The 115,343-nt window shown below is 59.1% G+C and carries 104 protein-coding genes, 1 tRNA gene and 2 pseudogenes (2 of these 107 running past the window's edge); 56 read left to right on the forward strand and 51 right to left on the reverse strand.

The features are described 5' to 3' along the window. The 16 genes and pseudogenes from gap to ACA063_RS22935 form a co-directional block, all read left to right on the forward strand. A protein-coding gene (gene gap / locus ACA063_RS22860; RefSeq protein ID WP_162440207.1) for a type I glyceraldehyde-3-phosphate dehydrogenase crosses the window boundary here: on the forward strand, positions 1–637 show its 3' portion. Its footprint begins 365 nt before the window's first position; 637 of the gene's 1,002 nt are visible here — the last part of the coding sequence; its start codon lies beyond the left edge, outside the window; its stop codon occupies positions 635–637. 222 nt (positions 638–859) lie between these two features. Further along, positions 860–1,378, forward strand: a complete 519-nt coding sequence (locus ACA063_RS22865) for an RNA polymerase sigma factor (protein ID WP_497663477.1) — start codon at positions 860–862, stop codon at positions 1,376–1,378. A gap of 83 nt (positions 1,379–1,461) precedes the next feature. After that, a complete protein-coding gene (locus ACA063_RS22870; protein ID WP_497663478.1) occupies positions 1,462–2,427 on the forward strand; it encodes a FecR family protein in 966 nt (321 codons plus the stop codon). A gap of 122 nt (positions 2,428–2,549) precedes the next feature. Beyond that, positions 2,550–5,114 carry a TonB-dependent receptor gene (locus ACA063_RS22875; protein ID WP_497663479.1) on the forward strand — a complete coding sequence of 855 codons (2,565 nt, stop codon included), beginning with the start codon at positions 2,550–2,552 and terminating at the stop codon, positions 5,112–5,114. A 114-nt stretch (positions 5,115–5,228) separates the two neighbouring features. Continuing rightward, the gene (locus tag ACA063_RS22880) at positions 5,229–5,837 is read left to right on the forward strand and encodes a biliverdin-producing heme oxygenase (RefSeq protein ID WP_497663480.1); all 609 of its coding nucleotides are present in this window, start codon (positions 5,229–5,231) and stop codon (positions 5,835–5,837) included. 163 nt (positions 5,838–6,000) lie between these two features. Then, a complete protein-coding gene (locus tag ACA063_RS22885; protein ID WP_497663481.1) occupies positions 6,001–6,396 on the forward strand; it encodes a YbaN family protein in 396 nt (131 codons plus the stop codon). Positions 6,397–6,949: 553 nt separating this feature from the next. Continuing rightward, positions 6,950–7,957 (forward strand): annotated as a pseudogene (locus tag ACA063_RS22890) (methyl-accepting chemotaxis protein); the annotation flags it as partial. Positions 7,958–8,059: 102 nt separating this feature from the next. After that, entirely contained in the window at positions 8,060–8,815 is a 756-nt protein-coding gene (locus tag ACA063_RS22895) for a methyl-accepting chemotaxis protein (protein WP_497666571.1), read from the forward strand. 210 nt (positions 8,816–9,025) lie between these two features. Continuing rightward, positions 9,026–10,357, forward strand: a complete 1,332-nt coding sequence (locus ACA063_RS22900; protein WP_497663482.1) for a CoA transferase — start codon at positions 9,026–9,028, stop codon at positions 10,355–10,357. Between the two features lie 241 nt (positions 10,358–10,598). Further along, complete coding sequence (gene gcsR / locus ACA063_RS22905) at positions 10,599–12,107, forward strand: transcriptional regulator GcsR (protein WP_497663483.1); 1,509 nt, start codon at positions 10,599–10,601, stop codon at positions 12,105–12,107. A gap of 437 nt (positions 12,108–12,544) precedes the next feature. After that, the gene (gene gcvH / locus ACA063_RS22910) at positions 12,545–12,928 is read left to right on the forward strand and encodes a glycine cleavage system protein GcvH (protein WP_497663484.1); all 384 of its coding nucleotides are present in this window, start codon (positions 12,545–12,547) and stop codon (positions 12,926–12,928) included. A gap of 11 nt (positions 12,929–12,939) precedes the next feature. Beyond that, on the forward strand, positions 12,940–15,792 hold the full coding sequence (gcvP, locus tag ACA063_RS22915; RefSeq protein WP_497663485.1) for an aminomethyl-transferring glycine dehydrogenase: 2,853 nt from the start codon (positions 12,940–12,942) through the stop codon (positions 15,790–15,792). A 300-nt stretch (positions 15,793–16,092) separates the two neighbouring features. After that, positions 16,093–17,469: an L-serine ammonia-lyase gene (locus tag ACA063_RS22920; RefSeq protein WP_497663486.1), complete on the forward strand. Its 1,377-nt coding sequence runs from the start codon at positions 16,093–16,095 to the stop codon at positions 17,467–17,469. Positions 17,470–17,509: 40 nt separating this feature from the next. After that, positions 17,510–18,634: a glycine cleavage system aminomethyltransferase GcvT gene (gene gcvT, locus ACA063_RS22925; protein WP_497663487.1), complete on the forward strand. Its 1,125-nt coding sequence runs from the start codon at positions 17,510–17,512 to the stop codon at positions 18,632–18,634. Positions 18,635–19,037: 403 nt separating this feature from the next. Further along, the gene (locus ACA063_RS22930) at positions 19,038–19,250 is read left to right on the forward strand and encodes a cold-shock protein (protein WP_003175786.1); all 213 of its coding nucleotides are present in this window, start codon (positions 19,038–19,040) and stop codon (positions 19,248–19,250) included. 95 nt (positions 19,251–19,345) lie between these two features. After that, positions 19,346–19,834, forward strand: coding sequence for an RDD family protein (locus ACA063_RS22935; RefSeq protein WP_162439878.1), 489 nt, complete (start codon positions 19,346–19,348; stop codon positions 19,832–19,834). A gap of 71 nt (positions 19,835–19,905) precedes the next feature. Here ACA063_RS22935 and nadA read toward each other — a convergent pair whose 3' ends face one another. The 19 genes from nadA to ACA063_RS23030 form a co-directional block, all read right to left on the reverse strand. Next, the gene (gene nadA / locus ACA063_RS22940; protein ID WP_497663488.1) at positions 19,906–20,964 is read right to left on the reverse strand and encodes a quinolinate synthase NadA; all 1,059 of its coding nucleotides are present in this window, start codon (positions 20,962–20,964) and stop codon (positions 19,906–19,908) included. Between the two features lie 272 nt (positions 20,965–21,236). Then, positions 21,237–21,312, reverse strand: a tRNA-Lys gene (locus tag ACA063_RS22945). Between the two features lie 63 nt (positions 21,313–21,375). Then, entirely contained in the window at positions 21,376–22,068 is a 693-nt protein-coding gene (queC, locus tag ACA063_RS22950) for a 7-cyano-7-deazaguanine synthase QueC (protein ID WP_497663489.1), read from the reverse strand. Position 22,069: 1 nt separating this feature from the next. Further along, positions 22,070–22,717 carry a 7-carboxy-7-deazaguanine synthase QueE gene (gene queE, locus ACA063_RS22955; RefSeq protein WP_045058222.1) on the reverse strand — a complete coding sequence of 216 codons (648 nt, stop codon included), beginning with the start codon at positions 22,715–22,717 and terminating at the stop codon, positions 22,070–22,072. 167 nt (positions 22,718–22,884) lie between these two features. Continuing rightward, positions 22,885–23,721 (reverse strand): tol-pal system protein YbgF, encoded by an 837-nt coding sequence (gene ybgF, locus ACA063_RS22960; protein WP_497663490.1) that lies wholly within the window; start codon positions 23,719–23,721, stop codon positions 22,885–22,887. Positions 23,722–23,727: 6 nt separating this feature from the next. Continuing rightward, a complete protein-coding gene (pal, locus tag ACA063_RS22965) occupies positions 23,728–24,228 on the reverse strand; it encodes a peptidoglycan-associated lipoprotein Pal (protein WP_028621922.1) in 501 nt (166 codons plus the stop codon). A 52-nt stretch (positions 24,229–24,280) separates the two neighbouring features. After that, positions 24,281–25,561, reverse strand: coding sequence for a Tol-Pal system beta propeller repeat protein TolB (gene tolB, locus ACA063_RS22970; protein WP_497666572.1), 1,281 nt, complete (start codon positions 25,559–25,561; stop codon positions 24,281–24,283). Between the two features lie 17 nt (positions 25,562–25,578). After that, positions 25,579–26,658 (reverse strand): cell envelope integrity protein TolA, encoded by a 1,080-nt coding sequence (gene tolA, locus ACA063_RS22975; RefSeq protein ID WP_497663491.1) that lies wholly within the window; start codon positions 26,656–26,658, stop codon positions 25,579–25,581. Next, positions 26,658–27,110 carry a protein TolR gene (gene tolR, locus ACA063_RS22980; protein ID WP_162439884.1) on the reverse strand — a complete coding sequence of 151 codons (453 nt, stop codon included), beginning with the start codon at positions 27,108–27,110 and terminating at the stop codon, positions 26,658–26,660. Before tolR ends, tolA begins: the two co-directional genes overlap by 1 nt. Positions 27,111–27,133: 23 nt before the next feature. Continuing rightward, entirely contained in the window at positions 27,134–27,829 is a 696-nt protein-coding gene (gene tolQ / locus ACA063_RS22985) for a protein TolQ (RefSeq protein ID WP_017340467.1), read from the reverse strand. Beyond that, the gene (ybgC, locus tag ACA063_RS22990) at positions 27,819–28,286 is read right to left on the reverse strand and encodes a tol-pal system-associated acyl-CoA thioesterase (RefSeq protein WP_162439872.1); all 468 of its coding nucleotides are present in this window, start codon (positions 28,284–28,286) and stop codon (positions 27,819–27,821) included. The genes tolQ and ybgC overlap by 11 nt, the downstream gene beginning before the upstream one ends. Before the next feature lie 127 nt (positions 28,287–28,413). Continuing rightward, complete coding sequence (ruvB, locus tag ACA063_RS22995; protein WP_497663492.1) at positions 28,414–29,475, reverse strand: Holliday junction branch migration DNA helicase RuvB; 1,062 nt, start codon at positions 29,473–29,475, stop codon at positions 28,414–28,416. Then, on the reverse strand, positions 29,476–30,093 hold the full coding sequence (gene ruvA / locus ACA063_RS23000; protein WP_090187430.1) for a Holliday junction branch migration protein RuvA: 618 nt from the start codon (positions 30,091–30,093) through the stop codon (positions 29,476–29,478). 115 nt (positions 30,094–30,208) lie between these two features. Beyond that, entirely contained in the window at positions 30,209–30,733 is a 525-nt protein-coding gene (gene ruvC / locus ACA063_RS23005) for a crossover junction endodeoxyribonuclease RuvC (RefSeq protein ID WP_162439869.1), read from the reverse strand. Between the two features lie 154 nt (positions 30,734–30,887). Next, a complete protein-coding gene (locus ACA063_RS23010) occupies positions 30,888–31,634 on the reverse strand; it encodes a YebC/PmpR family DNA-binding transcriptional regulator (protein ID WP_194692569.1) in 747 nt (248 codons plus the stop codon). 116 nt (positions 31,635–31,750) lie between these two features. Then, positions 31,751–33,526 carry an aspartate--tRNA ligase gene (aspS, locus tag ACA063_RS23015; protein WP_162439867.1) on the reverse strand — a complete coding sequence of 592 codons (1,776 nt, stop codon included), beginning with the start codon at positions 33,524–33,526 and terminating at the stop codon, positions 31,751–31,753. Positions 33,527–33,635: 109 nt separating this feature from the next. After that, the gene (locus ACA063_RS23020; RefSeq protein WP_346624671.1) at positions 33,636–33,857 is read right to left on the reverse strand and encodes an FmdB family zinc ribbon protein; all 222 of its coding nucleotides are present in this window, start codon (positions 33,855–33,857) and stop codon (positions 33,636–33,638) included. Between the two features lie 146 nt (positions 33,858–34,003). Next, on the reverse strand, positions 34,004–34,330 hold the full coding sequence (locus tag ACA063_RS23025; RefSeq protein WP_497663493.1) for a ribbon-helix-helix domain-containing protein: 327 nt from the start codon (positions 34,328–34,330) through the stop codon (positions 34,004–34,006). 260 nt (positions 34,331–34,590) lie between these two features. Beyond that, positions 34,591–35,061: a Dps family protein gene (locus ACA063_RS23030; RefSeq protein WP_162439865.1), complete on the reverse strand. Its 471-nt coding sequence runs from the start codon at positions 35,059–35,061 to the stop codon at positions 34,591–34,593. 309 nt (positions 35,062–35,370) lie between these two features. Between ACA063_RS23030 and ACA063_RS23035 the strand changes: the two genes are divergently transcribed. Continuing rightward, entirely contained in the window at positions 35,371–35,973 is a 603-nt protein-coding gene (locus tag ACA063_RS23035; RefSeq protein ID WP_162439864.1) for a cold-shock protein, read from the forward strand. Between the two features lie 63 nt (positions 35,974–36,036). Here ACA063_RS23035 and ACA063_RS23040 read toward each other — a convergent pair whose 3' ends face one another. Further along, a complete protein-coding gene (locus ACA063_RS23040) occupies positions 36,037–36,243 on the reverse strand; it encodes a SlyX family protein (protein ID WP_194692570.1) in 207 nt (68 codons plus the stop codon). Positions 36,244–36,246: 3 nt separating this feature from the next. Beyond that, complete coding sequence (locus ACA063_RS23045; protein ID WP_497666573.1) at positions 36,247–36,672, reverse strand: HIT domain-containing protein; 426 nt, start codon at positions 36,670–36,672, stop codon at positions 36,247–36,249. 889 nt (positions 36,673–37,561) lie between these two features. On the opposite strand from ACA063_RS23045, the gene ACA063_RS23050 reads away from it, so the two are divergent. After that, positions 37,562–38,890: an OprD family porin gene (locus ACA063_RS23050; protein WP_497663494.1), complete on the forward strand. Its 1,329-nt coding sequence runs from the start codon at positions 37,562–37,564 to the stop codon at positions 38,888–38,890. A gap of 78 nt (positions 38,891–38,968) precedes the next feature. Here ACA063_RS23050 and ACA063_RS23055 read toward each other — a convergent pair whose 3' ends face one another. Then, the gene (locus ACA063_RS23055; protein ID WP_497663495.1) at positions 38,969–39,811 is read right to left on the reverse strand and encodes a mechanosensitive ion channel family protein; all 843 of its coding nucleotides are present in this window, start codon (positions 39,809–39,811) and stop codon (positions 38,969–38,971) included. A gap of 133 nt (positions 39,812–39,944) precedes the next feature. Further along, positions 39,945–40,430 carry a YajQ family cyclic di-GMP-binding protein gene (locus tag ACA063_RS23060; RefSeq protein WP_007906601.1) on the reverse strand — a complete coding sequence of 162 codons (486 nt, stop codon included), beginning with the start codon at positions 40,428–40,430 and terminating at the stop codon, positions 39,945–39,947. 133 nt (positions 40,431–40,563) lie between these two features. On the opposite strand from ACA063_RS23060, the gene ACA063_RS23065 reads away from it, so the two are divergent. From ACA063_RS23065 to ACA063_RS23075, 3 genes are read left to right on the forward strand one after another with little or no spacing between them, the layout of a single operon-like run. After that, positions 40,564–41,481 (forward strand): putative 2-dehydropantoate 2-reductase, encoded by a 918-nt coding sequence (locus ACA063_RS23065; protein WP_497663496.1) that lies wholly within the window; start codon positions 40,564–40,566, stop codon positions 41,479–41,481. Positions 41,482–41,526: 45 nt separating this feature from the next. Continuing rightward, on the forward strand, positions 41,527–43,563 hold the full coding sequence (locus ACA063_RS23070) for a sensor histidine kinase (protein ID WP_497663497.1): 2,037 nt from the start codon (positions 41,527–41,529) through the stop codon (positions 43,561–43,563). A gap of 3 nt (positions 43,564–43,566) precedes the next feature. Beyond that, positions 43,567–44,148, forward strand: a complete 582-nt coding sequence (locus ACA063_RS23075) for a cob(I)yrinic acid a,c-diamide adenosyltransferase (RefSeq protein ID WP_497663498.1) — start codon at positions 43,567–43,569, stop codon at positions 44,146–44,148. Between the two features lie 67 nt (positions 44,149–44,215). Here ACA063_RS23075 and ACA063_RS23080 read toward each other — a convergent pair whose 3' ends face one another. The 4 genes from ACA063_RS23080 to secA form a co-directional block, all read right to left on the reverse strand. Further along, a complete protein-coding gene (locus tag ACA063_RS23080; protein ID WP_497663499.1) occupies positions 44,216–45,166 on the reverse strand; it encodes a Nudix family hydrolase in 951 nt (316 codons plus the stop codon). After that, a complete protein-coding gene (locus ACA063_RS23085; RefSeq protein WP_497663500.1) occupies positions 45,163–45,795 on the reverse strand; it encodes a glutathione S-transferase family protein in 633 nt (210 codons plus the stop codon). The genes ACA063_RS23080 and ACA063_RS23085 overlap by 4 nt, the downstream gene beginning before the upstream one ends. 147 nt (positions 45,796–45,942) lie before the next feature. Continuing rightward, positions 45,943–47,160, reverse strand: a complete 1,218-nt coding sequence (gene argJ, locus ACA063_RS23090; RefSeq protein ID WP_497663501.1) for a bifunctional glutamate N-acetyltransferase/amino-acid acetyltransferase ArgJ — start codon at positions 47,158–47,160, stop codon at positions 45,943–45,945. 116 nt (positions 47,161–47,276) lie between these two features. Beyond that, positions 47,277–50,012, reverse strand: a complete 2,736-nt coding sequence (gene secA / locus ACA063_RS23095) for a preprotein translocase subunit SecA (RefSeq protein WP_497663502.1) — start codon at positions 50,010–50,012, stop codon at positions 47,277–47,279. Positions 50,013–50,319: 307 nt separating this feature from the next. Between secA and ACA063_RS23100 the strand changes: the two genes are divergently transcribed. Next, complete coding sequence (locus ACA063_RS23100) at positions 50,320–50,775, forward strand: DUF721 domain-containing protein (RefSeq protein ID WP_497663503.1); 456 nt, start codon at positions 50,320–50,322, stop codon at positions 50,773–50,775. A 57-nt stretch (positions 50,776–50,832) separates the two neighbouring features. On the opposite strand, the gene ACA063_RS23105 is transcribed toward ACA063_RS23100, so the two are convergent. Beyond that, positions 50,833–52,320: a helicase HerA-like domain-containing protein gene (locus ACA063_RS23105; RefSeq protein ID WP_497663504.1), complete on the reverse strand. Its 1,488-nt coding sequence runs from the start codon at positions 52,318–52,320 to the stop codon at positions 50,833–50,835. A gap of 170 nt (positions 52,321–52,490) precedes the next feature. On the opposite strand from ACA063_RS23105, the pseudogene ACA063_RS23110 reads away from it, so the two are divergent. The 5 genes and pseudogenes from ACA063_RS23110 to gpgF all read left to right on the forward strand — a co-directional run. Further along, a pseudogene (locus tag ACA063_RS23110) lies at positions 52,491–53,522 on the forward strand (HAMP domain-containing protein); the annotation flags it as partial. 93 nt (positions 53,523–53,615) lie between these two features. Then, positions 53,616–54,380, forward strand: a complete 765-nt coding sequence (locus tag ACA063_RS23115) for a methyl-accepting chemotaxis protein (RefSeq protein ID WP_497666574.1) — start codon at positions 53,616–53,618, stop codon at positions 54,378–54,380. Between the two features lie 158 nt (positions 54,381–54,538). Next, positions 54,539–55,660, forward strand: a complete 1,122-nt coding sequence (gene gpgS / locus ACA063_RS23120; RefSeq protein ID WP_497663505.1) for an N-acetylglucosaminyl phosphatidylglycerol synthase — start codon at positions 54,539–54,541, stop codon at positions 55,658–55,660. Further along, complete coding sequence (gpgD, locus tag ACA063_RS23125) at positions 55,653–56,429, forward strand: N-acetylglucosaminyl phosphatidylglycerol deacetylase (protein WP_497663506.1); 777 nt, start codon at positions 55,653–55,655, stop codon at positions 56,427–56,429. Before gpgS ends, gpgD begins: the two co-directional genes overlap by 8 nt. Further along, positions 56,426–57,421, forward strand: coding sequence for a glucosaminyl phosphatidylglycerol flippase (gene gpgF, locus ACA063_RS23130; RefSeq protein WP_497663507.1), 996 nt, complete (start codon positions 56,426–56,428; stop codon positions 57,419–57,421). The genes gpgD and gpgF overlap by 4 nt, the downstream gene beginning before the upstream one ends. Positions 57,422–57,985: 564 nt before the next feature. Here gpgF and ACA063_RS23135 read toward each other — a convergent pair. Continuing rightward, complete coding sequence (locus tag ACA063_RS23135) at positions 57,986–58,165, reverse strand: hypothetical protein (RefSeq protein WP_497663508.1); 180 nt, start codon at positions 58,163–58,165, stop codon at positions 57,986–57,988. 87 nt (positions 58,166–58,252) lie between these two features. Further along, a complete protein-coding gene (gene purU, locus ACA063_RS23140; protein ID WP_462021485.1) occupies positions 58,253–59,101 on the reverse strand; it encodes a formyltetrahydrofolate deformylase in 849 nt (282 codons plus the stop codon). 338 nt (positions 59,102–59,439) lie between these two features. Between purU and mvaT the strand changes: the two genes are divergently transcribed. After that, positions 59,440–59,817, forward strand: coding sequence for a histone-like nucleoid-structuring protein MvaT (mvaT, locus tag ACA063_RS23145; RefSeq protein WP_007933316.1), 378 nt, complete (start codon positions 59,440–59,442; stop codon positions 59,815–59,817). A 98-nt stretch (positions 59,818–59,915) separates the two neighbouring features. Here the strand turns inward: mvaT and sbcB are convergent, their stop codons facing one another. Next, positions 59,916–61,346 carry an exodeoxyribonuclease I gene (gene sbcB / locus ACA063_RS23150; RefSeq protein ID WP_497663509.1) on the reverse strand — a complete coding sequence of 477 codons (1,431 nt, stop codon included), beginning with the start codon at positions 61,344–61,346 and terminating at the stop codon, positions 59,916–59,918. A gap of 183 nt (positions 61,347–61,529) precedes the next feature. On the opposite strand from sbcB, the gene ACA063_RS23155 reads away from it, so the two are divergent. The 6 genes from ACA063_RS23155 to ACA063_RS23180 are packed head-to-tail and all read left to right on the forward strand — an operon-like array spanning position 61,530 to position 68,305. Beyond that, complete coding sequence (locus ACA063_RS23155) at positions 61,530–62,255, forward strand: RDD family protein (protein WP_497663510.1); 726 nt, start codon at positions 61,530–61,532, stop codon at positions 62,253–62,255. Then, on the forward strand, positions 62,252–63,229 hold the full coding sequence (locus tag ACA063_RS23160) for a stage II sporulation protein M (RefSeq protein WP_497663511.1): 978 nt from the start codon (positions 62,252–62,254) through the stop codon (positions 63,227–63,229). Before ACA063_RS23155 ends, ACA063_RS23160 begins: the two co-directional genes overlap by 4 nt. After that, complete coding sequence (locus ACA063_RS23165; protein ID WP_497663512.1) at positions 63,216–64,760, forward strand: DUF4129 domain-containing protein; 1,545 nt, start codon at positions 63,216–63,218, stop codon at positions 64,758–64,760. Before ACA063_RS23160 ends, ACA063_RS23165 begins: the two co-directional genes overlap by 14 nt. Positions 64,761–64,774: 14 nt before the next feature. Continuing rightward, on the forward strand, positions 64,775–65,920 hold the full coding sequence (locus tag ACA063_RS23170) for a DUF4350 domain-containing protein (protein ID WP_497666575.1): 1,146 nt from the start codon (positions 64,775–64,777) through the stop codon (positions 65,918–65,920). After that, positions 65,917–66,918 carry an AAA family ATPase gene (locus tag ACA063_RS23175; protein WP_497663513.1) on the forward strand — a complete coding sequence of 334 codons (1,002 nt, stop codon included), beginning with the start codon at positions 65,917–65,919 and terminating at the stop codon, positions 66,916–66,918. Before ACA063_RS23170 ends, ACA063_RS23175 begins: the two co-directional genes overlap by 4 nt. Positions 66,919–66,973: 55 nt before the next feature. After that, positions 66,974–68,305 (forward strand): DUF58 domain-containing protein, encoded by a 1,332-nt coding sequence (locus tag ACA063_RS23180; RefSeq protein WP_497663514.1) that lies wholly within the window; start codon positions 66,974–66,976, stop codon positions 68,303–68,305. Between the two features lie 82 nt (positions 68,306–68,387). Here ACA063_RS23180 and ACA063_RS23185 read toward each other — a convergent pair whose 3' ends face one another. Continuing rightward, positions 68,388–68,747 (reverse strand): PilZ domain-containing protein, encoded by a 360-nt coding sequence (locus tag ACA063_RS23185; protein ID WP_497663515.1) that lies wholly within the window; start codon positions 68,745–68,747, stop codon positions 68,388–68,390. Between the two features lie 232 nt (positions 68,748–68,979). Beyond that, positions 68,980–69,354 carry a tetratricopeptide repeat protein gene (locus ACA063_RS23190; protein ID WP_497663516.1) on the reverse strand — a complete coding sequence of 125 codons (375 nt, stop codon included), beginning with the start codon at positions 69,352–69,354 and terminating at the stop codon, positions 68,980–68,982. Between the two features lie 174 nt (positions 69,355–69,528). Between ACA063_RS23190 and pyk the strand changes: the two genes are divergently transcribed. Beyond that, positions 69,529–70,980 (forward strand): pyruvate kinase, encoded by a 1,452-nt coding sequence (gene pyk / locus ACA063_RS23195; RefSeq protein ID WP_162439638.1) that lies wholly within the window; start codon positions 69,529–69,531, stop codon positions 70,978–70,980. 202 nt (positions 70,981–71,182) lie between these two features. On the opposite strand, the gene ACA063_RS23200 is transcribed toward pyk, so the two are convergent. The 3 genes from ACA063_RS23200 to ACA063_RS23210 are packed head-to-tail and all read right to left on the reverse strand — an operon-like array spanning position 71,183 to position 73,996. After that, the gene (locus ACA063_RS23200; protein ID WP_497663517.1) at positions 71,183–71,932 is read right to left on the reverse strand and encodes an enoyl-CoA hydratase; all 750 of its coding nucleotides are present in this window, start codon (positions 71,930–71,932) and stop codon (positions 71,183–71,185) included. A 29-nt stretch (positions 71,933–71,961) separates the two neighbouring features. Then, entirely contained in the window at positions 71,962–72,897 is a 936-nt protein-coding gene (locus ACA063_RS23205) for an iron-sulfur-binding ferredoxin reductase (protein WP_497663518.1), read from the reverse strand. Then, positions 72,890–73,996, reverse strand: a complete 1,107-nt coding sequence (locus ACA063_RS23210) for a GGDEF domain-containing protein (protein ID WP_497663519.1) — start codon at positions 73,994–73,996, stop codon at positions 72,890–72,892. Before ACA063_RS23210 ends, ACA063_RS23205 begins: the two co-directional genes overlap by 8 nt. 365 nt (positions 73,997–74,361) lie before the next feature. Here ACA063_RS23210 and ACA063_RS23215 point away from each other — a divergent pair, with 365 nt between their 5' ends. The 5 genes from ACA063_RS23215 (at position 74,362) to ACA063_RS23235 (ending at position 81,719) form a co-directional block, all read left to right on the forward strand. Next, positions 74,362–75,885, forward strand: coding sequence for a fumarate hydratase (locus ACA063_RS23215; protein WP_497663520.1), 1,524 nt, complete (start codon positions 74,362–74,364; stop codon positions 75,883–75,885). A gap of 249 nt (positions 75,886–76,134) precedes the next feature. Next, positions 76,135–77,910: a sensor histidine kinase gene (locus ACA063_RS23220; protein WP_497663521.1), complete on the forward strand. Its 1,776-nt coding sequence runs from the start codon at positions 76,135–76,137 to the stop codon at positions 77,908–77,910. Beyond that, complete coding sequence (locus ACA063_RS23225) at positions 77,895–79,220, forward strand: sigma-54-dependent transcriptional regulator (protein ID WP_497663522.1); 1,326 nt, start codon at positions 77,895–77,897, stop codon at positions 79,218–79,220. The genes ACA063_RS23220 and ACA063_RS23225 overlap by 16 nt, the downstream gene beginning before the upstream one ends. A 312-nt stretch (positions 79,221–79,532) precedes the next feature. Beyond that, complete coding sequence (locus ACA063_RS23230; protein WP_497663523.1) at positions 79,533–80,852, forward strand: MFS transporter; 1,320 nt, start codon at positions 79,533–79,535, stop codon at positions 80,850–80,852. Positions 80,853–81,089: 237 nt separating this feature from the next. Then, positions 81,090–81,719, forward strand: a complete 630-nt coding sequence (locus ACA063_RS23235) for a flavin reductase family protein (protein ID WP_162439646.1) — start codon at positions 81,090–81,092, stop codon at positions 81,717–81,719. Here the strand turns inward: ACA063_RS23235 and ACA063_RS23240 are convergent, their stop codons facing one another. Together ACA063_RS23240 and ACA063_RS23245 are read right to left on the reverse strand one after the other, a co-directional pair. Continuing rightward, positions 81,720–81,950 (reverse strand): hypothetical protein, encoded by a 231-nt coding sequence (locus ACA063_RS23240; RefSeq protein ID WP_497663524.1) that lies wholly within the window; start codon positions 81,948–81,950, stop codon positions 81,720–81,722. A 41-nt stretch (positions 81,951–81,991) separates the two neighbouring features. Then, positions 81,992–82,345, reverse strand: coding sequence for a putative quinol monooxygenase (locus tag ACA063_RS23245; RefSeq protein WP_497663525.1), 354 nt, complete (start codon positions 82,343–82,345; stop codon positions 81,992–81,994). A 333-nt stretch (positions 82,346–82,678) separates the two neighbouring features. On the opposite strand from ACA063_RS23245, the gene ACA063_RS23250 reads away from it, so the two are divergent. After that, entirely contained in the window at positions 82,679–83,608 is a 930-nt protein-coding gene (locus ACA063_RS23250) for an AraC family transcriptional regulator (protein ID WP_497663526.1), read from the forward strand. Positions 83,609–83,721: 113 nt separating this feature from the next. On the opposite strand, the gene ACA063_RS23255 is transcribed toward ACA063_RS23250, so the two are convergent. The 6 genes from ACA063_RS23255 to ACA063_RS23280 all read right to left on the reverse strand — a co-directional run bounded on the left by ACA063_RS23255 (position 83,722) and on the right by ACA063_RS23280 (position 91,138). Then, positions 83,722–84,777, reverse strand: coding sequence for an ABC transporter ATP-binding protein (locus ACA063_RS23255; RefSeq protein WP_497663527.1), 1,056 nt, complete (start codon positions 84,775–84,777; stop codon positions 83,722–83,724). A gap of 13 nt (positions 84,778–84,790) precedes the next feature. Continuing rightward, positions 84,791–85,639 (reverse strand): ABC transporter permease, encoded by an 849-nt coding sequence (locus tag ACA063_RS23260; protein WP_497663528.1) that lies wholly within the window; start codon positions 85,637–85,639, stop codon positions 84,791–84,793. Beyond that, entirely contained in the window at positions 85,636–86,544 is a 909-nt protein-coding gene (locus ACA063_RS23265) for an ABC transporter permease (protein ID WP_162439652.1), read from the reverse strand. The genes ACA063_RS23260 and ACA063_RS23265 overlap by 4 nt, the downstream gene beginning before the upstream one ends. 178 nt (positions 86,545–86,722) lie before the next feature. After that, positions 86,723–87,826: an extracellular solute-binding protein gene (locus tag ACA063_RS23270; RefSeq protein WP_497663529.1), complete on the reverse strand. Its 1,104-nt coding sequence runs from the start codon at positions 87,824–87,826 to the stop codon at positions 86,723–86,725. Between the two features lie 217 nt (positions 87,827–88,043). Further along, positions 88,044–89,492 carry an aldehyde dehydrogenase family protein gene (locus ACA063_RS23275; RefSeq protein WP_497666576.1) on the reverse strand — a complete coding sequence of 483 codons (1,449 nt, stop codon included), beginning with the start codon at positions 89,490–89,492 and terminating at the stop codon, positions 88,044–88,046. Positions 89,493–89,500: 8 nt separating this feature from the next. Next, entirely contained in the window at positions 89,501–91,138 is a 1,638-nt protein-coding gene (locus tag ACA063_RS23280; RefSeq protein WP_497663530.1) for a 5-guanidino-2-oxopentanoate decarboxylase, read from the reverse strand. Between the two features lie 158 nt (positions 91,139–91,296). On the opposite strand from ACA063_RS23280, the gene ACA063_RS23285 reads away from it, so the two are divergent. After that, positions 91,297–92,178, forward strand: coding sequence for a LysR substrate-binding domain-containing protein (locus ACA063_RS23285; protein WP_497663531.1), 882 nt, complete (start codon positions 91,297–91,299; stop codon positions 92,176–92,178). Between the two features lie 156 nt (positions 92,179–92,334). On the opposite strand, the gene ACA063_RS23290 is transcribed toward ACA063_RS23285, so the two are convergent. Then, complete coding sequence (locus tag ACA063_RS23290; protein ID WP_497663532.1) at positions 92,335–92,949, reverse strand: NAD(P)-dependent oxidoreductase; 615 nt, start codon at positions 92,947–92,949, stop codon at positions 92,335–92,337. 235 nt (positions 92,950–93,184) lie between these two features. Further along, positions 93,185–94,066, reverse strand: coding sequence for an MBL fold metallo-hydrolase (locus ACA063_RS23295; RefSeq protein WP_497663533.1), 882 nt, complete (start codon positions 94,064–94,066; stop codon positions 93,185–93,187). A gap of 123 nt (positions 94,067–94,189) precedes the next feature. Here ACA063_RS23295 and ACA063_RS23300 point away from each other — a divergent pair, with 123 nt between their 5' ends. Both ACA063_RS23300 and ACA063_RS23305 read left to right on the forward strand, forming a co-directional pair. Further along, positions 94,190–95,095, forward strand: a complete 906-nt coding sequence (locus ACA063_RS23300; RefSeq protein WP_497663534.1) for a LysR family transcriptional regulator — start codon at positions 94,190–94,192, stop codon at positions 95,093–95,095. A 133-nt stretch (positions 95,096–95,228) separates the two neighbouring features. After that, complete coding sequence (locus ACA063_RS23305; RefSeq protein ID WP_162439627.1) at positions 95,229–95,432, forward strand: hypothetical protein; 204 nt, start codon at positions 95,229–95,231, stop codon at positions 95,430–95,432. A 9-nt stretch (positions 95,433–95,441) separates the two neighbouring features. On the opposite strand, the gene ACA063_RS23310 is transcribed toward ACA063_RS23305, so the two are convergent. Next, positions 95,442–96,338 (reverse strand): helix-turn-helix domain-containing protein, encoded by an 897-nt coding sequence (locus ACA063_RS23310; protein ID WP_162439658.1) that lies wholly within the window; start codon positions 96,336–96,338, stop codon positions 95,442–95,444. A 179-nt stretch (positions 96,339–96,517) separates the two neighbouring features. On the opposite strand from ACA063_RS23310, the gene pobA reads away from it, so the two are divergent. Both pobA and ACA063_RS23320 read left to right on the forward strand, forming a co-directional pair. After that, on the forward strand, positions 96,518–97,711 hold the full coding sequence (gene pobA, locus ACA063_RS23315) for a 4-hydroxybenzoate 3-monooxygenase (RefSeq protein WP_497663535.1): 1,194 nt from the start codon (positions 96,518–96,520) through the stop codon (positions 97,709–97,711). Positions 97,712–97,788: 77 nt separating this feature from the next. Then, positions 97,789–99,306 (forward strand): MDR family MFS transporter, encoded by a 1,518-nt coding sequence (locus ACA063_RS23320; protein WP_497663536.1) that lies wholly within the window; start codon positions 97,789–97,791, stop codon positions 99,304–99,306. 132 nt (positions 99,307–99,438) lie between these two features. Here the strand turns inward: ACA063_RS23320 and ACA063_RS23325 are convergent, their stop codons facing one another. From ACA063_RS23325 to ACA063_RS23340, 4 genes are all read right to left on the reverse strand, one after another. Then, complete coding sequence (locus ACA063_RS23325; RefSeq protein WP_497663537.1) at positions 99,439–100,287, reverse strand: cache domain-containing protein; 849 nt, start codon at positions 100,285–100,287, stop codon at positions 99,439–99,441. A 276-nt stretch (positions 100,288–100,563) separates the two neighbouring features. Continuing rightward, entirely contained in the window at positions 100,564–101,436 is an 873-nt protein-coding gene (locus tag ACA063_RS23330) for an ATPase (protein WP_497663538.1), read from the reverse strand. 107 nt (positions 101,437–101,543) lie between these two features. Beyond that, a complete protein-coding gene (locus ACA063_RS23335; protein ID WP_194692606.1) occupies positions 101,544–102,536 on the reverse strand; it encodes an NAD-dependent epimerase/dehydratase family protein in 993 nt (330 codons plus the stop codon). Positions 102,537–102,590: 54 nt separating this feature from the next. Beyond that, positions 102,591–103,484, reverse strand: coding sequence for a LysR family transcriptional regulator ArgP (locus tag ACA063_RS23340; RefSeq protein WP_162439664.1), 894 nt, complete (start codon positions 103,482–103,484; stop codon positions 102,591–102,593). Between the two features lie 97 nt (positions 103,485–103,581). Here ACA063_RS23340 and ACA063_RS23345 point away from each other — a divergent pair, with 97 nt between their 5' ends. The 10 genes from ACA063_RS23345 to ACA063_RS23390 all read left to right on the forward strand — a co-directional run. Beyond that, positions 103,582–103,983: an ACT domain-containing protein gene (locus ACA063_RS23345; protein WP_497663539.1), complete on the forward strand. Its 402-nt coding sequence runs from the start codon at positions 103,582–103,584 to the stop codon at positions 103,981–103,983. Between the two features lie 6 nt (positions 103,984–103,989). Next, a complete protein-coding gene (locus ACA063_RS23350) occupies positions 103,990–104,592 on the forward strand; it encodes a LysE/ArgO family amino acid transporter (protein ID WP_162439666.1) in 603 nt (200 codons plus the stop codon). A 177-nt stretch (positions 104,593–104,769) separates the two neighbouring features. Then, positions 104,770–105,366 (forward strand): superoxide dismutase, encoded by a 597-nt coding sequence (locus ACA063_RS23355; protein ID WP_046033233.1) that lies wholly within the window; start codon positions 104,770–104,772, stop codon positions 105,364–105,366. Positions 105,367–106,209: 843 nt separating this feature from the next. Then, positions 106,210–108,261, forward strand: coding sequence for a putative bifunctional diguanylate cyclase/phosphodiesterase (locus tag ACA063_RS23360; protein ID WP_497663540.1), 2,052 nt, complete (start codon positions 106,210–106,212; stop codon positions 108,259–108,261). A 249-nt stretch (positions 108,262–108,510) separates the two neighbouring features. Beyond that, positions 108,511–109,866 (forward strand): imelysin family protein, encoded by a 1,356-nt coding sequence (locus tag ACA063_RS23365; RefSeq protein WP_497663541.1) that lies wholly within the window; start codon positions 108,511–108,513, stop codon positions 109,864–109,866. Between the two features lie 277 nt (positions 109,867–110,143). After that, the gene (locus ACA063_RS23370; RefSeq protein WP_497663542.1) at positions 110,144–111,571 is read left to right on the forward strand and encodes a di-heme oxidoreductase family protein; all 1,428 of its coding nucleotides are present in this window, start codon (positions 110,144–110,146) and stop codon (positions 111,569–111,571) included. 27 nt (positions 111,572–111,598) lie between these two features. Continuing rightward, positions 111,599–112,663 carry an imelysin family protein gene (locus ACA063_RS23375; protein WP_497663543.1) on the forward strand — a complete coding sequence of 355 codons (1,065 nt, stop codon included), beginning with the start codon at positions 111,599–111,601 and terminating at the stop codon, positions 112,661–112,663. 14 nt (positions 112,664–112,677) lie between these two features. After that, positions 112,678–113,775 (forward strand): DUF1513 domain-containing protein, encoded by a 1,098-nt coding sequence (locus tag ACA063_RS23380; RefSeq protein WP_497663544.1) that lies wholly within the window; start codon positions 112,678–112,680, stop codon positions 113,773–113,775. 248 nt (positions 113,776–114,023) lie between these two features. Next, on the forward strand, positions 114,024–115,172 hold the full coding sequence (locus tag ACA063_RS23385; protein ID WP_497663545.1) for an efflux RND transporter periplasmic adaptor subunit: 1,149 nt from the start codon (positions 114,024–114,026) through the stop codon (positions 115,170–115,172). Positions 115,173–115,185: 13 nt separating this feature from the next. After that, positions 115,186–115,343, forward strand: partial view of a multidrug efflux RND transporter permease subunit gene (locus tag ACA063_RS23390; RefSeq protein WP_497663546.1) — the 5' end (the start) only. Its footprint extends 2,881 nt past the window's final position; only the first 158 of its 3,039 coding nucleotides appear in the window; the start codon lies at positions 115,186–115,188; its stop codon lies beyond the right edge, outside the window.

The raw sequence follows: 115,343 nt of genomic DNA on the forward strand, positions 1-115,343 counted from the left end.
CTCGGCCCCGGCCAAAGGCGCCGACGCCACCGTGGTGTATGGGGTAAACCACGACATTCTGCGCCAGTCCCACCAGATCATTTCCAACGCGTCGTGCACCACCAACTGCCTGGCCCCGGTGGCTCAGGTGCTGCATCGCGAACTGGGCATCGAAAGCGGCCTGATGACCACGATTCACGCCTACACCAATGACCAGAACCTGACCGACGTCTATCACACCGACCCGTACCGCGCCCGTTCGGCCACCCAGAACATGATCCCGAGCAAGACCGGCGCCGCAGAAGCGGTCGGCCTGGTGCTGCCGGAACTGGCCGGCAAACTGACCGGCATGGCAGTGCGTGTGCCCGTGATCAACGTGTCGCTGGTGGACCTGACCGTTCAGCTCAAGCGCGAAGCCTCGGCCGACGAAGTGAACGCCCTGCTCAAAGAAGCCAGCCAGCATTCGAAGATTCTGGGCTACAACACCCTGCCGCTGGTTTCCAGTGACTTCAATCACAACCCGCTGTCGTCGATCTTCGACGCCAATCACACCAAATCCAGCGGCAAGCTGCTCAAGGTGCTGGCCTGGTACGACAACGAATGGGGCTTCTCCAACCGCATGCTCGATAACTGCCTGGCGTTGTGTAACGCGGAGTAATCGATTCTTCAGATCAAAGAAACCATTTCCGCCTGATCACGGCCCCCTGTAGGAGCTGCCGCAGGCTGCGATCTTTTGATCTTGGTTTTAAAAGACAAGATCAAAAGATCGCAGCCTGCGGCAGCTCCTACACGGGATTGCGCAGTCTTTCACAATTCTATGCTTGACCACTCGAGCGGATGATAAGCATTATCATTCGCTCGAAATGGATCAGGTCCTCCCGTGAGTCAATCGCGTTTCAATCATGTCTTCATCGCCCAGCGGGTTTCGCTGCTGCGCACGCTGGAGCGGATGGTCAACAATCACAGCACCGCCGAAGACCTCTTGCAGGAGACCTACCTGCGAGTCACGCGGGCGCTCAGTGAGCGCGCCATCGATCACCTTGAACCCTTTGTTTTCCAGACAGCCCGCAATTTGGCGCTGGACCATTTGCGTGCGCGCCGCATTCAGTCCCGCACCCTGCTCGACGATGTGCCGATGGACGTGGTGGAAAGCGTCGCCGCCCCGGTCAGCAGCGCCGAGGACGCCGCTCATGCCGAACAGTTGCTGGAGCATTTGAACGTGAGCCTCAACGAACTCAGCGCCCGCCAGCAGCAGATCTTCATTCTCAGCCGTCTGCACGGGCACAGCTATCTGGAAATTGCCCAGAAGCTCGACGTGTCGTTGAGCACCGTGCAAAAGGAACTGAAGCTGATCATGGCGATCTGCATCGGTGTTGCCGAACGTCTGAACGGCGACTGAGTTCGTGAGGCTTTGCTACCCTTGCCTCCTTTTCATGCTCCATCCAAAAAACAGCGGTGCACAGACACTGCCGAGGAAATACCGTGACGGACACCCGCCGCCCGCCTCCGCCCGCCCCGGCGCAGGACTGCGCAAGCGCGATGGACCAGGCCCTGGACTGGCTGATCGTGTTGGGCAGTCCGAGCGAGGATCAGACCCGAGAGTTTCAAGACTGGCTTGCTGCCGATCCCTTGAATGCCGAAGCGTTTGCCAAAGCCCAGGCCATCTGGAACGGCCCGCAGGTGGTGCAATGCGCGCAAACCCTGGCCGCTCGACCGCCGAAGGTGACGGTGCTGTCGCGCCTGCGTCCGCACTGGAAACCCCTGGCCACTGCGGCCGTCCTGATCCTCGGCCTGTTCAGCTTCAGCAATCTGCCCATGCGCTTGCAGGCCGATCACCTGACCGTGGTCGGTGAACGCCAGCGACTGCAATTGGAGGACGGTTCGAAAGTCCTGCTGAATACCAACTCGGCCTTTTCCAGCACGATCAATGATCAGCAACGCGTGGCCCGTTTGTATCAGGGCGAGGCGTTTTTCGAGGTGCAGGCCAATCGGGGCGAACCGCTGGAAATTGACGCGGGCCCGGTCAGGGCCAGCGTGCGCGATACGGCATTTGCCGTGCGCTACCTCGACGGCGTGGCACAGGTCCAGGTGCAGCGCGGGGATGTCGATTTGCGCGCCACCCGTGACGATGCCCGGATTCGCTTGTCCGCCGGGGAAAGCATCCGCATCGGCCCCAACGGCTTTGATCGTCCGGCCAAACTCGACGCCGCCACCGAGCTGGCCTGGGTTCAGGGCAGGCTGGTCTTCGAGAACTGCCCACTGAGCCAGGTCCTGGCCGAGCTGCGCCGCTACTACCCCGGCTGGATCATCAACAACAATGAGCAGTTGGCCGACGTCTCCGTTACCGGCAATTACCGGCTCGATCAGCCGCTGGACGTGGTGCGTTCCCTTGCCCACATCACCTCGGCACGCCTTCAGGAATTCCCTGCGCTGGTGATCTTGAACTAAATGAGAATTATTTTTACTCGATAGCTGAAGCTCGTTCGTCTCGTTATAGCCAATGCAATTGATTCGCATCTCTAAATGCCAATCAGCACCTATAAAGATTCGTGCGACACGGAGCGCTATCGATGTCCTCTCGCCTTACCCGCCAGTCCTCTTCACCTTCACGCGTGCTGTCGCTGCTGACCGCCGCCATCCTGATGGCCGGCAGCGCGCCACTGATGGCCGCCACCGCCGCCGAGAAATCGACCCGCAACATGGGCGACTACTCGTTCGCCATTCCTCAGCAATCGCTGGTGTCGGCACTCAACGCGTTTACCACCGTGACAGGGTGGCAGGTCGGGTTCTCCGCCGAACTCGCGCAGGGTGTGGCCTCGCCGGGTGTGCGCGGTTCCTTGCCGCCGGAGAAAGCCCTTGATCGCCTGTTGGTGGGGACCAACCTGAGCTATCGCAAGCTGGGCAATAACAACATCGTGCTTGAGCTGCGCACCAATACGGGCTCGCTCAACCTGCAACAGATGACCATCAGCGCGACCCGTCAGGAACAGGACGTAAGCAGCGTGCCGAGCACGGTCACTGTGCACACCCGTGAAGAACTGGACCGCAACAATGTCAATTCCATCAAGGATCTGGTGCGTTACGAGCCCGGCGTTTCCGTGGGCGGCGCAGGTCAGCGCTCCGGCATCACCGGGTACAACATCCGTGGCATCGACGGTGATCGGGTGTTGACCCAGGTCGATGGCGTACAGGTCCCGGACGGTTTCTTCAACGGTCCGTATGCCCAGACCAACCGCAACTATGTCGACCCGGAAATCGTCAAGCGCGTGGAAATCCTGCGCGGTCCGGCATCCGTGCTGTACGGCAGCAATGCCATCGGTGGCGCTGTCAGCTATTACACCCTGGACCCGGACGACATCATCAAACCCGGTGAAGACGTGGGCGCGCGCCTGAAGACCGGTTACAGCTCGGCCGACGAGAGCTGGCTGACGTCCGGCACCGTGGCCGGCCGTACCGGTGACTTTGACGGTTTGTTGCACCTGAGCCAGCGCAACGGCCATGAAACCGAGTCCTATGGTGAAACCGGCGGCACCGGCCTCAATCGCACCGAAGCCAACCCTGAAGACGTGCGCACCACCAATATCCTGGCCAAGCTCGGCTGGAACTACGCTGACGATGCGCGTTTCGGATTGACCTACGAGCACTACAAGAGCGACACGGACACCAATCAACTGAGCGCAGTTGGTGGACCATTCAATGGGGGCCGCGGTTTCGGCTTTTACAAAGCGCGCAGCGGCAACAACACCATTACTCGTGAGCGCTTTGGCCTCGATCACAGCTTCGGCATCGACAGCGTCCTGGCGGACAACATCAAGTGGACACTGAATTACCAGATCGCCAAGACCGACGAAAGCACCGAAGAAATCTACGCGCCTTCGCGCACGGTGCTGCGCAACCGCGACACCACCTACAAAGATCGCCAATGGGTCTTCGATGTTCAGGCTGACAAGGCGTTCGCCATCGCCGACACCGATCACGTCTTCACCTACGGCACCACCATCAAACAGGACAAAGTCACAGGCCTGCGTACCGGTAATGGCACGTGCCTGACCGTGTTCGGTGCCTGCCGCGCTGTCGGTGCTGTCAGCGCCTCCGATACCCTGACCCCGGCCAGCGACTTCCCGGACCCGACCATCAACACCTACAGCCTGTTCGCCCAGGATCAGATCAGCTGGAACAACTGGACCTTCGTGCCCGGCCTGCGCTACGACTACACCCAGCTCAAGCCACACCTGACCGATGAGTTCCTGGCCACCGCCGACCAGAGCGGCAACGGCGAAGTGAACGATGACACCAAGACCTGGCATCGCCTGTCGCCGAAGTTCGGCACCACTTACCAGTTCAACGAACACTACACCTGGTACGGCCAGTACGCGGAAGGCTTCCGTACACCGTCCGCCAAAGCCCTTTATGGTCGTTTCGAAAACATCAACGGTGGCTATCAGGTCGCGCCTAATCCGGACCTCGAGCCGGAGAAGAGCAAGAGCTATGAAACCGGCCTGCGCGGACAGTTTGAAGCAGGCACCTTCGATGTCGCGGTGTTCTATAACAAGTACCGCGATTTCATCAATGAAAACGCCATCACCCCCGGTTACAACGAACTCACCTTCCAGAGCAACAACATCAAGCACGCCACCATCAAGGGGCTGGAGCTCAAGGGTCGCCTGAACCTGGATACGTTCGGGGCGCCAAACGGCCTCTATACGCAGGGTTCGTTGTCCTACCTCTACGGTCGCGACGATGACAGCGGCGAACCGCTGAACAGCATCAACCCGCTGACCGGCGTGTTCGGCCTGGGTTACGACCAGGACAAATACGGTGCGCTGATGAGCTGGACACTGGTCAAGCGCAAGGACCGAGTCGACAGCACCAACTTCAATACGCCTGACGGCACCAGCACCCAGTTCAAGACGCCGGGCTATGGCGTGCTCGACCTGGCGGGCTTCTACAAAGTGACCGACGACGTGACCGTCAACGCCGGTTTGTACAACCTGACCAACAAGAAGTACTGGCAGTGGGATGACGTACGCGGCTACGACAGCGTGGGCGAAGCCTCGGTGACTCAACCGGCAAACCTCGACCGCCTGACACAGCCAGGTCGCAACTTCTCGGTGAATCTGGTCTGGGATATCTGATCCTGTGCACCTCATGGCGCGGCCGTTTAAAAGCCGCGCCATGAGGTTTTTTTACTGTCCGGCGCCTCCCCGTTCGTCTCGTTACCAAGCGCCTCTTTCCCTCAAGGACTTCTCATGACCACTCAGGACACCAATCAACGCCCTGCTCTGCGTTCGCAACGCTTGAACCAGATCACCAACGAGCCTCACACCAAACTCGATGCGCTGGTCAAAGCCCACGCACCGTTCGAAACCCAGGCCAATTTTGCCCGCTTCGTGGTGGCGCAGTACTTGTTCCAGTCAGAACTGGTGCCCCTGTACAACGATGCCGAACTGACCGCCATCGTGCCGGACCTGCCGGCTCGCTGCCGTGCCGAAGCGGCCAAGGCTGACCTGGCGGATCTGGACACCGAAGTCCCTGCACCTGTTGCAGGCGCGGTGAAAAACCCGTCCAAAGCCGAGGCCCTGGGTTGGCTGTTCGTGTCCGAAGGGTCGAAGCTGGGTGCGGCCTTCCTGATCAAGCGCGCAGTGGGTCTGGGCTTGAGCGAAACGTTTGGCGCTCGTCACCTCGCCGAACCGGCTGGCGGCCGCGCTGAAGGCTGGAAAAGCTTCGTCAAAACCCTCGACGGGCTGGAGCTGAGCACACAGGAAGAAGCGGAGCTGGATAAAGGCGCGATCGACGCCTTCAACCGCTTTACTGTGTTGCTGGAGCAGGCTTACTCGAACGTAGCCGAACCCGCCTGACACAACAAATCCCTTTGTAGGAGTGAGCCTGCTCGCGATAGCGGTTGATCAGTCAACATCACTGTTGGATCTGAAACCCCTATCGCGAGCAGGCTCACTCCCACAAGGGAACTGCTTCAACCTGTAAGATCCCGATTTCGTCCCACCTGCGTTTCCGAGCCCTATGCCTCACCCATCCTCCTCAAAACTCGTGCGCGTCCTCTTCGGCCTGCTGGCTTACGTCAGCCTGGGCATAGGCTTGGTCGCCATTGTCGTGCCCGGCCTGCCGACCACCGAGTTCATCCTGCTCGCCGCCTGGGCCGCGACCAGGAGTTCGCCGCGTCTCAGTGCCTGGATGGAGAACCATCGGCTGTTCGGACCGATCCTCAGCAACTGGCGCAACGGCAAAGTCATCGCGCGCCGGGCCAAGGTCAGTGCCACCGCCAGCATGCTGCTGTGTGCCGGTCTGATGTTGATCATGCTCGACCACGGCTGGCCGGTTTATCTCGCCATCGCCGGCATGAGCCTGGGTAATCTCTGGATATGGTCAAGACCCGAATCCTCACCACAACCCTCCTGAACCACTCCCAACTAGTGGCGAGGGAGCTTGCTCCCGCTGGGTGGCAAAGCCGCCCCTCTTTTGCCTGTTCCCCTCACATCGAACTCCCGCTCGCCCACACCGACGCGCCCCCGCAAAATGCCTTCAAATCCCACGCAAACGCTTGCGACGACCGTTCATCGGCTTTTACTCATGCAAACTTCCCCCACGCCGATGTTTCTCCAATGGCGCTGAATGGACTTGGCGAACCGGGTCGACCCCGACTCATAGCCAACACCTCATCCATTTGCGAGTTCGCCCTATGTTCGACTCTCTTTCCATCCGCCTGAAAATCGTTCTGCTGTCCGGCCTGTGCCTGCTTGGCGTGGTCGCCCTGATCGTCAGCATGAACATCTACCAGACCAATCAGAACGATGAACTGGTCAGCGCCTCCAGCAGCAAAATGCTCACTGACAGCGTGCAGGACCTGCTGCAGGCCAAGGCAGCAGAGCAAGCCGTGCGGGTGCAAAAGACCTTCGGTGAAAGTCTGATGGTGGTGACCGCGTTGGCCGATCAGGTCAAGGACATGCGCACCATGGCCGCCAAGCGTTCGCTTGACGCCGGCGCGGTGCGTGAAGAGTTGAATCAGAGCCTGAAAACCGCCTTCGAACGCAACAGCAAAGTGCTCGGCATCTGGCTCGCGTTCGAACCCAATGGCCTGGACGGCAAGGACAGCGAGTTCGCCAATGACACGGCCCGTCAATCCAACGAAGCCGGTCGTTTCGCCACCTACTGGAGCCGTGCCGGCGGCGCCGGGTTAAACACGATCATGGTCGAAGACGACATGACCAAGACCACGCAGAACATCAACGGCACCCCTTACAACAGCTGGTACACCTGCCCTCGTGACAGCAAACGCACCTGCCTGCTGGACCCGTATGCCGATACGGTCGGTGGCAAGGAAATGCTGATGACCACCATTTCCGTGCCGCTGCTGGTGGACGGAAAATCCATCGGCGTGGTGGGTATCGACATTGCTCTCGACGCCCTGCAAGCCGCGGCCGTTGATTCCCAGCGCGACCTGTTCGACGGCGCCGGCCACATGCTGATCGTCTCCGGCACCGGTGTGCTCGCCGGCTTCAGCGTTGACGCCAGCAAGGTCGGTAAAAGCATCGGTGACACCCTCGGCGCTGACGGCAAGGAAGTGCTGCAACTGCTTAACGCTGGCACCCCGAAGATTCTCGAACAGGGCGAGTTGATCCGCGCGGTTTATCCGGTCAGCCCGATTGCCGATTCCAAGGCCTGGGGCATCGTGATCGATCTGCCAAAACAGGTGCTGCTGGCCGACTCGGTGAAACTGCAAACCGTACTTGATGACGCCCAACAAAGCGGCACGATCAAAGCCGTACTGGTGGCTGTGGCTGCCGGACTGGTCGGCCTCCTGCTGATCTGGCTCACCGCCTCCGGGGTGACTCGCCCGATCAACAGCGTCGCTGAAATGCTCAAGGCCATTGCCAGTGGCGACGGCGACCTGACGCAGCGCCTGCACTACAGCAAGAAAGACGAACTGGGGGAATTGGTCAGCTGGTTCAACCGTTTCCTCGACAAGCTGCAACCGACCATCGCGCAGATCAAACAGAGCATCACCGATGCCCGCGGTACCGCCGATCAGTCCTCGGAAATCGCCCGCCGGACCAGCGAAGGCATGCAGGTGCAGTTCCGCGAGATCGACCAGGTGGCCACCGCCTCCAACGAAATGAGCGCCACCGCCCACGATGTCGCCAATAGCGCATCGAACGCAGCGAATGCGGCAAAGGGTGCCGATCAATCGGCCCGCGATGGCATGTCGATCATCGAGCGCAGCACCCGCGACATCAATCAGCTGGCCGACGAAGTCAGCAAAGCAGTGACCGAAGTCGAAGCCTTGGCGGTCAACAGTGAGCAGATCGGTTCGGTGCTGGAAGTGATCCGCAGCATTGCCGAACAAACCAACCTGCTGGCCCTCAACGCAGCCATCGAAGCCGCCCGTGCCGGCGAGAGCGGTCGTGGTTTTGCGGTGGTGGCCGATGAGGTGCGCAACCTGGCCAAACGGACGCAGGATTCGGTGGAAGAAATTCGCAGTGTGATCGAGCGCATTCAGACCGGTACTCGCGGCGTGGTGGCGACCATGCATTCGAGCCAGACCCAGGCCCACAGCAACGCAGGACAGATCCAGCAAGCGGTTCAGGCTTTGAGCAAAATCAGTGATGCGGTCACCGTGATCAGCGACATGAACCTGCAAATCGCCAGCGCCGCCGAACAGCAAAGTGCCGTGGCCGAAGAGGTCAACCGCAATGTCTCGGCCATCCGTACCGTCACCGAAACCCTGACCGGGCAAGCCACCGAATCGGCGCAGATCAGCAGCCACCTGAATTCGCTGACGACCCAGCAGATGAAACTGATGGATCAGTTCCGCGTTTAAGTTCGCAACGCGGTTTCTTTGTAGGAGTGAGCCTGCTTGCGAACGCTTTTACATTCAACAGTGATGTCGACTGATGAACCGCTATCGCGAGCAGGCTCACGCCTACAAGGTTTTCATCCGGCTTCTCGCCTGATTGACCCTGCCACAGGTTTCATCCGGCCTGTCATCTGATTTGTTCTATGATCGGGCTCTCGTTCCGGAGGGCCTTCGATGACTGATTTACTCACGTCCATTCAAGCCGCACTCGGCTTGCCTCACACCCCGATTCCCTTCACGTCGAGCGGCGCGCTGCCCTCGGCGTTCGCGGTCACCGAGCTGGCCTGCGCCAGCATTGCCGCCGCAGGTCAGGCTGTCAGCGAGCTATTGCAGCAGCACACCGGCCGCCTCCCCCACCTTGAAGTCGATCGACGCCTGGCGTCCTTCTGGTTCGCTACCTCGATTCGCCCGCTGGGCTGGAGTGTTCCGCCGATGTGGGACCCGGTTGCGGGCGACTACGCGACTCAAGACGGCTGGATCCGCCTGCACACCAATGCGCCTCATCACCGAGCGGCGGTTGAAACAGTGCTCGGCGCCGTCGACAACCGCGCCGCGATGGCCAGCAACGTGGCGCAATGGGCCAAGTCCGATCTGGAACAGGCGGTGGTCGACGCCGGTGGTTGTGCGGCCGAGATGCGAACCTGGGCTCAGTGGCAGGCGCATCCCCAAGGGATGGCGGTCAACGCCGAGCCTCTGCTTCACTTCGAAAACAACGGTCATTCACCTGGAAAACCCTGGCAAGGTTCGGTGGCAAGACCTTTGGCCGGGATCAAGGTATTGGACCTGACCCGCGTCCTCGCCGGCCCCGTTGCCAGCCGTTTCCTCGCGGGTCTCGGCGCCGATGTATTGCGCATCGACCCGCCCGCCTGGAATGAACCGGGTGTGATTCCGGAAGTGACTTTGGGCAAACGCTGCGCTCGCCTGGACCTGCATGATCCGGCAGATCGCGCCGCTTTCGAACACCTGCTCAAGGACACCGACATTCTGCTCCACGGCTACCGCGCCGATGCTCTGGAACGTCTCGGCTACGGCATTGCTGAACGCCAGCGACTGGCGCCCGGCCTGGTCGACGTCTGCCTCAATGCCTATGGCTGGAGCGGCCCGTGGCAGAACCGCCGAGGTTTCGACAGCCTGGTGCAGATGAGCAGCGGCATCGCCGAGGCGGGCATGCAATGGAAGCGCGCAGACAAACCCACGCCACTCCCTTTGCAAGCGCTCGATCACGCGACCGGGTATTTGATGGCGGCCAGTGCGATCCGGTTGCTGGGAACGGAAGGATCTGCACGCTTGTCATTAGCGCGCACGGCGAAGTTGTTGATTGAAGCCGGTGCCGGGACGGATGAACCCTTGCGCGCGGAAGACGAGAACGATCAGGGGATACTGGTCGAGCAGACGCCTTGGGGTCCAGCGCATCGATTGCAGGTGCCGCTGAGAATCACCGGTACGCCGGTGCAGTGGGAGCGTCCTGCCTCTGAATTAGGCTCACATCGCGCGCAGTGGTGGTGATCTTGAGATAGCTATCGCGAGCAGGCTCACTCCCACATTCAGATCTCCAGCGCACGCAGATTTTGTGTACGACATGATCCAATGTAGGAGCGAGCCTGCTCGCGATGGGGCCAGTAAGAGCAACAGTTATCGCTGACCGCGAGCACGCTTTGCTCCTTCGCAAATCCTTGCCGGATTTCACCATTTGCCCGCCCCAAGGCATACTTGCGTCCCTCCGCACGCCAGAATCAAAAACCGTCCCATGCGTATCCACGTCAGCTTCATCGACCGAGTCGGCATTACCCAGGAAGTCCTGGCCTTGCTGGGTGGGCGCAATCTGAATCTGGACGCGGTGGAAATGGTGCCGCCCAACGTCTATATCGACGCGCCGACCCTGAGTCCGGAAGTACTTGAGGAGCTGCGCGACGCGCTGTTCAGCGTGCGCGGTGTGCAAGCGGTGACCGTGGTGGACATTCTGCCTGGCCAGCGCCGGCACCTGCAGCTCGATGCCCTGCTCGCCGCCATGACCGATCCGGTGCTGGCACTCGACAGCGCCGGCAATGTTTTGCTGGCCAATCCGGCAATGATTGCGCTGTATGGGCGCGAACCGGCCGGTGAAAGCGTCGCCGAGCTGTTTGCCGATCCGGCCCTGCTCGAGGCGTTGCTCGAACAGGGCTTTCGCCTGCCGCTGCGCGAGATCACCGTCAACGGCCAGACCCTGTTATTGGACGCCACGCCTATCACCGACGCTGGCGCCCTGCTGACGCTGTATCAACCCAATCGCATCGGCGAACGCCTCTCTGCATTGCACCATGATCACGCCGAAGGCTTCGATGCGTTGCTCGGCGAGTCCCCGGCGATTCGTACACTCAAGGCCCGCGCCCAGCGAGTTGCCGCCCTCGATGCGCCCCTGCTGATTCAAGGTGAAACCGGTACGGGTAAAGAACTGGTAGCCCGCGCCTGCCACGCCATCAGTGCCCGGCACAGTTCACCGTTTCTTGCGTTGAATTGCGCGGCACTGCCGGAGAACCTCGCCGAAAGCGAACTGTTCGGCTATGCCCCTGGCGCCTTTACCGGCGCGCAACGCGGGGGTAAGCCAGGGCTGATGGAACTGGCCAACCAGGGCACGGTGTTTCTCGATGAAATTGGTGAGATGTCGCCTTATCTGCAGGCGAAACTGCTGCGGTTCCTCAACGACGGCAGCTTCCGGCGCGTGGGCGGTGATCGCGAGGTCAAGGTCAACGTGCGCATCCTCAGTGCAACGCATCGCGACCTGGAAAAAATGGTCAGCGAAGGCACCTTCCGTGAAGACCTGTTCTATCGCCTCAACGTCTTGAATGTCGAGGTGCCGCCCCTGCGCGAACGGGGTCAGGACATTCTGCTGCTCGCTCGCTATTTCATGCAGCAGGCGTGTGCGCAAATCCAGCGCCCGGTGTGTCGTCTCGCGCCGGGTACTTATCCGGCGCTGTTGGGCAACCGTTGGCCGGGCAATGTGCGGCAGCTGCAGAACGTGATCTTCCGCGCCGCGGCGATTTGCGAAAGCAGCCTGGTGGACATCGGCGATCTGGACATCGCCGGCACCTCGGTGGCGCGTCAGAGCGACAACGATATCGACAGCCTGGAACAGGCCGTCGACGAGTTCGAAAAATCCCTGCTGGAAAAACTCTACGTCAGCTATCCCTCGACCCGGCAGTTGGCCAGTCGCCTGCAGACTTCACATACCGCGATTGCCCATCGGTTGCGCAAGTATGGGATTCCGAATAAGCCCTGAAATCTCCCGAACGCCGGAGCCCCTGAGGGAGCCAGCCGGCTGACGATTGCGGTGTGACAGTTAAAAAGGTTTCGACTGAGATGGCCTCATCGCCAGCAGTCTGGCTCCCACAGGTTTTGTGTTTTTTCAGGTAATGCCTTACAAAAACGACCTCCATCCGTACTGAAAGCGCTACAGCGGAACGATATCGCTACACTCTCTTCATCCCCCCGCATTGCAAAGCTTTGATCCCCAAAGCGTTTTTTCTCCTGCCTGCAGTGTAGCGATATCGCTACAGCGAACAACCTTTGCCGTTATTTAAAACCCTTTAAACACTTGATTTATATGGATTACACAACGTTGGCCGCGATATTGCTAAGTAACCCCCCATAAAGCAGGGCTTTGCCCCAGCATTCAATCGCGTCCACCAGACGAGTCTGGCCCCCTTAGGAGTTTCCATGAGCGAGTTGCGTTTTACTGAAGATCACGAATGGCTGCGCACCGAAGCTGACGGCACCGTCACAGTCGGTATCACCGCTTTCGCGCAGAACGCCCTGGGCGACGTGGTTTTCGTACAACTGCCCGAGCTGCAGTCCTACGAAAAAGGCGCTGAAGCCTCCACCGTGGAATCGGTCAAAGCCGCCAGCGGCGTGTACATGCCGCTGGACGGTGAAGTCCTGGAAGTAAACCCGGCGCTCGACAGCAGCCCTGAGTTGGTCAACGAAGACCCGATGGGCGAAGGCTGGTTCTTCCGCTTCCAGCCAGTCGATCCTTCGGCTGTCGCCAAACTGCTGGATCAGGACGCCTACGACCGCCTGATCAAAGCCAACGCCGAAGCCTGAGGAGCGCCGACATGACTCAAATCAATCTCACCACTGCCAACGAATTCATCGCCCGCCACATCGGCCCGCGTTCCGGCGATGAGCAAGCCATGCTCAACAGCCTCGGCTTTGATTCCCTGGAAGCCTTGAGCGCCAGCGTTATCCCGGAAAGCATCAAAGGCACCAGCGTCCTGGGCATGGACGACGGTTTGAGCGAAGCCGACGCCCTGGCGTTGATCAAAGGCATCGCGGCCAAAAACCAGCTGTTCAAAACCTATATCGGCCAGGGTTACTACGGTACGCACACGCCGTCGCCGATCCTGCGCAACCTGCTGGAAAACCCGGCCTGGTACACCGCTTACACCCCGTACCAACCGGAAATTTCCCAGGGCCGTCTCGAAGCGCTGTTGAACTTCCAGACCCTGATCAGCGACCTGACCGGCCTGCCGATTGCCAACGCTTCGCTGCTGGATGAAGCCACCGCGGCTGCCGAAGCCATGACCTTCTGCAAGCGCCTGAGCAAGAACAAAGGCAGCCACGCGTTCTTCGCGTCCGTGCATTGCCACCCGCAAACCCTGGATGTATTGCGTACCCGCGCCGAGCCGTTGGGCATCGACGTGGTCGTCGGCGACGAGCAAACACTGACTGACGTGACGCCATTCTTCGGCGCCCTGCTGCAGTATCCGGCGAGTAACGGCGACCTGTTCGATTACCGCGAGCTGACCGAGCGCTTCCACGCGGCCAACGCACTGGTGGCGGTCGCGGCTGACCTGTTGGCCCTGACGGTGCTGACCCCTCCGGGCGAATTCGGTGCTGACGTCGCCATCGGCAGCGCGCAACGCTTCGGCGTACCGCTGGGTTTCGGTGGCCCGCACGCCGCGTTTTTCTCCACTAAAGACGCGTTCAAGCGCGACATGCCTGGCCGTCTGGTCGGTGTCTCGGTGGACCGTTTCGGCAAGCCGGCCTTGCGCCTGGCGATGCAGACCCGCGAGCAACATATCCGCCGTGAGAAAGCCACCAGCAACATCTGCACCGCACAAGTGTTGTTGGCCAACATCGCCAGCATGTACGCCGTGTACCACGGCCCGAAGGGCCTGACGCAGATTGCCCAGCGCATTCATCACCTGACCGCGATTCTGGCCAAGGGCTTGAACGCTTTGGGTCTGAGCGCTGAACAGGACAGCTTCTTCGATACGCTGACGATCAACACCGGCGCGCAAACGACAGCCGTGCATAGCAAGGCGCACGCGCAGAAAATCAACCTGCGCGTGGTCGATGGCGAACGTCTGGGCCTGTCCCTCGACGAAACCACTTCCCAAGCCGACGTTGAAAGCCTGTGGAGCCTGCTGGCCGACGGCAAGGCGCTGCCAGACTTCGCCGCCCTCGCCGAGTCGATCGTCAGCACGATCCCGGCCTCGCTGGTTCGCCAGTCGCCGATCCTCAGCCACCCGGTGTTCAACCGTTATCACTCCGAAACCGAGCTGATGCGCTACCTGCGCAAGCTGGCCGACAAGGACCTGGCCCTGGATCGCACCATGATCCCGCTGGGTTCGTGCACCATGAAGCTCAACGCCGCCAGCGAAATGATTCCGGTCACCTGGGCTGAATTCGGTGCGCTGCACCCGTTCGCCCCGGCCGAGCAAAGTGCCGGCTACCAGCAGTTGACCGATGAGTTGGAGGCCATGCTCTGCGCTGCCACCGGGTACGACTCGATCTCGCTGCAACCGAACGCCGGTTCCCAGGGTGAGTACGCTGGCCTGCTGGCCATCCGTGCGTACCACCAGAGCCGTGGCGAAGACCGTCGCGACATCTGCCTGATCCCGTCGTCCGCCCACGGCACCAACCCGGCAACTGCCAATATGGCCGGCATGCGCGTGGTTGTGACCGCCTGCGATGCTCGCGGCAACGTCGACATCGAAGACCTGCGTGCCAAGGCCATCGAGCACCGCGAACACCTCGCCGCGCTGATGATCACCTACCCGTCGACCCACGGTGTGTTCGAAGAAGGCATCCGCGAAATCTGCGGGATCATTCATGACAACGGTGGCCAGGTGTACATCGACGGCGCCAACATGAACGCGATGGTTGGCTTGTGCGCGCCGGGCAAGTTCGGCGGCGACGTGTCCCACTTGAACCTGCACAAAACCTTCTGCATTCCCCACGGCGGTGGCGGCCCGGGCGTCGGCCCGATTGGCGTGAAAGCGCACCTGACGCCGTTCCTGCCGGGCCACGCCCAGATGGAACGCAAAGAAGGCGCGGTCTGCGCGGCACCGTTCGGCAGCGCAAGCATTTTGCCGATCACCTGGATGTACATTCGCATGATGGGCGGCGCCGGCCTCAAGCGCGCTTCGCAGTTGGCGATCCTGAATGCCAACTACATCTCCCGTCGTCTCGAAGAGCACTATCCCGTGCTGTACACCGGCGCCAACGGCCTGGTGGCCCACGAGTGCATCCTCGACCTGCGTCCATTGAAAGACAGCAGCGGCATCAGCGTCGATGACGTGGCCAAGCGCCTGATCGACTTCGGTTTCCACGCGCCCACCATGTCGTTCCCGGTGGCCGGCACGTTGATGATCGAACCGACCGAAAGCGAATCCAAAGAAGAACTGGACCGCTTCTGCGACGCCATGATCCGCATCCGCGAAGAGATTCGTGCAGTGGAGAACGGCACGCTGGACAAGGACGACAACCCGCTGAAAAACGCCCCGCACACCGCTGCGGAGCTGGTCGGCGAGTGGTCGCATCCGTATAGCCGCGAGCAAGCGGTATATCCGGTAGCGTCGTTGATCGAAGGCAAGTACTGGCCACCGGTCGGTCGTGTCGACAACGTGTTTGGCGATCGCAACCTGGTTTGCGCCTGCCCGTCGATCGAAAGCTACGCTTGATCTACAGGGGGCGAGTTCGCTCGCCCCCTCAAAATCACCGCCTATCCTTTGTGCCCTGTGGCTGTAAATGTACGTGTAGCTGTACCTGTCGCTGTATCTGTACCTGTCGCTGTACCTGTAGGAGCTGTCGAGTGAAACGAGGCTGCGATCTTTTGATCTTGCCTTTAAAAACAAAATCAAAAGATCGCAGCCTCGTTTCACTCGACAGCTCCTACAGAGGCAACGCAGCGGCAGGGGCAGCGGTAACAGGGCCGTATCGCCCGCACTAGTGCGCCTATAACAAGAAACCGGAGAACAACCATGGCTTTAAGCGTGTTCGACCTGTTCAAGATTGGCATCGGCCCCTCCAGTTCCCACACCGTCGGCCCGATGCGTGCTGCCGCACGGTTCGTTGAAGGCTTGCGGCGTGACGCGCTGCTTTCAGCAACCACCTGCGTCAAGGTCGAGCTCTACGGCTCACTCGGCGCCACCGGCAAAGGACATGGCAGCGACAAAGCGGTGCTGCTCGGCCTGGAAGGTGAACACCCGGACACGGTGAACACTGAAACGGTCGCCACCCGCCTGCTGGAAATTCGCAGCAGCGGTCGCCTGAACCTGCTCGGTGAACACACCATCGAATTCAATGAAAAGCTGCACCTGGCGATGATTCGCAAGCCCCTGCCCTATCATCCCAACGGCATGATCTTTCGCGCTTTCGACACCGCCGGCCTGCAAATACGCAGCCGCGAGTATTACTCGGTCGGTGGCGGGTTCGTGGTCGATGAAGACGCCGCGGGCGCGGACCGAATTGTCGAAGACGCAACAAAACTGACCTTCCCGTTCAAAAGCGCCAAGGATTTGCTCGGTCACTGCACCACCTACGGTCTGTCGATCAGCCAGGTGATGCTGACCAACGAAAGTGCCTGGCGACCGGAAGCGGAGACACGCGCCGGTCTGCTGAAAATCTGGCAGGTGATGCAGGACTGCGTGGCCGCCGGTTGCCGCAACGAAGGCATCTTGCCCGGCGGTTTGAAGGTCAAGCGTCGTGCCGCCGCACTTCATCGGCAATTGTGCAAAAACCCGGAATCATCATTGCGCGACCCACTGTCGGTGCTGGACTGGGTCAACCTCTATGCGCTGGCGGTGAACGAAGAAAACGCCAATGGCGGACGTGTAGTGACGGCGCCCACCAACGGTGCCGCGGGCATTGTTCCAGCGGTACTGCATTACTACATGCGCTTTATTCCCGGCGCGAATGACGACGGCGTGGTGCGCTTTCTGCTGACCGCCGCGGCTATCGGCATCCTCTATAAAGAAAACGCTTCGATCTCGGGCGCCGAAGTCGGTTGCCAGGGCGAAGTCGGCGTAGCGTGCTCCATGGCCGCCGGCGCACTGTGCGAAGTCCTGGGCGGCAGCGTGCAGCAAGTGGAAAACGCCGCCGAAATCGGCATGGAACACAACCTCGGCCTGACCTGCGACCCTATCGGCGGGCTGGTGCAAGTCCCTTGCATCGAGCGTAATGCCATGGGTTCGGTCAAGGCTATCAATGCGGTACGCATGGCTTTGCGCGGGGACGGTCAGCACTTCGTCTCGCTCGACAAGGTCATCCGGACAATGCGCCAGACCGGTGCAGACATGAAAAGCAAATACAAGGAAACCGCCCGTGGCGGTTTGGCGGTCAACATTATCGAGTGCTAATGCGCTTACCTGCATCTGCACACTTTTTCAGGAGCTGAATATGTCCACCGAACACCTGTTGAAAACCCCACTGCATGCCTTGCACATCGAACTCGGCGCCCGCATGGTGCCGTTCGCCGGCTATGACATGCCGGTGCAATACCCGCTTGGCGTGATGAAAGAACACCAGCACACCCGTGATCAGGCCGGGTTGTTCGATGTGTCGCACATGGGCCAGATCCGTCTGACCGGCGCCAATGCTGCCAAGGCACTGGAAACACTGGTTCCGGTCGACATCATTGACTTGCCGGTGGGCATGCAGCGCTACGCAATGTTCACCAACGACACCGGCGGCATTCTGGACGACCTGATGGTTGCCAATCTGGGTGCCGATGAACTGTTCCTGGTGGTCAACGCGGCCTGCAAGGATCAGGACCTGGCGCACCTGCGCAAGCACATCGGCGACCAGTGCACCATCGAGCCGCTGTTCGAAGAACGCGCCCTGCTGGCGCTGCAAGGCCCGGCAGCGGTGACCGTACTCGCGCGACTGGCACCCGAAGTAGCGAACATGACGTTCATGCAGTTCACTCGGGTAAAACTGCTGGGTGTTGATTGCTTCGTCAGCCGCTCCGGTTACACCGGTGAAGACGGTTTCGAAATTTCCGTACCGACGGCCAGTGCCGAAGCCCTGGCTCGCGCACTGTTGGCCGAACCGGAAGTCGCCGCCATTGGCCTGGGCGCTCGCGATTCGCTGCGCCTGGAAGCCGGCCTGTGCCTTTATGGCCATGACATGAACACCGAGACCACCCCCATTGAAGCGAGCCTGCTGTGGGCCATCTCCAAGCCTCGCCGTGCCGATGGTGCACGTGCTGGCGGCTTCCCTGGCGCTGAACCGATATTTGCCCAACAGCAATCCGGTGTCAGCCGCAAACGCGTTGGACTATTGCCCCAGGAACGCACTCCGGTGCGTGAGGGCGCGGAAATCGTCAACGAAGCAGGCGATATCATCGGCACTGTCTGCAGCGGCGGTTTCGGACCGACGTTGGGGGCGCCACTGGCAATGGGTTACCTGGACAGTGCATACGTCGCCATCGATACCCCGGTCTGGGCAATCGTTCGTGGGAAAAAGGTGCCTTTGCTTGTAAGCAAAATGCCATTTGTTCCACAACGCTACTATCGCGGTTGATTGACTGTTCCTATAAGTAACGCGGTTGCGTTAACAGTGCACTAATGTGTAACGCAATCGCCATAAAAGAGTGCATGGTTAAGCCTCAGGCTTCGATTATGAACTTTGCTTATAACGATCGAAAACAATTGAACAACGCTAACGAATAAGCGCGCACTAGTGCGCTGACTATTGCCGTCAACCTGAGCAAAACCGGGCCCTCGCGGGGGCTTGTTTTTTCTCCCTTAGTTGGCGTAGAGTTTGTTCACTGTGTTTGCATGGGTCGCTTGGAATCGTGACCTGGGCAGTAGCCTACAAGTTAGCTACATCCCGTTCGACGTCTTCTTACTCTCCTGCAACCAGCCCCAGTACTCTTTCATTAGAAGGAGGCTGTCATTAATTTTTGCGTGATAGGAAATAAGAAATGTCCCAACGTCAGAGCGGTACCGTCAAGTGGTTTAACGACGAGAAAGGTTTTGGTTTTATCACTCCAGAAAGCGGTCCGGATCTGTTCGTGCATTTCCGCGCTATTCAGGGCAACGGCTTCAAAAGCCTGAAAGAAGGCCAGAAAGTGACTTTCGTTGCTGTGCAGGGCCAGAAAGGCATGCAGGCTGACGAAGTACAAGCAGAAGCCTAATCTTCTGTTACGAAAAAGCCCCTGATGCTGACATCAGGGGCTTTTTTGTGCGCGTAAATCCGTAAAATGGCTTCTTTTTCCGCCGAGAGCCTGCCATGTCGAAACACCTGCTGAATCCCCAGGGCGATTTTCCCGCGGCTGGCCTGGGTCGTCGCTTGGCAGCGATGTTCTATGACTTCCTGTTGTGCACCGCCCTGCTCATTGTTACCAGCGGTATCTACAAGATGATTCAGATGGCGATCATTGGTGAAGACAGAATGCGCACACTGACCGAAGCAGGCGCGCTGGATGGCGATCCATTGCTGTCTACTGTGTTGGTGTTTGTGCTGTTTGGTTTCTTCGCCAAGTTCTGGACCTGGTCTGGTCAGACACTGGGCATGCAAGTCTGGTGCATCCGCGTGCAAAATGCCGATGGCTCATCCATCAGCCTGTGGCAGGCGCTGTTGCGCTTTGTTGTATCGATTGCGTCACTGCTGTGCGTTGGCATGGGATTCGTCTGGTCACTGTTCGATAAACAGAAACGCAGCTGGCATGACATGTATTCAGGAACCCAGCTCGTTCGAATTCCGAAGAAAACCAAATAACGGCCCAAAAAAAAGATCGTCCGAAGGCCAGGGCAGCGTTCGGACGATCTTTTGATCTTTCGATACCGATCTTAGGCGTTACCCGCCAGCCTCATCCGCGCAGCCTGGGTGAAATCCAGCATTCGCTTCAGAGGGCGGATCGCTTGGGGAATCAACGCCGGATCAACAAAGATCTCGTTAGTCCCTTCCTGCAAGCTCTTCAGCGTGCGCTCAAGCGTGTTCATGGCCATCCACGGGCAATGTGCGCAACTGCGGCACGCTGCCCCGTTACCGGCTGTTGGCGCTTCGATGAACACCTTGTCCGGACACAGCTGCTGCATCTTGTAGAAGATGCCGCGGTCGGTGGCGACAATAAACGTCTTGTTGGGCAGGCTCTGAGCCGCGGCGATGAGCTGGCTGGTGGAGCCAACGGCATCGGCCAGCTCGATCACCGACGTTGGCGACTCCGGATGCACCAAAATTGCTGCGTCCGGGTACAGCGCCTTCATGTCTTCGAGCTGCTTGGACTTGAACTCTTCGTGGACGATGCAGGCACCGTCCCACAGCAGCATGTCCGCACCGGTCTTGCGTTGGATATAGGTACCCAGATGTTTGTCCGGGCCCCAGATAATCGTTTCGCCGTTATCCATCAGGCTTTCGACGATTTCCAGCGCACAGCTTGAAGTCACGACCCAGTCCGCCCGGGCTTTGACGGCGGCCGATGTATTGGCATACACCACCACCGTGCGTTCCGGATGCTGATCGCAAAACGCTGAAAACTCGTCCACCGGGCAGCCCAGGTCCAGCGAGCAGGTCGCTTCCAGGGTTGGCATCAGGACGCGCTTTTCAGAGTTTAGGATTTTCGCCGTCTCCCCCATGAATTTCACACCGGCAACCACCACAGTCTTGGCCGGGTGAGCATTGCCGAAGCGGGCCATCTCCAGCGAGTCGGAGACACAGCCCCCAGTCTCTTCGGCAAGCGCCTGGATAACCGGATCACAATAGAAGTGGGCGACCAGCACCGCGTCCTGAGCCTTGAGCTCGGCGGCGATAGCGGCGCGGTAATTGGCCTCTTCCTCGGCAGTCAGCGGTTTGGGCTGCTTGGCGTCGAGGTGGGCTTGAACCAGAAGGCGTTCAGAAATCTGCGTCATGTTCGCAAGACCTGCAAGCGCTTACGCGCGAAAGTCGAGTATACACCCGGCTCCAGCCCCCTTGAGGGCACCGCCGGGAAAGTGAGTATCATCAGGCACGGACAACGTTGAAGAGGCGCAAGGCTACAGAATATCCATTGGATGCAAAAGATGATTCTGACCTGTGCCATGCGATACGGCTCGCGCGGCGGCAAACACAAATCGCGGGCAAAAAAAAATCCGGAAATCCTCACTTTCGTGGGCCTTCCAGACTTTTAAAACTGCTATAAAAATGGTGGGTCGTGTGGGATTCGAACCTACGACCAATTGGTTAAAAGCCAACTGCTCTACCAACTGAGCTAACGACCCGCTGTGTGGTGGCGCGTATAATACTGATTTTTAAGGACTATTCAACACCTAATTTGAAATAAATCAAAAATAAGGTGTTGGGTCGTCGATTCCGGCCGCTGCGAAGCCTTCTGCGCGCAGTCGGCAGCTGTCGCACTTACCGCATGCCCGGCCGTTATCGTCGGCCTGATAGCAGGAAACGGTCAGACCGTAATTCACGCCGAGCTTCACCCCTGCCTGGACAATCTGTGCCTTGCTCAGGTTTTGCAAAGGCGCCTGGATGCGGAAACCATTCCCCTCTACCCCAGCCTTGGTCGCCAGATTAGCCATACGCTCGAACGCCTCGACGAATTCGGGACGGCAATCCGGGTATCCGGAATAATCCACCGCGTTCACGCCGATAAAGATGTCACGCGCTTCCAGTACTTCAGCCCAGCCCAGCGCCAGGGATAGAAACACCGTGTTGCGCGCAGGGACATAAGTCACCGGAATGCCTTCACCGGCAACCTCAGGCACGTCGATGCTGTTGTCAGTCAACGCAGAACCGCCGATGCCGTTCAGGTTTATGCCAATCACTTTATGCTCAACCGCGCCGAGGTCTCGGGAGACGCGCGCAGCGGCGTGCAACTCTGCATGGGAACGCTGACCGTAATCGAAGCTCATGGTGTAGCAGGTGTAACCTTCTGCGCGAGCCATGGCCACGACAGTCGCCGAGTCCAGCCCGCCGGACAGCAGGATAACCGCACGTTTTTCAGCAGTGTTCAGGTGATCAGTCATTTCAGCGCCCCGGCTCGTCATTCCAAAGATATTTATGCAGCTGCAGTTGCAGACGTACAGGAAGATTGTCCGCCACTACCCAATCAGCCAGGTCCCGAGCATTCAGGTCATGGTGACTTGGTGAGAACAGCACTTCGCCGGCCCGTCGATCCAGACCGTACTGGATCAGTTTGGACACAGCCCAGTCGTAGTCCTCACGGGAACAGATGACAAACTTCACCTGATCATTGGGCGTGAGCAGCTCGATGTTCTCGTAGCGATTACGGTGCGCTTCCTTCGAACCCGGTGTCTTCAGATCGACAACTCGACTGACCCGCGAATCTACTGCCGAGATGTCGAGAGCACCACTGGTTTCCAGTGACACTTCGTAACCGGCATCACACAAGCGCTTGAGCAAAGGAATGGCGTTGGGTTGCGCCAAAGGCTCGCCGCCTGTGACACACACATAGCGCGGACGAAAGCCGGCGACTTGTTCGATGATGTCATCGAGCGGGCGGACCGTGCCGCCAGTGAACGCGTAGGCGCTGTCGCAGTATTGGCAGCGCAGTGGGCAACCGGTCAGGCGCACAAAAACAGTGGGCAGCCCGGCAGTTCGCGTTTCACCCTGCAACGAGTAAAAAACTTCGGTGATTCTCAATGTGTCTTGCATAGTCGCCACGGGCGTAACAGCTAAACAGGCTGTCCGCCTCCGTCAGGCACTTCAAGGAACCCCGCCATCGCGCGAATCCCAAAAAGCGGTATTACAGAAAAAGGGCGTGAATTCTAACGAAAAAACCCGCAACAAGTGCGGGTTTCTTCAAAACGGGTCCAGCAAGCTTACATGCGTTGCAAGTCGCGCTGTGCCAGCTGAGCGGCGGAAGTCCCCGGATACTGGGCGACCACCTGCTGCAGAATGCCTTTGACCTTGTCGGTATGACCCAGGCGGCGCTCTACATCAGCGAGCTTGTACAGCGAGTCAGGCACTTTTGCATGCTTGGGATACAGCTGCGAAACCTTGGCAAACGCTTGACCCGCGCCTTGCAGGTCACCCTTTGCCAGGTTTACCTCGCCCAACCAATACTGAGCGTTACCCGCGTATTGGCTGTTCGGGTACTTGCGCAGGAAAGCGGCGAAGGCCTGACTGGCCTTGTCGAAATCCTTGGCCTTGATCAGGTCGAAAGCTGCATCGTAATACAGTTTTTCCTTCGCTGGATCAGCTGGCTCGCTACCGGCCGCCGGTGCTTGAGCGGCAGCCGCTCCGGCACCTGCGCCTGCTGCTGCGGGGGCATTCAAATCGCCACCGCTTGAAGAATTCTCAGGACTCGCGGCTGGTGCACCGCCGGTTCCTATGCGCCGATCAAGATCCTGATATCGCTCCAGGCTTTCTTGCTTCATGCGCGCTACATCATTTTGCAGAACTTCGATGATGCCTTGTTGGCGCGAGATCTGCTCCTGCATCGATTGCAGTTGGTTGAACAGCTCGCCCTGTGCCGAGACAGGGGCCGAAACCCCTCCCCCGGCATAGGCGCCGTTCGTACCGTAACCCGCAGGCGGATAACTACTCCCGCTATTGTTATAGCCGGAGTTGTCCTCGACCACAGGAACCGCAGCCCACACCGCAAGCGGTGCGAGGCTGAGAGCCAAAACAGTTACAGCACGACGGCACGTTCGCATGACGAATTACTTACGCAGTTCGACGCGACGGTTTTGAGCCCAGGACTGCTCGTCGTTGCCGGTAGCAACTGGACGCTCTTCGCCGTAGGAAACCAGTTCCAGCTGAGCTGGGGAAACACCTTGCAGTACCAGGTAGCGCTGAACGGCTTTCGCACGACGCTCGCCCAGTGCCATGTTGTACTCACGAGTACCACGTTCGTCGGTGTTGCCTTCCAGAACAACGCGAGCGCCGTTTGCTTTCAGGTCTTTGGCGTGAACGTCCAGAGCGCGCATGGCTTCTGGCTTCAGGTCCGAACTGTCGTATTCGAAGTAGAAAGTGGTGATAGCGCGCAGAGCAGCTTCTTCGCTCAGGGAGCCGTCAACTGCACCAGTGTTTGCGCCATAACCAGCGTTTGGATCAACAGCTGCGCCTTCACCGGCATTGTCGCCGCCTTTAGACGAGCAACCAACGGCTACGGACAAAGCCAGAGCCAGAGCAGCAAACTTACCAAACTTCAGCATTTCCATCGTGAAACTCCTAATGAACCCCAATGTGTTAAGTACAACGTGTAGCGCCGCGTCAGTTCAGGTAAGGGGACCAGGAAGGTTCTCTGACTTCGCCTTGTGCGGTAGGAAGCGGGAGCCTTACGCGTCCATTAATGGACACGAGCATCAAGACTCCCCGGCCCTGCTGGCGGGTGGCGTAGATTACCATGGTGCCGTTGGGCGCAACAGTAGGCGACTCGTCCAGAGTGCTATCAGTGAGGATCTTTACACTACCTCGCTGCAAATCCTGGGCCGCCACCTTGAAATTGGTGAAGCCTTCCTGGCGGTGAATCATCACCAGGGTCTTTTCGTCGGCCGACAGTTTAGGGTTGGCGTTGTAGTTACCAATGAAGGTCACACGCTCTGCACCACCGCCACCGGCGCTGGTTTTGTAGATCTGTGGCTTGCCGCCACGGTCGGAGGTGAAGTAGATGGTTGAACCATCTTTACCCCAGAACGGTTCGGTGTTGATGCCAGGACCGTTGGTGACACGCGTGATCTGACGCGAACCCAGGTTCATCACATAGATGTCCGGGTTACCGTCCTTCGACAGGACGAACGCCAGGCGATTGCCATCCGGCGACCAGGCTGGCGCGCCATTCAGGCCTTCGAAGTTGGTAATTTGCTCACGGCGACCGGTGTCGATGTTCTGCATGAAGATGCGCGGGCGCTTCTGCTCGAACGAAACATAAGCGATGCGTTTGCCATCCGGTGCGAAACGCGGCGACAGGATTGGCTCGCGCGATTGCAGCAGAGTTACGGCGCGGGCACCGTCATAGTCCGAACGTTGCAGCGTGTAGCGAGTGTTCTTCTCGGAGAAACGCTCGGCCGTCACGTACAACAGACGAGTCGAGAAAGCACCTTTGATACCGGTGAGTTTTTCGAACGACTGGTCAGCGATGTAGTGCGACATGTCACGCAGCTGATCAACGCTACCCGACACGCTACCGGTCAGCACTTGCTGCTCGGTGGCGACGTTGAACAGCGCGTACTGAACCTGCAGGCGACCGCCCGCAGGGGTAATGCTGCCGACCATGACGTACTGGGCACCCAGCGCCTTGAAGTCACGGTAGATGATTTCGCTGGCCTGACTTGGCTGGCTGATCATGTTCTGCTTGGGAATCGGCGAGTAGTAACCCGAGTTACGCAGGTCGTTACCGATGATTTCGGCCATATCGTCCGGCAGCACGCTGCCGCCCTGGTTGCCAAACGGCACGACTGCAATCGGGGTGGCCCGGTCACTGCCGCTGGTAACCAGAATGTTTTTTTCATCTGCTGCCGCCATACCTGCCATGCAGCAGATAACGACAAGCATTCCTCGAAGAAGGTTTCTCACAAGGCTAGATCCTCAGGTGTGAATGTCATCTTGAATGAACGATACGGAGCGAAATCGCTCGGCTTCATTCCCTGCATTTCTGTCAAACGACCAATATTTTTCACTGCCGCCACTGCCGAAGCGTCAAACGGACCATCGCCGCTGGATTTGCCGACACTGACCGAAGTCACCGTACCATCCGGCAACATGCCGATTTGAAGCACGACCGTCATGCCCTTGCGTGCTGAAGGTGGACGAGCCCAGCCTTCTGCTGCACGAGCACGAATCAAGTCATCGAAGCTGCCGGCGACTTCATCGCCCTGCTCATCCGCCAAGGCCTGCTGACGCTGAGGCGTGTCGGAAAGCAAATCTGCCAAGGCCTGAGCCTTTTTCTCTTCGGCGGATTTACGTGCTGCTTCCTGCGACTTTTTCTTCGCAGCATCGGCAGCAGCTTTCTTCTTCGCGTCTTCGGCGACTTTCTTCTTCGCGTCTTCAGCTTCAGATTTCTTCTTGGCGTCTTCCGCGGCTTTCTTCTTCGCGTCTTCGACGATCTTTTTCTTCGCTTCTTCAGCGGCCGCTTTCTTGGCCTCTTCTTCAGCAGCCTTCTTGGCTTCTTCTTCAGATTTCTTCTTGGCTATATCAGCCAATTGTTTCTCTTCTGCCTTTTTGGCTTCGGCGGTCTTCTTCGCTTCGTCGGCTTTCTTGGCTTCATCAGCCTTTTTAGCCTCTTCCGCTTTCTTGGTCTCGTCGGCCTTCTTGGATTCTTCGGCTTTTTGAGCCGCATCTTCCTTCTTTTGTTCCGCGGCTTTGATCGCTTCCTGTTCGATCTTCTTCTGTTCCATCTGTTCGACTTCGGTCTGGCGCGCAGCGGATTTCTTCGCCTCACCCGCAATCTTCTGATTGGTCTGGGTGGTTGCCTGACTTTTCGATTTCAGCTGGTACAAGGTCGCCTGGACGATCGGCCTGGCCGGCGGCAACTCCGGCGTCATGGCGAAACTGACAAACAACATGCCGAATACCAGCACGTGCAAGCCAATCGCCCAGACACTAGGCCAGAAGTAGCTTTCCGAGGCTGTCGGCTCTCGCTGTTGCTGCATCAGGGCGCCTCGGTAATCAAGCCAACGTTCCCGACCCCGGCTTTCTGGAGACCGCCCATGGCGCCCATGACCGATCCGTAATCGACGGTCTTGTCGCCTCGAATGAAGACCTGGGTGTGCTTGCCACCTTCAGTGCCGGTCCGAATGATCTTGGTCACGGCGTCAGTCATCTGCGGCAAGGTCATGGCCTTGTCCTGCTGCTTCTGGGTATCGACTTCGCTGCCAAGGTTCCAGTAATAGGTCTTGTCAGCCTTGATCGAAATGGTCAGGACCTGGGTGTTGTTGTCCTGCGGCAAGGCTTCGCTGGAAACCTTCGGCAGATCAACTTTCACGCCCTGATTGAGCATCGGCGCGGTCACCATGAAGATGACCAGCAGTACCAGCATCACGTCGATGTAAGGCACTACGTTCATCTCGGCGACCGGCTTGCGCTTTTTGCGAGCTCGAGCGATTAAAGCCATTGGAAATTACCTGCTTATTCTTCGCTGGTGTGCACTTTGCGGTGCAGGATCGCCTGGAATTCATCGGCGAAGGTGTAGTAGCGGCTGATCAGCGTTTCGCTGCGGGCAGCAAAACGGTTGTAGGCGATAACGGCAGGGATCGCGGCGAACAGGCCGATTGCGGTAGCAATCAGTGCCTCGGCAATACCCGGTGCCACAGTGGCCAGGGTTGCCTGCTGCGCGGTGGCCAGGCCACGGAAGGAGTTCATGATGCCCCAAACCGTACCGAACAGACCGATGTACGGGCTGACGGAACCGACGGTCGCCAGGAAAGGCAGGCTTTGTTCAAGCTTTTCTTCTTCGCGGGAAATGGCAACGCGCATGGCGCGGGCCACGCCTTCCATGACCGCTTCAGGATCAACGCCTGGCTGCTGACGCAGACGGGAGAACTCCTTGAAGCCGGCACGGAAGATCTGCTCCACACCCGAATCCGGGTCAGGATTGCTGCCGGCCTGACGGTAGAGTTTGGACAGGTCGATACCCGACCAGAAGCGCTCTTCAAAGCTCTCCAGGGCACGTCGACCCGCGCGCAGCAAGTTGCTGCGCTGAAAGATCATGATCCATGAGGTCACCGATGCGGCTACCAGGATCAGCATTACCAGTTGCACCACGATACTGGCATTGCTGACCAGGCTCCACATGGAGGAATGGTCGACGACGTTAGCTTCCACGCTTTATCTCCTGCTTTGAGTGTGTACCCGCGCCGCTCACGTCGGCAAAGGCCGCACGTAGAGCTTCGGGAATGGCCCGGGGTTTCAAACTGTCAGTGCGCACACAGGCCACCAAAAACTGCCCTTCACAGAGCAGCGCATTATCCGTTGTCCGCCTGACCTGCTGCTTGAAACGCAGGCTGACCCGGTTCAATTCGATTACTTCAGCACTTACCAGAAGCTCGTCGTCCAGTCGCGCCGGCGCGTGGTAGCGCGCTTCGCTGGAATGCACGACGAATAACAGGTCCTCCCCTGCCAGCTGGGATTGGGCAAAGCCCAGCTCCCGGAGCCGCTCGGTTCGAGCCCGTTCCATAAACTTGAGGTAATTAACGTAATACACGATGCCTCCCGCATCGGTGTCCTCGTAATAAACGCGACAACGATGTGCGAAAGGCTCAAGCCCGTTTTGCGCGCGCATACTCTAGTGCTTACTCCTCAGGTTGCCAATCCGGCCAGGCAACTGTTTTTCAATGTTCTGCGGCTTTCTCGCGAAAGCACGGTCCTAGGACAGCGCAAACCTCGAATTGATCAGCCCGCAGAGGTGATTAATCGTCTACGGCATCGAGGGATTCGTCTACTACGGGCATCTCGCCCATTCGTGACGGGATGTTTAAACCAAAATGCAGGTACGCATGCCGCGTAACCACCCGCCCCCGGGGTGTCCGCATGATATAGCCTTGCTGAATCAGGTACGGCTCCAGCACATCTTCAATGGTGTGGCGCTCTTCGCTGATCGCGGCTGCCAGGCTATCCACCCCGACCGGGCCACCGTCGAATTTCTCGATCATGGTCAACAACAGACGTCGATCCTGATGATCAAAGCCACGCTCGTCGACATCCAGCAGGTTCAAGGCCAGGTCGGCGATCGGCTTGGTGATATGGCCCTTGGCACGCACTTCAGCGAAGTCACGCACCCGACGCAACAAGCGGTTGGCGATTCGTGGAGTACCACGGGCCCGACGGGCGATTTCAAAGGCGCCCTCCGGATCAAGCGGCAAGCCAAGGATGCTCGCTGAACGGCTGACAATCGTTGCCAGGTCCGCGGTGCTGTAGAACTCAAGGCGCTGCACGATCCCGAAACGATCCCGCAACGGGTTGGTCAGCATGCCGGCGCGAGTCGTCGCACCCACCAGGGTGAAGGGTGGCAGATCAAGCTTGATCGATCGCGCAGCCGGTCCCTCGCCGATCATGATGTCCAGCTGGAAATCTTCCATGGCCGGGTACAGCACTTCCTCGACGATCGGCGACAGCCGATGGATTTCGTCGATAAACAGCACGTCATGAGGTTCTAGATTGGTCAATAACGCCGCCAGATCACCCGGACGCTCCAGCACCGGACCCGAGGTGCTTTTGATCGACACCCCCATTTCCTGGGCGATGATGTTGGCCAAGGTTGTTTTACCCAGCCCCGGCGGACCAAAAATCAATGTGTGGTCCAGGGATTCGTTACGCCCACGAGCAGCCTGGATAAACAATTCCATTTGCTCGCGAACCGTCGGTTGACCGATGTACTCGGCCAGGCTGACAGGACGAATTGCCCGGTCCTGGACTTCCTCGCGATCACGAGGGCCCGGCGCGGCGGTAATCAGACGATCAGCTTCAATCACTTAGATCATTCCCTTCAGGGCACGACGAATCATGTCTTCACTGCTCAAGCCTTTCTCCTTGATCGCGGAAATCGCCTTGCTGGCTTCCTGCGGCTTGTAACCCAGGGAGATCAGCGCGCTGACTGCATCATTTTCTGCCGTCGCGACCGGCGCCGGTGCATCCGGACCACCCGGCTGATTGGGCACCAGTGCGAACATCGCCGGCACGGTTTCCCATGCCTTGAAGCGGTCCTTGAGCTCTACCAGCAAACGCTCGGCGGTTTTCTTCCCGACGCCGGGCACCTTGGTCAGGGCCGAAGTGTCCTGGGATTGCACGCAACGCACGAGCTCATCGACTTCCAGACTCGACATCAATGCCAGGGCCAGTTTCGGCCCCACACCATTGAGACGGATCAACTCGCGAAAAAAGTCTCGCTCACGCTTGCCATAGAAACCATAGAGTAACTGCGCGTCTTCGCGCACGACCAAATGGGTGTGCAAGGTCAGCGGTTCACCGACCGACGGCAAGCGGTAAAGCGTGGTCATAGGCACTTCCAGCTCATACCCCAGACCATTTACATCCAGAATCAGGTGCGGCGGCTGTTTCTCAGCCAGGGTGCCGCGCAAGCGTCCAATCACGTTTCAGATCCTTGAGCGTTTGCCAGAGCGGTGCTGGCGACTGACAGAACAAGGGTTTCGTACCGGCAACACAGGCACAAAAACCCTCATTCCCTAAAAATGATTGCTGATGCTATCAGAGACGCAGGCGACCGCCACGACTGCGTGCGGCACCCAGGCCATGCGGCAGCAGACTGGACCGGGTATGAGCGTGACAAATCGCAATGGCCAAGGCATCAGAGGCGTCTATTTGCGGCTTGCTGGTCAATTTCAGCATATGCATGACCATCATCTGCACCTGCTCTTTATTCGCAGAGCCTGTCCCTGTTACCGCCTGCTTGACCTGAGTTGCCGTGTATTCGGCGATTTCCAGGCTTTCCTCAGCGCCGGCCACAATGGCGGCGCCGCGAGCCTGGCCAAGTTTCAGCGCTGAATCAGCGTTGCGGGCCATAAAGACTTTTTCGATACCCATTGTTACAGGGCCATAGGTCTGAATGACTTCACGAACGCCGCGATAAACGATTTGCAGACGCTCATGCAATTCCCCCGAACCGGTACGAATGCAACCCGACGCCACGTACACACAGCCACGCCCGGTATCGCGCACCACGCCATAACCGGTAATGCGCGAACCGGGGTCGATACCAAGAATTAAAGTCATAACGCCTGCAGAAAGAGATCGCGGTGGCTTGAGAATAACCGTGTAGGAGCTGCCGAAGGCTGCGATCTATTAATAAAAAGCCAAAATCAAAAAATCGCAGGCTTCGCCAGCTCCTACAGGGGCCAAGTGAAGGCTGCGATCTTTAATAAATGCATCATCCGAGCTGAGCGGCAACCGACTCCGGTATATCCGCATTGGAGTAGACGTTCTGCACGTCATCCAGGTCTTCAAGCATGTCGATCAGCTTGAGGACCTTCTCGGCGCCCTCCAGGTCCAGCTCGGCACTGGTGGTCGGCAGCATGACGATTTCCGCATCATCACCTTTGAAACCGGCCGCCTCCAACGCGTTACGCACGGAATAGAAACCGGCGAATGAGGTGAACACGTCGATGGAACCGTCTTCGTGGGTGACCACGTCATCGGCATCCGCTTCCATGGCGGCTTCGATCAGCGCGTCTTCGTCGACACCCGGTGCGAAGGAGATCTGTCCTTTGCGTTCGAACAGATAAGCAACCGAACCGTCAGTTCCCAGATTGCCGCCGCACTTGCTGAAGGCATGACGAACGGCTGCAGCAGTGCGATTACGGTTGTCGGTCATGCATTCGACCATTACCGCCACGCCGCCAGGGCCGTAACCTTCGTAGGTCAACTCGACCATGTCGTCAGTGTCGGCAGCGCCCGCACCGCGAGCCACTGCACGATCAATGATGTCGCGGCTCATGTTCGCACCAAGCGCCTTGTCCAGCGCCAGACGCAGACGCGGATTGGAACCCGGATCGCCGCCACCCTGACGGGCTGCAACGGTCAGCTCACGAATCCACTTGGTGAAAATCTTGCCCTTCTTGGCATCCTGACGTTCTTTGCGGTGCTTGATGTTCGCCCACTTGGAATGACCCGCCATAACTCGCTCCGAATTCTCTTTGAAACATTGCCCGCCACGCGAATCGTCGGCCAGCAAAAAAAAATCTCGACCTAAAGAAAAGGCGCACCCCGAAGGATGCGCCTTTACGGTCAGCGTTACTCTGCTTTAGGCGTTTCGCGCAGACGAATGTGCAGTTCGCGCAATGCCTTGGCATCTACCACACCCGGTGCCTGAGTCATGACGCAAGCCGCACTCTGGGTTTTCGGGAAGGCAATGACTTCACGGATCGACTGGGCGCCGGTCATCAGCATGACCAGACGGTCCAGGCCGAAAGCCAGACCACCGTGGGGTGGCGCGCCGTATTTCAAAGCATCGAGGAGGAAGCCGAACTTCTCTTCCTGCTCCGCTTCGCTGATACCCAGCAGACGGAACACCGACTGTTGCATTTCCTTGCGGTGGATACGGATCGAACCGCCACCCAGCTCGGTACCGTTCAATACCATGTCGTAGGCACGAGACAGAGCGGTCGCCGGGTTGGCTTCCAGTTCTTCCGGCGTGCATTTCGGCGCGGTGAACGGGTGGTGCAAGGCGGTGAAGCTGCCGTCGTCGTTCTCTTCGAACATAGGGAAGTCGACAACCCACATCGGCGCCCACTCGCAGGTCAGCAGGTTCAGATCGTTACCGACCTTGATCCTCAGCGCGCCCAGGGCCTCGCTGACAATCTTGGCCTTGTCGGCACCGAAGAACACGATGTCGCCATCTACCGCGCCAACGCGATCAAGGATCACATTGAGGTTGGCTTCAGGGATGTTCTTGACGATCGGCGATTGCAGACCCTCGACACCCTTCGCGCGCTCGTTGACCTTGATGTACGCCAGGCCCTTGGCACCGTAGATGCCGACGAACTTGGTGTAATCGTCGATCTTGCTGCGCGGCATGCTCGCACCGCCTGGAACGCGGAGAGCGGCGATGCGGCTTTTCGGATCGTTGGCCGGTCCGCTGAAGACCTTGAAGTCGACTTCTTTAAGCTGGTCGGCAACGTCAACCAGTTCCAGCGGGTTACGCAGGTCTGGCTTGTCGGAACCGTAACGGCGCATGGCCTCGTCCCAGGTCATGTGCGGGAAGTCGCCGAAGTCCAGATCCAGCACTTCCTTGAACAGGTTGCGGATCATGCCTTCGGTGAGGCCCATGATGTCTTTTTCATCGAGGAAGCTGGTTTCGATGTCGATCTGAGTGAACTCAGGCTGACGGTCGGCACGCAGGTCTTCGTCGCGGAAGCATTTGGCGATCTGGTAGTAACGGTCGAAGCCGGCCACCATCAACAGTTGCTTGAACAGTTGTGGCGACTGCGGCAATGCGAAGAACGAACCCGCGTGGGTACGGCTCGGCACCAGGTAGTCACGAGCGCCTTCTGGTGTGGCACGGGTCAGGATCGGCGTTTCGACGTCGAGGAAGCCGTTCTCGTCGAGGTAGCGACGGATGCTGGTGGTCATGCGCGAACGCAGACGCAGCTTCTCGAGCATTTCCGGACGACGCAGGTCGATGAAGCGATAGCGCAGACGAGTCTCTTCGCCGACATCCGAGAACTCGTTGAGCGGGAACGGCGGGGTTTCCGCTTCGTTCAGGACTTCGAGTTCGTAGCCCAGCACTTCGATCATGCCCGAAGCCATGTTGGCGTTGCCGGCACCGGCCGGACGCAGACGCACCTTACCAGTGACCTTGACCACGTACTCGCTGCGCACGCGATCGGCGGCGGCGAAGGTTTCTGCGCGATCCGGGTCGAACACCACCTGGGCCAGACCGTCACGATCACGGATATCGAGGAAAATCACCCCACCGTGGTCACGGCGACGGTGAACCCATCCGCAAAGGGTAATTTCCTGGCCTTCCAGGCTTTCGTTCAGTTGGCCGCAATAATGGCTGCGCATCATGGTAGTGGTTTCACTTCTCGTAATTCGAAATTCGGTTGGAGGCCTTGTGTGCATCGGTCTGCCGATGATGCAAGAACTCGCTCGTGTCGTTCAACTCAGGTTCCAGACCTTAGTCAGCTTTGTCGCCGCCAGCCAGATTCTTCTTGGAACCGGTCTTGAAATCGGTTTCGTACCAGCCGGTACCGCTAAGGCGGAAGCCTGGCATGGACAGCATCTTTTTTAGCTCTGGCGCCTGGCAGGCAGGGCAGTCGATCAGCGGTGCTGCGCTGATCTTTTGAATGGCTTCCAACTGATGACCACAGGAAGCACATTGATAGTCGTACATCGGCATGGGGTTGTCTCGGCGATCAGATTGCTACCGCATACGCAGGGTTTTGCGGAAAAGTGCGGGATTATATCCATTAAATGCAGCCAGTGCAGCCGTAAGACTGCACAGACCGACACTCTGCCACTTTTAGCGCACTTGCCCAGTCAGGGTCACGCGCGCCCTTCCTTCAAGCTATGTACAACGCAGACAACCCGGACCAGCCCGCTGAAATTCTTCACCCCTCCATGGCGCAAATGCACTTCGCGATCCACGTGGGACAACAACGCACTGATCGAACATCGATTGGCCCTGGCCATTTCGCCCAGAATATCCCAGTAAACCTGCTCCAGCCGCAAACAGGTCGCAAAGCCATTTAAACGAACAGACCGTGATAATGGCTGGGCAAGCCCCATATCGAATTCACTGACAAACGGATCGATCCCGATACCTTTGAGTGGATCGAACCTCCCCTCTTTGCCTCTGACAACACTATCCATACTGTTGACACTCCTTTGTCATCCCGCCACTTGCAAGAGCAATGCAGGCTCTTATCAAAGCGCAGGCGCAAAGGTATATCCAGATGACTTTATGACCGTCGACGTAGGATAAGCCTGCAACTGACAGGCGATCTCGGAGCGGGTCTTGCTGAAGACGTTTTCCTACATACTTGGGCAAAAGATCATTCAGCCCGAAGGGAAAAGGATGGCATCGCGCGGACGACATCGACCAGACGTCATCCGCGCTCGTATCTTCTTTATTACTGATCCAGCAATGAGCGCAACATCCACGCGGTTTTCTCGTGGACCTGCATACGCTGGGTCAACAGATCAGCCGTTGGCTCGTCGCTGACCTTGTCGAGCAATGGGAAAATACCGCGAGCCGTGCGAGTGACAGCTTCCTGCCCCTCGACCAACTGCCGGATCATGTCCTCAGCCTTGGGAACGCCCTCTTCTTCCTTAATGGAAGACAGACGCGCATAAATGGAATAGGCGCCCGGCGCCGGAAATCCCAGCGCGCGAATGCGCTCGGCAATCGAATCGACGGCCAGCGCCAACTCATTGTATTGCTCTTCGAACATCAGGTGCAGGGTCCGAAACATGGGCCCGGTGACATTCCAATGGAAGTTATGGGTCTTCAAATAAAGCACATAAGTGTCCGACAACAGACGCGAAAGTCCGTCGACGATCGACTTGCGATCTTCTTCGCTGATACCAATATCGATTGCCATGCGTTTCCCCTAAAGGTGATGAAAATTCATCCAACAGGTGCAGGACCACTCTAGCAAGCCTGTCGCCACACCGCAGCAACGGATGCCCTTGGGGCGTGCGACAAATCGACCGCCCAGTGCCGCTGGACTCCCTGATTTGAGTAGCTACGGGCTTTGCTGTTAAATAGGCAGTGTGTCGCTAGCGCCTATTTTTCCGGGCACTGCGCATAGGCTGATATCGGGAACGTGCCCAACGCCTCTTATTGTTCTGAAGCGAACCGTGCTCCATCAGCTCTTCCTTGTGATCCGTCTTAACGTGAGTTAATCAAAATGTTGAAAATCGTCCACCTGCTAATGGGCGCAGCAGCCTTGCTGCTGTCCTTCATCCCTAGCCTGCAAGCCGAAGCTGTTCCTTACCTGCAACACCAAGATGCGCTGTACCTGGCCTTTTTCGGCCTGCTTAATCTGACCCTCGCTCCTGTCATTCCTTACTGGAACAAAGGCACGCGTCATCAATTGCAAAACCTCGTCAGCGCCTTGCTGGTTCTGGCTGTCGTCTTGCAAACCCTGACGTTGTTCGCGCCAATGCCTGTCATTGCCGGCCAGCCTGCCGTTCTGTTCAGCCTGATCGCTGCCGTCATCGCCGTTCTGCTGCACCTGGCGATCAGCTTCTACAAATCTTCACCGGCTGCCGCCTCGCCAAGCTATGACATGACCAACCGCGATACCGGCACCGTCAAGTGGTTCAACACGTCCAAAGGCTTCGGCTTTATTTCCCGTGATTCCGGCGATGACATCTTTGTGCATTTCCGGGCTATTCGTGGCGAAGGTCACCGCGTACTGGTTGAAGGCCAGCGCGTGGAGTTCTCCGTCATGAATCGTGACAAGGGCCTGCAAGCCGAAGACGTGATCGCTGCTCTGCCGCGACGCTGATCCAAGGCTAAAAAAAACCGCGAGCAGCCAGGCTGATCGCGGTTTTTTATTGCCTGCGGTTTATCAATAGTGCGGAGGTGGCGCCTCTTCTTCGGACGAATCGAAGTGACCCGCCATTTCCTCCTGGCGCCTGAGCAAGGCGGCCATCTGCAACTGCAAGCGCTCAACCACGCGCTGTTGTGCTACCAGCACATCATTCAACGCCTGAATGGTGTCATCCTGAAACGCCAGTCGGCTTTCGAGATCGTTGACGCGTTCTTCCAGGCTCATGATTCAACCCTCCAGAAACGTGAAGTCATCAGCCAACACCAGCTGCAGTCGCTCGCGAATGGTCGCAACCTGCTCCTCACTATAAGGAATGGCAGGGTGCTTGCCCCACACCGGCGCCGGCCATGCAGCATCTTCGCGCTTGCGCACGATGACATGCATGTGCAACTGACTGACCACGTTACCCAACGCCGCGACATTCAACTTATCGGCGTCGAACGAATCCTTGAGCACCTCCGAAAGCGCTGTCGTTTCCTGCCAAAGCTGCTGTTGATCGGCGACATCCAATTGAAATATCTCGCTGATATCGTTGCGGCGCGGCACCAGAATGAACCATGGGTAGTTGGAATCGTTGGACAGCAGCAGCCGGCAAAGCGGGAAATCCCCGATCGGTAACGTGTCTTGTTGAAGTCGTGGATCTAAAGCGAACACTGCGCGCACTCCCGGCTGGTCATCAGTTTTCAGCTTAGCGTCCGCCTCCAGAGACGACGCGCCAAGCGACAGGACGGCAGCATACCCGCGAACGCCGCCCGCTTCACGATGATCGACAATTCGCCGGACGCATGCTCCGACATAGAACATTTTTGCCCAGAGCGCACCACTACAGAACCAACGACTTTAAAAAAACCTCGGAAATGACTGAAATACAACGATGTGTTCGCGACAGCTTGACGGGCTTGCTGTATGAATTCAGCACAGCGATTGAAATTTATTGCACCAAAATCGCACAGTGCGTCTACGCTGATGCGTCGGGCATCCGCCGTTTACTCACTGACGGGGTGAACCGGTAACGTTTTGGGTTGTCACGCCGCCGACCATCAGGCTAGAACACGATGCCAATGATGGCGTCAAGCCCTGAAAAAAGGCGCTGAACCCCCCGGCTTTATGAGGTTTTTACAGCTGAAGAAGGTGTTTCTGAAAAAAACAGCGGCGTAACCCTGATTTGTGCACGCTTGTTGCATTCACACCCACATAGCTTTTGGCGCCTCCACCGGATGTGGCAGCCTGAAGGCAAATAAAAACAGTGGCAGGGTTGCCCAATGGAGATTCACACGTTTTACCAGGGACTCTTTTTAACGATGCTCAGGCCCTGGAAAACAACGAAGAAGTTGTCAGTCCGCTTGCGTCGGGGCTGTAAATTTGCGACATCGACCTCGCTATTTGCGACATGCTCGTAAAGATGCTGAAAGGTTAGATGGGCAAGTATCGCCAACATGGTCGGCGTGATATAAGTTTGCGCCGACACAAAAAGAAAGAGCCGCCCAGATAATAAAACAGGTGGGACGGCAGTACTCTTATAAAACCAAAGGAGCAAATCACGATGCGCGTGATGAAGTGGAGCATGATCGCACTGGCAGTTGCAGCAGCAGCCAGCACTCAAATGGCTACGGCCGCACCTTTCGTAGGCGACCAGGCCGAAGCCAAAGGTTTTGTTGAAGACAGCACTTTCAACGTGCTGCTCCGCAACTACTACTTCAACCGTAACAAGAAAGACGGCGCAGTCGATGACAAAGACTGGACCCAAGGTTTCCACGGCGTATTCAGCTCTGGTTACACCCAAGGTACTGTCGGTGTTGGTGTTGATGCTTTCGGTTACCTCGCTATCAAACTGGACGGCTCCGACAAGTACTCGGGTTCGGGCAACCTGAGCACTAACGCTGCTGGCGAAAACAATGACAGCCAAGGCAAAGCCGGCGCTGCTCTGAAAGTTCGCATCTCCAAGACCGAGTTGAAAGCCGGCGACATGCAACCAAGCACTGCACCAGTGTTTGCTGTTGGTGGCTCCCGTATCCTTCCGCAAACTGCCAGCGGTTTCCAACTGCAGAGCAGCGAGATCAAAGATCTTGACCTCGAAGCCGGTCACTTCTACTCGGCGACCAGCCAGGACAAAAACGGCCGTGACGGCGGTCTGTGGGCCAACTACGCTGGTGTTGAAGCCGACACCATCAACTACGGTGGTGCGAAATACGGCATCAACGAAAACTTGAGCGTGTCGCTGTATGGTGCCCAGCTCGAAGATATCTGGAACCAGTACTACGCCAACGCCAACTACACCATCCCTATGGGTGGCGATCAGTCGGTGAATTTGGACGGTAACATCTACCGCACGGACGATTCCGGTAGCGCTGAAGCAGGCGCCATCAGCAACACCGCGTTCTCGCTGGCAGCTGCTTTCTCGTTCCTGAAAGCACACACCCTCACCGTTGGCTTCCAGAAAATCAACGGCGATACTCCGTTCGACTACGTCGGCGTGGGTAAAAACAACCGTGGTGGCGACTCGATCTTCCTCGCCAACTCCATCCAGTACTCTGACTTCAACGGTCCTGGCGAGAAATCCGCACAAGTACGTTACGATCTGAAAATGGCCGAATATGGCGTTCCTGGTCTGAGCTTCATGACTCGTTACGTTAAAGGTTGGGACATCGATGGTTCGAACGCTCCAACTAATGGCGCTTACGCTGGCCTGTACGGTGAAGATGGCAAGCACCACGAAACCAACGTTGAAGCCAAGTACGTAGTACAGAATGGCCCAGCGAAAGATCTGTCGTTCCGTATCCGTCAAGCATGGCACCGCGCCAACGCTGACCAAGGTGAAGGCAGCATCGATGAGTTCCGTCTGATCGTCGACTACCCGCTGTCGATCTTGTAATCGAAAGCTGTTAGTTCGCGGTAACCAAAAAAAGGCCCATCTTCGGATGGGCCTTTTTTATTGTTTACGGCTTTAAAGTTATTGCACCGCAGATTCCTGGACCACGCGAATGACCCGCTGTGGAAACGGAATATCGATACCCGCGGTTTTCAAACGATCACGGGACTGTTCGTTGAACATGAACATCACGTCCCAGTAATCTGCTGTTTTAACCCAAACACGCAGGGAAACAGTAATCGAACTATCGCCCAGTGTAGAAATGACGGCTTGCGGAGCCGGCTCTGCCAAAATACGTTCGTCCTTGGCCAGATCCAGCAATACCTCCCGGGCTTTCTGCAAATCCGCCTCATAATCCACGCCCACATCAAAGACGACTTTGCGAGTCGGTTGACGGTTAGTGTTGGTGATAATGCCGTTAGACAGATTTCCGTTCGGGACAATGATGGTTTTGTTGTCGCCGGTACGCAACACGGTGTGGAAGATCTGGATGCTATCAACTGTACCTGCAACACCCTGAGCTTCGATCCAGTCACCAATACGGAACGGGCGGAACAACAGAATCAGCACGCCGCCAGCGAAGTTTGCAAGACTGCCCTGCAACGCCAGACCGATGGCCAGACCCGCGGCACCGATGGCCGCAACGAATGATGTGGTTTCGACACCGATCATCGACGCCACGCTGACGATCAGCAATACCTTGAGAATGATGTTCGCCAGGCTGCTGATAAAGCCTTGAAGGGCCAGGTCGGCATTACGCAGCGCCAGCAGGGCACCGAGCTTTTGCGTGACCTTATTGATCAGCCACCAACCGATGGCCAGGGTAATGATCGCCAGCAGCACACGGCTACCGTATTCCATCATCATCGGAATCCAGGCCTGGGACGCCTTGACCAGGTTGTCCACTTCAGCATTCAAATCCATCGTTACACTCCTGATTTCCGGCTACCCGGCACACGAAAAATGAGCGGCAGAAAGACCGAACCCATGGGGCTCAATCGTTTCTGCCGTTGCTTGGGCCTCGGACGCCGAAAACGCCGAGAGGTTCCCGCCCCCGTCAGTCGCGGAAGTTGTTGAACTGCAGCGGCATGTCGAAGGTTTTGGCGCGCAGGGCCGCAATGGCTTCCTGCAGGTCGTCACGTTTCTTGCCAGTGATACGCACTTGCTCGCCTTGAATGGCGGCCTGGACCTTGAGCTTGGCGTCCTTGACGTGAGCAACGATTTTCTTCGCCAGCTCTTTGTCGATGCCTTCCTTGAGCACAGCTTCCTGCTTCATCAGCTTGCCCGATGCGTAAGCGTCCTTGACCTCAAGGCACTGCACATCGATCTTGCGCTTGACCAGCGCCAGCTTGAGGATCTCAATCATAGCTTCGAGCTGGAAATCGGCCTCGGCAGTCAGGTTGACAGTCAGGTCCTTTTCCTTGAACTCGAAGGTGCCTTTGCCTTTAAGGTCATAACGGCGATCGAGTTCCTTGACGGCGTTTTCGACCGCGTTGGTGACTTCGTGTTTGTCCAGTTCGGATACCACGTCGAACGACGGCATGTAATCTCTCCAATAAAAGGCGTACCGATGGAGTACGCCTGGCTTGCGGTTAAAATCCGCGCTGATTATAACGGGTCTTTCCCATCATTCACTGCGAGCCGCCGATGCACGCCTCAATCCGAGCAAAAAGCTGATGTCCACCACCTGGCATGTTCTGGGCGCCGGAAGTCTTGGCACATTGTGGGCTACACGCCTGGCACGTGCCGGGTTACCGGTCAGGTTGATTGTGCGGGACGCTGTGCGTTTGCAGGCTTACGAAGCGGCCGGCGGGCTGACACTGGTCGAACACGGTGAAGCACACTGCTATCCGGTACCGGCGCAGACACCTGACAACAGCGAACCGATTGCCCGCCTGCTGGTGGCCTGCAAAGCCTACGATGCCGAGAACGCTGTCGCCCAGCTTGTACCCCGAATGGTCCCTGGTGCGGAGATGATCCTTTTGCAGAATGGCCTGGGCAGCCAGGACGCCGTCGCCGCACAGGCCCCACAGGCGCGCTGCATCTTCGCTTCAAGCACCGAAGGCGCCTTTCGCGATGGCGACTGGCGCGTGGTGTTCGCCGGCCATGGTTACACCTGGCTGGGGGATGCGAGTCATCCGGTGGCGCCGTTCTGGCTTGATGATGTCATCGCCGCGGGCATTCCACATGAATGGAGTACCGATATCCTGACCCGACTGTGGCGAAAACTGGCGCTCAACTGTGCGATCAATCCGCTGACGGTGCTGCACGATTGCCGCAACGGCGGCCTTCAGGACCATCATTGCGAAGTCGCTACCCTCTGTGGCGAACTGACCGAGCTGCTTGAACGTTGCGGCCAGCCCGCCGCTGCCGAGGAACTGCAGCAGGAAGTAGAGCGCGTCATTCATGCCACCGCAGCCAACTACTCTTCGATGTATCAGGATGTCAGCAATCGGCGGCGCACCGAAATCAGTTACCTGCTGGGCTACGCCTGTAAAGTCGCCGCCCGGCATCAATTGAACCTGCCGCACCTCAATCAGCTGGAGTCACGGTTGATCGCCCATCTGCACACCCTTGGATTGCCCAGCGACTGAGCAGCGGCTACGCTGCCCACTTGTTCCTTTTCAGCGACGAACCTGATGCCATTGCGCCAGCGCCTCGAAAACCTCCCGGTCGGCCAGAAACTGCTGGCCGCCCTGCTGGTGCTATTGACCACTGTCCTGCTGGTCGCCAACCTGACCTTTATCAGCGCCGCGTATTACATCTCGCAGGAAAGTATGGCACCCCAGGCGTTGCAGACCATCGGGCGGCTGGTGTCCAACCCGAGCCTGGTGTCCGAGGCCTTGCAGTCGCCGGAAAGCGCCGAACGCCTGCTCAACGAACTCAACAGCTATTCACCGTTGCGCGCGGCGGCGCTGTACGACGGCAAGGGCGAACGACTCGCGCAACTTCAACATGGCGAAAAGCTCAAGCTGCCGGAGCGCTACCAGCACATCGAGTCCTGGCAAGCGACTGAATTTCGCAGCAATCAACTGATCACCCTGCCCCGCCCCGGCACTGCTCCCGGCCATTTGCTCCTGGTTGCCAGCAGCGAATTACCGGTGGCCTTCTACACCGGCACTCTGACGGCCAGTCTCGGCATTCTGATATTCAGCGTGCTGTTGTGGCTGGTGATCGCCCGACAGATCAAACGCCTGATTACCCAGCCCATCCATCAACTCGAAGAATTGTCCCGACAGGTCACCCGCGAAGAGAACTATGCCCTGCGCGCGTCCCGGGGCAACCATGATGAAATCGGCAGCCTCGCCGAGGCGTTCAATACCATGCTCTCGCGAATCGAAGCCCGCGAGCAGCAACTCAAGCGCGCCCGGGACGACTCCCAGGCAGCCTATGACCAGGCCCAGGGTCTGGCCGAAGAAACCCGTCACACCAACCGCAAGCTGGAACTCGAAGTCCAGGTGCGCAGCAAGATCGAAAAGAAACTCACGGGCTTCCAGAACTACCTCAACAGCATCATCGACTCCATGCCGTCGGCGCTGATCGCACTGGACGAGCAGCTCTACGTGACGCAATGGAATCAGGAAGCCAGCGCCCTGTCCGGCACGCGCCTCGATGAAGCGTTGAATCAGCCGATATTCCTTGCGTTCGAACCCCTCAAGCCGTTTCTGCCGCAACTCAAGCAAACGGTCGAACAGCACACAGTGGCCAAGATCGAGCGTGTGACCTGGTTCAAGGACGACGAGCCCAAGCATTACGCGTTGACGTTTTATCCATTGATGGGCGGGGCCGGACGCGGCGTGGTGATCCGCATCGATGACATCACCCAACGCCTGTCGCTCGAAGAAATGATGGTGCAGTCGGAAAAAATGCTTTCCGTAGGTGGTCTGGCGGCCGGCATGGCCCACGAGATCAACAACCCGCTGGGTGCCATCCTGCATAACGTGCAGAACATTCGCCGACGCCTGTCCTCGGAGCTGCCAAAAAACCTCGAACAGGCTGAACTCATGGGTATTGAGCTGGAGACCGTTAACCAATACCTGATCGCGCGCGAAGTCCCACAGCTGCTCGACGGTATCCAGCAGGCGGGCGCTCGCGCGGCGAAGATTGTGACGCACATGCTCAGTTTCAGCCGTCGCAGCACCCGCCAAATGGCCCCCTGCGATCTACCGGCACTGATTGATCAGGCAGTGGAAATTGCGGGTAACGATTTCGACCTGGCGATCGGTTTCGATTTCAAAGGCCAGGCCATCGTTCGCCAGTTCGATCCGCAACTCGGCCCGGTGCCTGGCACCGCCAACGAACTGGAACAGGTATTACTCAACCTGCTGAAGAACGCCGCACAGGCCATTCACCAGCGCGAGGATGACCGTGAGCCCGGGCGAATTATCCTGCGTACCAGGTTGAACCCGCCCTGGGCGGAAATCCAGGTGGAGGACAATGGTATCGGTATGAGCGAGAACGTCCGCAAGCGCACCTTCGAGCCGTTTTTCACCACCAAGGAAATCGGTCAGGGCACCGGCCTTGGCCTGTCCGTTTCCTATTTCATTATCACCAACAACCACAAGGGCCAGATGGAAGTGCAATCGACCCTGGGCCAAGGCACGTGTTTCACACTACGCCTTCCCCTGGCGGGCACTCCGCTGGTCTCTCAAGAACTCAATCAGCTATCGAGGTAACCCATGGGCTTTCGCTTGTCGAAGATTTACACCCGCACCGGCGACAAAGGCGAAACCGGGCTGGGTGACGGCCGCCGCGTCCCCAAGGATCACCCGCGCATCGAGGCGATTGGCGAGGTTGATACGCTGAACAGCCAGGTCGGTGTGCTGTTGGCGGGTCTGGCGGCAGAAAGTGACCGTTATCCGGGCTTGAACGAAGTGATCGACGTGTTGGCACCTTGTCAGCACCGCCTGTTCGATCTGGGTGGCGAGCTGGCGATGCCGGTGTATCAAGCACTGAACGCGGCTGAAATCGAACGCCTGGAAGCGGCCATCGATCTCTGGAACGAGGAGCTGGGACCGCTGGAGAATTTTATCCTGCCGGGCGGCTCGGCGCTGATCGCCCAGGCCCATGTGTGCAGAAGCCTGGCACGCAGTGCGGAGCGCCGATGCCAGCATTTGAATGCGATTGAACCGTTGGCCGGGGTTGGGTTGGCCTACATCAATCGGTTATCGGATGTGCTGTTTGTGGTGGCGCGCTTGATTGCCAAGCGCCAGGGCGTTACCGAGATCTTGTGGCAGGCGGCGGCGAAGCCGGAGGTCTAGTCCAAGTCCCTAGCGCCCTCATCCCGGGCAAGCCTTGCTCAAGGCTTGCCCGGGATGAGGCCAGTCGCTACACCAAAGAATCAGGCCAGAATGCCCGAATCCCCGCCACACCTTGCGCCCCTGCTTCCCAAGCCTTCTGCCGTTCAGCCGGGCCAACACCGCCCAACAGGAACACCGGCTTGCTGAACCCCTCGATCAACGTGGCAGCCTGCTGCCAACCCAACGGCTGAGCATCCGGATGCGTCTGGGTCGGCTGTACCGGTGACAACGTCACAAAATCCACGCCCATCTGCTCGGCCAGTGCCAGCTCTTCAGCGTTGTGGCAAGACGCAGCCAACCAGCGCGATGCCGGCAACGGTCGGCCCGCCGCCGCGTGTTTGCGCAATTGTGCCGAAGTGATGTGCCACCCGGCTGACGGAAAATCACCCAGCCATTCGAACGGTCCCTTGATCATCAACTGCGCCTTGCCGGCACACAAACCTGCTGCGTCCACCGCCAGATCGCGGTACTTCGGATCATAGCCGTTGGGCGCCCGCAGCTGAATCAGCTTGATGCCGCCCGCAATTGCTTTCTGAATACCGCGCAGCAGGGCCGGGGTTTCCAGGTCTTCGGGGGTGATCAAGTATTCGGCAGGCAAACGCGCGGCTGCGACGATTGGCTGATTGGCGGCCGGAAACTCGTAATCCAGCAGATCACGGGGTGCGACCCAGGCCAGCGGTTGGCCTTCGGCGCCGTGAGGCTCGCCGCTAAACGCCGACACCTCCCAGACATCCAGCAACACTTGCTTGTCCGGGTAATCGTGCCGGACCTTGATCAGCGGACGCGCAGCGTTGACCACGATGCCCAACTCCTCCTGAAGCTCCCGCGCCAGGGCGATTTCAACAGATTCGTCGGTCTCGACCTTGCCACCGGGAAACTCCCAAAGGCCACCCTGATGCTGGGTGTCCGCACGACGAGCGATGAGGATCTTGCCGCTGCCGTCACGAATAACCGCTGCAGCTACATGAACACGTTTCACTGCCCAACCTCCTCCAGACCTGCTTTCTGCCAAGCCTTAAATGCCGGCCATTGGTAGATCGTTTCGACGTAAGCCTCGTCAACCGCCGGCAACTTCACCTGATAGGTGCGCAGACGAACGGCGATCGGCGCGAAAAAGGCGTCGGCTATTGTCGCATCACCAAACAGAAACGCACCTGTTTCGGTCGCAGCGTTACGGCACTCGGCCCACAACGCCAGCATGCGCTCAGTGTCTGCCTGAACGTCCGCTGGTACCGGCGACAGCGGTGCATCGCGAGACAGGTCGAACGGCATGTTGCCGCGCATGGCGAAGAACCCGGCGTGCATCTGCGCGCAGGCCGAACGCGCCTGGGCACGGGCGGCGGTGTCTTTGGGCCACAGATTGGCATCGGGGAACTGTTCAGCCAGGTATTCAGCAATGGCCATGGAGTCAGCGATGGTGCCGTGCTCGGTTTTCAACAGAGGGACTTTGCCGGTCGGCGAGTGCTTGAGCAGACGTTCGCGAGTATCGGGCTGGTTCAGCTTGATCAGTTCTTCGGTGTAGGAAGCGCCGGCCAGTTCGAGAGCCAATGCGCCGCGCAGGGACCAGGAGGAAAGCAGTTTGTCGCCGATGATCAGGTGCAGGCTCATGTTGGTGACCTTCTGATAAGGGTATGGGCCAGAATATGCAGCGTCTGGTCGTCCGTCATCGCGGGCAAGCCCGCTCCCACAGAGTTCAGTGGAAATCCTGTGGGAGCGAGCTTGCTCGCGATGGCCGCGACTCGATCGAACGAATGATTAAGTACGGTACTCAGCGTTGATCTTGACGTACTCGTGGGACAGGTCGGTGGTCCAGATGGTTTCGCTGCAATCGCCGCGACCCAGCTCGATGCGGATGGTGATTTCTTCCTGCTGCATCACCGCCGATCCCTGGGCTTCGGTGTAAGTCGACGCGCGGGCGCCATGGCTGGCGATACACACTTCACCGAGGAACACGTCGATCTTGCTCACGTCCAGGTCTGGCACACCCGCACGGCCAACAGCGGCCAGGATGCGGCCCCAGTTTGGATCAGAGGCAAACAGAGCCGTCTTGATCAGCGGCGAGTGTGCCACGGTGTAACCAACGTCCAGGCATTCCTGATGATTGCCGCCGCCATTGACTTCAACGGTCACGAACTTGGTCGCGCCTTCACCGTCACGGACGATGGCTTGAGCGACGTCCATGCACACTTCGAACACGGCTTGCTTCAATTTGGCGAACAACTCACCTTCGGCCCGGGTGATTTCCGGCAGTGCTGCCTGACCGGTTGCGATCAGCATGCAGCAGTCGTTGGTCGACGTGTCACCGTCGATGGTGATGCGGTTGAACGACTTGTTGGCGCCGTCCAGCAACAGGTTTTGCAGCACATCGCGGGAGACTTTGGCATCGGTGGCAATGTAGCCCAGCATGGTCGCCATGTTCGGGCGAATCATACCGGCGCCTTTGCTGATGCCGGTGACGGTGACGGTGACGCCGTCATGCTGGAACTGGCGGCTGGCGCCTTTTGGCAGTGTGTCAGTGGTCATGATGCCGGTGGCGGCAGCTTCCCAGTTGTTCACCGACAGGTCATCGAGAGCAGCTTGCAACGCGCCTTCAATCTTCTCGACGGGCAGCGGCTCACCGATCACGCCCGTGGAGTACGGCAGCACCAGGCTGGCATCGACACCGGTCAGCTCTGCCAGTTTGGCGCAGGTGCGCTCGGCGGCGGCCAGGCCAGGTTCGCCGGTACCGGCGTTGGCATTGCCCGTGTTGGTCAACAGATAACGCACAGGGCCTTGCACGCGTTGCTTGGCCAGAATCACCGGGGCGGCGCAAAAAGCGTTCAGCGTAAACACGCCTGCCACTGTCGAACCTTCGGCGCAACGCATGACCACGACGTCTTTGCGCCCGGGGCGCTTGATGCCAGCCGATGCAATGCCGAGTTCAAAACCGGCAACCGGGTGCAACGTTGGCAAAGGACCAAGACCAACAGCCATGAATGCGCTCCTTAAAAAGTAGTCATCACCGTCACAGGACGGCGGTGTTAAATGGCAAAACGCCGCGACGGCATAAGCCGGTCGCGGCGCGGGTATTTCAGCGTATGAAACGGGTTTTACTGGATCTGCCCGTGGCAATGCTTGAATTTCTTGCCCGAACCGCAGTAGCACAGTTCGTTTCGACCCAGCTTCTGCTCGTTGCGTACCGGCGCAGCGGCAAGGGCCACATCGACCTCTTCACCAAGCAGTTCCGGTTGCTCAAGACCAGGCGCTTCGTCGTGCTGGAACTGCATGCGTGCCGCCAGTGCTTCGGCTTCCTGACGCAGGCGTTGCTCTTCTTCGATCGGATCTTCGCGACGAACCTGAACGTGCGACAGCACACGAATAGAGTCGCGCTTGATCGAATCCAGCAACTCGGAGAACAGCGTGAACGACTCGCGCTTGTACTCTTGCTTCGGGTTCTTCTGGGCGTAGCCACGCAAGTGGATACCGTGACGCAGGTGATCCATGGTCGACAGGTGGTCTTTCCACAGGTCATCCAGTACGCGCAGCACGATTTGCTTCTCGAAGGTGCGCAGCGCATCGGCGCCCGCCTGGTCTTCTTTCTCGTGGTACGCCGCAATCAGCTCGTTCATCAGCTTCTCGCGCAGTGTCTCTTCGTACAGATGATCGTCTTCGTCGAGCCATTGCTGAATCGGCAACGCCACACCGAAGTCGCTCTGCAACGACGCTTCCAGACCGGCCACATCCCACTGCTCAGGCAGCGATTGCGGTGGAATGTGCGCGCTGACGGTAGCGTTGAGCACGTCCTGACGGAAGTCAGCGATGGTTTCACCGATGTTGTCAGCGGCCAGCAACGTGTTACGCATGTGATAGATCACTTTACGTTGTTCGTTGTTGACGTCGTCGAACTCAAGCAGCTGCTTACGAATGTCGAAGTTACGGCCTTCAACCTTGCGCTGAGCCTTTTCGATGGCGTTGGTCACCATGCGGTGCTCAATCGCTTCGCCAGGCTGCATGCCCAGGGCTTTCATGAAGTTCTTCACCCGATCAGAGGCGAAGATGCGCATCAGGCTGTCTTCCAGCGACAGGTAGAAACGGCTGGAACCGGCGTCACCCTGACGACCCGCACGACCACGCAGCTGGTTGTCGATACGGCGCGATTCGTGACGCTCGGACGCGATCACCTGCAAGCCACCCGACTCGAGCACCTGCTGGTGACGTTTCTGCCAGTCGGCCTTGATCTGGGCAATTTGCTCAGGCGTCGGGTCTTCCAGCGAAGCCACTTCCACTTCCCAGTTGCCGCCCAACAGGATGTCGGTGCCGCGACCGGCCATGTTGGTGGCGATGGTCAGTGCACCTGGACGACCGGCCTGGGCAATGATTTCGGCTTCTTTTTCGTGGAACTTGGCGTTGAGAACCTTGTGTTCGATGCCTTCCTTGTTGAGCAGATTGGACATGTGCTCGGAAGTTTCGATGGTCGCAGTACCTACCAGCACCGGACGGCCCTGGGTCATGCATTCCTTGATGTCGGTGATGATCGCCGCGTATTTCTCTTCGGCGGTCAGGAACACCAGGTCGTTGTAGTCTTTACGCGCCAGCGGCCTGTTTGGCGGAATAACCATCACCGACAAGCCGTAGATCTGATGGAACTCGAACGCTTCGGTGTCTGCAGTACCGGTCATGCCGGACAGCTTGTTGTACAGACGGAAGTAGTTCTGGAACGTAGTCGAGGCCAGGGTCTGGCTCTCGGCCTGGATGTTCAGTTCTTCCTTGGCTTCGATGGCCTGGTGCAGGCCTTCGGACAAACGACGGCCCGGCATGGTACGACCGGTGTGTTCGTCGACCAGGACGACCTGACCGTCCTGCACGATGTATTCGATGTTGCGATGGAACAGCTTGTGCGCACGCAGACCGGCATATACGTGGGTCAGCAGGCCCAGGTTATGTGCCGAGTACAGGCTCTCGCCTTCAGCCAGCAGACCGACGCGGGTGAGCATGTCTTCGATGAACTGGTGACCGGCTTCGTTGAGCTCCACCTGACGAGTCTTCTCGTCGACGGTGTAGTGACCCGCCTTGGTGACTTCGCCTTCAACTTCCTCGACGTGCAACTCCAGCTGCGGGATCAGTTTGTTGATCTCGACGTACATCTTGGAGCTGTCCTCGGCCTGACCGGAGATGATCAGCGGGGTACGCGCTTCGTCGATGAGGATGGAGTCGACTTCGTCGATCACGGCAAAATTGAGTTCGCGCTGGAATTTTTCTTCCATGCTGAACGCCATGTTGTCGCGCAGGTAGTCGAAGCCGAATTCGTTGTTGGTGCCGTAGGTAATGTCAGCGGCGTAGGCCAGGCGTTTTTCTTCCGGCGGCTGGAACGGCGTGACAACACCGACCGTCAGGCCGAGGAATTCGTAGAGCGGACGCATCCAGTTGGCGTCGCGACGTGCCAGGTAGTCGTTCACTGTCACTACGTGCACGCCCTTGCCGGACAGCGCGTTGAGGTAAACGCCCAGTGTTGCCACCAGGGTCTTGCCTTCACCGGTACGCATTTCCGCGATCATGCCTTCATGCAAGGTCATGCCGCCGATCAGCTGGACATCGAAGTGGCGCATACCCATGACACGCTTACCGGCTTCGCGGGCGACCGCAAAGGCTTCCGGCAGCAACTTGTCGAGGGTTTCCCCTTTGGCGATGCGGGCCTTGAACTCGTCTGTCTTGGCACGCAACTGATCGTCCGAAAGGGCCACCATTTGCTCTTCGAAGGCATTGACGAATTGCACCGTCTTGAGCATGCGTTTGACTTCACGCTCGTTCTTGCTTCCAAAAAGTTTCTTTAACAAAGGCGCAAACATATCGGCAGGATCTTCCACACTAAAGGGATGGAGGGCGGCCCCGTGAGTCGCCCGAGCAGCCCTCATGGCCGCATGCGAACGAGCATTCTACCCGGAAACGATGGTGAGGAAAGTGGCGTTGTTCCACGATGCTGGCACAGCGTTGTAACGGGGCTCACTTAAAATAAGGGCTTTTTGCTGAACTTCAAGTCATTCACGGCAGAAGTTACTTGTTGATTTAATGGGTAAAGCGCTCGCAAAGCAATGGATCGGGTCAATCGGGTGCTTTCTGCTAACATGGCGGCTCTGTTACTTCAGGTGTCTGATCATGGCATTTCGCCCTCTTACGGCCAGAGCACCCGCCGTCCTGCTTCGCGAAGCCAAACCGCTGAAAGCCATCTTCGGCCACGCTCAACGCCTGGGCCATCTCCAGCGTCTGCTGGAAAGCCAATTGCAACCGGCTGCCCGTGAGCATTGCCACGTGGCTTCATGGCGCGAAGGCAGCCTGTTGCTGATCGTCACCGACGGCCACTGGGCGACTCGCCTGCGCTATCAACAAAAACGCCTGCAACGGCAATTGCAGCTGTTCGATGAGTTTGCCAGCCTGACACGCATCCTGTTCAAGGTGCAGCCACCGACTGTCCAGCAAGGGGCGGCAGGGCATACCATCAGCCTATCGGTTGACGCCGGCGCGACCATCCAGGCGACGGCCGATGGCATTACCGACCCAAACCTGCGGGCTGCGCTCGAGCGCCTGGCGGCGCACGCCAAACCCAAGGATTGAAAGCAAGATCAAAGGATCGTCCGACGGCTCAGGTCGCGTTCGGACGATCTTTTGCTTTTAGCGTTTTTTGCTGCCACCCAGCAGCGACCCCATTAACCCGCGCACCAATTGTCGGCCCAACTGGTTAGCCGCCTGTCGCATCGCTGATTTCAGTGCCTGCCCTGCAGCAGTGCCGAGAAACTCCCCGGCCTTGTCGGTAAAGCTAGGCTCTTCAGCGGCAGGTTTGCCCGGCACGGCTTCGGGCTCGGGCGACAATCCCTTGCGCCCCATCAATATTTCATAGGCCGATTCGCGATCGATCGGTTTGTCGTAACGCCCCTTGAACGGCGACCCTGCAATGAGCACTGTGCGCTCCGTCTCGGTCAACGGCCCGATCCGCGATTGCGGTGGCGCGATCAGCACCCGCTGGACCATCTCCGGCGTGCCCTTGGCCTGCAACGTACCGACCAGCGCCTCGCCGATGCCCAGCTCCGTCAACACTGCCAAGGCATCGAATGCCGGGTTCGGGCGGAAACCCTCAGCCACCGCTCGCAGTGATTTCTGCTCCTTGGCGGTGAACGCGCGCAAGCCATGCTGGATGCGCAGGCCAAGCTGAGCCAGCACATCATCCGGCAGATCGCCCGGCGATTGGGTGACGAAATACACTCCGACACCTTTCGAGCGAATCAGCCGCACCACTTGTTCCAGGCGGTCCTGCAAGGCTTTGGGTGTGCCGGCGAACAACAGGTGCGCTTCGTCGAAAAACAGCGCCAGCAGCGGTTTGTCCGCATCGCCGCGTTCCGGCAGTTGCTCGAACAGCTCGGCCAGCAGCCACAGCAGGAACGTCGCGTAGACCTTCGGCGCCTCGTGCACCAGGCGGCTGGCATCAAGCAGGTGAATGCGCCCGCGACCATCGGCGGCCGGCTGCAATATGTCTTCGAGTTGCAGGGCAGGCTCGCCAAACAGCGCTTCCGCCCCCTGCTGCTCGAGCGTTGCCAGGCGCCGCAATAATGCCTGGCTGGAACCGGTGGTCATCAGTGCGGCGTCATCACCCAATGACTCCGGATGGTCGCGCAGGTGATTGAGCAGCGCCTTCAGATCCTTGAGATCCAGCAACAACAGGCCTTCACGGTCGGCCACCTTAAACGCGGCATACAGCGCCGACTGCTGACTGTCAGTCAGTTCCAGCAAGCTGCCCAACAGCAACGGGCCCATCTCGCTCAAGGTCGTGCGCAACGGGTGACCCGACTGGCCATGGATATCCCACAACGTCACCGGATACGCCTGAGGTGTGTAGTTCAGCCAGGGCATCCCGGCGATCCGCTCGGCGATCTTGCCCTGTGGGTTTGCGGCAGCGCCCAGCCCGCACAGGTCGCCTTTGATATCCGCCGCGAACACCGCCACGCCGGCATCGCTGAAGGCTTCAGCCAGGCGTTGCAAGGTGACGGTTTTGCCGGTCCCGGTAGCGCCGGCGACCAGACCATGACGGTTTGCCAGACGCATCGCCTGGGCGATCGGCTGCCCCGCGAGATCGGCACCGATAACGAGTTGCAAGGAGTCAGGCATTTTGTCACCCATGGTTAATCTTTGATCCTTCACGGCCGATAAAAAACTAATCGCGTAGGAATATCCCTACTAAGAGGTCGGAATTTTCCGCTTGTGTTAACCCCAACCCCTTTCGCGTTCCTTTATAAAAGCACGCCCTTGACATTAAGACCTTAGCGGAACCCCAAGCCATGAACAAAAATCTGCGTTTCAGCCATAAAATACTGCTTGCCGCCGCGCTCATTGTCATCGCCGCCTTCGCCTCGTTCACGCTGTACAACGACTACTTGCAGCGTACCGCCATCCGCGAAGACCTGGACAACTACCTCACTGAAATGGGCGATGTCACCGCCAGCAACATTCAGACCTGGTTGACCGGCCGCATCCTGTTGATCGACAACCTTGCCCAGAACATCGCCCTCAACCCCGAGCGGTCCACGGTTGACAGCCTGCTCGAGCAGAAAGCCCTGACATCGACCTTCATGGCGTCCTACCTCGGCGATGCCACCGGCAGCTTCAGCATTCGCCCGGACGCGAAAATGCCCGCAGGTTTCGATCCGCGCGTGCGCCCTTGGTACAAAGGCGCCGAAAGCAGCAACACCGCAACGCTGACCGAACCTTACGTCGATGCCGCCACGGGTCAAACCATCATTTCCATCGCCAGCGCTTCGAAAAAGGCCGGTCAGAGTATTGGCGTGGTCGGTGGCGACCTGAGCCTGCAAACCCTGATCGACACCCTCAGCGCCCGGGATTTCGATGGGATGGGCTACGCATTCCTGGTCAGCGCCGACGGCAAGATCCTGGTGCACCCGGACAAATCGCTGGTGATGAAATCGTTGAGCGAGGCCTATCCACGCAACACGCCGCGTATCAGCAGCGAATTCAGCGAAGTGGAAGTGGATGGCAAGACCCGCATCGTCAACTTCACCCCCGTCAAAGGCCTGCCTTCGGTGAACTGGTACATCGGTTTATCGGTGGATAAAGAAAAAGCCTTCTCGATGCTCAGCGAATTTCGCACCTCGGCCGTCGTTGCGACCCTTATTGCCGTGGCGATCATCATTGCCTTGCTAAGCATGCTGATCCGCATTCTGATCCAGCCGCTGCATGTCATGACCCGCGCCATGGAAGACATTGCCGACGGTGAAGGCGATCTGACCAAGCGCCTGACCATCCAGAACAACGACGAGTTTGGTGTCCTCGGCACCGCATTCAACCGCTTTGTGGAACGTATTCACGGTTCGATCCGGGAAGTTTCATCGGCCACGGGCCAGGTCAACGAAGTGGCCCTGCGCGTACTGGCCGCTTCAAACTCGTCGATGTTCAACTCTGACCAGCAAGCCTCTCGTACGAGCAGCGTAGCCGCGGCGATCAACCAGCTCGGCGCCGCCACCCAGGAAATCGCCCGCAACGCTGCACAGGCCTCGAGTCAGGCCAGCGACGCCCGCAACCTGGCCGAAGACGGCCAGCAAGTGGTAGACCGCAGCATTGCCGCGATGAATCAGCTGTCGAGCATGCTCAGCGCGTCGAGCACCAATATCGAATCGCTGAACAGCAAAACCGTGAACATCGGCCAGATTCTTGAAGTGATCACCAGCATCTCCCAGCAAACCAACCTGCTGGCCCTCAACGCGGCGATCGAAGCAGCGCGAGCGGGTGAAGCGGGACGTGGTTTTGCAGTGGTGGCCGATGAAGTGCGCAACCTGGCGCATCGCACCCAGGAATCAGCGCAACAGGTTCAGACCATGATCGAGGAGCTGCAAGTCGGCGCCCGTGAATCCGTCAGCAACATGAGCGACAGCCAGCGCCACAGCCAGGACAGCGTGGACATCGCCAACCTCGCCGGCGAACGCTTGAACAGCGTCACCTTGCGCATTGGCGAAATCGACGGCATGAACCAGTCGGTGGCCACCGCGACCGAAGAACAGACGGCGGTGGTTGAATCGATCAACGTCGACATCACGGAGATCAATACGCTGAACCAGGAAGGCGTGGAAAACCTGCAATCGACGTTGCGTGCGTGTTCCGACCTTGAACAGCAGGCGGCGCGCTTGAAACAGCTGGTGGGTAGTTTCCGTATCTAGAACGGCTGACGACCCTGTGGGCAAGCGGGCGGCGATCCGGCTTGCCCGCGATGGCGGTCCTGCACTCGCCGCACCGTCCTGACCCTGTAACCAGCAAACCCCAACCGAACATCTATCCTTCATAAAGGTCAACCAAGGGAGAACAACGGACCGGAGGGATGCTCATCGTGCATATCGCTGACATAACCATGTTCTACGCCCCTGCCAGCGGTGGCGTGCGCACGTATCTGGATGCCAAACACCGACGCCTGGGCATCAAGCCCGGCATTCGCCACAGCCTGCTGATCCCCGGTGCCCACCTGAGCGAACGGGATGGCATTTTCACCGTTCCCGCTCCCGCCCTGCCCTTCGGCAAGGGCTACCGTTTTCCCGTACGTTTGGCTCCGTGGCGAAACGTCCTGCAGGATTTGCAGCCTGATCTCATAGAGGTCGGCGATCCGTACCTCACCGCCTGGGCTGCTTTAGATGCGAAGCGTCAACTGGATGTGCCGGTGATTGGTTTCTATCACTCCGACTTGCCGCTGCTGTGCAGCAATCGCATGGGCAACTGGGTGACCCCGAATGTCGAAGCCTACGTCAGCAAACTTTATGGCAACTTCGACCGGGTGCTGGCGCCGAGCCAGGTCATGGCTGACAAACTCAAGGGGCTTGGGGTCAAGAATGTTTACGTCCAGCCCCTGGGAGTCGACCTGCAAACATTCAATCCTGCCGCAAGGGATCCGGAACTGCGGGCCGAACTGGGCATTGCTGAAGAAACCCATTTGCTGATTTTTGCCGGGCGCGGTTCCAAGGAAAAGAACCTGCCGGTGCTGCTCGATTGCATGAAGCTGCTAGGTGCTCGCTATCATCTGCTACTGGTCGGCTCGTCCATGCCGGCAGTCGTGCCGGATAACGTCACCGTCGTCGATGAGTTCTGCCCGGCTGTACAGGTGGCGCGATTGTTAGCCAGTGCCGATGCGCTGGTGCATGCCGGCGACCAGGAAACCTTCGGCCTGGTCATTCTGGAGGCCATGGCCAGCGGCATCCCGGTCATCGCCGTTGACGCTGGTGCATTTAAGGAGATCGTCACTGATCAATGTGGCTTGCTCTGCGCCCCGAACAATTCGTCGGCGATGGCCAGTGCGGTCCGCGAACTGTTCCACTCAGGCAGTTCAGAGCTTGGAAAAAAAGCCCGCGCCCATGTCGAACAGCATTACGCCTGGGACACCGTGGTCAATAGCCTTCTGGGGCACTACCATGCCGTGCTCGGCAACCACTGGCCGCAGGCGTCCAATGGATAAAGCCATGAATGCGACCAGCCTGTTATTGGTGCTGCACGATGTCGCACCGCAAACCTGGGCCGACTACCAACCTTTCGTTGAAGCCGTCGACGCCTTGGGTGATGTGCCGATGACCTGGTTGGTCGTGCCCGATTTCCACCGGCACAACAGTCTCGATGCTCACCCGCAGTTCCGGCAAATGCTCACCCATCGCGTCGCCCGAGGTGACGAACTGGCTCTTCACGGCTACTTTCATTGCGATGACGGCACGAAACCGAGTCATCCACGGGAGTGGTTCATGCGTCGGATCTACACCCATGAAGGTGAGTTCTACACCCTGTCCGAACAGGCGGCCCTTGCCCGATTACGCGCAGGCATCGAACTGTTTGATCGCTACAACTGGCCGCTTCATGGCTTTGTCGCGCCGGCCTGGCTGATGAGCGAGGGGACGCGCGAGGCATTGCGCCAGTTACCGCTGAGCTACACCAGCGACCCGCAGCACCTGTATCGCTTGCCGGACTTCAGCACCGTCGATGCGCCCGGACTGGTCTGGAGCGCGCGTAGCCCATGGCGCCGGAGGGTTTCGAAGTGGGTTTGCGATCAGCGTGAACAACGTTGGCGGCATGCACCCGTGATTCGCCTTGGTTTGCATCCAGTGGACATGCGTCATGGGTTTTCACGCACTTATTGGCTACAAACCCTTAAACGACTGCTCGATGAAGGCCGCGTCCCCATGACCAAAGCCCGCTGGCTTGAACTGCAAAACCAGCGCATCGGTCGCGCGGCATGAGTCGCGGAATTCTTCTGCTCGTCGCGCTGCTGGTTGCGGTGCTGATCCCCTCCCTGCTGGGAGGAAACGAAACCTGGTACCGGCTGCGTAATTTCCCGTTGTATTGGCTTCTCATCATGTTCGGCATGATCCTGCTGTGCTGGGTGCTTAACACCCTGCGTTTACGTCTATTGCTGGGCGATCAGCGCGACAAGGTGGGCCGGGTGAAAAGCCTCGGCGTGGTGATGGCCGCCGAATTCGCTTATTGCGCCACACCCGGGGGCAGTGGTGGACCGCTGACGATCATGGCACTGCTCGCACGTAACGGCGTCCGACCGGCCAGGGGCAGCGCTGTATTTGCGATGGACCAGTTAAGTGACCTGGTGTTTTTTCTCTGTGCGCTCAGCGGAATCCTGATTTATGCACTGTTCCAGCACCTGAGCCAGCGCATGGAGTGGCTGCTGATGGTCAGCGCCCTCTCGATGTTCGGCGGTCTGGTCAGTTGCGTAGTTGTGGCTCGCTACCACCGCTTGCTGATTCGCCTGACCGGTCGTTTGCTCGCACGTCTCAACGTCAATGCCACCACGCGCCTGCGATGGGCGCGAAAACTCCTGCACTTTCTGGCCGCGTTCACTGACACATTGAAGCTACCCCGCAAGACATTGATCACGGTGTTTGCACTGACTTGCCTGCATTGGGCTCTGCGGTACAGCGTGTTGTACCTGGCACTTCGCGGCCTGGGCGCAGACCTGCAATGGGCCTGGACCTTTTTGATCCAGATGCTCTCCCTCAGCGCGGGGCAATTCAGCCTGTTACCGGGCGGCGCCGGAGCGGCAGAACTGACCTCAGCAGCGCTGCTGGCACCCATGGTGGGTAAATCAACTGCCGCAGCGGCGATTCTGATCTGGCGGGCGGTGACCTACTACTTCTATCTACTGGTGGGCGGGCCGGTGTTCCTGTTGATGCTGGGCAGACCGCTGTTGAAGAAATTGATGAGGGTCAAGCAGGCGTAGGGGAGAGTTGGGTTGTATCGGGGCGAATTGAGGAGCCTTCAAGGCCGCCATCGCCGGCAAGCCATCTCCCACAGTTTGATCCGTGGAAATCTGGAAGAAACCTGTCGGCTGTCAGGCCGCCTCGCTTTGGCATTTGATCTGCTTTTGATTTTGATTTTCTTGCCCCCTCGGCAGGCCGAGCGCAGGTTCTGCGCAGTGGGCAACCCGGCATGGATGCCGGGTTAGCCGCGCACGGCCATGGATGGCCGATCGCGGCGGGCCCACGGAGCAGGACCGGAGCGAGGGAATGCCGAGCCCAGGCGAGGCACCGGACGAAAGGGGCAAGAGCGTTTGGTTACTTGGCGCTTCTCCAAGTGACTCGCTGTAAGAGCGAAACCAATAGAAGCCGTAACCGCAGGAATGGATATGTACACTATCAAGAATTTCACCGCCGACCAGGACGCCATCGCCGGCAGGCCAGCTCCCACAGTTTGATCCGGATACATCCGAAGAAAAGGGTCGACTATCAGGACGCCATCGCCGGCAAGCCAGCCCCTACAGTTGATCCGGGTAAATGATCGACTATCAGCTATCCCCCTCAGGCAACCGCTCAGGCTTCGGATGCAACGCGTCCCACAACTGCGCCGCCCCTGGAAACTCCGTACCATTCTCCGCGCTCAATTCTTCAGGATCATAACGACTCAAACACCCCTCCCCCAACGTAGCGGGCGCTTTGGAAGTTGCTTTATCAAGTGGATCAGCCATCAACAAATCCTCAAGTCAGAAACGGCAAAGGGCCTGAAGCGATTGAACGCCCAGGCCCTTCGAATTTCAACACGAATCCGATAGCGGTCAGAAAACCACAGTCTTGTTACCGTGAACCAACACGCGGTCTTCCAAGTGATAACGCAGGCCACGGGCCAACACCATCTTCTCCACATCGCGACCGAAACGCACCATGTCTTCAATGCTGTCGCTGTGGCTGACGCGAACCACGTCCTGCTCGATGATAGGACCAGCGTCCAGCTCTTCGGTCACATAGTGACAGGTAGCGCCAATCAACTTCACGCCGCGCATGGACGCCTGGTGATACGGCTTGGCCCCGACAAACGACGGCAGGAAGCTGTGGTGAATGTTAATGACCTTGTGCGCGTACTCGCTGCACAATTCCGGTGGCAGGATTTGCATGTAACGGGCAAGTACCACCACTTCAGCATCGTGCTGTTTGACCAGGCGCGAGACCTCGGCGAATGCCGGTTCCTTATCCTGCGGATTGACCGGTACGTGGTAGTAAGGAATACCGTGCCACTCGACCATGCTGCGCAAGTCGTCGTGGTTGGAAATCACGCAGGAGATTTCGCAGTCCAGTTCATCACTGTGCCAGCGGTGCAGCAAATCGGCCAGGCAGTGGGATTCACGGCTGGCCATCAAGACAACGCGCTTCTTCTGCGCGGTATCGGTAATGCGCCAGTTCATCGAGAACTCTTCGGCAATCGGCGCAAACGCTTCGCGAAAGGCTTCGAGACCGAAGGGCAGCGAGTCGGCACGAATTTCGTGACGCATGAAGAACCAGCCACTGAGATTGTCCGAGTGATGGCTCGCTTCAGTGATCCAGCCGTTATGTGACGCCAGAAAGTTACTGACTTTAGCAACGATGCCGACGCGGTCCGGGCAAGCAATCACCAGCCGAAAAGTGCGCATGAGGGGGAGACTCCAGAACTTCGCAAAGGCCGCCATTCTAGCGATTGCGCAGCAAAACTGCAGTATTGATGATGCCTTGCCGTGCAAGCGGGCGCTAAAAGAGATTCTGCTGACATAGACGACCCGCGCGATGGTGCTCTTGTGGCGGTTATTCAAGAGTCAATTGTGAATATTCGTTAAGCACGATTCACTAATAATTAACTGCGCACCGGGTTAATGCCCTGTTAGCCGTAAGTGAATTAAATAAAACGACGGTTAAATGTTTACTTGATGAAACACCCTGACTATTATTGGCCCACTGTCACCTGCTATCCAGCGCCCAACATAAGGTAGTCACCATGTCCTTGATCAACGAATATCGCGCCACCGAAGAAGCTATCAAAGAGCTGCAAGCCCGTTTGAAGAACCTGTCCCAAGACGACAAACTGCAAACCGAGCTGGAATTCGAAGGCAAACTGCGCACCTTGATGGGCGAATACTCCAAGTCCCTGCGCGATATCATTGCGCTGCTGGACCCAGAATCCAAAACCAAAGCACCACGTGGCGGCGCAGTAAAAACTACTGGCACCAAGCGCGCTCGCAAAGTTAAACAATACAAAAACCCGCACAACGGCGAAGTCATCGAAACCAAAGGTGGCAACCACAAGACTCTGAAAGAGTGGAAAGCCAAGTGGGGCGGTGACGTGGTTGAAGGCTGGGCAACTCTGCTGGGCTAAGCCGCAGAGCTGTCGCGGACTGATCTGCGATAGAAAAGAACGCCAGCTGACGCTGGCGTTTTTTTATGCCCGGCATTCAAGCCCGGGCATGTTCGTTTTCAAAGATTCAAACGAACGCGTAATGCCTGGACATATTTCTGCCATTCATCGAGCACCGCTCGCTGGGAAGGTGTTGCAGTAAGCATCAACTGGGCTGCGGCTTCTGCAAAAGAATCCAGCGTATTCGGCGCTCCCCACTCGGGTGCCGACAAACGTTGCTGACAGAATAATTGCCAACGTTCCTGCTCTGGGATACTCAAGGTATCGGGGAAGTTACGGGCGCGATATCGAAACAATAATTCAGGCAAGCGTTCATCATCGAACGGCCACTGTTGTTGTGCTAATTGCGCCGGGTCTGCCACCCGGACTTGCTCACATAGACGACGATCCCGATCACCGATAAAACCATCGTATAACTGTTGCTCAGGATCCTCGCTTTGGGCGAAGTCCTCGCGGGCATAGATGGCCTGAACTTTATCTTTCCAAACATCTTGTGCGTCACTTAGCCGCAGTGCACGTGCCTGATAAAGCGCCATATCCAGCCCAAGACGTTGCTGGTCTTGCGTACGCAGAACCGCCAACGGTGCAACCACCGGACATTTGTTGATGTGTATGAGTTTGAGAGGCACCGGCAACTCGCCGCCCTGCAGATCATCTCGTCGGGTGTACAGCCGCTGGCGCAAGGACTCGGCGTCCAGGTCGAGCAGACCCTCAGGGTCCAGGTGCAAATCGCAGACAATCAAGGCGTTTTTGTTGCGCGGGTGCCAAGCCAGCGGCAACACCACCCCGACATAATGACGCGCCGCCGAAAAGCGACCCGATATGTGCACCATCGGCTGCAACAGTCGAATCTGATCCATCACTTTCTGCTTGCTGCGCAACTGGAACAACCAGTCATAGAGCTTCGGCTGCTTTTCCCGTATCAGGCGCGCCAGGGCTATGGTGGCCCGAACGTCCGACAGCGCTTCGTGGGCATGGCCATGATCGATGCCATTGGCAGCGCTCAGGCGTTCAAGCTTGAGCGTCACCCGCCCCTCTTCGTCCGTCGGCCATTCCAGGCCATCCGGGCGCAAGGCATAGGCGGCGCGCACGACATCGATCAAGTCCCAGCGGCTGTTACCGCTCTGCCACTCGCGTGCATAGGGGTCAAAGAAGTTTCGATACAAGCTGTAACGGGTCATCTCGTCATCGAAACGCAAGGTGTTGTACCCGGCGCCACAGGTGCCGGGAGCTGCCAGTTGGGTATGCACGCGGGTCATGAAGTCGGCCTCGCTCAACCCCTTTTCGGCCAGGCAACTCGGCGTGATTCCCGTGATTGCACAGGCCGCAGGATGAGGCAGGATGTCTTCGCTGGGCTGGCAGTAAAGATTGACCGGCTCGTCAATTTCATTCAAATCGAAGTCGGTACGAATACCCGCGACTTGCAGCGGACGGTCGCAGCGAGGGTTGATGCCAGTGGTTTCATAGTCGTACCAGAAGATGGAGGTCACGGGCTATTCCTGAACTGAAGATCGGCAAAGTCTAGGCGTTCACCTCCCGCCCCGGCCAGCATTCTTGTGATTCAGTCATCTCCCGTTACTCACGGCCCGTTACATAGTGATGTCGTTCCCCCCCGAGAGACTGCTAGCATCGGACGCACATCGAATCCCGAACAGGCCACACCAAGGTTGCCCATGCTCGAGACCACAGCACTGCCAAGGAAAGCGACGCTGTCCCCGCCACTGGATACGCGGCACCAGGTCGAAACGCCGGAAGGCATCGACTTGCCATTGCGGCCGGCCGGGCTAATGGTGCGAGCGGTGGCGTTCTCCATCGATCTGGCGCTGCGCGGGCTGATTCTGGGCCTGCTGTTTATCGTGTTGGCGTTTATGGGGAAGCTGGGTGCAGGGCTGGGTTCCATCCTGCTTTTTATGGTGAGTTGGTGGTACATGGTCCTGTTTGAAGTACTCAATCAAGGCCGTTCACCGGGCAAGCAATGCATGGGCCTGCGGGTGGTGCAAGACGATGGCACACCCGTTGGCTGGTCCGCGTCCTTGCTGCGCAACCTGCTGCGATTCGTCGATATGCTGCCGTTCGGTTACTTCCTCGGCGCCATCAGTTGCCTGCAGCACCCCACCTTCAAACGCCTCGGTGATCTCGCCGCCGGCACCCTTGTGATCTACCGCGAACAACCCCTCACCCGACCGCAACTGGCTGACGTCGAACCCCGACGACCCGCCGTGCCACTGACGCTGGTCGAGCAACGCGCCATTCTTGGATTCGCCGAACGCCAACCTGAGCTTTCCGAGGCGCGGATCAATGAACTCGCTTCCATCCTGGTGCAACCGTTACACCTTCCCGCATCAAAGTCTGTCGTCGAACTCAACGGGATCGCCCGTGGCTTGTTGGGCCCCGCATGAAGCAAAGTCTTTTCGAGAGTCGGCACAAAGCCGAATGGGAGCGATTTTCGCTGACGCTTGATGCCTTGGAACGGGGCGGAAAAACGTCTCGGGCTGGCAGCTTTCCAAGCGATTATCGGCGCCTCTGCTGCCAACTGGCCCTGGCTCAGGAACGCGGCTACAGCAGTTTCCTCATCGACTCGCTGCAGCAACAAGTCCTGCGTGGTCATCAACAGCTTTATCGACATCGCAGCCAACTGGGTACCCATGCACTGGCGTTCATATTGGCGGACTTTCCCCGACTGGTGCGCGCGCAATGGCGTTTTGTGCTGGCGGCCGGCCTGCTTTTCTTTGGCAGCCTGATCGGCTTCGCGCTGTTGGTTTATCTGTTCCCGGACCTGGTCTACAACCTGATCCCGGTCGAGCAGGTCAGTCAGATGCAAAGCATGTACGACCCCGATGGCGGTCACTTGGGTCGTTCAGCGGAACGAGCCGCCAGCGAAGACTGGGTCATGTTCGGTTACTACATCATGCACAACATCGGCATTGCCTTTCAGACCTTCGCCAGTGGTGTGCTGTTTGGCCTGGGCAGTGCGTTTTTCCTGGTTTACAACGGCTTGATGATTGGCGCGGTGGCCGGGCATCTCACGCAGATCGGCTATGGGCAAACCTTCTGGTCATTCGTGATCGGCCATGGTGCTTTCGAACTCACCGCCATCGCCCTGGCCGGTGCCGCAGGCCTGCAACTGGGCTGGGCGTTAATTGCGCCGGGTCGTCTGCCTCGCGTCGAAGCCTTGCGACAGGCGGCGCGCAAAAGCGTGCTGCTGATTTGCGGGGTCATGTTGTTTCTGCTGATTGCCGCCTTTATCGAAGCGTACTGGTCGTCGATGACCGCGCCCGCGCCCTTCATCAAATACCTGGTCGGTGCACTGCTCTGGATATTGGTGGCTATGTATTTGCTGTTTGCCGGACGGACTCGCCATGCGTCTGAGTGATGCAAGCGTAGTCATCCGTCCCCGCAACCACTGGGAAGCCATGGACCTTGGCGTACTTCTCAGTCAGCGCCACCGACGCCTGTTGATGACCAGTTGGGCAATCGTGACCTTGCCGATCTTCGCGTTGCTGAGTTGGGCGTTGTGGGATTCGCCATCGCTCGCCGTGTTCATCTTCTGGTGGCTGAAACCGGCGTTCGAACGCCTGCCGCTGTACATCCTCTCCAAAGCCATGTTCGGTGAAACACCCACCCTGAAACAGGCACTGCACCAATGGCCGCACTTGCTAAAACCACAACTGCTGGCCAGCCTGACCTGGCGACGCCTCAGTTTGAGTCGCAGCTTTCTAATGCCCGTGGTGCAACTCGAAGGCTTGAGCGGTCAGGCGCGGCAACAGCGTTTGCAGGTGCTGTTGCAGCGTAATGCAGGCGCCGCCCAGTGGCTGACGATCATCGGCGTGCATCTGGAAAGTGCGTTGTGGATCGGTCTGATGGTGCTGTTCTACCTGTTACTGCCGCAACAAATCGAACTCGACTGGAGCTGGCAAACCTTGATTACTGCCACGCAGCAGGACTGGCGGTGGCTGGAACACCTGACGAATGCCTTTTACGTCCTGGTGCTGGTGGTGTGGGAACCGATTTATGTCGCCTGCGGTTTCAGCCTTTACCTGAACCGGCGCACGGTGCTGGAAGCCTGGGATATCGAACTGGTGTTCCGTCGATTGCGCCAGCGTCTGGCGAACACCGCGGGGGTCCTGCTGATGGCGGCGCTTCTGTGGGTTCCGGCTATGCAAACCACGTGGGCAGCTGAGCCGGTCATATCACCTGACACCCCGCGCCTGCTGGAGCAACCGCTCACCAGCCAGGCCTCTCGGGACAGCATCAAGGCGCTTCTCGATCAACCACCGTTCAAAAACAAGGAGAGTGTCACTCGTTATCGCTTCGGCGAAGAAAACCCCACCGCCGAAAATGCTGGCGATGACAAGCTACCGGCATGGCTGAGGGCACTTCTCAAGTTGCTGGATACTCAACGCTTCGGCACAGTCGCCACGCTGATTGAAGTCTTCTTGTGGGGGACGCTGATCGGCGCAGTGGCGCTGGTCATCTGGCGCTACCGCGACTGGCTGAATACCTTCGTCAGCCGGCGATCGAGTACCACGAAAAAAATCGACCGCCCTTTGCCGCAGCAGGCATTCGGCCTCGACCTCGCCCGGGAAACGCTGCCCGCCGATATCGCCGCCAGTGCCGAAAACCTTTGGCAGAGTCACCCTCGAGAAGCGCTCGGCTTGCTCTATCGCGCATTGCTCAGCCATTTGCTGCATGACTACAACATGGCGCTGAAACCCGCCGACACCGAAGGCCAGGTACTTGAGCGCATCGAACGCCTGCAACAACCGGCTCTGCTGGCGTTCAGCAGAAACCTGACCGGACACTGGCAAAACATGGCCTACGGACATCGCCTGCCACCAGGGCCTGCGCAACAGGAACTCTGTGACGGCTGGCGAGCATTGTTCGGTAAGGGAGCCTCGCGTTGAAACGGGCCAGGTTGATGACGATCGGTGCGCTCATCGCTGTGCTGGTGACTGCGCTCGCTGTGTATCTCTACCTCATGGCAACGCCCTATCAGACCGAGATTGATCACGGCCCCGCTCCCGAAGCCCAGGCCAATCCGTACCTGGCTGCCGAGTACTTTTTGCGTAAACAGGGTCTGACCGTTGGCCACGCCGACAGCCTCGACGTACTGCCTACGCTCGATCCGCGCCAGCACAGTCTTTTGCTGTTCGGGGACCGCTACAACATGACCCCACGTCAGATCGACCAAGTGATGAACTGGACACGGGCCGGAGGTCGACTGCTGTTTGTCGCTCAATCGTTATGGGATGACAAAACCGGTCAAAGCAATGACCTGTTGCTCGACCGGGTTCAGTTGCATCAGTCCCTGAGCAAAAACCTCAAGGAACCGCCGCCCGATCTCGACAACGACCGGTTTCCCAAGCTGACCAAGCTGTACCTGGAAAACGAAGACGCACCGGCCTACGCAAGTTTCGACACGGCGTTTCACCTCGAAGACCCGAACAACCTCGCTCAGTCCTGGGCCAACAGCGCCAAGGCCACGCACATGATGCAGCTGAATCACGGGCTCGGCTCAATCATCGTGGTCACCGATGCAGACCTCTGGAAAGCCCCGGCCATCGCACAGTACGACAACGCCTGGCTGCTCTGGTACCTGACCGCTGACACAAGCGTGACCCTGATGTTCAACACCGATCACGACAGCCTGCTGACGTTGCTGCTGCGCTATTTCCCTCAGGCATTGGTGGCCCTTGTGGCGCTGATCGGCCTGGGCTTGTGGCACGTCGGCATGCGCAGCGGTCCCTTGCTTGCCCCGGCACCGAAAGCCCGCCGACAACTTCAGGAACACCTGCGTGCCAGTGCCGATTTCATGCTGCGCCGCAAGGGTCAGACCCACCTGATGCAAGCCCTGCAGCAAGACATCCTTCGGCGTGTCCGGCGCCGTCATCCAGGTTTTGATCAACTCGGCGTTGCCGAGCAATGGCTGGTGCTTTCACGCCTGACCGGCCAACCCACACGCGCTATCAGCCAGGCCATGAGCCCGCGATCGAAGCAACGGCTCAACAACGCCGACTTCAGCCGCCAGGTTGCCCACCTGCAAACCTTGAGGAACGCCTTATGAGTGAACAGATCGAGCCAGGCTCACCCTCCCACGCCGCCCAGCAACGCCAGCGTGCCAGTCAATTGGCCCAGGCGGTTCGTGTCGAATTGCAAAAAGCCGTGATCGGCCAGAACACTGTCATCGACGACGTGCTGACCGCACTGATCGCCGGCGGTCACGTGTTGCTCGAAGGTGTCCCGGGACTGGGCAAAACCCTGCTGGTCCGTGCCCTCGCCCGCTGTTTTGGCGGTGAGTTCGCGCGCATTCAGTTCACCCCGGACCTGATGCCCAGCGACGTCACCGGGCACGCGGTGTACGACTTGCAGACCGAGCAATTCAAACTGCGCAAGGGTCCGTTGTTTACCAACCTGTTGCTGGCCGACGAGATCAACCGCGCCCCGGCGAAAACCCAGGCGGCGTTGCTCGAAGCCATGCAGGAGCGCCAGGTCACCCTCGAAGGTCGCGCCCTGCCCATCGCGCAACCTTTCATGGTGCTCGCCACGCAAAACCCCATCGAACAGGAAGGCACCTACCCGCTGCCCGAAGCCGAACTTGACCGTTTCATGCTCAAGGTCCGCATGGATTACCCCGACGCCGAGGAGGAGCTGAACATGGTCCGCCAGGTCAGCCGTTCCACGCGTGCCGACATGCTCGACGTACAACCGTTGCGCACGGTGTTGCAGGCCAAGGATGTGCTGGCCTTGCAACGCATCGCCAGCGACCTGCCGCTGGACGACCAGGTACTCGATTACGCGGTGCGTCTGGCCCGCACAACCCGAAGCTGGCCAGGTCTCATTCTCGGCGCGGGACCACGGGCATCCATTGCCCTTGTACGTTGCGCCCGGGCGCGCGCCCTGCTGCGCGGTGGCGAATTCGTGATTCCGGACGACATCAAAGGCTGTGCACTGGCCGTATTGCGCCATCGCGTGCGCATTGCACCGGAGCTGGATATCGAAGGGCTTGAGGTCGATCACGTGCTCAGGCAACTGCTGGATCAAGTCCCGGCGCCGCGGCTGTGATCACTGTCGTGCACAAATACCCTGTGGCGAGGGAGCTTGCTCCCGCGGGGCTGCAATGAAACCCTCGCGGCTGCTGCTGATCTGGCTCGCAACGCTGATGGCCATCGGTATTCTGCTGGGCGCATTGCGGGCACTGGGTATCGCGCTGCCCTCGAGCCTTTCACCGATCAACTGGGGCTTGCTGCTGGCGTTGCTGACCTTGGCAATACTCGATGCCATCCGCCTCAGGCGCCTGCCTTCACCGCGCATACGCCGACAAATGCCCGGCACCCTGGCGCTTGGTCGCTGGAGCGAAGTGCGACTGGAGGTCGAGCACGATCTTTTACAACCGATGAGTGCCCAGGTCTTTGATCATGTACCCGACGGCCTGAGCATCGAAAACCTGCCCCTGACATTCGAACTTCAGCCAGGCCCGATCAGCCAGATCGGTTACCGCGTACGCCCATTGAAACGGGGTCACTTTAGCTTCGAACACTGCGAAGTCAGCCTGCCAAGCCCATTGGGCCTGTGGTCAGAAAAACGCCTGCTGAGCGTCAGCGACACCACCCGTGTGTATCCCGACTTCGCCCGTTTCTACGGAGGGCAATTGCTGGCGGTGGATAACTGGCTTAATCAATTGGGGGTACGCCAGCGACAACGTCGCGGCCTGGGCCTGGAGTTTCATCAGCTGCGCGAATTCAGGGAAGGCGACAGCCTGCGTCAGATCGACTGGAAAGCCACCGCCCGCCAGCGCACGCCGATTGCCCGGGAATATCAGGACGAGCGCGATCAACAGATCGTGTTCATGCTCGATTGCGGTCGGCGCATGCGCAGCCAGGACAGCGAACTTGCGCATTTCGATCACGCGCTCAATGCCTGCCTGCTGCTCAGCTACATCGCCCTGCGTCAGGGCGACGCGGTGGGGCTGAGTACGTTTGCCAGCGATCCACCGCGCTACCTCGCACCGGCCAAAGGTAGCGCTCAGCTCAACGTGCTACTCAACACCGTTTACGATCTGGACACCACCCAACGACCCGCGGATTACCAGGCGGCAGCCAGCCAGTTACTGGCACGCCAGAAACGTCGAGGCCTGGTGGTGCTGGTCACCAATCTGCGCGATGAGGACGATGAAGAATTGATGGGTGCCGTGCAACGGTTAAGTAAACAGCATCAGGTATTGGTCGCGAGCTTGCGTGAGGAGGTCCTCGACACCACGCGACAAATGCCGGTGCAAACCCTGGGGGAGGCGTTGACCTATTGCGGCACGGTGGAATACTTGAACGCTCGCGCAGCACTTCAGGAGCGCTTGAGCGCCCATGGCATTCCCGTGATGGACGTGAGGCCGGGCGAGTTGGGACCGGCTATGGTGACGCACTATTTGAACTGGAAGCGTGGTGGGGGCGCTTGAGGTCAAAAGATCGCATCCTGCGGCAGCTTCTACGGGATCGGTAGTCACTCCGAAGTTCGCAGGCCGTGATCTTTAGCCTTTCTCAGGCCGATGCTGGCAATGGCTGAAAGCTGAAATATTGCCTGATTGCGCTGACCAGTTGCCCATATTCCGGCGGCGCCTGCTGAATGCTGAAACCGGCGTCATAGTGATGCGGTGTCGCATCTTCATGACACCACAAACAACACGCCCGCACATCGATGACCTGGTAGACGCCGTCGCCGGCAGGGATTTTCAGGCGCAGATCAAAATCCGCCCCGATCATCATCGGCAAATGGCTGATAAGCATCAGCCCGTCTTCGGACACGTTACCCAGAAAGCCGATTGGCTTGTCAGTGACGCTGTTGAACACTTTGAGAAAATACGGCAGTTGATGCCGCTTGATTCGGCGGTCAGTGAACATGCTGATTTCGCTACGCAAGGCCCTTAAGCAGGACCGCACTAATGCTTCGGAACGGGCCTCTATACGTTAAAGGCGCGCTCTCCCTGATCCTGGTGCGACAGTCTTTGAACCGCTGCCACTTACTTCTGCCGATCACAGGTAGGACATCGACCCGGGGGCAAACCTCCAAAGCCGCATTATTGGACTATAGCTCACTACCGCTGGTCGGCCAGCCATTAAATGACAACTGCAATCAGAACTGCGTCGGACGTACGACAGCGGCAGAACGCATCGGGTAATGCCCCAGGCTCTGCAAGGTTTCCAGCCGTGCGCGGGCACGAAATGCGTACTCGCTTTGCGGGTAGGACGCGATGATGAACTGGTATGTCTGGGCGGCATCGATAAACAGTTTCTGACGCTCAAGGCACTGGCCCCGCATCATCGAGACCTCCGGTTGTACATAGCGCCGGGCACGGCTGGCGCGGTCGACCTTGGACAGTTCGAGCATCACCTGCTCACAGTTGCCTCGGTCATAAGCACTGTAGGCGTTATTCAAATGATGGTTCATCGACCAACGGGTGCAGCCCGTGACACTGAGGGCCAGGGCGGCAATAAGCACGAATCGCATGAAGGTTCTCCTGTCTTGAGCTCTGTATCGACCCGTTGCCCGAAATCTTCAGGTTTGTTCGTTTAAAGATGCAATTGAATAAAAAAACAAAAAAATAAGTAGTGCACTCGAACAATGACTACACCCACGGAGCATAGTAGCCTCTGCTCAGCGCTTGAACTCAGGAGTCTTTGCATGTCCGTCCGTCGTACCAAAATCGTCGCTACCCTTGGCCCGGCCAGTAACTCGCCGGAAGTTCTAGAACAGCTGATTCTGGCTGGCCTGGACGTCGCCCGCCTGAATTTCTCCCACGGCACTCCCGACGAGCACAAGGCTCGCGCGAAGCTGGTGCGCGACCTCGCCGCCAAGCACGGCCGCTTCGTTGCCCTGCTAGGCGACCTGCAAGGCCCGAAAATCCGTATCGCCAAGTTCGCCAACAAGAAGATCGAGCTGAAGATCGGTGATCAATTCACCTTCTCCACCAGCCATCCGTTGACCGAAGGCAACCAGCAAGTGGTCGGCATCGACTACCCGGATCTGGTCAAGGACTGCGGCGTGGGCGACGAGCTGTTGCTCGACGACGGTCGCGTGGTCATGCGCGTTGATACCGCCACTGCAACCGAACTGCACTGCACCGTGCTGATCGGCGGTCCCCTGTCGGACCATAAAGGTATCAACCGTCGCGGTGGTGGCCTGACTGCACCGGCCCTGACCGAAAAAGACAAGGCCGACATCAAGCTCGCAGCGGAAATGGAAGTGGATTACCTCGCGGTGTCCTTCCCGCGAGATGCCGCCGACATGGAATACGCCCGTCAACTGCGCGACGAAGCGGGCGGTACTGCCTGGCTGGTGGCGAAGATTGAACGTGCCGAAGCCGTGGCCGACGACGACACACTGGATGCGCTGATCAAGGCTTCCGACGCGGTGATGGTTGCCCGTGGTGACCTTGGTGTGGAAATCGGCGACGCCGAGCTGGTGGGCATTCAGAAGAAAATCATTCTGCACGCTCGCCGCCACAACAAGGCTGTGATCGTGGCGACCCAGATGATGGAGTCGATGATCCAGAACCCGATGCCGACCCGTGCCGAAGTGTCCGACGTGGCCAACGCCGTGCTCGACTACACCGACGCCGTGATGCTCTCGGCTGAAAGTGCTGCCGGTCTGTACCCGCTGGAAGCGGTGCAAGCCATGGCGCGCATCTGCGTCGGCGCTGAAAAGCACCCGACCAGCAAGACTTCCAGCCACCGCATCGGCAAGGTCTTCGAAAGCTGCGACCAGTCCATCGCCCTGGCCGCGATGTACACCGCCAACCACTTCCCGGGCGTGAAGGCGATCATCGCCCTGACCGAAAGTGGCTACACGCCGTTGATCATGTCGCGTATCCGCTCGTCGGTGCCAATCTACGCGTTCTCCCCGCACCGCGAAACCCAGGCCCGCGCGGCCATGTTCCGTGGTGTCTATACCGTACCGTTCGACCCGGCATCGTTGCCGCCTGAGCAAGTCAGCCAGGCCGCGATCGACGAGTTGCTCAAGCGTGGTGTCGTGGAGAAAGGCGACTGGGTCATCCTGACCAAGGGCGACAGCTACCACACCATTGGCGGCACCAACGGCATGAAGATCCTGCACGTTGGCGACCCGATGGTCTGAGTGTCCGGCAGCTGAAAAACGAAAGCCCCGCCATGTGAATGGCGGGGCTTTTTGGTTTCGGATCCAGAGTATGTGTTGATGGGGCCTCATCGCGGGCGAGCCCGGCTCCCACAGGGATTGAGCCTGCCCACAACCGTGGTTCAACACAAAACCTGCGGGAGCCGGGCTTGCCCGCGATGAGGCCGGCACTGCCAGCGAAGATTCAATGCCGGTTAATGAACCCCGACAACGCCGCCATCGCCTCCGGCGAGCGCAGTCGTTGGGTGAACAAAGCGCCCTCCTCTTCTATCACCTTGCGCAACAACTCCCGGTCCGGCGCTTTCATCAATTGCTTGCTGATGCGCACCGCCTCCGCAGGCAAGGCTTCGAAGCGCAACGCCATCTCCCGCGCCCTCGCCAATGCCGCTTCGCCACTGTCCAGGGCCTCGCTCGCGATGCCCCATGCCGCCGCTTGCTCACCACTGAATCGCTCGCCCAGCAGCAACAGTTCAGCCGCTTTCGCATGTCCCAACAAACGCGGCAGGATCAGGCTGGAACCAAATTCCGGGCACAACCCAAGATTGACGAAGGGCATGCGCAAACGCGCATCTGCGCTGACATACACCAGGTCGCAATGCAGCAACAGCGTCGTACCAATCCCCACCGCCGCACCCGCTACGCCAGCAATCACCGGTTTGCGGCATTCAAGCAAATTGAGCATGAAGTGAAACACCGGGCTGTCGAGATCACCGGGTGGCTGTTGAATGAAGTCGGCGATATCGTTGCCGGCGGTGAAGCATTCGTGGCTGCCGGTGATCAGCACGGCGTAGATGTCGGGATCGGCATCAGCCTGTTTCAGTGCTGCTGCCAAGGCGCTGTACATGGCGCGGGTCAGGGCGTTTTTCTTGTCGGGACGATTCAGGCGCAGGGTCAGAAGCCCGCGTTCGCGCTCAATCTGGACGGCATCGGTCATGGTGGGTCTCGCGTCTGAAAAGTCAGCGCTCAACCACGAGGCACAAAGACGTCAGCCAGCAGTTGATTGCGCGGCAGTCCCGCCAGGTAAAGGCGTTTGGCAAAGGCGTCGACACTGTCGGGGGACCCGCAGAGTAAGGCTTGGGTTTGCCGCGAAACAAGGCGTAATTGCGCCAAAGCCGCTGGTAACTCGGCCGGCGTCCACAGCTCGATACTGAGGTTTGGACGACCGTCGGCCATGGCCTGCAACGGTTTGGCCAGATAGTGTTCATCGGCGTCATGGGCCAGGTGAATGACGCGGATGGCGCCTTGATGATCCTGACGCAGCGCCTCTCGCAACACACCAAACAACGGCCCCAATCCGGTGCCGGCGGCCATCAGCCACAAAGGCCGGGTGTGCCAGTCAGGGTCGTAATGCAGTGCACCGCCGCGTAACTCGCCGAGCCGGATGTCATCGCCGATCCTGAGCTGACGGGCGGCATCGCTAAATGCCCCCGGCTGGCGGCAATCGAGATGAAACTCCAGAAAGCGGTCCTCTTCCGGCAGGCTGGCGAGGGAATAGGGCCGGGCGACGTGACCTGCCCACAACACCAGGTGCTGCCCGGCGCTGTAGCGAAATGGCCGTTCGGAAACCAGACGCAGACGCAACACCTGAGCGCTCAGCCAATCGACGGCCGCCACCTTCGCCGGGCGTCCGTCCCGCTGCGGATCGAAAGCGTGTACTTGCAGATCCTCGACGACCTGGCACTGACAGGCCAGCCGCCAGCCTTCCCGGCGCTGTTCGGCGCTCAAGGCATCGGGTCGGATGTCGCTTGGCAACCCTTGCAGGCATTGCACAAGGCACGCATGGCAACTGCCGGCACGGCAACTGTAAGGCACCGCCACGCCGTTGCTGTTCAGCGCATCGAGCAAATTACTGCCCGCCGCGACTGACCATTGCCGCTCGCCAACCCGTAGCTCAGGCATCGGCGTTCTCCCAGGCCGCCGCGCAACGATTACGACCATCACGTTTAGCGCGGTAGAGCGCCTGATCGGCCCGGTGCAGGGCATCGTCGAGATCGTCATCCAGTTCCAGCAACGTCATGCCGGCCGACAAGCTGAGGTGACTGACATTGAGGCCAATCAACTCGACATCAGTGAACGCAATGCGCAACCGTTCGCAGCAAGACGTCAGGCGCTCGGCGTTGCAGTCGGGCAGCAGCAACACGAACTCTTCACCGCCGTAACGGGCCAGCACATCACCTTCACGCAAGCACGCAGTGGCCACCGCAGCAAAGGCTTGCAGCACCTGATCGCCGGCAGCATGACCGTGGACATCGTTGATGCGTTTGAAGTGATCGAGATCGATCAGCGCCAGACCGTGCACCACGCCGGCCTCCATCGAATTCAACTCGCGGGAGGCCAGTCGCAGAAAGTGCCGGCGATTGAACAGCCCCGTCAGCTCATCGGTGGCCACCAGGTCTTCAAGCTGACGCATCATCCCGCGCAGCGTGTCCTGATGCGCCTGCAAGGCGAAACGGCGCTGGCGCATGCGTTGGCGCGAGTTCTGAACGTAGCTGGCGTAAAACACCAGCCAGACCAGAACAATGAACAGCACGCAAACCTGCAACGCTGCCAGCGCCGGGTCAGTCAGCTGGAAGTGATAGGCGTCCCACAGCGTGATCGCACTGAAACTGAAAAACACCAACATCGCGCACCGTATAAAGGAACGTCGCGACAGGTGGAACAGGCCAAACAGCAGAATCAACACGTAGAAGACCAGAAACGCACCCCGAGCCTGGTCCAGATGGGCGATCAACCAGGTTTGCCAACCCAGCCCCAGCAGTACTTGGGCTTCGGTCAGGCTGGGATCGGAAAAGCGCAGGTTGCAGCCGCTGTAAAAAACCCCGAACAACGCCACCTGGCTGGTGACGACCAACGCACTGCCGATGGCGACGCTGGATAATGATTCGGCGAAGTGGCCAGTAAAAAATGCCAGCCACAGCAGCAGCAAAGCCAGGGCATAGGTACCGGCGGCGAGGGCAAAGCGTTTGAGCAAAAGTCGTTGGATAGCGTTATGGGTCAATCGTTGACTCACCGTGCAAAAAAAACGCTGTTTGAGTGTCCTACTCTACAGTCCGGTTGCCACTTTAGTGTCGTGCCTGATAAATGACCATTCAATTCTCGGCGCGAAAAACTGGCGTCAAACCACTGACTCCAATCCCCCGCAAACACCTGTCCCTGTCGTCGCTGGCGAAGCCTGCGTCCGGCTGCGACCAATGATTAACGCCCGGCGGGTGTTTACCAAACGGAGGCGCGTTATACTGCCGCGCCTTTTTAGCGTCGCGCCAGCAGCCCCGGCGTGCCTTGTAAAGGTGCTTGCAACCGACCGACACACCCAAGCTGCAAGCACCTTATTGAATGTTCCCGTCTTTTAGAGGAGCGCGACTCATGACCGTGATCAAGCAAGACGACCTGATTCAGAGCGTTGCCGACGCCCTGCAGTTCATTTCCTATTACCACCCCGTGGACTTCATCCAGGCGATGCACGAGGCTTACCTGCGCGAAGAATCGCCGGCCGCCCGTGATTCCATGGCGCAAATCCTGATCAACTCCCGCATGTGCGCCACTGGCCACCGTCCAATTTGCCAGGACACCGGCATCGTGACCGTGTTTGTCCGTGTGGGCATGGACGTGCGTTGGGATGGCGCCACCATGAGTCTGGACGACATGATCAACCAAGGCGTGCGCCAGGCTTACAACCTGCCGGAAAACGTCCTGCGTGCCTCGATCCTTGCCGACCCGGCGGGCGCTCGTAGAAACACCAAGGACAACACCCCGGCCGTTATCCACTATTCCATCGTCCCGGGTAACACCGTGGAAGTGGACGTGGCGGCCAAGGGCGGCGGTTCCGAGAACAAGTCGAAAATGGCCATGCTCAACCCGTCCGACTCGATCGTCGACTGGGTGTTGAAAACCGTTCCGACCATGGGCGCCGGCTGGTGCCCACCGGGCATGCTCGGTATCGGCATCGGCGGTACCGCCGAGAAAGCCGCAGTAATGGCCAAGGAAGTGTTGATGGAATCCATCGACATTCACGAGCTGATCAAGCGCGGCCCGTCCAGCCGTATCGAAGAGATGCGCCTGGAGCTGTTCGAGAAGGTCAACCAACTGGGCATTGGCGCCCAGGGCCTGGGTGGCCTGACCACCGTGCTCGACGTGAAGATCATGGATTACCCGACCCACGCCGCTTCGTTGCCGGTGTGCATGATCCCGAACTGCGCCGCCACCCGTCACGCCCACTTCGTGCTCGACGGTTCCGGCCCGGCCTCGCTGGAAGCACCGCCGTTGGACGCCTACCCGGAAATCGTCTGGGAAGCCGGTCCGTCGGCCCGTCGCGTCAATCTCGATACGCTGACCCCGGAAGACGTGCAGAGCTGGAAGCCGGGCGAAACCGTCCTGCTCAACGGCAAGATGCTCACCGGTCGCGACGCTGCGCACAAGCGCATGGTCGAGATGCTGAACAAGGGTGAAACCTTGCCGGTAGACCTCAAGGGTCGCTTCATCTACTACGTCGGCCCGGTTGATCCGGTGCGCGAAGAAGTCGTTGGCCCTGCCGGTCCGACCACTGCCACGCGGATGGACAAGTTCACCCGTCAGATCCTCGAGCAAACCGGCCTGTTGGGCATGATCGGCAAATCCGAGCGCGGCCCGACCGCCATCGAAGCGATCAAGGACCACAAAGCCGTTTACCTGATGGCGGTTGGCGGCGCGGCTTACCTGGTGGCACAAGCCATCAAGAAATCCCGCGTCGTGGCTTTCGCCGAACTGGGGATGGAAGCCATCTACGAGTTCGACGTCAAAGACATGCCAGTGACGGTTGCCGTCGACAGCAAGGGCGAGTCGGTCCACATCACCGGTCCTGCCATCTGGCAGAAAAAGATCAGTGAAAGCCTGGCAGTCGAAGTGCAGTAAGCTTTCCGACTGACAGAGAAGGCGACAGGACTTACCCTCCTGTCGCCTTTTTTATTACCCCCACATTTCCCTGTAGGAGCTGTCGAGTGAAACGAGGCTGCGATCTTTTGATCTTGCTCTTAAAAAACAACTTCAAAAGATCGCAGCCTCGTTTCACTCGACAGCTCCTACAGGGGGTGGCGCGTGGATGACGTGGGAGGCCCATGCTATCGTGCGCCCCCTCTTCGTCCCTGTGTGTAACGCCCCCGTATGATCGAGTACTCTCGCTCCCTGCGCCTGACGCTCTATACCGTTGTGATCGTCGCCGGTGCAGTCCTTGCGGCCACCCTGGCCATGCGTCACGCCGAGCGCCAGGCGCTGGTGGAAGATGCCGCTCGCGCCAATCAGCAGTTGGGGCTGTACGCCACGTCATTGCATACCCTGATCGAACGCTACCGCGCCCTGCCCCTCGTGCTGGCGCTGGACCCTGAACTGCGCTCGGCGCTCAAGGGAGCCATAAACCCCGATCTGCAGGCTTCACTGAACCGCAAACTCGAGAAAATCAACGGCGCCGCCGAATCCTCAACCCTGGAACTGCTCGACCGCACGGGCCTTGCCATCGCCGCGAGCAACTGGCGCCTGCCCAGCAGTTACGTCGGTCATAACTACGCCTTCCGTCCCTATTTCAGTCAGACCCGCACCCAAGGCACCGGGCGCTTCTACGCAGTGGGCGTCACCAGCGGGATTCCCGGTTATTTCCTGTCCAGTGCGGTTATCGATGACGACGGGCAGTTTCTGGGCGCGATGGTGGTCAAACTCGAGTTTCCGGAACTGGAGCGTGAATGGCGCCAGGGCAACGACACCTTGCTGGTCAGCGATGCACGCGGAATTGTCTTCATCGCCAACCAGCCGGGCTGGCGTTATCGCCAATTGAAGCCGCTCAATGACAGCGATCTCGCTGAACTCAAGGCCACCCGCCAATACGACAAACAGCGGCTGACGCCACTGGATGTCAAAACGCTGCGAAACTTCGACGACAACAGCAATTTGACGCAGGTCGACGGTCCTGACGGAAAAGTGAATTATTTGTGGGAATCCCTGCCGTTGGCGGCCGAGGGCTGGACGCTGCATTTGCTGCGTCGTCCACAAACGGCCTTCGAAGACAGCCGCAATGCAGCGCTGGCCGCTGCCGGGTTGTGGCTGGCGCTGGTGTTCCTGTTGCTGTTTCTCAACCAACGCTGGCGTCTGGCGAAAATGCGCCAGCGCAGTCGCGAAGAGCTCGAGCGACTGGTCGAAGAGCGCACCCGTGACCTGCGCACCGCCCAGGACGGCCTGGTGCAATCTGCCAAACTGGCGGCGCTGGGCCAGATGTCCGCCGCCCTCGCCCACGAAATCAATCAACCCCTGACCGCGCAGCGTATGCAGCTGGCGACGTTGCGCCTGCTGCTCGACCATGGTCGCGTCGATGATGCGTACAAGGCGCTCAAACCGGTGGATGACATGCTGACACGCATGGCCGCCCTTACCGGCCATCTGAAAACCTTCGCTCGAAAAAGCCCCGGCGGCTTGCGCGAATGCCTGGATCTGGCAGCCGTGGTGGACCAGTCGCTGCAGTTGCTCGACACTCGCCTGCGCGACGAACAGGTCAGCACGGTGCTGCACCTGACTCGCCCAGCGTGGGTACGGGGCGATGCAATTCGTCTGGAACAGGTGTTGATCAATCTGCTGCGTAACGCACTGGATGCCATGCAGGACAAACCGTGCAAGCGCCTGGAAATCCGCCTTGAGGCCGACGAACAACTCTGGCGCCTCAGCGTGGCAGATAACGGGGGTGGCATCGCGGAAGAAAACCTGACCAAGGTCTTCGATCCGTTTTTCACTACCAAACCGGTAGGCGATGGCCTGGGCATCGGCCTGGCCGTCTCCTTTGCCATCGTTCACGAATCGGGCGGCCGCCTGAGCGCGGACAATTTGGGTAATGGCGCCGTGTTTACCCTCACCCTGCCGATCGACCTGGAGGCTCATGGCTCATGCTCAATTCAGTGATCGTCGTCGACGACGAAAGCAGTATCCGCAACGCGGTCGAGCAATGGCTGAGCCTGTCGGGTTTCGAGGTGCAGTTGTACAGCCGTGCGGATGAATGCCTGGCGCAACTGCCAAGGCACTTCCCCGGCGTGATACTCAGCGATGTGCGCATGCCCGGCATGACTGGCCTGGAACTGTTGGCCGAAGTGCAGCGGCGCGATGCCGACTTGCCGGTCATCCTGCTGACCGGTCACGGTGACGTGCCGATGGCGGTCGACGCCATGCGCGATGGCGCCTACGACTTCCTCGAAAAACCGTTCAGCCCCGAAACCCTGCTCGGCAGCCTGCGCCGGGCGCTGGACAAGCGTCGCCTGGTCCTGGAGAACCGTGCCCTGCACGAACAGGCGGACCATCGCGCCAAACTCGATGCGACGCTGTTGGGGGTCTCACGTGGTTTGCAGACCTTGCGCAGGCAGGTGCTGGAGCTGGCGGCCCTGCCGGTCAACGTGCTCATTCGTGGTGAAACCGGCAGCGGCAAGGAGTTGGTAGCACGCTGCTTGCACGATTTCGGGCCTCGCGCCGACAAGCCGTTCGTGGCGCTCAATTGCGCGGCGATTCCCGAGCAGCTGTTCGAGGCGGAGCTGTTTGGTCATGAAAGTGGTGCGTTTACCGGCGCCCAGGGCAAGCGCATCGGCAAGCTCGAATACGCTGACGGCGGCACGCTGTTTCTCGATGAAATCGAAAGCATGCCGCTGGCCCAACAGGTGAAACTCCTGCGGGTATTGCAGGAGCAAAAGCTCGAGCGGCTGGGTTCGAATCAAAGCATCCGCGTGGACCTGCGGATCATCGCCGCGACCAAACCGGACTTGCTGGACGAAGCCAGGGCGGGACGTTTCCGCGAGGATCTGGCCTATAGGCTGAACGTCGCCGAGCTGCGCCTGCCGCCATTGCGCGATCGCCGCGAAGACATTCCGTTGTTGTTCGATACCTTTGCCCAGAGCGCCGCCGCGCGCTTGGGACGCACATTCCCGCCATTGACCGGCGCGCAGTTGAGCCATCTGTTGAGCCATGACTGGCCAGGCAATGTGCGCGAACTGGCCAACGTCGCCGAGCGCCAGGTGTTGGGGCTGGATGAACCTGCACCGGCGGGCAGCGAACCGGGCCAGTCGCTGGCGGCCCGACAGGAAGCGTTTGAAGCGCACTGCCTGCGAGCAGCCTTGACCCGCCACAAAGGCGATGTGAAAGCCGTGCTCGAAGAGTTGCAACTGCCGCGCCGTACCTTCAATGAAAAGATGCAGCGGCATGGACTGACGCGCGAGATGTTTTTGTAGCGTTCTAACGGCCCCATCGCGAGCAGGCTCGCTCCCACCTTAGTTCTGTAGTGTTCACAAATTTTGCGTTCACAGAAGTTCCACTGTGGGAGTGAGCCTGCTCGCGATGAGGCCAGTAAAGCTAACGCAAACCTTTGGACCTACTAAGCAATTTTCCGCTCAAGCCGGCTGCTCGATGAGCGGATTTCCGCTCACAAAGTCCCTTAGCCCCCTCTAAACCGCCCCTCTCCCGGTTGGCACACCTCCTGCTATAGCCCCGGCAGGCTGCGTTTTTACGCGCTCCAAAAAAACAATTAAATGAAGGATCCTTCAATGGATAACTCCAATACCCTGCCCGCAGGGTCGGCTGCCGTGCCGGCCAAGCCTAGAACCACCTCCAGCCGCATCAAATCGATCTTCAGCGGTTCCGTCGGCAACATGGTCGAGTGGTACGACTGGTACGTCTACGCCGCCTTCTCCCTCTATTTCGCCAAAGCGTTTTTCCCTAAAGGCGATACCACTGCCCAACTGCTGAACACTGCTGCGATTTTCGCCGTCGGCTTCCTGATGCGTCCGATCGGGGGCTGGCTGATGGGCTTGTACGCCGACAAAGTCGGTCGCAAGAAGGCGCTGATGGCGTCGGTCTACCTGATGTGCTTCGGCTCGCTGGTGATCGCCCTGAGCCCTGGTTATGAAACCATCGGCATCGGCGCGCCCATCCTGTTGATTTTCGCCCGTTTGCTGCAAGGCCTGTCGGTCGGTGGCGAATATGGCACCTCGGCAACGTACCTCAGCGAAATGGCGACCAAGGAGCGTCGCGGCTTCTTCTCCAGCTTCCAGTACGTGACCCTGATCTCCGGCCAGCTCATCGCGCTGGGTGTCTTGATCGTCCTGCAGAATGTCCTGACCACCGAAGAGTTGTACGCCTGGGGCTGGCGCATTCCGTTCGCCATCGGCGCGCTGTGTGCAATCGTCGCGCTTTACCTGCGTCGTGGCATGGAAGAAACCGAGTCGTTCACCAAGAAAGAAAAGGCCAAGGAAAGCGCCATGCGCACCTTGATGCGCCATCCGAAGGAACTGATGACGGTGGTCGGCCTGACCATGGGCGGTACGCTGGCGTTCTACACCTACACCACGTACATGCAGAAGTACCTGGTGAACACGGTGGGCATGAGCATCTCCGATTCCACCACGATCTCGGCCGCCACGCTGTTCCTGTTCATGTGCCTGCAACCGCTGGTGGGCGGGCTGTCGGACAAGATCGGGCGCCGACCAATCCTGATCGCTTTCGGTGTGCTCGGGACGCTCTTCACCGTGCCAATCCTCACCGCGCTGCATACGGTTCAAAGCTGGTGGGGTGCGTTCTTCCTGATCATGGCGGCGCTGATCATCGTGAGCGGATACACCTCGATCAACGCGGTGGTGAAAGCCGAACTGTTCCCGACTGAAATCCGCGCCCTGGGCGTTGGCTTGCCGTATGCACTGACCGTATCGATCTTCGGCGGTACCGCTGAATACATCGCGCTGTGGTTCAAGAGCATCGGCATGGAAACCGGTTACTACTGGTACGTGACTGCGTGCATCGCGGTGTCGTTGCTGGTGTACATCACCATGAAAGACACCCGCAAGCATTCGCGGATCACCACGGACTGAGTTCGCAAGCTCCGTACAAAAGGGGCAGACCTTACCGGGTCTGCCCCTTTTTCGTTCAATTGACACAGCCCTTATGGGAGCGAGCCTGCTCGCGATAGCAGTGTGTCATTTAGCATTGATGTCGACTGACACACCATCGCGAGCAGGATCGCTCCCACACTTGATCGCGTCGCTGGAAATCAGGTGGTAGTCCTTGCACTATTGGCGCATCCAGAACACAGACCAGGAATTCACCCTATGCCCGACGACATCCACTTCTACGAACCCGCCAACGGTCACGGCCTGCCGCATGACCCGTTCAACGCCATCGTCGGCCCCCGCCCTATTGGCTGGATCTCTTCGCAGGACGCCGACGGTCGCTTGAACCTGGCGCCTTACAGCTTTTTCAACGCCTTCAACTACATTCCGCCGATCATTGGTTTTTCCAGCGTCGGGCGCAAAGACAGCCTCAACAACATCGAACAGACCGGCGAGTTCGCCTGGAACCTGGCGACCCGTCCGCTGGCCGAGCAGATGAACCAGAGCTGCGCGATGGTCGGGCCTGAGGTCAACGAGTTCGAGCTTTCCGGCTTGACGCCCGCCGCGTCGAAAATCATTCAGGTGCCGCGAGTCGCCGAGAGCCCGGTGTCGTTCGAGTGCAAGGTTACCCAGATCATTCAGCTGCAACGCGCCGACGGGAATGTGGTGCCGAGCTGGCTGATACTTGGCGAAGTGGTCGCCGTGCACATCGCCAAATGGCTGCTCAAGGATGGGGTGTACGACACCGCCGCGGCAGAACCGATTCTGCGCGGCGGCGGTCCAGCGGATTATTTTCAGCTGGGGCCTGAGGCATTGTTCAAGATGTTCCGCCCGGGGGCGGTCAAGTAGTTACCAGACGAGTTCGGCGTCGTCGCTGACGTCCTTCAGTCCGGTCAATTTCAGCGCCGCGGCTTCGTCGGCGTCATGGGCAGTTTTGAAGACCTTGTCTTCGAGAATCTTGTGAAAGCGCGGTGCACCCGACCCGCCGAGGGCTTTGACAGCGATGGCGGCGTGGTAACCACCTTCAGCCGGTACTACAGCGGAAACAGCTTCAAAGGTTTCAAAGGCTTTACGTGCCATGTCGCGCATCCTGGCTAGTTGAGAATTCAGCCATTAAACCCTCAACCCGCCATTTTGTGTACCCACGACCGGGTCTGGCCGATCGCCTGGACTGCCGACACCTCTTTGAAGGTGTGAAAATCCAGGCTGTTGACCACCAGTTCCTGGACCAGCTCGGCAAAAACCCCCATGGCCGGGGTGCTGAAGTAGGCGGTCATGGCTTGTTGATGGGTCCAGAAACCGGACACCAGCCACAGATCAGAATCGCATTGCGAATGCTGCAGGGTAAAACTCAAGCAGCCCGGTGCGCTGCGGGATGGCTCGATCAGGGCACTGAGCCGCGCACCCAGCTCCGCTGAACGCCCGGCGCGGGCACGTACAAAAGCCATATGACTGACGGGGATCTGCGTAGACATGTTCAACCTCCCAGGTACTCGAGTGGCAGCCGTGGGTCGGGCTGCGACAGGATCAAAGGTTAAGCGCGCCGGTCATAGTGCGGTTAGTCGATTCCTGCCGGCTTGTTGCACAATCCTGCGAAGCTTCATGGCGCACCTGTAACAACCTGTAAATCCGGCCACTGGATTGAAACAGACGTTCGAGCAAGTTTTGCGGTCAATAGCCTGCTAAAGCAACCGGCCTCCTCAACCCCGTGCAGAATCAGGCAATCTTCAGGCAGGATGTGTCTACCGTTGTTGCTTGCACAAATTTAAGCTCGCCTCATTACCCATGCCCCACCGAGGATGCCGCGCATGTCGTCGCTCGATCATTTTCAAGCCCCGCTGGACGCCGAAATGGAACGCCAGCGTGCGGAGCTGGCCGCGATCATTCGCCGCAACACGATGGAGGACGGCACGTATGCTACTGCCGTCGGCTCGCTGTTCATGTCCCGCCACAGCCAGTCCCATGAGTTTGCTCCGGTGCTGGCACAACCCGCGCTGTGCATCATGGCTCAGGGGCGCAAAGAGGTCCGGCTGGCGGACGAGTACTTCAACTACGATCCGCTGAACTATCTAGTGGTGTCGGTGCAGATGCCCTTGAGCGGGCGGGTGGTGAATGTCACCTCCGAAGAGCCGATTCTCGCGGTACGCCTGGACATCGACCCGGCTGAAATCACCGCGCTGATCGCCGACGCCGGCCCCCTCGGCGTGCCCACCCGCCCTACGGGTCGTGGCTTGTATGTCGAGCGGATCGACACGGCCATGCTCGACGCCGTGCTGCGCCTGGCGCGCTTGCTGGATACTCCGAAAGACATCGCGATGCTCGCGCCACTGATTCGCCGGGAGATTCTCTATCGTCTGCTGCGTAGCCAGCAGGGCCATCGGCTGTATGAAATCGCCATCGCCAACAGCCAGAGCCATCGCATCAGCCAGGCGATCAAATGGCTCAACGGCAACTACGAACAACCGTTGCGCATTGATGATCTGGCCAAGGAAGTGAACCTGAGCGTGTCGACCTTGCATCACCGCTTCAAGGCGATGACGGCGATGAGCCCGTTGCAGTATCAGAAGCAGCTGCGTTTACAGGAAGCGCGGCGGTTGATGCTCGCGGAGGGGCTGGAGGCTTCGGCGGCGGGGTATCGGGTGGGGTATGAAAGCCCTTCGCAGTTCAGCCGGGAGTACAGCCGGTTGTTTGGGGCGCCACCATTGCGGGATCTGGCGCGGTTGCGGTTGACCGTTTGATCTGATTTTTGTGCTGGTTTTGCCGGCCTCATCGCGAGCAGGCTCACTCCTACGGGGGCCGGTGTACACCGATCTACTGTAGGAGTGAGCCTGCTCGCGATGAGGCTAGTCAGTCAGGCGCCGAGTACCCGACAAGCCTCAGCCGGCAGTGTCACTGAAACCGGATTGCCAATGCTCAATCCAAACCCCTGACACGGCGTGCTCAATGCCGTAAACGAAACACCTGAACACTCAACCGTGGTTTCAATCGTCGCACCGATATCCCGTACAAACGTCACCTTGCCCAGCAACCGGTTGCCCGCCGTCGCTTGCGGTTGCGACAGCTGCAGATCCTCAGGCCGAATCAGCATCTTCACCTTCTCCCCCACCACGATGCTGCTGCAGATCGGCACTTGCAGCGCATCGCCGCCGGGCAAACCGACCTTTCCATTACCCAGTGCCGTCGCCGGGAAGATGTTGCCGGAACCAATGAAGTCCGCCACGAACTCGTTGGCGGGATGCCGATAAATCTCGATCGGCGTACCCACTTGCTGCACGCGATGCTCACCCAACACCACCACGATGTCCGCCATGGTCATGGCCTCGCGCTGATCGTGAGTCACCATGATGGTGGTGATGTTCAGGCGCTGTTGCAGTTGACGGATTTCCACCTGCATCGACTCGCGCAACTTGGCGTCCAGCGCCGACAGCGGTTCATCCAGCAACAGAATTTTCGGCCGCGAGGCAATCGCCCGGGCAATCGCCACGCGCTGGCGTTGGCCGCCGGACAGCTTCGATACCGGACGGTCGATCATTTCCTGCAACTGAATCAACTGCAGCAACTCCACCACCCGCGCCTGCTGGTCGGCCTTGCTGACCCCGCGCAGTTTCAGCGGGTAAGCGATGTTCTCCCCCACCGTCATGTGCGGGAACAGCGCCAGGGACTGGAACACCATGCCAAAATTTCGTTGATGTGCCGGGGTGTGGCCGATGTCTTCACCGTCCAGGCGAATCTCGCCACCGGTCAGGGTTTCAAGGCCGGCAATCATGCGCAGCAGGGTGGTTTTACCGCAGCCCGACGGACCAAGAAAACACACCAGTTTGCCCTCCGGCAAATGCAGGTTTACATCCTTCACCGCGCAGGCCGAGCCGTAATGTTTCTCGACGTTTTCCAGAATCAGACCAGTCATGTTGCACCTCAAATCAAAAGGAAACGCCGCCCTCGCCCACCAGCTTCTCCAACGCCCAGATCAGGACGAAGTCGATCAGCACGATCAGCACGGCAAACGAAAATACGGTGGGGTCGAGCGATGACACGGTGCGGCTGTACATCCAGATCGGCACGGTCATGACGTCGATGGTGTAGAGGAAGTAGGTCACGGTGAATTCGTTGAAAGAGACGATGAACGCCAGCAGCATCCCCGCCAGAATCCCCGATTTCATCAACGGCACCACCACATCGACAATCGCCCGCGTCGGCGACGCACCGAGCATCTGCGCGGCCTCTTCGACTTCGGTGCCGATGGAGAGCATCGCGGCCGTGCAGTTCTTCACTACGAAGGGCAGCGCCAGGATGACGTGGGCGATCACCAGTCGCGAAGTGGTCATATGGAACGGCAAGCTGTCGAACACCAGCAGCAGCGCCAGCCCCAACACCACCATCGGAAACACCAGCGGCAACGACATCAATTGCATCGCCACGGCCTTGCCACGGAACTCGCAACGGGTCAGCGCATAAGCTGCCGGCACGGCGATGACCGTGGCAAACACCATGGTCAGGCACGCGACCATCAGGCTGGTGGTCATGGCCTTGCCCAGGCTCAGTACGTCACTGGAATCGGGCGAGACGAAGGTGTTCCAGGCGGCCTTGTACCATTGCAGGCTGTAGCTGCTCGGCGGGAAGTCGAGGTTCGAGGCACCGCTGAACGACATGACGATCATGGTCAGGATCGGCAACACCGCCAGCAGCAGGATGAAGCCCGAGAGGATGCCGGCAAATTTGCCGGTGTCGCCCGGCAGCAGCGAATGACGCTTCTTGATCAGCGCGCTCATTGGGAAGCCTCCATCCTGCGCCGACGTCGGCCAGTAAAGTATTCGGACAAGGTCATGATCGCCAACGTGGTGACGATCAACACCACACCGGCAGCGGAGGCCGCGGGCCAGTTCATCAGCGGGGCGATCTGGTCATGCACCATCACCGCCAGCATCGGCACGCGACGGCCACCAAGCAGCAAAGGAACGACGAAGCTGCTGGCGTTATAGGCAAAGACCAACGTGGCGCCAGTGATGATCCCCGGCAAACTCATCGGCAAAACAATTTGGCGGAACACCTGCAAGCGACTGGCGCCCAGGGTGGCGGCAGCCTCTTCGTAGGTGCGGGCGACGCCGCGCATGGCGCTGGCAATCGGCAAGACGGCCAAGGGAAAGGCGGTTTGCACCAGGCCCATCAGCACGCCGTTCTGGTTGTACAGCAGCATGACCGGTCGCTTGATCAGGCCCAGTCCCATCAGTGCCTGATTAAGCATCCCGCCCGGGCCGAGGATCACCAGCCAGCCGTAGCTTTGCAGCAACAGGTTGACCAGCAAGGGCAACAGCACTGCGGCCAGGAAAATCCGGCGCACGAACGGTGAGGTCAGGCGCGACATGGTGTAGGCCACGGGGATCGCCAACAGCACGGCGACGACCGCACTGATCAGCGCCAGTCGCAGGGTCAGCAGCAAGGATTTCAGGTAGTACGGTTCAAGCAATTGAGCGTAACTGGCCAGGCTGAACCCGGTCCATTCCGCCCCTTTGGTGCCCACGCTCATGCGCAGGACCAGCAGACTGGCGGCAATCAATACACCCAGGAACAGCATCGATGGCGTGAGGAAAAGCCAGGCGCGCACCGTGGGCGAAACACCCCGCTTCGCGCGCGGCTCGGCAGCACTGACCGACTGGATTAAAGGTTGGTGTTCCATAGCAAAGGTCTCGTCAATGGAAGATCAATTGCGCAGCGATGCCGAAGTGCTAACCCGATCCCTGTAGGAGCTGCCGAAGGCTGCGATCTTTTGATCTTGTTTTTTAAGATCAAGATCAAAAGATCGCAGCCTTCGGCAGCTCCTACAGGGGATTCGGGTTCCTTCAGGAAGGCGCAGATCAGGAAGAAAAGATTTCCGTGTAGCGACGAATCCATTGGTCATGCACGGAAGCCAGGAAGGCGTTGTCGTGCATGATCGCCTTCTCGGCAATCTGCTCCGGCGTAAGGATGTACGGGCTCTTGCGCGCTTCGGCGGAGATGATGGCCTTGGCGTTGACCGGACCGTTGTAGATGTCCTCGGCCATCTTGCCCTGCACCAGCGGGTCCAGAGAGTGGTTGATGAAGGCGTAAGCCATGTCGATATCGCCCGGACGATTCTTCGGCATCACCGACAGCATCAGGTCGGTGTAGAAACCTTCCTTCATGCCAAACGTCGCGCCCAGACTGTACGCCGGGTCACGAATCTGTTTAGGGAAGAACGCCGGCGCGTACAAACCGCCCATGTCCAGTGAACCGGTGCGGAACAGCTCGGCGATCTGGTTCGGGTTCTCGCCCAGCGTCACCACACGGTCCTTGAGTTCAGCGAGTTTCTTGAAGCCCGGCTCGATGTTGTGTTCGTCACCACCGGCCAGTTTGGCGGCGATGATGATCAGGTCCATGGCCTCGGTCCAGTTCGGCGGCGGCAGGAAAATGTTCGGCGACAAGTCCGCATCCCACAGAGCGGCGTAGCTGTCCGGCGCTTCCTTGATCGTGCGGGTGCTGTAGACGAGGCTGTTGCACCACAACAGGTAACCGATGCCATGACCGTTGGCGCCGGTGCGGTATTTCTCCGGTACGTCGACCAGGTTGGGAATGCGGTTCAGATCAGGTTTTTCGAGCAGATTGGCGGCGGCCAGACCTTCGGCGCCGACGCCTGCCAGGGTGATGATGTCGTACTGCGGACGGTCACCGCCGGCCTTGAGTTTGGCGACCATTTCCGAAGTACTGCCGGTGCGGTCAGCGATGACCTTGCAGCCGTACTTGTCTTCGAATGTCGCGGCGATGTTGCGCAGTGCAGCCAGGCCGGTGTCATCGGACCAGGTCAGCAGACGCAGAGTCTTGCCGGCAAAACGGGTGTCGCTGGCATTGGCCTTGATGAACGGCATGCTCATGGCCGCCGCTGCCACCGAGGCTACGCCCACGGTCTTGATGAATTGACGTCTGTTCAGATCATGCTCGCCCATTACGGACTCCCTTTGTTTTTGTAGGTATAAGGCAGGTCGAAACTGTTGCATCCGCGCGACCGGAGCAGCATTAGCCCCCGTATTTTCGGGGGCTTGGCTGAGCCAGCGAGTTCATCCTGAGGTTGTGCAAAACACCTGACTATCGATAAAAACTCATCGAAGCCATGACGCTGACGCATGCCTCACGGGGAGGCACGCGCTGACCTTTTTCGTGCCTTCAGACGGCCCGAATCACGTGCTTGATTTCCTGGAAAGCCTGCAGGCCCCATGGGCCCAATTCACGGCCGATGCTGCTCTGCTTGTAGCCACCCCAGGCGGTCTGCGGGAAGATCACCTGCGGCGCGTTAATCCACACGAGCCCCGCCTGCAACGCGTTAGCGACGCGATCCGCGGCTTCGGCGTCGCGTGTGACCACGCTGGCGACCAGACCGAACTGACTGTCGTTGGCCAGGGCAATCGCCTCGGCTTCTGAAGCGAAACTGCGCACGCAAATAACCGGGCCGAAAATCTCCTCACACCACAACGCACTGCCCTGGGGCACGTCGGTGAAAATGGTCGGCTGTAAAAAATATCCGCGCGGCAAGTCTGCCGGGCGATTACCGCCGCAGATCAGTTTCGCGCCCGCACTCAAACCACGGTCGATGTGGCCGAGTACGCGCTGGTATTGCGCCTGATTGACCAGCGCGCCCATTTCCACCGCAGGATCGAACGGGTCCGCCACGCGAATCGCTTCGGCACGAGCTTTCAAGCGGATCAGGAATTCATCGGCCAGTTCATCGGCGACCAGCACACGGCTGGTGGCGGAACACATCTGCCCGGCGTTGTAGAAACCGCCGCCACAGGCCACTTCCACTGCCAGTTCGATGTCGGCATCGGCCAGCACCAGCAGCGAGGATTTGCCACCCAGTTCCAGGCTCACGCCTTTGACGGTTTCTGCCGCGCGTTGCATGACCTGCACGCCGACCGCATTGCTGCCGGTGAACGAAATTTTGGCGACGCGCGGATCGACCGACAGCGGTGCGCCTACCGCCAGGCCCGTGCCGCAGACCAGGTTGAACACGCCCTTGGGCAGACCGGCTTGGGCAATGATCGCCGCCAGTTCCAGCTCCGGCAGCGGCGTCACTTCAGACGGTTTGAGCACCACGCAGCAACCGGCAGCCAGGGCCGGCGCCAGTTTCCACGCGGTGGTCACCATCGGGAAATTCCACGGCACGATCAGGCCGACGACACCGCAAGGTTCGCGGCGCACACGGGCGCTGAATTCGTCACTCGGCAGCTCTACGGCGCTGTCCTGCCTGGCGTCCAGGCCTTCAGCGAGCCCTGCGTAATACTCGAACGTGGTGATCACATCGTCGACGTCGATGGCCGCTTCGAACAGCGGCTTGCCGTTGTTGCCGGACTGCAGATGCATCAGTTGTTCACGACCGGCCTGCACGCCCGCCGCGATCTTGCGCAGGACCGCGCCACGTTCGGCGCCGGTGGTTTGCGACCAGTCTTTGAACGCGTTGGCTGCCGCATTGACGGCCTGATCGACCGAGTGCGCATCGCCGCCATTAACGGTGGTCAACAAGGCTTCGGTTGCCGGATTTATCACGCGCAGGTGTTCAGGGCCGGCCGACCATTGGCCGTCGATGAACAGACCATCAAGCGTGGTCGGTAATGTCAAAGCGAAGCTCATTTCGACACCGCCTGCATCCACGCTGTCTGATCGATTTCAATCAGGGTCGGGCCTTGACGATCACTGGCCACACGCAGAGCGGCGCGCAGTTGCTCGACACCGTTGACCGCCTCGGCCGCACAGCCCAGCGCCTTGGCCACACCGATGAAGTCGGGGGTATAGATGTCCACGCCCACCGGTTCGATGTCACGGTTGACCATGTATTTCTTGATCTCTTCGTAGCCCTGGTTATTCCACAACAGGACGATCACCGGCGTGCGCGCTTCAACGGCGCTGGCCAGTTCCGGCAGGGTGAATTGCAGGCCACCATCACCGATCAGGCACACCACCGGAGGACGCGCGCCCGCTGTAACGTTGCCACCGAGCCAGGCGCCAATGGCAGCCGGCAAGGCGTAGCCGAGGGTGCCGTAACCGGTGGACGAGTTGAACCAGCGGCGCGGACGCTCAGGGTTGAATGTCAGGTTGCCGGTGTAAACCGGTTGGGTCGAATCGCCGACGAACACGGCGTTCGGCAGTTCGTGCAGGACGGTTTCGAGGAAGCGCGTTTGCGCCAGCGTCGGGGCATCCCAGGTGGCGGCCAATTCATCACGCAGACGGGCGGCACGAACCTGCCCCCAATCGTTGCGGCGCTCAGCCAGGGATTTGTGCGACAGCGCGCTCAGCAACGCCTGGGCCGCATGGCGTGAATCGGCGACGAGGGCGACGTGCGGCGGGTAGTTGCGAACGGTCTGGTCCGCATCGATATCAACGCGCAGCAGCTTGCCCGGAATTTCGAAACCACCGGCGAAGGTGACGTCGTAATCGGTCTCGGCCAGTTCGGTGCCGATGGCCAGCACCACGTCGGCCTCGGCGACCAGCGCACGGGTAGCGACCAGGCTCTGGGTCGAACCGATCAGCAACGGGTGAGCGGATTCGAGCATGCCTTTGGCATTGATGGTCAGCGCGACAGGCGCGTCCAGCAACTCGGCCAATTCAGTCAGTTCGGCGGCAGCGTCAATGGCGCCGCCACCCGCGAGGATCAGTGGACGCTTGGCGCCCGCGAGCAAGTCGGTCATGCGCGAAACGGCGGACGGCGAAGCACCGGCGCGATCAATCTGCACCGGCACGCTGGTCAGCAAATCGTCGGCGTCTTCAACCAACACATCCAGCGGAATTTCGATGTGCACCGGACGCGGGCGACCCGCCTGGAACAACGCGAAAGCACGGGCCAGAACGCCCGGCAATTCAGCCGCCGACATCAGGGTGTGGGAGAACGCCGCCACGCCACCGACCAGCGCGCTCTGGTTCGGCAACTCGTGCAGCTTGCCGCGACCGCCACCCAACTGGCTGCGCGATTGCACACTGGAGATCACCAGCATCGGGATCGAATCGGCGTAGGCCTGGCCCATCGCTGTTGTGATGTTGGTCATGCCGGGGCCGGTGATGATGAAGCACACGCCGGGTTTGCCACTGGTGCGTGCATAGCCGTCAGCCATGAAGCCGGCGCCCTGCTCGTGACGCGGAGTGACGTGGTTGATGCTCGAACGGGCCAGCCCGCGATACAGCTCCACGGTGTGAACCCCGGGAATGCCGAACACCTGCTCAACCCCATAGTCTTCGAGTAACTTGACCAATACTTCGCCGCACGTCGCCATGTGTTTGCCCTTCTTGTTCGTTTGAGACGCCGGACCTGTGCAATGTTTATGATGCGCAGGCAGGTCCAGGGATGGCCTCATTGAACGGGCGACACCTCGCCTCAACAATGGATAAAAAGTCATACTAGCCATGTCCTCACGTCATACCTTGGATCCCAATGAAACGACTGCCTCCCCTGCCGGCGCTGCACACGTTCTGGATTACCGCGCAGTGCTGCAACTTCACCCGTGCCGCCGAACAGCTGCACATCACCCAAGGCGCGGTGAGCCGGCAGATCGCCGGGCTGGAAGATCATTTGGGTTATGAACTGTTCATTCGTCAGGCACGCGGCCTGGAACTGACCGCTGAAGGACGGGAATGGCTGCCACGGGTGCAGCAGGTTTTCGGGTTGATCGACGAGGCCGTGGAGCAAATCGGCGCGAAGCGCGAAACCCTGCAACTGAAGGCACCGACCTGTGTCATGCGCTGGTTGCTACCGCGTCTGTTGCAATGGCAACGGGAGCGTCCGGACGTGCCGGTGGAGTTGACCACCACGGTTAAACACGGCGTGGATTTCCACCGCGAACAGTTCGATGCAGCTGTGATGTACGGTGCGCCGCCAGACAGCGCGCTGGCCTCGTTTCACTTGTTCGATGAGCAGCTGACGCCGGTCTGTTCCAGACCGCTGCTTGAAGGGTCAGTGCCGTTGCGCATCCCGGATGACCTGGAACAGCACCTGCTGCTGCACCCGACACGGGATGAGCGAGACTGGAAAGCCTGGCTGGCGACCGCTGATGTGCGCTTGAACAATGTGAGTAAGGGTCAGCATTTCGAAACCCTGGACCTGGCCATGTCGATGGCGTCCCAAGGGACTGGCGTGGCGATCGGAGACTGGTCGTTGATTGGCGATGACTTGAGCGCCGGAAGGTTGGTCATGCCGTTTGAACTGAAGGTCAAAACCGGACTGGCGTATTACCTGGTGTTCCCGGAAAAGCCGGGGCCTTCGCCGAAACTGCGCGAGTTGATGGGGTGGTTGGTGGAGCAGGCTCAATCGCGTTGAGCTGTCGCACACGATTTGCTTAACGCGTAGGACCATGTAGGAGCTGTCGAGTGAAACGAGGCTGCGATCTTTTGATCTTGTTTTTAAAAAGCAAAATCAAAAGATCGCAGCCTCGTTTCACTCGACAGCTCCTACAGGGATGGCGGTGTTACTGGATCAGTATCCGACCGTAAACCGCTGGCGCGAATGCTTCGGAGTTTCCACTTCATCCAGCATCGCAATTGCGTAGTCGGCGAAGGTAATCCAGCTGCGGCCTTCACGGCTCACCAGCAAATCATCCTTGCCGATTCGAAACGTGCCGGTGCGCTCGCCTTCGACAAACTCTGCCGATGGCGACACAAACGTCCAGTCCAGATCCTTTTCCTGACGCAGGTTTTCCAGAAACAACGCCCCGGCGCTTGCTTCGGCTTTGTATGCCTCAGGAAAGCCCTTGCTGTCGATCACGCGAGTTCCGTCCGGCATCAACAGCGACCCGGCGCCGCCCACCACCAGCAGCCGTTTGACCCCGGCATTTTTCACCGGTCCGATGACCGCACCGGCCGGAATCGTGGCGAAATGCGCGGCGCTGATCACCACGTCATGCCCGGCCACGGCGGCCTGCAATGCGTTGGCATCCAGCACATCGACATTGCGACTGATCACCTCCTCACGCGGACCCACCTTGGCAGTGTCGCGGGCGATAGCAGTAACGCTATGACCACGACGCAAGGCTTCTTCCAGCAGTTGGCTACCGGCACGACCGGTGGCACCGATGATTGCGATTTTGCTCATGACGTTCTCCGACTCAGTGAATAACTTGATGCGCTACATGCCAGTGAATAACTTGATGCTCGACATGCCAGTGAATAACTTGATGCTCTACCTGTGGCGAGCGAGCTTGCTCGCGCTGGGCTGCGCAGCGGCCCCGAAATCTTGCGAGCGCTGCGCACTCGAGCGGGACGGTGCGGCGGTCCGACAAGCTCCCTCGCCACAAAAGTTTTTCAGCCCGCAGAAACCGGCTACCTCATCACCACTTCATCTCGCCCTTCGCGACTTTCGCACTCAGCTCCAGCGAGCTTTCTTCACCCAGTGTCGGGTAGCGCTTTTTCATCTCGGCGATCAGTGCGGTCGAATCTTTTGCCTTGGCGGTTTCCTCATCAAAAGCCTTGATGTAATCGGCCGTGAACTGCACCGCAGCCAGTGAGCGCGTGCTTTCACCGAGGTAATGACCCGGCACGATGGTTTTCGGGTTCAGGGTTTCGATGGCGTGCAGCGTAGCCAACCAATCGGCATGGGACTCTGCCGTCTGGGTATCGGCCATCCAGACGTGAATGTTTTGCGCGACCACCACGCCACCGACCACGGCCTTGATCGACGGGATCCACACAAAGCTGCGATCCGGTTGTTTGCCGTCCAGACCCAGCACCTGCAACTTCTGCCCCTCAAGCATCAGGCTGTCACCCTTGAGAACGCCCGGCACAATGGTTTTGGCCGGCGCGTCGGCGCCCATTTTCGGCCCCCAGTACGCGAGTTTGCCGTCGACGGTTTTTTTGATGTGATCCACGGTCGGTTGCGACGCAAGTACCTTGGCGTTCGGGAACGCAGCCGTCAGGGTGTCGAGGCCGAAGTAGTAATCCGGGTCACCGTGGCTGATGTAAATCGTGGTCAGTTGCTTGCCACTCGCGCGGATTTTCTCGACCACTTGCTCGGCCTGAGATTGGCCGAACTGTGCATCCACCAGGATCGCGTCCTTCTCGCCACTGACCAGCACCGAGGTCACCGGAAAAATCGCCTTGTCGCCTGGGTTGTAGACATCCAGGGTCAGAGTCGAAGCCGCCGACACATGGGCGGCAAAGCCAAACACGGCCGTTGCCAGCAAAATACGTTTGAGAGAAGTGAAGCCGATCATGTGTTGCTCCGTTGTCGATGGCCTAGCTTGGCCGGTGCCGTGTAGGGAACAGAGCTTAGTTGCCTGACTCAGTACAAAAAATGCGATGCTGAGACATAGTTTGTTTCTGAAATCGGGCAAATCATGGATCGTCTTCAAGCAATGCGTGTTTTCGTCACGGTGGTCGACCTTGGCAGTCAATCCGCCGCCGCTGATCATCTGGACCTGTCGCGGCCAGTGGTGTCGCGCTATCTGGCGGAACTGGAGGACTGGGTCGGCGCGCGCCTGATGCACCGCACCACGCGCAAATTGAGCCTGACCGCCGCCGGTAGCGAGGTCCTGCCCCGTTGTCGGCAACTACTCGAACTATCCAGTGACATGCAAGCCGCTGTCAGCGAGCCGAACGATGCCCCCCGCGGCTCGCTGCGCATCAGTGTCAGTACTTCGTTTGGACAGGCGCAACTGGCGGATGCGATGGCCGCGTACGTCAAGCGCTACCCCGGCGTCAGCATCGACATGCAGATGCTCGACCGGACGGTGAACCTGGTGGATGAGCGGATCGACCTGGCCATTCGCACCAGCAACGACCTGGACCCCAACCTGATCGCCCGACGACTCACCGTCTGTCGCTCGGTGATCTGCGCCTCTGCGGACTACCTGCGCGAGCACCCCGCGCCACAACGGGTCGAGGACCTCAACCAGCACAATTGCCTGACCCATTCCTATTTTGGCAAAAGCCTGTGGCATTTCGAGCAGGACGGTGAGCCGGTGTCGGTGCCAGTGCAAGGCAACATCAGCGCCAACGAAGCCAGCACGCTACTGCGCGCCACCCTGGCAGGCGCCGGGGTGGCGATGCTGCCGACTTATCAGGCTGGCGTGCACATTCACAGCGGTGAGCTGATTCGCCTGTTGCCCCGGGCCGAGCCTCGGCAGATGAACATCTACGCGGTATATGCCTCACGCAAACACATGCCGGCAACGCTGCGCAGCCTGCTGGATTTTCTGGTGCTGAGGTTTCCGCAAGAGCCTGAGTGGGATGTAGGGCTCTAGGGCTGTAATCCATGAAACGGTAGGATATCCAACCTGTGGGAGCGGGTTCATCAGTGTTCTGAATGTCGGGCTACATGCGCATGATGTTTGACTGGCATCCCACCCCGACTGGCCTATGCTGAAAGTAATACCCATGGGTATTCGTTCAGAGGTCAACGCCATGAACATCAAAACAAGAAGATACCTCGCCATTTTCGTCACCTGCGCCGCGACGCTGGCACTTTATGGCACCGCTGCCTGGCGGGTCGAACAGCTGCGGCAACTGCCCCGCGAATACGCGAGTTGTAACTTCGAGCGCTGCATTCCCCACAACGCGACCCTCAACGCCCTTCGCTAGCGAAAGGTGTCAGGTGTCGCTGTCCTGATCGGCCTTCAAACGGTCGCGAAACGCCTTGGGTGAGATCCCGACCCTGCGCCGAAACAGACGCGTGAAGTTGGTCGGATCGGAAAACCCCAACACATCGGACATTTCATAAATGGTCATGCTGGTATAGGTCAGCAGGCGCTTGGCCTCCAGCAGTTGCCGTTCGTGCATGATCTGCAAGGCCGGTTGTCCCGCCAGCTCGCGGCAGGTGCCGTTGAGGTGGGACACGGAAATTCCCAGCCGATGCGCAAGGTCTTCAACCTTGACGTGCTGGCGATACGTCTCCTCCACCAGCTGGATAAACCCGTTGAGGTATTCCCGCGCGCGCTGCGGACGCTGGCTGGCAGACCGCCGCTGCAACGCCTGCCGGCTGGCCCACACCAGGATCACGCTGACCAGCGAATGCATGAGCATTTCGCGCGCCGGTTGATGGCCGGTGTATTCGTCCTGCAATGCTGAAAACAGGCTATTGAGGTAGTCGCTGTCCTTGCCTGCCGGATAACTGTCGGCGTGTGCCAGCGCCTGCAGGGAATTGCCCAGCTGTGCTTGCAGATGACTGAGCAACGGCGCGGCCAGCGTCACGACAAACCCTTCGACGTCTTCGGAAAACCGGAAGCCGTGTACCGATAAGGGCGGCAGGATCTGGATCGCCGGTTCAGTGAGCTTTGTGCGTTTGCCTTCTATTTCAAGCTCTGCTTGACCTTTGAAAACGAAGAGCAACTGGCATAAATCGGCGTGGCGGTGGGGTTTGATCTCCCACTGATGTTCACGGCTGCGCCTGGAAATGGTTTCACAGTGCAGCAAGTCAGGTGTTGGCCAGTCCAGGCTTTCTCCGTAAAGCTTGAACACCGGTATAGAAGGCAGGGCAGGCTTGTTCATAACTTCAATCAGGCCTCGGAGAAGTGGTGGGCGATAATCGCACCGATTGGCAGAATGTACAGGTTTCAGCTCAGTTTTCCCCTTCAATTGACCGACTCGCAAGTGAAAAATGCAAGCACTCGATCCATAAAAATCATTCACCGACCCTGGTCGCGTGAAGCTTGCGAGCCATAAAAACAATGAAAACGCTGAAAACCCAAGTCGCCATTATCGGCGCCGGTCCGTCTGGATTGCTACTCGGCCAGCTGCTGCATAACGCTGGCATCGACACCCTCATCCTCGAACGCCAGACCCCGGATTATGTGCTCGGGCGAATCCGTGCCGGCGTCCTTGAACAAGGCATGGTAGAGCTGCTGCGTCAGGCTGGCGTGGGTCAACGCATGGACGCCGAAGGCCTCGTCCACACGGGGTTCGACCTGGCACTCGACGGGCGTCAGGTGCACATTGATCTGCAAGCGCTGACCGGGGGTAAAACCGTGATGGTTTACGGCCAGACCGAGGTCACGCGAGACCTGATGGCCGCTCGTCAGGTCGCCGGCGCCACGAGCCTCTATGGCGTGAGCAACGTTGTGCCGCACGGGATGAAAACCGAGGAGCCGTACATCACGTTCGACAAGGACGGCGAAACCTTCCGGCTCGATTGTGACTACATTGCCGGTTGTGACGGTTTCCATGGTGTGGCGCGGCAATCGATTCCCGCCACCTGCCTGAATATATTCGAACGGGTTTATCCGTTCGGCTGGCTGGGGATTCTCGCCGACACCCCTCCGGTCCACGAAGAACTGGTCTACGCCCGCCATGAGCAGGGTTTCGCCCTGTGCAGCATGCGTTCAGCCACCCGCACCCGTTATTACCTCCAGGTTCCGGCAGACGACAAGGTCGAGGACTGGTCCGATGAGCGTTTCTGGGAGACGCTCAAATCCCGTCTGCCAACTGCCCTGGCGGACGCCCTCATCACGGGGCCGTCGATCGAGAAAAGCATCGCCCCGCTGCGCAGCTTTGTGGTCGAACCGATGCAATACGGTCGGATGTTTCTGGTCGGCGATGCTGCGCACATCGTTCCGCCCACCGGCGCCAAGGGTCTGAACCTGGCCGCCAGCGACGTGAGTACGTTGTTCAATATTCTGTTGAAGGTGTATCGCGAAGGACGCCTGGACTTGCTCGAGAAATACTCTGAGATCTGTCTGCGCCGGGTGTGGAAAGCCGAGCGGTTTTCCTGGTGGATGACGTCGATGCTGCACCGTTTTGACGATCAGGACGCGTTCAGCCAGCGCATCACCGAATCGGAGCTGGCGTACTTTGTCGACTCCGAGGCGGGTCGCAGAACCATTGCAGAAAATTACGTCGGCCTCCCCTACGAGGCTATCGAATAGCTTGCTATCGACTTACACTGCGAGCATCCCCGCGGGCCTGGCGGCTGGCGGGTCATTCACTGCCCGCAGGTTTTACCGTGACCAATCTCAAGCAGCCGGAAACGCCCAAGCCGGCCATTAAAAGCGTGCTGATTGCCCTGATGCTGGCGATTTTCCTCAGCGCGCTGGATCAGACCATCGTGGCGGTCTCGATGCCCGCCATCTCCGCGCAATTCAAGGACGTCTCGCTGCTGGCCTGGGTGATTTCCGGTTACATGGTGGCGATGACGGTGGCCGTGCCGATCTACGGCAAACTCGGCGACCTGTACGGTCGGCGCAAGTTGATGCTGTTCGGCATGGGATTGTTCACACTGTCTTCTCTGTTTTGCGGCGTGGCCCAGAGCATGGAGCAACTGGTGCTGGCGCGGATTCTTCAGGGCATTGGCGCGGGGGGGATGGTGTCGGTCAGCCAGGCGATCATCGGCGACATCGTGCCACCTCGCGAGCGCGGTCGTTACCAGGGTTACTTCAGCAGCATGTACGCCGTGGCCAGCGTGGCCGGGCCGATGCTGGGGGGTTACATGACCGAGTACCTGTCATGGCGCTGGGTGTTTTTGATCAACTTGCCGCTGGGTCTGATCGCGTGGCTGGTGGCCCATCGCACGCTGGTCGGGTTACCGGTGCCACAACGCAAACCGGTCATCGATTACCTCGGCACCGTGCTGATGATCATCGGTTTGACCGCGTTGCTGCTGGGCATCACCCAGGTTGGCCAGGGCTATGCGTGGCGCAGCAGCGAAGTGACCGGTCTGCTCGGTTGTGCGGTGCTGGTGTTGGCGCTGTTCGTCTGGCACGAACGCCGGGCGCGGGAGCCATTGCTGCCGATGCATCTGTTTGCCAACCGCACAGCAATCCTCTGCTGGTGCACGATTTTCTTTACCAGTTTCCAGGCGATCTCGTTGATCGTACTGATGCCGCTGCGCTTTCAGAGCGTCACCGGCGCCGGGGCAGACAGCGCGGCTCTGCACCTGTTGCCGCTGGCGATCGGTTTGCCGATTGGTGCTTATTTCGCCGGACGCCGGACCTCGGTGACCGGTCGCTACAAGCCAATGATCCTGGGCGGCGCCGCGCTCATGCCGATCTCGATCGTCGGCATGGCCCTGAGCCCTCCACAGGCAATGATGTGGAGCAGCCTGTTCATGGTGCTCAGCGGGATTGCCAGTGGCATGCAGTTCCCCACCTCATTGGTCGGAACGCAGAACTCGGTGGAGCAACGGGACATCGGCGTTGCCACCAGCACCACCAACCTGTTTCGCTCCCTCGGCGGCGCCGTGGGTGTCGCGTTAATGTCGGCGCTGCTGCTGGCCTTGTTGCAGGATTCGAATTTCGCTCACCTGGCTGGCTCCACGCTGATCACTGAAGGTCATTCGGGGAATGTCTTGCTCGATGGCTTGAATGCCGCGCCGGGTGAGGCGCAGGACGCCTTGCGTGCAGAGTTGCTAATGACGTTTAAGCATTTGCTGCTGGTGAGTGCGGCGGTGTCGTTGCTGGGGTTGGCGGCGGCGATTGCCATGCCGAACGCGGTGTTGCGGGGGCGTGAGGATAAGGTTCGGTAGAGGGAACCGAGTCGCTGTTATCGCGAGCAGGCTCACTCCTACAATTGATCTCAATCGTTCACAAAACCGTGATCGATGATGATCTTGTGGGAGTGAGCCTGCTCGCGGTAGCGATCTATCAGTCACTTACCCTCAAGGGCTGTAATACCCCACCGCCACCAGGAAATGCCCGACCTTCTTCAAATAGGCATGCTTGGCTTCAACCTTCCCGGTTACCGGGTTCTTCCATTTATATTCATATTCACCGTAATCCTGCCTGGCGATCAGCGCCAAAATCGGTTCGCCCACCGGTTTACCGTCGGGGTCCTTGATCTTGCTGAAATCGGTGTTGATCAATCGCAGGTTGGTGCCGTGGGCGACATAGCGCTGGGTGTCCAGGTCCACCACGAAGACATACAGGTCATCCTGCAAATAACCGCCCTTGAGGGAGTTGATCGCGGTCAACGTGCCCTTTTCGTCCTTGGCCAGGTCGCCTGCTGCTTTGTTCAGCAGCGCCATGGCTTGTTCCGCCGACGCTCGTGGCAGGTAATAACCTACCGCGAGAATGCGCTGGCCGATCCTCTGGTAGTAGACGTGCTTGCGCTCGATCTTGCCGTCGTTCCAGTTCTGCCAGCGATACTCGGCCTGCTGGATGCCATTGCCTTCAGGCACGCTCAAGGCGTCCTTGAAGGCTTTCTGCAAGTCCGGGCCGAGGACATCTGACACATCTCGACCAATCAACGCTGAAGACGGACCACCGCTGGCGAGCATCACGCCCTTGGTGTCGACCACAAACACGTAACGGTCCTTGTCGACAAACTCACCCTGGCGGCTGAACGCGGCGAAGGCCTTGTCGCCATTATCGTGGTAATAGGCCAGGGCTTTTTCCAGCAAGGCGATGGCGGCCTTGCTGTCGTCTTTTTCCGTTCCGGCAGCGTGTGCCTGGCTCAAGCCGAGTAACAGCAGAGCCCCCAGCAACGCCAATCTATGCAAAACCCCCATTGCGCATCCCTCGTTCCTGTTGGTGTTTCAAGAGCGTAGACGGGATGAGGATATGTAGGAGTATTCAGGAAAAACACGAAGAAATAGATGGAGCGAAGATTTGCTGTCGAGTGAGCTTTTGTGGCGAGCGAGCTTGCTCGCGCTGGGTGGCGAAGCCTCCCCAAATCATTCACCCCGGCTCTTCAGCTAAACCGCAGGGATAATTTGCGACTGCTGCGCAGTCGAGCGCGAGCAAGCTCGCTCGCCACGAAAAGCCCCTTCTTCAAATTCCGATTTTTATGGCCGCGCGTTGAGCTGCTTTGACAGCGTCTGGATCTGCGCCTGCAACGTGTTGATATTGCGGCTGACCTGACTGCGGAAGGCATCGAATTCCGCCGTGTTGCCACCCGAACTCGCGGCCGGACGATTGTCCTGCTCGCTTTTGAGCACAATCATGTCCTGTTCCAGGCGCTCGATCGCCGCACTCGGGTTGCCTTGCTTCTTCAGCGCCGCGATATCGGCGCCAAGGCTTTTGAGCTGCGCATCGATTTTGCTGGTGTCAGCCGGTGCGCTTTTCAGCGCGGCCAATTCGCTGCTCAACGTTTTGAGCTGAGCCTGCAACTGTGTATTGAGGGTTTGTTGCTCGGTAGCCAGCGTGGTGGCCTGCGCCAGACGCTTGTCCTGTTCGGCGGTTTGCGCCGTCATCTGGGCCAGGCGCTTGTCCAGATCCGAGGCCTGACCGACAACGCCTTGCTGCTGTTTGCTCTGATCCTGGAGTTTGCTTTCCAGCTGCTTGATCTGCAGCTTCAACGCCTCGCTATCGCTGGAGACATTGGTCTGGCTGGCGACCACCTTGCCGGAGATATCCTGCAAGCGCCCCGCCGCTTCTTCACTGATGCGCGCAAAACTTTCCTGGGTCGCCACCAACTGCTGTTCCATCAGCGAAATCTGCTGGAAGCTCCACCAGGCAAGGCCGGCGAATGCAAAGAACAAAGCACCGACCAACGCCCACAGCGGACCGGTGCTCGGGCCTTTGACCTTGACCACGGGTGCCGGGCGCGAATGCACCGAGTGGCGAGCGGCGGGTACAAAATCATCGTCATCGAGGCTGTCGGCACGCAGGCTCGGTACATCATCGAAGTCGTCGTTGGCATCGTTACGCATGGACATTGAGTCAACCTTTGTGAAACGCGGTGATGGCTTGATGCGCCGCAGTATAAACCCCACGGCAGCATCGATTGACCCTGAACCCCGAACTCGGTTCAGTGACGGGGCTGTCAGTGAAGATCCTGGGCCTTCCACCAGCCGCAAAATTCATCGAGAGCCGTCCAGAGACTGACTTTCGGATCGTAATCCAGATAATGCCGGGCGCGGCTGATGTCCAGGGTGAAATTTTTGTTCATCACCTGCATACCCAGTCTCGACAAGGTCGGCTCGGGACGGCCCGGCCACAGCTTGCAAACGCCTTCATTAAGCGCCGCCACGCTGTAGGCCAAACCAAAGGAACGGTAGCGGGTAACCTGTGGGACTTCCATCTTGCGCATCACGTAATTGACCACATCCCACAGCGGAACCGGCGTTCCGTTGCTGATGTTGTACGCCTTGCCCAACGCCGAGCCACTGGCCAGCAGGCTGCTGAGCAAGGCTTCGTTGAGGTTTTGCACGCTGGTGAAATCGACCTTGTTCAGGCCATTGCCCACGATAGACAAACGCCCTTTGCGCTGCATTTTCAGCAGGCGCGGGAAGATGCTCATGTCACCCGCACCGGTCACGAATCGGGGGCGCAGCGCCAGGGTTTCGAGTCCGAACTCCTGGGCGCCGAAGACCTTTTGTTCCGCCAGGTATTTAGTGGCGGCGTAGGGGTGCTTGAAGCGCTTGGGGACTTGTTCTTCGGTCAATCCCAAATGATCGCGGCCATCGAAGTAGATCGACGGCGAAGACAAATGCACCAATCGCCGGACCCGTTGTTTCAGGCAGGCTTCGACCACGTTTTCAGTGACCTGGACGTTGCCTTGGTGAAAGTCCTGATAGCGTCCCCATAAGCCCACTGCGCCGGCACAGTGAACGACGGCTTCGACATCGGAGCACAAATCACGGGCCAGTTCCGGGTCACTCAAGTCGCCTTGAATGAACTCGGCGCCACGACGCACCAGGTGTTCGACGCTTTCGGCCCGGCGACCGTTGACCCGCACGTCCAGGCCTTGCTCCAGCGCGAAACGCGCAAAGCGCCCGCCAATGAAGCCGCTTGCGCCGGTGACCAGAATTTTCATGTAGAGCTCCGATGTGTTTCGTTTTGCGTAATGCGTGTGTCTTGACGCTGCCCGTCAGTCCAACGGCACCAGCCATTGCTTGGATGAATGCACCAATTGATCGGTCAGTAACCCCAGCAACTGACCGCCATTGCGCCAATGATGCCAGTACAGCGGCACATCGATGGGCTTATCTGGCAACAACTCCACCAGAACACCGCGCTCCAGTTGCTCGCGCACCTGCAATTCAGGCACCAGCCCCCAGCCAAGACCGGCCTCGGTCAAACGAATGAAGCCTTCGGAGGATGGGCATAAATGGTGTTCGAAACCGCCATCGACGCCCAGCGAAGCCAGGTAGCGGTGCTGCAGAAAATCGTCCGGACCGAACACCAGCGCTGGCGTTCGGGACAACAGTTCGGCGCGCACGCCTTCGGGAAAATGCCGGGCAATGAACGCAGGGCTGGCCAACGCCCGGTAACGCATGGCGCCGAGGAGCACGCTGCGCGCACCTGCCACGGGACGCTCACTGGCACAGACACACGCGGCCACCTCGCCCGCGCGCATGCGCTTGAGACCCACCGTTTGATCTTCGACCACCAGGTCCAGCAACAAATGTTGTTGCGCACAAAACTCGCCCACCGCTTCAGCCCACCAGGTTGCCAGGCTGTCAGCGTTCAACGCGATGCGCAGGCGCTCGGGCAGACCTTCTTCATCCAGCGCCGGCACCAGCGTTTGCAAGTCTCGCTCAAGCAAGCGCACCTGCTGCACATGGTTGAGCAAGCGTCGGCCAATCTCGGTCGGCGCTGGCGGCGTTACTCGCACCAACACCGGTTGGCCGACCCGCGCCTCCAGCAGCTTGATGCGTTGTGACACCGCCGATTGCGACAAACCGAGCACTTGAGCGGCGCGCTCGAAACCGGCCTGCTCGACCACGGCGGCCAAGGCAGAAAGCAATTTATAGTCGAACATCAGTTTTCCTAATGAGCGATCAGTATGATTGGTTTTTCTTATACAACGTTCACGACGAGAATGCCCAGCAAGAACTCTCGAACAAGGAACACTCCACATGGCTGGCGAAACTTCATTGGCAACACTGCTGCGCAGCATGAGCCCGCAACTCAACGCCGGCGAATACGTGTTCTGCACCCTGCGCGACGGCCAGTTGCCGGCGGGGCTTGAGATCGTCGGCAGCTTTCGCGAGCAGGAAGGCCTGACGGTCATACTGGAAAAGTCCCACGCCGAACGGGCAGGTTTCAACTTCGATTACGTCGCCGCCTGGATCACCCTCAACGTGCACTCGGCCCTGGAAGCGGTCGGCCTGACAGCCGCCTTCGCCACTGCCCTGGGCAAGGCAGGGATCAGTTGCAACGTGATTGCCGGCTATTACCACGACCATTTGTTTGTCGGCCAGGCCGACGCCGAGCGCGCCATGGGCGTGTTACGGGATCTGGCAGCCAACGCGGAGTAATTTTTTATGTGGCAAAGCTATGTAAACGGCCTGCTGGTGGCCGCGGGGCTGATCATGGCGATTGGCACGCAGAACGCCTTTGTACTGGCGCAAAGCCTGCGACGTGAACATCACCTGCCGGTGGCGGCACTGTGCGTGGTGTGCGATGCATTGCTCGTGGCGGCCGGGGTCTTTGGCCTGGCGACGGTCCTCGCGCATAACCCGACGCTGCTGGCGGTCGCTCGCTGGGGTGGGGCGGTGTTCCTGATTTGGTACGGCAGCCTCGCGCTGCGCCGAGCCTGCTCGAAACAGAGCCTGCAACAAGGTGAAAACCAGACGGTGCGCTCACTTCGGGCGGTGATGCTCAGCGCGCTGGCCGTGACCCTGCTCAACCCGCACGTTTATCTGGATACGGTCCTGCTGATCGGCTCCCTCGGCGCGCAACAGACCGAGCCCGGGGCTTATGTGGTGGGCGCAGCGAGTGCCTCATTGCTGTGGTTTTTCACCCTGGCACTGGGGGCTGCGTGGCTCGCACCGTGGCTGGCCCGACCGAGCACCTGGCGAATCCTCGACCTGCTGGTGGCGGTGATGATGTTCACCGTTGCCTTTCAACTGATAACCAGCGCCTGAATATTCCAAACAGCTCTGGAACCTCTATTCCACACAGTTGTTGCGTGGTTATGCCGCACCCCCGGTGCTATGATCCGATCCGATGCGCCGCAAAGAGTACAAACTCCCCCGGCGCTTGTCTGGCCGCCCGTGATCGGCCTTGCGCTCACCGCAACTGACCTGATTAGGAGAATCATCATGGCTTTCGAATTGCCGCCGCTGCCTTACGCACACGATGCCCTGCAGCCGCACATTTCCAAGGAAACGCTGGAATACCACCACGACAAGCACCACAACACCTACGTCGTGAACCTGAACAACCTGGTGCCAGGCACCGAGTTCGAAGGCAAAACCCTGGAAGAAATCGTCAAATCTTCCTCGGGCGGTATCTTCAACAACGCCGCTCAAGTCTGGAACCACACCTTCTACTGGAACTGCCTGGCGCCAAACGCCGGCGGCCAACCAACCGGCGCACTGGCTGAAGCCATCAACACCGCGTTCGGTTCGTTCGACAAGTTCAAGGAAGAGTTCAGCAAGACGTCCATCGGCACCTTCGGTTCCGGTTGGGGCTGGCTGGTGAAAAAGGCTGACGGTTCCCTGGCCCTGGCCAGCACCATCGGCGCCGGCAACCCGCTGACCAACGGCGACACCCCGCTGCTGACCTGCGACGTCTGGGAACACGCCTACTACATCGACTACCGCAACGTTCGTCCGAAGTACGTCGAAGCGTTCTGGAACCTGGTCAACTGGAAATTCGTGGCTGAGCAGTTCGAAGGCAAAACCTTCACCGCTTAAGATCGAAACCAGTCAAAAAAACCCGGCTTTTTAGCCGGGTTTTTTTATGGGTTATGCCAGTAGATCCCGGAATAACCTTGCACCTGTAGGAGCTGTCGAGTGCAACGAGGCTGCGATCTTTTGATCTTTTAAAGACAGGGGCAAAAGATCGCAGCCTCGTTGCACTCGACAGCTCCTACAGGGATCAAAAACAAACCAACACCCACCACCCGCCCCTCACCACTCAAGGCCGAGCATTAGCTCGCCTGCAAGCTTCTGATCTTGATCTGGCTTTTGACCTGCCCGCCCCTTCGGGAGGCCGAGTGGAGGTGTTCATCTGGGGGTCAGGCGCGAAGCGCCGTGCGGCGAAGCCGCACACATCGAGAGGAGGTCGTCGCGAAGCAGACCGTAGGCGATGCCCCCAGATGAATACCGGAGCGAGGGAACACCGAGCCTAAGCGAGGTGCCGTACGCTTGGGGCGAGCCTTTTTGGGTACTTGTCCTGCAAAAAAAGGGTCGGCTGTCAGACCGACATCGCTGGCAAGCCAGCTCCAACAGTGGATCGAGGTATATCCGCAAGAGGCAGGTACACCGCCAATTTCGCACAATGAAACCAGCCGCTGCCCCCTTGCCCCACCGCCACACCCGTCTACCATCAATCAAAGGAAAATAGTTCTCGCCCCCCCTCAAGTTCAGGGACCCGACTACCGACACAGTACGAATAGGAAAAGACCTCAGACAACCGCAAATCGGCCAAGCTGCAGGCAAAATCTCCTGTGGATGAATGTCCCTTTGACTGACATCACCGGATTGCCAATACTCATGGCAACTTGATGCTACTCGCACGGAACAAGGAATAGCCTTTTGAAGCTGGAACTCAAGAACAGCTTGTCGGTGAAGTTGCTCCGGGTCGTGCTCCTGTCGGCATTGATCGTCGGCGTAGTCTTGAGCTGCGCGCAGATCGTTTTCGATGCTTATAAAACACGCCAGGCCGTGGCCAATGATGCCGAACGCATCCTCGACATGTTTCGCGACCCTTCGACCCAGGCCGTCTACAGCCTGGACCGCGAAATGGGTATGCAGGTGATAGAAGGGCTGTTTCAGGACGACGCCGTACGCCAGGCCTCCATCGGCCATCCCAACGAAGCCATGCTCGCGCAAAAGTCCCGTGACTTGCAGCAGTCCGACAGTCGCTGGCTGACCGACCTGATCCTCGGTAAGGAACGCACTTTCACCACCCAACTGGTGGGTCGCGGCCCGTACAGCGAGTATTACGGCGACCTGAGCATCACCCTCGACACCGCCACCTATGGCCAGGGTTTCATCGTCAGCTCGGTCATCATCTTTATCTCGGGCGTGCTACGCGCGTTGGCCATGGGACTGGTGCTGTACCTGGTCTATCACTGGCTGCTGACCAAGCCCCTGTCGCGAATCATCGAACACCTGACTGAAATCAACCCGGATCGCCCCAGCGCGCACAAGATCCCGCAACTCAAGGGTCACGAGAAAAACGAACTGGGTATCTGGATCAACACCGCGAACCAGTTGCTCGAGTCCATCGAGCGCAATACGCACCTGCGCCATGAAGCTGAAAACAGCCTGCTGCGCATGTCCCAGTACGATTTCCTCACCGGCTTGCCCAACCGCCAGCAACTTCAGCACCAGTTGGACAAGATCCTGGTCGACGCCGGCAAACTGCAACGACGGGTGGCGGTGCTGTGCGTCGGACTCGATGACTTCAAAAGCATCAACGAACAATTCAGCTACCAGACCGGCGACCAACTGTTGCTCGCCTTGGCTGATCGTCTGCGGGGACATAGCGGTCGACTCGGCGCCCTCGCCCGTCTTGGCGGCGATCAGTTCGCCCTGGTCCAGGCCGACATCGAACAGCCTTATGAAGCCGCTGAATTGGCCCAAAGTATCCTCGACGATCTGGAAGCGGCGTTTGCCCTCGGTCACCAGGAAATTCGTTTGCGCGCCACCATCGGTATCACCCTATTCCCTGAGGACGGAGACAGCACCGAGAAGTTGCTGCAAAAAGCCGAACAGACCATGACGCTGGCCAAGTCCCGCTCGCGCAATCGGTATCAGTTTTACATCGCCAGTGTCGACACCGAGATGCGTCGTCGTCGCGAACTGGAAAAAGACCTGCGCGACGCCCTGACCCGTGACCAGTTTTACCTCGTTTACCAACCGCAGATCAGCTACCGGGAAAACCGTGTAGTGGGCGTCGAAGCGCTGATTCGCTGGCAGCATCCCGAGCATGGGCTGGTGCCGCCAGACCTGTTCATCCCGTTGGCCGAACAGAACGGCACCATCATCGCCATTGGCGAATGGGTACTGGATCAGGCCTGCAAGCAATTGCGCGAATGGCATGATCAGGGTTTCATCGACCTGCGCATGGCGGTGAACCTGTCGACGGTGCAGTTGCACCATGCCGAGTTGCCGCGAGTGGTCAACAACCTGCTGCAGATGTACCGCCTGCCGCCACGCAGTCTGGAACTGGAAGTCACCGAAACCGGCCTGATGGAAGACATCAGCACCGCCGCCCAACACCTGCTGAGCCTGCGTCGCTCCGGTGCATTGATTGCGATTGATGACTTCGGCACCGGCTACTCGTCGCTCAGCTATCTGAAAAGCCTGCCGCTGGACAAGATCAAGATCGACAAGAGCTTCGTTCAGGACCTGCTGGACGATGACGACGATGCAACCATCGTCCGGGCCATCATCCAGCTGGGCAAAAGTCTGGGCATGCAGGTCATTGCCGAAGGCGTGGAAACCGCCGAGCAAGAGGCCTACATCATTTCCGAGGGGTGTCACGAGGGTCAGGGCTATTTCTACAGCAAGCCGCTGCCGGCCCGGGAACTGAGCGCCTACCTGAAGCAGGCGCAACGCAGCAATGCGGCTATTTTGTAGAAGGTCAAAAGATCGCGGCCTCGTTTCACTCGACAGCTCCTACAGCCGCACACGTTTCTATGCGGACACCCTGTAGGAGCTGTCGAGTAAAACGAGGCTGCGATCTTTTAAATGCACCACACTTCTTCGCGCGAATAAGAAATATTTCCACCTACAACCCTTTACACATAATGCGAAAGATTTGCATTATGTGGCAGTTTTGCGCGCTGACAGCGCCATTCCACCCCCTCTCGAAGCAGGATGTTCGCCATGATTCGTATGCCTCTGGCTACCGCCAGTCTGTTGGCCATCGCTATTTCCCTCGCCGGTTGTGGCGAAGGCAAGGACAAGAACGCCGCGGCACCAGCGCCGACTCCAGCCGCCAGCACCACCGCTCCAGCCACCCCGGCTGCTGCACCTGCCGCTGCCGGTAAAGTCGACGAAGCCGCTGCCAAAGCCGTTGTCGCCCATTATGCCGACATGGTTTTTGCCGTTTACAGCGATGCCGAATCTACCGCGAAAACCCTGCAAACCGCCGTCGACGCCTTCCTTGCCAAACCGAACGCCGACACCCTGAAAGCCGCCAAGGCTGCCTGGGTCGCCGCTCGCGTTCCGTACCTGCAGAGCGAAGTCTTCCGCTTCGGCAACACCATCATCGACGACTGGGAAGGTCAGGTGAATGCCTGGCCACTGGACGAAGGCCTGATTGACTACGTCGACAAATCCTACGAACACGCGTTGGGTAACCCGGGCGCGACGGCCAACATCATCGCCAACACCGAAGTTCAGGTCGGCGAAGACAAGATCGACGTGAAGGACATCACCCCGGAAAAACTCGCCAGCCTGAACGAGCTGGGCGGTTCCGAGGCCAACGTTGCCACCGGCTACCACGCGATCGAATTCCTGCTGTGGGGCCAGGACCTGAACGGCACCGGCCCTGGCGCTGGCAATCGTCCAGCGTCCGACTACCTGGAAGGCGCCGGCGCTACTGGCGGCCACAACGACCGTCGTCGTGCCTACCTGAAGTCCGTGACCCAGCTGCTGGTCAGCGACCTGGAAGAGATGGTCGGCAACTGGAAGCCGAACGTGGCCGACAACTACCGCGCCACTCTGGAAGCCGAACCGGGTCAATCCGGCCTGCGCAAAATGCTGTTCGGCATGGGCAGCCTGTCCCTGGGCGAACTGGCGGGTGAGCGCATGAAGGTTTCCCTGGAAGCCAACTCCCCGGAAGACGAACACGACTGCTTCAGCGACAATACGCACAATTCGCAGTTCTACGATGCCAAAGGCATTCGTAACGTATACCTGGGCGAATACACCCGCACGGACGGCACCAAAATGACCGGCGCGAGCCTGTCGTCACTGGTGGCCAAAGCCGACCCAGCCGCCGACACCGCGTTGAAAGCTGACCTGGCCGCGACCGAAGCCAAGATGCAGGTCATCGTTGACCACGCCAACAAGGGTGAGCACTACGACCAGCTGATCGCTGCCGGCAACACCGCAGGCAACCAGATCGTCCGCGACGCCATCGCTTCGCTGGTCAAGCAGACCGGTTCGATCGAAGCGGCCGCTGGCAAACTGGGCATCAGCGACCTGAACCCGGACAACGCTGATCACGAGTTCTGATCAACGCTGGCTGAACAGAAAGGCGACCTGCGGGTCGCCTTTTTCTTGCCTGCCAACCACCGATCCCTGTGGGAGTGAGCCTGCTCGCGATGGCGGTGTATCAGTCGAAATCGCTGGCGACTGACACACCGCCATCGCGAGCAGGCTCACTCCCACAGGGATGGTGTTGGCCAAATAAACCATGCCCCACATCAACCAAACGATAATTCCTCTTATTCAATCCCCCCTGCCCTGTTAGACTTTGCGCCCTTGTTTTGCTCGTCTTGCAGGATGTCTGATGCCCCCGCTGCTTCTTCGCTTTTCCGCACTGTTTCTGGCCCTGGGCCTGAGTGCCTGCGATGACGCCCCCCGTTTTACCAAGGCCGAACCCGGTGAAGCCCGGTCCGGTGGCAGCACGACCGTGCGCAAGACCGATCAGAATTCCTTTTCCCTGCCGTCCGCCAATCTGCCGCCCTCACGGCGGGTGGATTTCAGCGTTGGCAACAGCTTCTTCCGCAATCCCTGGGTGATCGCCCCCTCGACCACCACCGCGCGGGATGGCCTCGGCCCGTTGTTCAACACCAACGCCTGCCAGAACTGTCACATCAAGGACGGCCGCGGTCATCCGCCTGCGCCCGGCGCGTCGAATGCCGTTTCAATGCTGGTAAGGCTGTCGATTCCCGATGCACCGGCGTATGCCAACGTCATCGAGCAACTGGGAGTGGTTCCCGAGCCCGTCTACGGCGGGCAGTTCCAGGACATGTCGGTGCCCGGCGTAGTCCCGGAAGGCAAAGTGCGTGTCGACTACACGCCGGTGACGATTCGCTTCAAGGACGGCACCGAAATCGAACTGCGCAAGCCGACTCTGCAGATCACTCAGCTCGGCTATGGCCCAATGCACCCCGACACGCGTTTTTCCGCACGTGTCGCCCCGCCGATGATTGGCCTGGGACTGCTGGAAGCCATTCCCGAATCGGCAATCCTGGCCAACGCCGAGGCTCAGGCGAAAGACAACAAAGGCGTCAGCGGACGCCCGAACCAGGTCTGGGATGACGCCCAACAGAAAACCGTCCTTGGCCGATTTGGCTGGAAAGCCGGCCAACCGAATCTCAATCAACAAAATGTTCACGCGTTTTCTGGTGACATGGGCCTCACCACGAGTCTGAGGCCGATTGATGACTGCACCGACATGCAAACTGCTTGCAAGCAGGCCCCCAACGGCAACGGTCCCGAGGGCGAGCCGGAAGTCAGCGACAATATTTTGCGCCTCGTACTGTTCTACAGCCGCAACCTGGCCGTACCGGCGCGCCGTGATGTCGGCACGCCCGAAGTGCTGGCCGGCAAGACCCTGTTTTTCCAGGCCGGCTGCCAGTCCTGTCACACGCCCAAATACACCACTGCCGCCAATGCCGCGGAACCTGAGCTGGCCAATCAAGTGATTCGCCCGTACAGCGATCTGCTGCTGCATGACATGGGCGAAGGTCTGGCCGATAACCGTAGCGAATTCCAGGCCAGTGGCAGCGAGTGGCGTACGCCACCGTTGTGGGGCATGGGCCTGACGCAGGCGGTCAGTGGTCACACCCAGTTTTTGCATGACGGCCGCGCACGTAATGCGCTCGAAGCCGTGCTCTGGCATGGCGGCGAGGCGAAAGCGGCGCAGCAACAGGTTTTGTCTTTCAATGCCGAGCAGCGCGCCGCGTTGCTGGCATTTTTGAATTCCCTTTAATACGCGTTCAATCAGCGGGAGCCCTACATGTTCCGTCCCAAACTGCTATTTACCAGCCTTGCCGCACTCGCCTTGGGTGCGTGTTCGCCACAGGATCCGCAAGCGGTCACGTCGGCGGCGATCGCCAAATCCGTGATCCTGCCGACCTACACTCGCTGGGTTGAAGCCGACCGCCAACTGGCCGTCAGCGCGCTCGCCTATTGCGAAGGCAAGCAAGACCTCGACACCGCTCGCGCCGACTTCCTGCACGCGCAAAAAGCCTGGGCCGAACTGCAACCGCTGTTGATCGGTCCGCTGGCTGAGGGCAACCGGGCGTGGCAAGTGCAGTTCTGGCCAGACAAGAAAAACCTCGTCGGCCGTCAGGTCGAGCAACTGGTCACGGCGCAACCGCAGATCGACGCCGCGGCCCTGGCCAAGTCGAGTGTTGTGGTTCAAGGGCTCTCGGCCTACGAATACATCCTGTTCGACAGCAAGCCTGACGTCGCCAACGACGCGCAAAAAGCCAAGTACTGCCCATTGCTCAAAGCGATTGGCGAGCACCAGAAACTGTTGGCCGAAGACATTTTGAAAAGCTGGAACAACACCGACGGCATGCTCGCGCAGATGAGCAAGTTCCCGAACCAGCGCTACGCCGATTCTCACGAAGCCATCGCCGATTTGCTGCGCGTGCAGGTGACCGCTCTCGATTCCCTGAAGAAAAAACTCGGCACCCCGATGGGCCGTCAGAGCAAAGGCGTGCCGCAACCGTTCCAGGCTGATGCATGGCGCAGCCAATCGTCGCTGACAGGTCTCGAAGCCAGCCTCGCCGCCGCCAAATCCGTGTGGGAAGGTGTGGACAACAAAGGTCTGCGTGGCCTGTTGCCAAGCGATCAGAAGCCCTTGGCCGACAAGATCGATGCCGCCTACGCGGCGTCATTGAAACTGTTCGCCAGCAACCAGCGCTCGCTGACAGAAATGCTCAATGACGATGCCGGCCGTCAGCAACTCAACGATATCTACGACAGCCTCAACGTCGTCCACCGCCTGCACGAAGGCGAACTGGCCAAGGCCCTGGGCATTCAACTGGGCTTCAATGCCAACGACGGTGACTGATGAGGGCAAGTGCGATGCTGCGACGTCAGGCTCTGACTTTAGGTAGTTTGCTGCTGGGAGCAGTGACACTGGGCGGCTGGACGCTGTTCAAGCAAAAGGACAAGAGCCCGCTATTGCTGTCGGCGCGGGACGATACCGATGGCAAGCATTACGCCGTCGGCTACCGACTGGATGGCACGCGGGTGTTCGCCACCCAGGTCGGCCAGCGTTGCCACGACATCATCAATCATCCGACGCTGCCCATTGCACTGTTTGTCGCGCGTCGTCCGGGCACCGAAAGCTACTTGATCGACCTGCGTGACGGTGCCTTGCTGCAAACCGTGACGTCGCGGCCGAATCGGCATTTTTACGGTCACGCAGTGATTCACAAGAGCGGCGACTGGTTGTACGCCACCGAGAACGACACGTCCGATCCGGGCCGTGGCTTGCTCGGCGTTTATAAATTCGAAGGTGAACGCCTGGTTCACAGCGGTGAGATTTCCACTCATGGCATCGGCCCGCATCAGGTGTCATGGATGCCCGATGGCGAAACCCTGGTGGTGGCCAACGGCGGGATTCGCACCGAGGCCGAAAGCCGGGTCGAGATGAATCTCAATGCCATGGAACCGAGCCTGGTCCTGATGCAACGCGACGGTACCCTTCTCAGCAAGGAAACCCTCGCCCAGCAGATGAACAGCGTGCGCCATCTGGGGATCGCCAGCGACGGCACCATCGTCGCCGGCCAGCAGTTCATGGGGGCTTCCCATGAATCTTCGGAGTTGCTGGCGATCAAGCGTCCCGGTCAACCGTTCGTGGCTTTCCCCGTGCCTGAGCACCAGCTCCAGGCGATGGGGCACTACACCGCGAGCGTTGCGGTGCACAGCGAATTGCGCCTGGTCGCGTTGACCGCGCCAAGGGGCAATCGATTTTTCATCTGGGACCTGGACAGCGGCGAAGTGCGCCTGGATGCGCCACTTCCCGATTGCGCCGGAGTCGGAGCAGTGGCCGATGGTTTCGTCGTGACCTCCGGCCAGGGGCGTTGTCGCTACTACGATTGCCGCCAGGACGAACTGGTCGCAAAACCGTTGGAGCTGCCTGCAGGGCTCTGGGATAACCATCTTCACCTCATGTAAACGCGGTCTCTGTAGCAGCTGGCGAAGCCTGCGTTCGGCTGCGGAGCAGTCGTAAACCCTGGCACCTCGGTATACCGGATATACCGCAAAGCCTGATTTCACGACTGCTTCGCAGCCGAACGCAGGCTGCGCCAGCTGCTACAGGTCAGGGTGATGGTTACCTGTCAAACCTGCCAGTTGGAAACACCCCTCCACTCGGAGTAATGTGCCGGACTGTATGCCCTGATTTTCTCCAAGGAAGTGGAAATATGCTGCGTCGCCGCATGCTGATCATGTTGGGTGTTGTCCTGCTAATTGTGCTGGTCCTGGCCGCCTACAAAGCCTTTTCCATCTACACGATGATTCAAGGCTTCACTGCGCCAAAACCGCCAATAAGCGTCGCCGTGGCCACCGCCACCGAACAACCCTGGCAAGCCCGTCTACCCACTGTCGGCACGCTCAAGGCGCTGCAAGGCGTGGACCTGAGCCTGGAGACCGACGGCACCGTTATCGAGCTTCAGTTCGAGTCAGGGCAAAAGGTCAAGGCCGGCCAACCTCTCCTGCGACTCGACAGCGCCGTGGAAAGTGCGTTGCTGGAAACGGCGCAAGCCGACCTCGGGCTGGCCCAGCTCGATTACGGGCGCGGAAGCCAACTGGTCGGCAGTCAGGCCATTTCCAAAGGCGAATTCGACCGACTGTCGGCGGTGCAGAAAAAGAGCAAGGCTACGGTTAATCAACTCAAGGCTGCACTCGGCAAAAAAAGCATGGTCGCCCCCTTTAGTGGAACCATCGGTATTCGTCAGGTGGACATCGGTGACTATCTGGCCACTGGCACCATGATTGCCACCCTGCAAGACCTCAGCAGCCTCTATGTGGATTTCTTCGTGCCCGAGCAGTCGGTGCCGAAGATCGCCGTTGGCCAACCCGTGCAGATCATCGTCGCGGCCTATCCGACGCAAACCTTCCCCGGCCTGATCAGTGCGATCAACCCAAAGGTTGAGAACTCCACCCGCAACGTTCAGGTTCGGGCAACTTTGGCCAGCCCCGACGGCAAACTGTTGCCGGGCATGTTCGCCAGCCTGCAAGTGTTGCTGCCTGACCCGCTGCTGCGAATCGTCATCCCCGAAAGCGCGATTACCTACACGCTCTACGGCAATTCGCTCTACGTTGTCGCACAGAAGAAAAGCGAAGACGGCACGCCGGAAAAAGACGACAAGGGCCAACCGGTCCTCATCGCCGAACGACGTTTCATCGAAACCGGTGAGCGCCGTGACGGGCTGGTGATGATTACCAAAGGTGTGCAGAACGGCGAAAAAGTGGTGACGGCCGGCCAGATCAAACTGGACAACGGCGCACATATTGCCATCAGCGACGACAAGACTTTAGCCGAGCAGAACAGCCCGCCGCGCGCGGACTGATCAAGGAATTCCCATGGCTTTTACCGACCCGTTCATCCGCCGCCCGGTGCTCGCCACCGTGGTCAGCCTGTTGATTGTCCTGCTGGGTTTCCAGGCCTGGAGCAAGCTGCCACTGCGCCAATACCCACAGATGGAAAACGCCCTGATCACGGTGACCACCGCCTACCCCGG

This window comes from Pseudomonas sp. LBUM1643, assembly GCF_059716215.1.

Coding starts and splice junctions, on each gene's coding strand:
- ACA063_RS22875 (WP_497663479.1), top strand. CDS start 2,550: ATGTCCTCTCGCCTTACCCGCCAGTCCTCTTCACCTTCACGCGTGCTG.
- ACA063_RS22880 (WP_497663480.1), top strand. CDS start 5,229: ATGACCACTCAGGACACCAATCAACGCCCTGCTCTGCGTTCGCAACGC.
- ACA063_RS22885 (WP_497663481.1), top strand. CDS start 6,001: ATGCCTCACCCATCCTCCTCAAAACTCGTGCGCGTCCTCTTCGGCCTG.
- ACA063_RS22895 (WP_497666571.1), top strand. CDS start 8,060: ATGCAGGTGCAGTTCCGCGAGATCGACCAGGTGGCCACCGCCTCCAAC.
- ACA063_RS22900 (WP_497663482.1), top strand. CDS start 9,026: ATGACTGATTTACTCACGTCCATTCAAGCCGCACTCGGCTTGCCTCAC.
- gcsR (WP_497663483.1), top strand. CDS start 10,599: ATGCGTATCCACGTCAGCTTCATCGACCGAGTCGGCATTACCCAGGAA.
- gcvH (WP_497663484.1), top strand. CDS start 12,545: ATGAGCGAGTTGCGTTTTACTGAAGATCACGAATGGCTGCGCACCGAA.
- gcvP (WP_497663485.1), top strand. CDS start 12,940: ATGACTCAAATCAATCTCACCACTGCCAACGAATTCATCGCCCGCCAC.
- ACA063_RS22920 (WP_497663486.1), top strand. CDS start 16,093: ATGGCTTTAAGCGTGTTCGACCTGTTCAAGATTGGCATCGGCCCCTCC.
- gcvT (WP_497663487.1), top strand. CDS start 17,510: ATGTCCACCGAACACCTGTTGAAAACCCCACTGCATGCCTTGCACATC.
- ACA063_RS22930 (WP_003175786.1), top strand. CDS start 19,038: ATGTCCCAACGTCAGAGCGGTACCGTCAAGTGGTTTAACGACGAGAAA.
- ACA063_RS22935 (WP_162439878.1), top strand. CDS start 19,346: ATGTCGAAACACCTGCTGAATCCCCAGGGCGATTTTCCCGCGGCTGGC.
- nadA (WP_497663488.1), bottom strand. CDS start 20,964: ATGACGCAGATTTCTGAACGCCTTCTGGTTCAAGCCCACCTCGACGCC.
- queC (WP_497663489.1), bottom strand. CDS start 22,068: ATGACTGATCACCTGAACACTGCTGAAAAACGTGCGGTTATCCTGCTG.
- queE (WP_045058222.1), bottom strand. CDS start 22,717: ATGCAAGACACATTGAGAATCACCGAAGTTTTTTACTCGTTGCAGGGT.
- ybgF (WP_497663490.1), bottom strand. CDS start 23,721: ATGCGAACGTGCCGTCGTGCTGTAACTGTTTTGGCTCTCAGCCTCGCA.
- pal (WP_028621922.1), bottom strand. CDS start 24,228: ATGGAAATGCTGAAGTTTGGTAAGTTTGCTGCTCTGGCTCTGGCTTTG.
- tolB (WP_497666572.1), bottom strand. CDS start 25,561: ATGCTTGTCGTTATCTGCTGCATGGCAGGTATGGCGGCAGCAGATGAA.
- tolA (WP_497663491.1), bottom strand. CDS start 26,658: ATGCAGCAACAGCGAGAGCCGACAGCCTCGGAAAGCTACTTCTGGCCT.
- ybgC (WP_162439872.1), bottom strand. CDS start 28,286: ATGCGCGCGCAAAACGGGCTTGAGCCTTTCGCACATCGTTGTCGCGTT.
- ruvC (WP_162439869.1), bottom strand. CDS start 30,733: ATGACTTTAATTCTTGGTATCGACCCCGGTTCGCGCATTACCGGTTAT.
- ACA063_RS23010 (WP_194692569.1), bottom strand. CDS start 31,634: ATGGCGGGTCATTCCAAGTGGGCGAACATCAAGCACCGCAAAGAACGT.
- aspS (WP_162439867.1), bottom strand. CDS start 33,526: ATGATGCGCAGCCATTATTGCGGCCAACTGAACGAAAGCCTGGAAGGC.
- ACA063_RS23020 (WP_346624671.1), bottom strand. CDS start 33,857: ATGCCGATGTACGACTATCAATGTGCTTCCTGTGGTCATCAGTTGGAA.
- ACA063_RS23025 (WP_497663493.1), bottom strand. CDS start 34,330: ATGGATAGTGTTGTCAGAGGCAAAGAGGGGAGGTTCGATCCACTCAAA.
- ACA063_RS23030 (WP_162439865.1), bottom strand. CDS start 35,061: ATGGCAATCGATATTGGTATCAGCGAAGAAGATCGCAAGTCGATCGTC.
- ACA063_RS23035 (WP_162439864.1), top strand. CDS start 35,371: ATGTTGAAAATCGTCCACCTGCTAATGGGCGCAGCAGCCTTGCTGCTG.
- ACA063_RS23040 (WP_194692570.1), bottom strand. CDS start 36,243: ATGAGCCTGGAAGAACGCGTCAACGATCTCGAAAGCCGACTGGCGTTT.
- ACA063_RS23050 (WP_497663494.1), top strand. CDS start 37,562: ATGCGCGTGATGAAGTGGAGCATGATCGCACTGGCAGTTGCAGCAGCA.
- ACA063_RS23055 (WP_497663495.1), bottom strand. CDS start 39,811: ATGGATTTGAATGCTGAAGTGGACAACCTGGTCAAGGCGTCCCAGGCC.
- ACA063_RS23060 (WP_007906601.1), bottom strand. CDS start 40,430: ATGCCGTCGTTCGACGTGGTATCCGAACTGGACAAACACGAAGTCACC.
- ACA063_RS23065 (WP_497663496.1), top strand. CDS start 40,564: ATGTCCACCACCTGGCATGTTCTGGGCGCCGGAAGTCTTGGCACATTG.
- ACA063_RS23070 (WP_497663497.1), top strand. CDS start 41,527: ATGCCATTGCGCCAGCGCCTCGAAAACCTCCCGGTCGGCCAGAAACTG.
- ACA063_RS23075 (WP_497663498.1), top strand. CDS start 43,567: ATGGGCTTTCGCTTGTCGAAGATTTACACCCGCACCGGCGACAAAGGC.
- ACA063_RS23085 (WP_497663500.1), bottom strand. CDS start 45,795: ATGAGCCTGCACCTGATCATCGGCGACAAACTGCTTTCCTCCTGGTCC.
- argJ (WP_497663501.1), bottom strand. CDS start 47,160: ATGGCTGTTGGTCTTGGTCCTTTGCCAACGTTGCACCCGGTTGCCGGT.
- secA (WP_497663502.1), bottom strand. CDS start 50,012: ATGTTTGCGCCTTTGTTAAAGAAACTTTTTGGAAGCAAGAACGAGCGT.
- ACA063_RS23100 (WP_497663503.1), top strand. CDS start 50,320: ATGGCATTTCGCCCTCTTACGGCCAGAGCACCCGCCGTCCTGCTTCGC.
- ACA063_RS23105 (WP_497663504.1), bottom strand. CDS start 52,320: ATGCCTGACTCCTTGCAACTCGTTATCGGTGCCGATCTCGCGGGGCAG.
- ACA063_RS23115 (WP_497666574.1), top strand. CDS start 53,616: ATGTTCAACTCTGACCAGCAAGCCTCTCGTACGAGCAGCGTAGCCGCG.
- gpgS (WP_497663505.1), top strand. CDS start 54,539: ATGCTCATCGTGCATATCGCTGACATAACCATGTTCTACGCCCCTGCC.
- gpgD (WP_497663506.1), top strand. CDS start 55,653: ATGGATAAAGCCATGAATGCGACCAGCCTGTTATTGGTGCTGCACGAT.
- gpgF (WP_497663507.1), top strand. CDS start 56,426: ATGAGTCGCGGAATTCTTCTGCTCGTCGCGCTGCTGGTTGCGGTGCTG.
- ACA063_RS23135 (WP_497663508.1), bottom strand. CDS start 58,165: ATGGCTGATCCACTTGATAAAGCAACTTCCAAAGCGCCCGCTACGTTG.
- purU (WP_462021485.1), bottom strand. CDS start 59,101: ATGCGCACTTTTCGGCTGGTGATTGCTTGCCCGGACCGCGTCGGCATC.
- mvaT (WP_007933316.1), top strand. CDS start 59,440: ATGTCCTTGATCAACGAATATCGCGCCACCGAAGAAGCTATCAAAGAG.
- ACA063_RS23155 (WP_497663510.1), top strand. CDS start 61,530: ATGCTCGAGACCACAGCACTGCCAAGGAAAGCGACGCTGTCCCCGCCA.
- ACA063_RS23160 (WP_497663511.1), top strand. CDS start 62,252: ATGAAGCAAAGTCTTTTCGAGAGTCGGCACAAAGCCGAATGGGAGCGA.
- ACA063_RS23165 (WP_497663512.1), top strand. CDS start 63,216: ATGCGTCTGAGTGATGCAAGCGTAGTCATCCGTCCCCGCAACCACTGG.
- ACA063_RS23170 (WP_497666575.1), top strand. CDS start 64,775: ATGACGATCGGTGCGCTCATCGCTGTGCTGGTGACTGCGCTCGCTGTG.
- ACA063_RS23175 (WP_497663513.1), top strand. CDS start 65,917: ATGAGTGAACAGATCGAGCCAGGCTCACCCTCCCACGCCGCCCAGCAA.
- ACA063_RS23180 (WP_497663514.1), top strand. CDS start 66,974: ATGAAACCCTCGCGGCTGCTGCTGATCTGGCTCGCAACGCTGATGGCC.
- ACA063_RS23185 (WP_497663515.1), bottom strand. CDS start 68,747: ATGTTCACTGACCGCCGAATCAAGCGGCATCAACTGCCGTATTTTCTC.
- ACA063_RS23190 (WP_497663516.1), bottom strand. CDS start 69,354: ATGCGATTCGTGCTTATTGCCGCCCTGGCCCTCAGTGTCACGGGCTGC.
- pyk (WP_162439638.1), top strand. CDS start 69,529: ATGTCCGTCCGTCGTACCAAAATCGTCGCTACCCTTGGCCCGGCCAGT.
- ACA063_RS23200 (WP_497663517.1), bottom strand. CDS start 71,932: ATGACCGATGCCGTCCAGATTGAGCGCGAACGCGGGCTTCTGACCCTG.
- ACA063_RS23205 (WP_497663518.1), bottom strand. CDS start 72,897: ATGCCTGAGCTACGGGTTGGCGAGCGGCAATGGTCAGTCGCGGCGGGC.
- ACA063_RS23215 (WP_497663520.1), top strand. CDS start 74,362: ATGACCGTGATCAAGCAAGACGACCTGATTCAGAGCGTTGCCGACGCC.
- ACA063_RS23220 (WP_497663521.1), top strand. CDS start 76,135: ATGATCGAGTACTCTCGCTCCCTGCGCCTGACGCTCTATACCGTTGTG.
- ACA063_RS23225 (WP_497663522.1), top strand. CDS start 77,895: ATGCTCAATTCAGTGATCGTCGTCGACGACGAAAGCAGTATCCGCAAC.
- ACA063_RS23230 (WP_497663523.1), top strand. CDS start 79,533: ATGGATAACTCCAATACCCTGCCCGCAGGGTCGGCTGCCGTGCCGGCC.
- ACA063_RS23235 (WP_162439646.1), top strand. CDS start 81,090: ATGCCCGACGACATCCACTTCTACGAACCCGCCAACGGTCACGGCCTG.
- ACA063_RS23240 (WP_497663524.1), bottom strand. CDS start 81,950: ATGGCACGTAAAGCCTTTGAAACCTTTGAAGCTGTTTCCGCTGTAGTA.
- ACA063_RS23245 (WP_497663525.1), bottom strand. CDS start 82,345: ATGTCTACGCAGATCCCCGTCAGTCATATGGCTTTTGTACGTGCCCGC.
- ACA063_RS23250 (WP_497663526.1), top strand. CDS start 82,679: ATGTCGTCGCTCGATCATTTTCAAGCCCCGCTGGACGCCGAAATGGAA.
- ACA063_RS23255 (WP_497663527.1), bottom strand. CDS start 84,777: ATGACTGGTCTGATTCTGGAAAACGTCGAGAAACATTACGGCTCGGCC.
- ACA063_RS23260 (WP_497663528.1), bottom strand. CDS start 85,639: ATGAGCGCGCTGATCAAGAAGCGTCATTCGCTGCTGCCGGGCGACACC.
- ACA063_RS23265 (WP_162439652.1), bottom strand. CDS start 86,544: ATGGAACACCAACCTTTAATCCAGTCGGTCAGTGCTGCCGAGCCGCGC.
- ACA063_RS23270 (WP_497663529.1), bottom strand. CDS start 87,826: ATGGGCGAGCATGATCTGAACAGACGTCAATTCATCAAGACCGTGGGC.
- ACA063_RS23280 (WP_497663530.1), bottom strand. CDS start 91,138: ATGGCGACGTGCGGCGAAGTATTGGTCAAGTTACTCGAAGACTATGGG.
- ACA063_RS23285 (WP_497663531.1), top strand. CDS start 91,297: ATGAAACGACTGCCTCCCCTGCCGGCGCTGCACACGTTCTGGATTACC.
- ACA063_RS23290 (WP_497663532.1), bottom strand. CDS start 92,949: ATGAGCAAAATCGCAATCATCGGTGCCACCGGTCGTGCCGGTAGCCAA.
- ACA063_RS23295 (WP_497663533.1), bottom strand. CDS start 94,066: ATGATCGGCTTCACTTCTCTCAAACGTATTTTGCTGGCAACGGCCGTG.
- ACA063_RS23300 (WP_497663534.1), top strand. CDS start 94,190: ATGGATCGTCTTCAAGCAATGCGTGTTTTCGTCACGGTGGTCGACCTT.
- ACA063_RS23305 (WP_162439627.1), top strand. CDS start 95,229: ATGGGTATTCGTTCAGAGGTCAACGCCATGAACATCAAAACAAGAAGA.
- ACA063_RS23310 (WP_162439658.1), bottom strand. CDS start 96,338: ATGAACAAGCCTGCCCTGCCTTCTATACCGGTGTTCAAGCTTTACGGA.
- pobA (WP_497663535.1), top strand. CDS start 96,518: ATGAAAACGCTGAAAACCCAAGTCGCCATTATCGGCGCCGGTCCGTCT.
- ACA063_RS23325 (WP_497663537.1), bottom strand. CDS start 100,287: ATGGGGGTTTTGCATAGATTGGCGTTGCTGGGGGCTCTGCTGTTACTC.
- ACA063_RS23330 (WP_497663538.1), bottom strand. CDS start 101,436: ATGTCCATGCGTAACGATGCCAACGACGACTTCGATGATGTACCGAGC.
- ACA063_RS23335 (WP_194692606.1), bottom strand. CDS start 102,536: ATGAAAATTCTGGTCACCGGCGCAAGCGGCTTCATTGGCGGGCGCTTT.
- ACA063_RS23340 (WP_162439664.1), bottom strand. CDS start 103,484: ATGTTCGACTATAAATTGCTTTCTGCCTTGGCCGCCGTGGTCGAGCAG.
- ACA063_RS23345 (WP_497663539.1), top strand. CDS start 103,582: ATGGCTGGCGAAACTTCATTGGCAACACTGCTGCGCAGCATGAGCCCG.
- ACA063_RS23350 (WP_162439666.1), top strand. CDS start 103,990: ATGTGGCAAAGCTATGTAAACGGCCTGCTGGTGGCCGCGGGGCTGATC.
- ACA063_RS23355 (WP_046033233.1), top strand. CDS start 104,770: ATGGCTTTCGAATTGCCGCCGCTGCCTTACGCACACGATGCCCTGCAG.
- ACA063_RS23365 (WP_497663541.1), top strand. CDS start 108,511: ATGATTCGTATGCCTCTGGCTACCGCCAGTCTGTTGGCCATCGCTATT.
- ACA063_RS23370 (WP_497663542.1), top strand. CDS start 110,144: ATGCCCCCGCTGCTTCTTCGCTTTTCCGCACTGTTTCTGGCCCTGGGC.
- ACA063_RS23375 (WP_497663543.1), top strand. CDS start 111,599: ATGTTCCGTCCCAAACTGCTATTTACCAGCCTTGCCGCACTCGCCTTG.
- ACA063_RS23380 (WP_497663544.1), top strand. CDS start 112,678: ATGCTGCGACGTCAGGCTCTGACTTTAGGTAGTTTGCTGCTGGGAGCA.
- ACA063_RS23385 (WP_497663545.1), top strand. CDS start 114,024: ATGCTGCGTCGCCGCATGCTGATCATGTTGGGTGTTGTCCTGCTAATT.